This window comes from Ponticaulis koreensis DSM 19734, assembly GCF_000420665.1.
GTDB lineage: Bacteria > Pseudomonadota > Alphaproteobacteria > Caulobacterales > Hyphomonadaceae > Ponticaulis > Ponticaulis koreensis.
The window spans coordinates 115343-230685 of record NZ_ATVJ01000002.1 but is presented as its reverse complement, the minus strand read 5'-3'; the positions used below and the strand labels follow the sequence as shown (position 1 = coordinate 230685).

The following is a 115343-nucleotide window of genomic DNA, read 5'->3' as shown; positions in this document are numbered from 1 at the left end:
GGCTCAGCTTCTCGAAGCTGGCGTACACTTTGGCCACCAAACTCACCGCTGGAACCCTAAGATGAAGAAATTCATCTATGGTGAGCGTAGCCACATCCACATTATCGACCTTTCTAAAACTGTGCCGCTTTTTCACCAAGCGCTCGTAAAGGTCCGCGATACTGTTGCTAAAGGCGGCCGTGTACTCTTCGTTGGTACAAAACGTCAGGCGGCTGATCCTGTTGCTGAAGCTGCACAACGTTGCGCTCAGTACTATATGAACCACCGTTGGCTCGGCGGTACTTTGACGAACTGGCAGACTGTTGCTCATTCAATCAAACGCCTCAAAGAACTCACAGCTCTTCTTTCTGAAGGCGGCAACGTTTCCGGTCTGACTAAAAAAGAACTTCTCAACCGTGAGCGCGAGCGCGAAAAACTCGAACGCGCACTCGGTGGTATTCAGGACATGGGCGACCTGCCTGATCTGATGTTCGTTGTCGATACGAACAAAGAGCAAATTGCGATTAAAGAAGCTAAAAAGCTCGGCATTCCTGTCATCGCTGTAGTTGATACGAACTGCGACCCAGACGACGTTGACTTCCCATTCCCGGGTAACGACGACGCGGCTCGTGCCATCTCGCTCTATGCGAACTTGATTGCTGACGCAGTTCTCGACGGTCTTGCTGAGTCTACTGCGGGTCTCGGTATCGACCTTGGCGAGTCTGAAGACCTCACAGACGTTGCTGCAGCTGATCTCGCTGCTGCTGAGTCTGGCGAAGCAACTGAATAATCACTGACGCTTAGTAACCCCTAAGATAAAGGCAAATTTGACATGGCTCAGATTACCGCTGCATTGGTCAAAGACCTGCGCGAGAAAACTGGCGCGGGCATGATGGATGCCAAAAAAGCGCTCGTAGAGAATGACGGTAACGTTGAAGCGGCTATCGACTGGCTGCGTGCGAAAGGTCTTTCTAAAGCCGCTAAGAAAGCTGACCGCGTCGCGGCTGACGGCCTGGTTGCTGCAGTCGTTTCCGCGGACAAAAAGACTGGCGTCCTCGTTGAGCTAAACGCTGAGACTGACTTCGTTGCGCGTAACGAAGGCTTCCAGAAATCACTGGTTGGTTTCGCTGAAGCTGCACTCGCAACAGATGGCACATCAGAAGCTCTGTTGGCTGCACCAGCTGTTGAAGGTGAAGGCACCATCTCTGATCAGATCACGCGCCTGATCGCAACAATTGGCGAGAACATCACGCTTCGCCGCGTTGAAAAGCTTGAGTCGCCTGAAGGCGTAGTCACGAACTACATCCACGGTGCTGCAGCTGACGGCCTTGGCCGTATCGGTGTTCTGGTGGCGCTCAAAGGCGATGCGTCGGCTGATGAACTCGCTGAAGCTGGTCGTAAAGTTGCAATGCATATTGCAGCGACGAGCCCGGCTGCTGCGACAACTGATGAGCTCGACCCGGAACTGGTCGCGCGCGAGAAGCAGGTTCTTACTGAGCAAGCTCGTGAGTCTGGCAAGCCGGACAACGTGATCGAAAAGATGATCGTTGGTCGTCTGCAAAAGTTTTATAAAGAAGTGGTGCTCGTTGAACAGCAGTTCGTAATGAACCCGGACGAAACAGTTGCTCAGTTCTTGGCGTCTCAGAAAGCTGAACTCGTTGGCTTCAAGCGTGTTACGCTTGGTGAAGGCATCGAGAAAGAAGAGTCTGATTTCGCTGCTGAAGTAGCTGCAGCGACTAAGGGCTAGCTAATTCGGCTGGATTGGTTTGACCGAATCCGGCAAAGCTATCTGATGTTGCCAAAGGAGCCGAACATATGAACGAGACAACAGAAACTTCTCGATCAGATTTTCGGTACAAAAGGGTTCTCCTGAAGATTTCAGGAGAGGCCCTGATGGGTGACACAGGCTTCGGCATCGATATGGCGACCTGTGACAGGTTCGCCAGAGGGATTGCAGCGTCGGTCAAGGCCGGCGCTGAAATCTGTCTGGTTATTGGTGGCGGAAATATTTTCCGTGGTTTGGCGGGCGCCGCTCAGGGAATGGAGCGCGCACAGGCAGACCACATGGGCATGCTAGCGACCGTTATGAATGCGCTCGCAATGCAGTCCGCGCTCGAAGCGATTGGGGTGCCGACGCGCGTGCAATCTGCCATCCCTATGCATACAGTGTGTGAGCCATTCATTCGCCGCAAAGCTATTCGCCATATGGAAAAAGGCCGGATCGTTATATTTGCAGCGGGTACAGGCAACCCTTACTTCACGACGGACACAGGCGCCGCTCTTCGAGCTGCTGAGATGGGGTGTGACGCTATGCTGAAGGGGACACAGGTTGACGGCGTGTACTCAGCAGATCCGAAAAAAGAGCCCGATGCTGATCGCTATGATGAACTGACGTACCAGGATGTCCTGGCGCGAGATCTTCGAGTCATGGACGCTTCCGCTGTAAGCCTGTTACGTGATAGCAATATTCCAATCGTGGTTTTCAACCTTCATGAAGAAGGTTCTCTGCATAACGTTTTGACGGGGCAGGGTGTTTGCACGGTTATTTCGAATACCTAAGGGTAGGAACATGTCAGAAGATTATGATGAAAAGGCGCTGAAAAAGCGCATGGAGAAAGCACTTGAAGCTCTCTCGACAGAATTTGGTGGCCTGCGTACAGGTCGTGCATCTGCCAGCCTGCTCGATAATATCACTGTTATGGCATATGGTGCCCAAACGCCGTTGAACCAGATTGGTTCTGTTTCGGTTCCGGAACCGCGTATGCTCGCGGTGAATGTATGGGACAAGGTGAATGTAGGTGCTGCTGACCGCGCCATTCGTGACTCTGGCCTTGGTCTCAATCCAGTAGTCGACGGTACAAACCTTCGTATTCCAATTCCCCCACTGAACGAAGAACGTCGAGCGGAACTCGCGAAGATTGCTGGCAAGTACGCTGAGCAGGCGCGCATCAGCGTGCGTAATGTGCGCCGCGATGGCATGGATTCTCTGAAGAAGATGCAAAAAGCCGGTGATATCAGTGAAGATGAACAGAAAGTCTTTTCTGACGATGTGCAAAAGCTGACAGACCAGTACATCAAGCGCGTCGATGAGGCCCTCAAGGCCAAAGAAGAAGAGATCATGCAGGTATAATACCCTGTATGACGGGTATTATGGCTTCCCCTGGTGCTTCCGGACCCAAACACATTGCCATCATAATGGATGGCAATGGACGCTGGGCGAAACAGCGCGGGCTCCCGCGTCAACTAGGACATGAACGCGGTGTTGAAGCGCTTCGTCGTACCGTCGAAGCCTGTCGAAACCTCGATCTTGAGCACCTGACGGTATTTTCGTTTTCTTCAGAAAACTGGAAACGTCCGGCTGAAGAGGTGTCCTCTCTTTTCGCGCTTCTGCGATTATATGTGCGCCAGGATTTGAATACGCTCGCAAAAGACGGTGTGCGCGTTCGCGTTCTTGGCTCTCGACATGGGCTGCCTGACGACATTCTATCGCTCATCGAAATGGCTGAAGAAAAAACAAGCCACAACACACGCTTTCAGCTCAACATCGCCTTCAATTATGGCGCGCGGGACGAGATTGTCGAAGCGGCCAAAGCGCTCGCAAACGACGTTGAAGCAGGGCGCATGAACGCCGCCGACATCGATTCCGATGCCTTTGCAACGCGGCTCTGGTTTTCCGGTGTTCCCGATCCGGATCTTCTGATCCGCACCAGCGGTGAGTTCCGTCTAAGCAATTTCCTCCTCTGGCAGATCGCTTATAGCGAAATGATGTTTGTGGATTGTCTCTGGCCGGACTTTTCCGAAACAGAGTTGATCGACGCCATTAATGCTTACAAGTCGCGAGAACGCAGATTTGGCGGCCTGACGGTGGACGGGCTGCAATCGGAATGAATACGCCAGATCCTCGTCGCGGAGATACACTTTCGCTGAGGGTAGTTTCTGCAGCTTTGATGATTCCTGCCGGACTGTTCGTGGTTTGGTGCGGTGGTGTCGTCCTGCTCGCTGCCGGAATTCTGTGCACAGCACTCATGTGGCGCGAAGTCTGGAATGTCACAACCAAACTGGCGCTCAATTGGTCGGCATATATGGTCGGTGCGAGTGTACTGATCTCAGTTTCGCTGGCGTATTTTCAGTTTCTGCCTTCTACAGCGATTGCGGTTATATTTTGCATTGTTGCTTATGCACTTATCAAAATGTCCGGAGTGTCGTCTGCGATCTGGCTGGTAGTAGGGGGGCTTATTATCGGGCTGGCGGTACACGGTCTGCTCGAATTGAGAGGGCAGAGCGATGGGCGACTATATCTCACACTGATTGTGATGAGTGCCGTATGGATCACGGATATCGCGGCCTATTTTGCGGGCCGGGGTTTTGGTGGTCCGCAACTTGCGCCGCGCAACAGCCCGAACAAAACTTGGTCCGGTGCTGCCGGCGCTGTTATTTGCACGGTTCTGTTTGGCGCTTTGTCTGCAGGTATCATGCAAGGCCATTTGATTAACTGGATAATCTATATCGGCCTGGTGAGTGCTATCGCTCAATTAGGCGATCTGGCAGAGTCCCGCTGGAAACGAACATTTGGAGTCAAGGATTCTGGTGCCATCATTCCCGGTCACGGCGGAATTCTTGATAGGCTTGATTCTTTTTCGGCGGTTCTGGTTGCGCACGCCATAGCTTTCAGTATTGATCCCTCCTTTCCGGAGCATGCGCTAGGATTGGGCAGATAATGAAAGTAACAATTCTGGGGTCTACCGGATCCATCGGTGTCTCTACCCTTGATGTGATTTCCTATGCGAACTCTGCCGGCGATCAGGCGTTTGAAATTGACGCCTTGATCGGCGGTCGCAACGCGTCTCTCCTTATCGAACAAGCCAAAACGTTTCGTCCCAACACGGTCGTGATTCAGGATGAGAACCAGTTTTCGACTGTTAAGTCCGCCCTCGCTGATCTTGATATCGAAGTTACATCCGGTGATGCCGCAGTTATAGAAGCGGCGTCGCGCCCGGTAGATAAAGTAATGGCCTCAATTTCGGGGACCTGCGGACTACTGCCCACAATGGCTGCGATTGATGCCGGAACTGACGTCCTGCTCGCAAACAAAGAAACGATGGTTTGTGCTGGACCGATCATGAAGGCACGCGCTGTTAAGTCCGGCTCGAAGATCATCCCCGTTGATTCTGAACACAATGCCATCCTGCAATGCCTGGATGGTTCTCAGAAAGTCGAACAGTTCACTTTGACGGCTTCGGGCGGGCCGTTCCGCGATGCGAGTCTGGATCTTATTCGCGCGGCGACACCAGAGCAGGCACTCGCTCACCCAAATTGGGCAATGGGGGCTAAAAACTCTCTCGATAGTGCGACAATGATGAATAAAGGTCTTGAGCTCATTGAGGCGGTTTATTTGTTCGATATTCCCCAGTCTCAGATTGATGTTCTGGTTCATCCTCAGTCAATTATACATTCCATGGTGGCCTACGCTGACGGCTCTGTAATCGCTCAGATGGGCACGCCTGATATGAAGACGCCTATTGCATATGCGCTCGGCCTTCCAGGGCGTGTGCCTACGGATGTAAAGCGCCTCAATCTCGCCGAGCTGGCACGTCTTGATTTCCGGATGCCGGATGATGAACGGTTTCCGGCCTTAAAACTGGCGCGGCAGGCATCTGATGCCGGTCTCATTGGGACGTGCGTCTTCAACGCTGCTAATGAGTATGCCGGAAAAGCATTCCTCAATGGGGAATGCGGTTTTCTGGATATCTCTGCGCATGTAGAGTATTCCCTGCATAGGGCACTGGACAGGCAGAGCTCGGAAATGCCACACAATGTTTCGACTGTGGACGATGCATTACAGGTCACCGAAATCGTTCGGACCTGGGTTGAAGAGCGTCTGAAGAACTAAAACGGGAAATCGATCACTTTATGTCGCTTTTGCTTCAAAGCCTTCTCTATCCTGTGATGTTTGTGATCGTGATCTCAATTGTGATCGTGATCCATGAGCTCGGCCATTACTGGGCCGGCAGATATTTCGGCGCAGCTGTTGAATCCTTCTCCATGGGCTTTGGGAAATCAGTTTACGAAAAAACCGACAAGAACAATACACGTTGGCGCCTTAACTGGCTGCCACTTGGTGGTTTTGTGAATTTCGTTGCAGAGGATGGTCTGATTGAGAATGGCGGAGACGTGGAGAGCGATGGCCGAAACTTGCCTCCTGAAAAACAGCCCAAGGGTCGGCTCTTTACTGATTTGAGCGCAGGCGCACGAATTATCGTTGCGCTCGCAGGGCCTTTTGCCAATTTCATTCTGGCTATCGGTATTTTTGCCGTCATCGGAATGGTTTTGGGTGACCCGGTTCAGCGCCTTTCAGTTCATTCAGTTTTTGAAGATTCAGTGGCCGAAGAGGCCGGTCTCCAGCCGGGCGATATCTTTGTTGTTGTGAATGGGCGTGCGGCAGATCGTCAGAAGGTCATCCTCGAAGAGATAAAAATGTCTGCGAACGATGAAGTGGACATTGAAGTGCTCCGAGGTTTGGAAACTGTTCACATTACACTGACGCCGAGACGTGAAACGCAGCAGAACGAACTCGGGATTACCGAACGTACTGGATATATCGGTGTAGAGCTTGCGCGACAGATCGTTGATCGAAACCACCTCAACCCCGTCGCAGCAGTCGGCTATGGTGTGTCCGAAACGTTTTCAACGATCAGCTCGTCCGTGAATATGCTTGGGCGCATCATCACCGGACGGGAATCGCTGCAGCAATTGTCAGGTCCGGTAGGTATTGCAAGCGTCGCTGGAAACATGGCGCGAACAACGCTTGAAGCCGAACAGGTCGGTCTGGGTACGCGGCTCTACATGCTGTTGATGAGTAACCTGCAGCTCATTGCATTCATTTCTGTAGCGGTTGGCTTCTTTAACCTTCTGCCGCTACCGATTCTCGATGGTGGTGTGGTGGTCATCAACACTTACGAAGCCGTAACTGGGAAAGGGCTCTCAGAAGAGCTACTGCTGAAGTCAAAGTTCGTGACTCTCTTATTTCTTGCCGCATTGGCAATTTTCATCACTCTTGGTGATTTTGAAGAGGCTGGACTTCTTGAGGTTTTCCGCGGGTTGTAGTTTGTACTCTCGGGGCATGTTGATTTGATAGGAACGGGTAAGTCATGCGGTCATTTTTAGCCAGCGCAGTAGCGCTCTCTTCCATTATCGCTGGTGCGACCGTTTCTGGTGGTCTGCTAGCGCCGGAAGCGCATGCTCAGGCGGCAAGTTCCGACTTGATCCGCCGTGTGATCGTTCAGGGCAACGAGCGTATCGAAGCGCGCACGGTTGAGTCGTATTTGCTTCTGGAACCGGGCCAGCCGTTTGATCCGGAACGTGTTGACCTGTCTTTGAAAACGCTGTTCGAAACCGGTCTCTTTGCTGACGTTATTATCGCGCGCGATGGCGACAATCTGGTTGTTCAGGTCGTAGAGAATCCGATCATAAATCAGGTGATTTTCGAGGGTAACCGCGCCCACGATGATGAAAAGCTGAGCGAAGAGATTCAGGCAGCACCTCGTGGCGTCTTTACAGCGGCGCGTGTTCAGGCAGACGTTCAACGTATTCTGGAAGTTTATCGCCGGTCCGGTCGATTTTCCGTAGATGTAACGCCGCAGTATGTGCCTCTCGATCAAAACCGCGTAGATCTAATTTTCGAAATCACAGAAGGTCCGGTGACGGGCGTACGTTCGATCAACTTTATTGGCAACGAAGTTTATTCAGACCGTCGTCTCCGGAGCGAGATTGTAACGCGTCAGTCGCGTTTCTGGCGCTTCTTTAGTTCCAATGACAACTATGATCCTGACCGCCTCGAGTATGACCGCGAGCTTCTCCGTCAGTTCTATGCGAACCAGGGTTACGCAGATTTCCGGGTTGTTTCTGCCGTTGCTGAACTGACACCTGATCAGGAAGACTTCTATATCACTTTCACAATCGATGAGGGTGAGCAGTACGACTTCGGTGAGATCACGGTTGAAACCGCGCTCGACAAACTGAATTCCGACACGTTGGAAGCGATTATTCCAATCCGCGAAGGTACGCTGTTCCGAGGCGATCTGATCGAAGACACGGTGGATTCCCTGACCTTCGCCGCAGGTATTGCCGGTTACGCCTTTGTAGACGTCCGCCCGCGTATCGAACGCGACCCGGAAACACGTAAAGTGAACATCGTTTTCGCCATCGATGAAGGTCCGCGCGTCTACATTGAGCGGATCAATATCGTAGGCAACACACGTACGCTCGACCGGGTTATTCGTCGCGAAATGCGTATTTCCGAGGGTGATGCCTTCAACCGGGTACTGATAGACCAGTCTCGTAACAGAATCCGTCGTCTAGGCTTCTTTGAGGATGTCGAAATAGAAGAAAACCCGGGTTCACTCCCTGACCGAACAGAGGTTGATGTGCGTGTAACCGAGGGGCCAACAGGTGAAGTTTCCTTCGCCGCAGGTTTCTCTTCTGTTGATTCTTTCTTGCTCGATCTTAACTTTACAGAACGAAACTGGCGTGGTCGTGGTCAGTATATTGCCAGTCGGATACAGACAAGCTCACGTCAGCAAACTATTGATTTGAGATTTACGGAGCCGCGTTTCCTCGACCGTGATCTCGTTGCCGGTCTGGATATTTTCTCGACTCGTACAGATTTTCTTGACATTGCTGACTACGAAACACAGACAATCGGTGGTAGCGGCCGTATCGGTTTTCCGTTGACGGATCGTATGAACATGAATCTGCGCTATACTTTGCGTCAGGACGATGTGCAAATTCGTGATCGGGATATTGTGATCGATGGGAACGGCCGGATTGTTCGTGATCCAAACTTCCCATTCTTTATTGTTTCGGTAGAGCCTATCCCCGATAATATTCCTAATGGAGGCCAGATCGTCGACCAGTGTGACCTGGCGAACCTTGATCGTACGTCACTTTGTCGTCAGGAACGTACTGATTTGTCTTCTATTGTCGGCTATAGCTTCAGCTGGGATCGCCGCAATGATCCGATACGTCCAACTCGAGGCTTCGATCTTGGATTTAGCCAAGAAGTAGCGGGTTTTGGTGGTGACGTTTTCTATGTAAAAACAGAAGGTGTCGCTACTTTCTATCGTGGTATCTGGAGAGACATTATTGCATCACTACGCTTTAGTGGTGGCTATGTTACCGCATTTAATGATGACGATCTTCGGATCAATAATCGCTTTTTCCGTGGTGGTAATACATTCCGTGGTTTTGATGTTGCGGGTCTTGGTCCCCGGGATGTCATTATCGATATGGACACAGCGGGTAATGTGACAAACATCCGTCGCGCGAGCAATCAGAGTTCACTTGGTGGTAAAGTCTATGCGATTGGTACGCTCGAACTCGCCGTCCCGAATTTTCTTCCTGAGGAATATGGCATACGTACGTCTCTCTTCACTGAATTCGGCACTGTAGGTCTGCTCGATGAAGCTGACCGTACCCAGGAGCAGGTGTTTGAGGTAACCGATGTAAATGGTGACGTAACAGGCTACCAGATTCTTCGTACAGAGGATGAAACATCGCTCAGGGCAGCTGCGGGGCTCAGCGTTTTCTGGGATTCTCCTTTCGGACCAATCCGGTTCGACTTCTCCCAGATACTAGCAAGTGAGGAGTATGACCGCACGGAAACATTCCGCTTCAGCACATCTACTCAGTTCTAAGAATAAAAAGGTTTTAGTTCATGTTTAAACTCAAATCGGCTATGAAAGCTTTCGGTGTTGCGATTGCGGTCGCCGTTATTGCTCCTCTGGCTTCAGCACAAACTGTGCTTGTTCTTGATCCGGCTCGTGTTGTTCGCGACAGCGCTGGAGGACAAGACCTTTATAGTAAGGTTGAACAAATTGGTTCGGCTATGCAGGCTGAACTCGCGCCGCAACAACAAGCACTGCAGACTGAACGTGACTCTCTTGACTCACAGACGGCCGGTCTGTCGCGTGAACAGGTAGAAGCTAATCCGGCTCTCCTTCAGCAAGTACAGTCTTATTCTCGTCGTTTACAGCAACACATGGCGACCACAGAACGTCGTTCTCAGGAATTGCAGCAAACAGAAGCTCAAGCCCTTCAAATTTTGGGTGAACGCATGCGTGCGGCAGTAGAAAGCATACGAACTACCCGAAACGCCGATATCGTTTTGAATGGTCAGGGTGTTTATCAGGTTTCACCGAACGCTGATATTACAGATGCTGTGATTGAAGAACTAAACCGTACGTCGCCAACCATTCCGGTGACACGCGTAACGCTGCCAGATCAATCCGCAGCGCCAGCGCAATAGGCTGACAACATCAGATGCACGACCTGCGTTTTTATCACACGCTGAGGGAGCTAACCGTAGCTGATGTTGCGGCCCTCACGAGCGGTGAAATCCGCGGTGATGGAGATCAGGAACTCATCACTATCGCTCCGGCTGACAAAGCGACAGCCGGAGTTTTATCTTTTTTTGCGTCTGGTAAGGTCGAAGCTCCAGAGCAGAATGATCTCTATGGCGCCTGCATCACGACCGAAAAACTCGCTGACGCGTTACCATCGACGCTTACGCTCATATTGGTGAAAAACCCGCACAAAGCCTTTGTTCAGGCGGCAAATGCCTTCCTGAGGCAGCGTACCATCATGGACACAGGATCGGGGCTGGGCGCTCCCAGTATAACTGATGATGCCCGCCTTCATCCTACCGCGATTATAAGTGACGGCGCTGAGATTGGTGAAGGAACTGAAATCGGTCCCTATACGATTGTAGGCCCTGGTGTGCGTATCGGACGCGACTGTAACATAGGCGCAAATGTCGTGATCGAGGCAGCGCTTATCGGAAACGACGTCACCATCAAATCCAATGCAGTATTGGGCGGATCGGGCTTTGGCCTGTTTCCAGACGATCAGGGCTTAAGCGCGATTCCCCATTTTGGTCGTGTGGTAATCCAGGACCGTGTTGGGATTGGTTCCAACGTATGTATTGATCGCGGTGCGTTTGACGACACCGTAGTCGGCGAAAACAGCAAACTCGATAATCTTGTTCATATCGGTCACAATGTTCATATGGGGCGAAACAGCTTAATGGCAGCCTTTGGCGGGGTGTCAGGGTCTGTTAAAATAGGTGATTGGGTGCAAATGGGCGGGCGTGTTGGCTTGAGTGATCATGTCACTATCGGAGATCACGCAAAGCTTGCAGCGAATTCGGCAGTGCTCAAATCTGTACCGGCTGGTGAAATCTGGGGCGGAGCTCCAGCGCAGCCGATTAAACAGTTTTGGCGTGAAGTCGCCTGGCTTAGCCTCAACGCTAAAAAGAAAAGCAAAAAGGACTAGCCGCGATGGCTGACATCCATGAAACCGCCATTATTGCGGATGGTGCACGGATCCACGAAAGTGCGCGCATCGGGCCATACTGCACCGTCGGTCCTCATGCCAAAATTCATGAGAATGTATCTCTTCACTCATTTGTAGTCGTTGAGGGCGATACTGAAATTCATGCGGGCTGCGAACTTTATCCATCTGTTACTGTTGGAATGAAGCCTCAGATTTTGGGCGTGAAGGACGATGTGTACCGATGTGTTATTGGTGCGGGTACCGTGCTTAGAGAGAATGTCACTGTACACGGTGCAACGCCGGGCACAGGAGATGCAACACGCCTTGGTGAAGATTGCTTCTTAATGGTCAATTCTCACATCGGTCATGATGCTCAGCTCGGCAGTAAATGCGTTCTTGCTCCAAATTCAATGGTCGGCGGCCATGCGCGTCTGGGAGATCAGGTCTGGATGGGCGGGGGTGCCGCTATCCATCAGAATTCCTGGGTTGGCGATCACGCCTTCATCGCCGCGGGTTGTATGCTGACTGGTGATGTCATTCCGTACGCTGTTGCTGAGGGTACTGAATCGAAGCTGGCGACACTGAATGCCATAGGACTGACACGTCGTGGTTTCTCTCGTGCGGACCTTAAATCGATCCGACAGGTTTACCATTATTTATTCCTCGGGGACGAAGGCACGTTCAAAGAGCGTCTTTCAACTGTCAGGGAAAAATTCGCTGGTGAGGAGGCTGCCTTAAAGATCGTGGATTTTGTGGAGCATCCTCGCTCTGGCAGAAAGCTCTGTGCTGCGTAAGGAGAGGTCATGTCTCTAGCACTTGTCGCGGGGCAGGGCGATGTGCCTCGCATGATAGCCGAGCACCATAAAGATGCCGGGAATGCACCTTTCATTATCGTTCTCAAAGGGTTCGAGAGCGACTGGGTCCGGGGCTTTGATCATGAGATCTGTGGAATCGCGGAGATCGGCAAAGTCTTATCCACGCTTCGCGCCAAGGGCTGTGAAACCGTATCGTTTATAGGAAACGTCAAACGACCGGATTTTTCGTCTCTGAAGCCGGACTTAAAAGGCGTATCGCTGCTTCCGAAAATTATATCAGCGGCACGGCGCGGCGATGATGCACTCCTGAATTCGATTGTCGCTATCTTTGAATCGGAGGGATTTAAAGTTATTGGCGCGCACGAATTGTTGGATGGCCTCACACAGCCTGCGGGTGTGTTGAATAGCGTGGCTGTTACAGACTCTGAAAAGGCTGATATTCAGGAAGCCTATCGGATCGCAGGCGCTATCGGCGATCTTGATATCGGTCAGGGCGCAGTAGTTTGTGGTGGTCTTGTGCTTGCGGTGGAAGCGCAAGAGGGAACGGACGAAATGCTGCGGCGCGTCGTAAGGTTGCCCGTAGAAATTCGTGGAACGGAAGATGAGCGCAAAGGTGCTTTGCTAAAGCGACCAAAACCGATGCAGGACAAGCGTGTTGATATGCCAACGATCGGACCGTCTACAGTCTCTAAGGCGGCTGAAGCAGGATTAAAGGTTATAGCAGCTGTTGAGCATGCGGCGCTTTGGGTTGAGGTCGAGAAGCTGAAGTCGCTTGCCGACGCGGTAGGCATATCGCTGGTATCGCTGCGTGAAAATGGTGACTGGCCGTGAGCTGTGACCTGATCTTTGTGTCAGCGGAACCATCTGGCGATGATCTTTCTGTCGCAGTTATCCAGTCTTTGCGAGACAAACTGCCGGACTTAGAAATTAAGGCGATCGGGGGTAGTGCTCTCGACTCTGTTGATTTGTCTTCACCGTTGGATGTTTCTCCGCTCTCAGTTCTCGGATTGTTCGAAGGTCTGAAGGTTTATCCTCAGGTCGTCAATCTAGCCAATGCTGCAGCCGACTTCATAGTAGAGAACGCTCCTAAAGCCGTTGTGCTCGTCGACTCATGGGGATTTATGTTGCGCGTCGCACAGAGGCTTAAGAAGCGGGCGCCACATATCAAACTGATTAAATTGGTTGGCCCTCAAGTGTGGGCGACGCGACCAGGCCGCGCGAAGACACTGGCTAAACTTGTGGATCACTTGCTCTGCATCCATGACATGGAAGTTCCGTATTATGAGCCATTTGGCCTACCATGCACGGTGATCGGAAATCCCGCATTGGATCGGCTTGAAGCGGGGGACGGCGAGGAGTACCGGAGCCAGCTTGGACTAGCTGAAGATCAACGCTTGTTGTTGATCTTGCCTGGTAGCAGAAAATCCGAAATTTCCAGGACGGCCCCAACGCTAGCGGACGCCTCGTCACGGCTTGTCGAGCGGTTCAGACGTAACCTGAAGCCGGTAGTGTTGGTGTCCAAGTCTGTGGCAGAACTTGTTCGTAGCGGAAATCTCAGCTGGCCAGGTGACACGCACTTCGAGACTAACGTTAAAGCCAAAGCCGACTTGATGTCTGCAGCTGACGTGGCGCTTGCTTGTTCAGGGACCGTCACCACTGAACTGGCGTCTCAAGGGTGTCCCATGGTCGTTGCTTATCGTATGGGGCCGTTGACCTGGTTCCTCGCCGACAAGTTTCTGTATCAACCCGACTACGCGACGCTCTTCAATATTGCTGCTGACAAGGAGGTCGCCCCCGAATTCTTGCAGGACCAGCTGACCGCTAGAAACCTGTCTGACGCTGCTGGCGAGCTCCTCACGAATGATCAGAAGCGTGCAAATCAAATTCACGAACAATTTGAGGCGCTGGAGCGAATGGGCTTAGGCGGCAAACCGGCTCCCGAGATAGCCGCTGATACGTTGATTGAATTGCTGAAATAAAAAACGCTCCACAAGGGGAGCGTTTCTGTTTGAATATGCCCTGCGGATTATCGCTGGGATACTGGCTTGTAATCGCGTTCTGTTGCGCCTGTGTAGATCTGACGTGGACGGCCGATACGCTGTGTCGGGTCCGTCGTCATTTCTTCCCACTGCGCAATCCAGCCAACTGTACGCGCCAATGCGAAGAGAACAGTGTACATTTCGACCGGGAAGCCGAGAGCGTTCAGAGTGATGCCGGAATAGAAGTCGATGTTCGGATAGAGCTTCTTTTCAACGAAGTACTCGTCTTCAAGCGCGATCTTCTCCAGTTCCATAGCAACTTGCAGGAGTGGTTCGTCACGTTTGTCGAGTTCGTCCAGAACTTCGTGACATGTCTTCTGCATGACTTTCGCACGTGGGTCATAGTTTTTGTAAACGCGGTGACCGAAGCCCATGAGGCGGAACGGATCGTTTTTGTCTTTCGCGCGGCGAACGAACTCAGGAATGCGATCAACCGAGCCGATCTCACGCAGCATATTGAGTGCAGCTTCGTTTGCACCGCCATGGCTTGGTCCCCAGAGGCATGCAATGCCAGCGGCAATACACGCAAACGGGTTCGCGCCTGAAGAGCCTGCGAGACGGACCGTAGATGTAGATGCGTTTTGCTCGTGGTCGGCGTGCAGGATGAAGATTTTATCCATAGCTTTTGCAAGCACAGGGTTCACTTCATAATCTTCTGCAGGAACAGCAAAACACATGCGCAGGAAGTTTTCAGAATAGCTGAGATCATTGCGTGGGCTGATGAATGGCTGGCCTACGGAGTATTTGTAAGCACGCGCCGCGATCGTCGGCATTTTCGCGATCAGGCGATGTGTCGCGATCATGCGTTGCATCGGATCGTTGATGTCAGTGGAGTCGTGGTAGAAGGCAGACAGAGCGCCAACTGTACCCACCATAACAGCCATTGGGTGAGCGTCGCGGCGATAGCCTTCAAAGAACCGATCCAGCTGTGTGTGCAGCATGGTGTGATGCGTGATCGTGTGAGTGTAATCGTCGAGCTCAGCCTTGCTCGGGAGTTCTCCGTTTAGGAGAAGGTAGCAGGTTTCAAGGAAGCTTGAATTGTCTGCCAGTTGGTCGATTGGGTAACCGCGATACAGAAGAACGCCATTGTCACCGTCAATATAAGTGATCTGGGATTCACAGCTGGCTGTAGACGTGAAGCCAGGGTCAAGCGTGAACATGCCTGTCTGGGCATAGAGTGATTTCACATCAATGACATCTGGTCCAACGGATCCGGACAGCACAGGCAATTCGAGAGTTTTATCTCCCACATTGAGTGTGGCCGATCCGCTAGGTTTCGTCTTGTTTTCCATCAATATGCCCTCTTTCAGATATTTGTATTCATCAATTCCAGAACGTCATCTATCCGCCCAATGCTCTCGGCTTTTCCAAGCCAGAAGAGTATCAGGTGCAGATCCGGCGCCGGCAGGCCTCCGGTAAGTGCTGTTCTTAGTTGGGGACCAACTTGTCCAAGAGACAGTTCACGTGTGTCGCAGAACTGCTGAATCAAGGTTTCAAGCTGATCACTTGTCCAGGTTTCTTCGTCGTTTAATGCGTTTCGAAGGTCTCCTAAGATTTCTAAAGCTTGCGGCTTAAGCTTTTTCCTAGCCTTTGAGTTAATGTCAATTGGCCTTTCGACTATAAGGAACTGAGAAGCCGAAGTTATTTCAGGAATTGTCTGTCCGCGCGTTTTCAGGACAGCAATTGCTGCTTCAATGCGTGATTTCGCGGCATCGGTAAGCGCTTGCTCCTTTTGAGCGTTCTTGAGCAGCAGATCAAGGGCGGTGGCATCATCCAAACGGTGAAGGTGTTCCCCGTTGATAAAGGCTAGCTTCTCGAAATCCATCCGAGAGGCACCTTTGTTGATGCCGGATAGATCGAACCATTCCACGGCCTTATCGGTTGGAATGAATTCGTCGTCTCCGTGGCTCCAGCCAAGTCGGAGCAGGTAGTTCTTAAGACCGTCCGGAATATAGCCCATATCCTTATACGCTTCGACACCAAGAGTGCCATGTCGTTTGGACAGTTTGGCGCCATCAGGGCCATGGATCAGAGGTATGTGGGCGTATTTCGGCAGCGTCCAACCCATGCCTTCGAAAATCGGAATCTGGCGAAAGGTATTCGTCAAATGGTCGTCGCCGCGAATAACCTGCGTCACGCCCATATCATGGTCATCAACCACGACAGCAAGCATATAGGTCGGCGTGCCATCAGCTCGCAAAAGAATGAGGTCATCAATCTCTTTAGCGCTGATGCTGACGTTGCCTTGGACGTCATCAGAGAGCGCAACCTTTCCATCGTCTGGCGCGCGCAATCGTACAACATAAGGGGCATCGTCAGATGGCGCGTCTTTTCCGTCCCTGTACGGAGAACGAAAAGCAGCCATCAAGGCGTTGGCTTCGGCTTTCTTGGCTTCAATGGTTTCAGGAGAGCCTTCACCCGCCTTCGTCTGAGCGAGTAGTTCCTGAGCCTTTTCACGTCGCTCAGCCAATTCTTCCGGCGTTACGTAGCACTTGAAAGCTTTTCCGTTTGCGAGCAATTGCTGCGCGACCTCTACGTGGCGATCGGCGCGCTGGCTTTGGAAGACTGGCGGTTCGTCGGATTCAAGCCCGAGCCACTTCATTCCTGCGAGAATTGCGTCAATTGCTTCCTGAGTGGAGCGTTTGTGATCGGTGTCCTCAATGCGCAGAAGGAACTTCCCGCCATGGTGACGTGCAAACAACCAGTTGAAAAGGGCTGTTCTTGCGCCGCCAATATGCAAAAATCCCGTTGGTGAGGGAGCAAAGCGGGTGATTACAGTCATTAAACGCCTCGTAAATCCTGTTCGGAGCACGCTAACGTCGTCCGGACGCAGGCGGCTGGTTCGTAATGTGAGCCTGGACGGCCAACGGGCTGCGAAGAAGCTGCTGCTTCTCAAAAGCGAAACAAGCCAAGGCTATTTCCAACGCATGCTCTGGGTGCCTATTGCGTTCGCAGCGGGTTGTGCTGCGTACTTTGCAGGCGATCAAGAACCCGGCTGGTTTGCCTATGCATGCGCCTTAACCGCCTTGGTTATCGGGGGTTTTATGGCGATGCGCGTGGCGTCGTCATTGCGGGCTCTGCCAGAGTTTGCGCTTATTCTCATGGCCTTCGCTATTTTCGGCTTTTGCTACAGCGCTTTTCGCACGTACACAATGCCATGTAGGGGAATTCATGTACCTTTTGAGCGTGTCATGGTCGAGGGGTGGGTGACCGAAATCTCCGGTCATTCAGAAAGAATGCGCGTCTCGATAAATGTTCACGCAATATCCGATATCTTTCCCGAAAATCTGCCCGAAACTGTCCGACTATCACAGCGTCCTGATGACGCACTCATGCCCGGCCGTTTTGTACGGTGTTTTGCCTCTCTTCAGCCTCCACCATCGCCAATGCTTGCGGGAGACTATGATTTCGAGCGCAACGCGTTCTTTGATGGACTGGGTGCTGTTGGTTATGTGTTCGGGCAATGCGAGCCGGGTAGACTTTCCCAAGCCGATAGCTCAGTGAACGGCTTTACGCTTTGGTTGAACGCTGAGCGACGACAGCTTGCGGCTCATATCGCGTCTATGTCCGGCGATGGCGCCGGGCTCGCAGCAGCCTTGCTGACGGGAAATAGAAGTTATCTTTCCGAGGAAGACGAGGAGACTTTGAGGGCGTCAGGTCTGGCGCATTTGCTAGCGATATCAGGACTGCATATGGGGCTGGCCGCGGGGGTTTTCTATTTCGGCATCTTCCGCATTTTGGCGCTATTTCCCAAAATCGCGTTGCGTATTCCGCTGCAGAAGGTTGCTGGCATAGGCTCGTTAGCCGCTATTACTGCGTATCTGTTGTTTTCCGGCGCTAGTGTGGCGACCCAGCGTGCATACATCATGGTGATGTCGGTCCTAGTATACTCCCTATTCGACCGACCCTTATTATCGTTTCAAGCATTGGCCATCGCGATGATGTCGGTTCTGCTTCTGGCTCCCTGGTCTGTTCTGACGCCTGGCTTTCAGATGAGCTTTGCCGCGACTGGCGCTCTACTCGCCGGCTATCGGAATTTCGATAAACAAAAGATAGCGCGGCAAGGTGTGCTTCACAAGTCAGTGCTCCCATTTCTGGATGGGCTGGTTCGAACAAGCTGGATAGCCGGGTTAGCGACGATGCCTTTCGCGCTATACCATTTTGGACGGGCTGCACCCTTAGGTTTCTTCGCGAACATTCTGATCATGCCGATAATCACGCTGGTATGCGTTCCGATCGCGGCCATTAGCGTCGTTCTATTGCCGTTTGGTTTAGGCGATATGGGACTCGAGGCTCTTACACATGCATTGGGATGGGTGTTAGATCTTGCTGCTCATTTTACGCAGGACTGGAACGGTTGGCGACGCTTTGTTCCAGGGCAAATGCCCGTAGGGGTTTTCCTCGCAATGGTTGGAGCTTTAGCGTGCTGGACGATCGTTCGAAGCAATCGCATCGCTGTCATGATCGCATTTTCGGGTATAGCGGCGGTGATGTGGCTGATGTCCCCCAAGCCGACAATGATCTATGACGGCGCTGGACATATTTTCGTTCGCGAACAATCAGAGTGGATCGAACTTGATATTGGAGGCAGAGGCCTACGCCCTTTACGCTTTACGGACGTCCGCGAACTCGTTTGCACGGAAGGCTGTGAAGTTCTTGATGGCTTAGCGCGCGTAGAGCCAACTGAAAATGCCATCCAACTCACAGGCGTTGGTGGCAATTCTTTTCAAATAGAAAAGAGCGACCCGAGGGTCGCTCACATCTTTGAATCTGGCGAAGAATTCGAAATTCGTTGGTCAGACCGATACAGATGCCGACCTTGGAGTAACAATTACCCGGACTGCCACTAACCGGTTCAATTGTACTTTCTGATCAGAGCGACGAGTTTACCCTGAACGCGCACCCGGTCAGGACCAAATATACGGGTCTCGTATTTTGGGTTGGCAGCTTCCAGTGCAATAGAGCCGCCTTTTTTGCGGAAGCGCTTCAATGTTGCTTCTTCCTCATCGATCAACGCAACAACGATGTCGCCGGAAACTGCTGTCTCGCCCGGATTACAAATGACGATGTCGCCATCAAGAATTCCGGCTTCGATCATCGAGTCACCTTTTACTTCAAGCGCGAAGTGATCACGGCCTTCAATCCCTTGCGGTGGCACGACTCGGTCGACTTCATGCTGAATGGCTTCAATCGGAACGCCGGCCGCGATACGACCAAGAAGCGGCACAGTGTCGTTCGCCGGAACTTCTGCTTCGAATTCATTTGAAACGATGCTTGGCTTGAACGGTCCTTTTGGTCGGCTTTGTGTTCCGCCGGAAGCAGCTGAATCAGGAAGCTTGATCACTTCGAGTGCGCGGGCTCGATTAGCTAGGCGTCTAAGAAAGCCGCGTTCTTCGAGCGCGGTAATCAAACGGTGAATGCCAGACTTGGACGCGAGGTCCAAAGCCTCTTTCATTTCGTCGAAAGAAGGAGAAACACCAGTTTCCTGGATACGATGGTGGATAAAGAGCAACAATTCGCGCTGTTTGACCGTAAGCATTTTAAGTTCCGATCTGATTTGAGTCGCATTTTGTTCTACATCCGTTCGTTTTGTTCGTCAATTCTCTGTAGTATAAACAAGGTTTTTTACAGCGAGTTCGCGTTCTGTTTCTTTCATGAGGCTTTCGCCGATAAGGAAACGCTTATAACCGCTCATACGGAGACGCTTGATATCTCCTACGGTCTTCACACCGCTTTCGGACACCATGAGATTGTTGGCATCGGCGCCTGACGCGAGCCGTTCAGAGACGCCGAGATCGGTCGTCATTTCTTTGAGGTTACGATTATTCACACCGATAAAATCGGCACCCATTGCGTGAGCCCGCTCAAGCTCTGCTTCGTCGTGAACTTCTACAAGCGCATCAAGCCCGACATCCTTCGCGGTATGGAGGAGCTCTGAAGCGAGGGCATTATCAAACGATGCCATGATGATCAGAATACAATCGGCTTCATGGGCTCGCGCTTCCAGTATCTGGATCGGGTCCAGCATGAAGTCTTTTCTAAGGATTGGCATGGAAACAGCGTCTCGAACCAGTTTCAGGTCAGAGAGGCTGCCGCCGAAACTCGGGCCATCTGTTAGAACTGAGAGACAGGTTGCTCCACCATTCTCATAGTCTCGCGCAACTGCTGCCGGGTCCGCGCCCATGAGAATGTCACCAGCTGAAGGGCTCTTTCGTTTAATCTCACAAATGAGCGCGTTTCGCCCGGCAGCTACCGTTGCATTCATGCTTGAAAGAAAGCCACGCGGAGCAGGGAGCGTTTTAATGTCGCGGAGATAGGAATCTTCGGTGCGCTCTGCGCGCAGCGCTTTCACTTCATCTCGTTTGTATGCGTTAATTCGATCTAGCGCGGTCGTCATGACGTCGCTGCCTTTAGCTTGTTGAGTGTCTCTCTTGCTGCGCCTGACGCGATGGCGTCTGAAGCCATCTCCGCCCCGTCGCATAGCGTAGTCGCTTTGCCTGTGAGATGGAGGCCGGCAGCGGCGTTTAAGACGACCGCATCCCGAAATGGGGAAGCCTTATCTGAGAAAAGATCAGTAATGGCTTTTGCATTCTGATCCGGGGTTCCGCCCCGGAGCGTAGACAGCGGACTCACTGGAAGTCCCGCGTCGGAAGGGTGGATCATGATTTCATCCAAACCATTCTCGGTAACGTCTACAACAAGCGTTTCACCGGCAATCGACAGCTCATCAATTGCTAGACCATCGTTCATCTTGCCATGCACGACCCAGGCGCGCTCGATTTCCAGAGCTTGAAGAGTCTCCGCCATCGGTCGCAGCCAGTGAGAGTCATAGACACCCAAAATCTGGTGACTCGCTCCAGCTGGGTTCGAAAGTGGGCCTAGCAGGTTGAACACTGTGCGAATGCCGAGGCTGGCGCGTACAGGTGCAACATGGCGCATCGCGGAGTGGTGCGATCTGGCGAAGAGGAAGCCAATTCCGGCAGTTCTGATTGCGTCGAGGAATTGTTCCTCAGAGATGTCCAGACCTACACCTAACGCCTCGAGCACGTCAGCTGAGCCGGTTTTTGGCGGTACGGAACGGTTTCCGTGTTTGGCCACAGTCACACCGCAAGCTGCGGTCACGATGGCGCTGGCGGTCGACGTGTTGAGGCTGGCCCAGCCAAGGCCGCCAGTGCCACAGGTATCGAGAACGACACCGTCCAACTTTATCCTTTTTGCCGTACGTCGCATGATGCGGGCTCCGGCAAGGAGCTCGGTGCTTGTTTCACCGCGAACAGCCAGACCCATCAGGAATGCCCCGATGCGTTCGGGAGGAACTTCGCCGCTGAGAATCTCAGAAAACGCGCCTTCAAGGATTTCAACGCTGAGGGATTCTTTGCGTGCAATAGACTTGATTGCATTAGAAATAACGTCCGTCATGGTTGTTCCCTAAGTTCAGTCTGGCAGGGCTTTATACGCTCTTCGCGACTTTTAGAAAGTTTGCGAGGATCTCATGGCCGTATTCAGTTTTAATGCTCTCCGGGTGAAATTGAACGCCAAAAACAGGACGTGTTTCATGGTGTATCGCCATGATCTCACCGTCGTCGGTAAAAGCATCTGCGATCAGGCAATCCGGAAGGCTTGGAGGTGCGACCGCCAGAGAGTGATACCGAACAACGTCAAACGTTTCAGGGAGCCCCTCAAACAGAGCGCCGCCTTTCTGTGTGATTGTGCTGATTTTACCGTGACGAATTTCCATCGCCGTGACTACGTCACCGCCCATAGCCTGCCCAATGGATTGGTGGCCAAGGCAAACACCAAGAATCGGCAATGAGTCAGGTGCACGTTTAACAAAATCGACGCATATTCCAGCTTCGTTCGGCGTGCACGGGCCCGGTGACAGCACGACGGCTTCGGGCTTAAGTGCCAGCGCCTCTTCAACGGTCATTTCATCATTACGAATGACGTGCGCTTCTCCACCAACGTCAGCGAGGTAATGCGCCAGATTGTAGGTGAAGCTGTCATAGTTATCGATGAGGAGGATCATTGATTGCCCTCGAACCGCGCAGCCATCTCTGCGGCCCGTTTCAGGGCCTGAGATTTATGCATTGTTTCCTGATATTCGTATTCGGGATCGCTATCGAGCACGACGCCGCCACCGGCCTGAATGTGCAAGCGGTCGTTTTCTATCACTGCGGTACGCAAAGCGATGCAGGTGTCCAGATCACCCTTCCATCCGAAATAGCCAACGGCTCCGCCATAAACACCGCGCGAATTTCCTTCGAGCTCATCGATAATCTGCATTGCGCGAATTTTTGGTGCGCCAGAAACGGTGCCTGCAGGGAACCCGGCCATCAACGCATCTTTCAGCGTTTTGCCGTCGCGAAGATTGCCTTCGACCTGCGAGACGATGTGCATAACATGGCTATAGTGTTCGACGACAAAGGATTCCGTTACTTCAACGCTGCCATATTGACAGACACGACCGACATCGTTTCGACCGAGGTCGAGCAGCATCAAATGTTCAGCGCACTCTTTAGCATCGTTCAGCAGGCTTTCCTGACGACGCAGGTTTTCCGCCTTATCGTTAGATCTTGGCCGTGTGCCCGCAATCGGTCTGACTGACATGCGGCCGTCGCGAACGCGAACGAGGATTTCTGGACTGCTACCAACGAGCTGGGCATCGCCAAGTCGCATATGGAACATGAATGCTGATGGGTTCAGCGATCTAAGCGAGCGATAATAGGCGAGGGATGAGTAAGGATAGTTGCAGGTGAAGCGCTGACTAGGAACGACCTGAAAAATATCGCCTGTTTTGATGTAGTCACGCGCCTTCTCAACCGCATCGGCATAGGTTTCTTCAGAAAAGTTGGACGTAAATTCCAAAACTCGTTCGCTTTGACCGCGCGGCGTTGGAGAGCCGGGGCCGTCGAGGGCTGCTTCAACTTCATCGAGAGCTTCAACCGCTTTCGCTTCTGCTTCTGTACCATCGGAGGATATGCGTACGGAAGCGACGAGAATAAGTTCCTGATACAGGTGATCAAAAATCAACACAACTCGTGGACGAACCAGCACGGCCTCCGGTACCGGAAGAACCTGCTTAGGTTTCTCGCCCACTGGCTCATAGTAACGGACCATATCGTATCCGAGATAGCCAAAGGCGCCAGCCGCCATAGGAGGCAGATCTTCCTCAGACCCTGCTCGAGCAGCCTCTGTGAATCGGTCAAGGTCGACTAGCGGTTCATCAGAAGATGCTACGATTTCTGAAAAGTCAGAAGACCGGCTGGTTTGAGCAACGCCGTCCTGAACACGCCACCAGAGATCAGGTTTCACACCAATAAAAGAATATCGTCCGAGCTGATGACCACCCTGAATGGATTCAAACAGAAAGTGGCCAGGTTCTTCAGCACCGAGTTTGAGTATCGCGGAAATCGGCGTTTCCGTATCCGCGATACGTCGGCGTACAATGAGATGATCGGCCATTATAAACTTCTAACTACTGCACCGGTTGGTATTGTTCGAGATAGGTCGTGATCGCAGCATCGTTGATCTGGGTATTCACATTTTCGCGTGCCACGTCGAAAACGGCTTGTTCGAATTCTCCTGCGATCATCTGATTTAGATTGGACCTGATTGGAGTAGATGCTGCTGTTCTTTGTTCGCCCTGTGGCACCTCAATGGCTTCAACGACGCCGATGAAGTAACCGCGCTGAAGCGGGATAGAAAATGCCTGATCCAGTTCGCTCCCGAAGATTCGCGCCATCACTTCTGGAGGAAAGCCAATTTGTGGTCCGGATGAACGTGCAATGGCCATGGGTGGACGATCAACTTCAAGATTGAGTTGCTGAGCTTCTGCATTCAGGAATGCTCCCTGGTTGATGCGCTCCATCATGGCTTCAGCGTATTCGGTGACTGCGGCTTGACGTTTCTGCGCGTAAACAACGTCGTAAAGTTCGTCTCGCATCTCTTCAAACTCAGGAAGGTAAGACACGACCGTCTCGTCCAGCCGAATAATGTACTGCGTGTCACCACCGTCTTCGCGGAAACTCATTTCATCTGGATAAAGCTGGAAACCGAGTTCCAGAGCGCCCTCAACCTCGAGAAGGGCGCCGACACGGCGGCCCTGACGGGTAAATCCACGCTCATCAACCGGCGGGAATGTGTAGACCGGCGATGAGATCATCTCTGCGATTTCGTGAATTGTACCGCCTGATCCAACGGCATCATCGATTAAGTCGAAAGAGTCGGCATAAAGACGCGATGATTTGTACTCGGTGATTTCAGCACGGAGTGTATCCGCGACGTCTTCGAGCGGGGTCGTTTCGCCAGGAATGTCGTCAGTCGTGCGTACGATTATCCACTGGCCATTGGCAGCCTGGATCGGACCGTTCCATACGTCGACAGGCGTATCGAAGACTGCAGTTGCCAGATCGATGCTGGAGATAGCGGAACGCAAATTGGTTTCTGTAGGAAGCTGGCGGCCGTTAAACGTCGCGACAACTGTTTGAGGATCTTCGCCACCAAGTAGGCGACCGAGCGCCTGGCGCGCGGTTGTTTCGTCTGCGAACGCGAACTGTTCGTATGTTCGGGTGCCCGCGCTGGTGAAGCGTGACTGTTGAGCCAGGTACTGATTTTCCAGTTCTTCCCCACTGATCGTGACCTGATGGATGAAATCTTCAGGGCGAACGGCGATAACGGAAAATCCGCGACGCTCCGGTTGCAGTATCATGCTGGTCTGAGCATCATAAAATTCGCGCAGCTCTTCTTCGGATGGTGGTTCGACAGCTTCTGGCAAGTCTCCTGCCTGCATTACGATGTAAGCGATCCGTCGACGTTCTTCGGAGAATACTGCAAGCAGCTCGGTCAGGCCTTGTGGCGCTTGCACGTTGCTCGCGAGACCATCGCTCATCGCGAGAAACGTCAGGTCGTCCTGCAGCCACTGTGTGAATTCAGTTTCTGTCTGGCCGCGATCGTTCAGAAAATTGATGTAGCTGGTGCGATCAAAGCCGCCATGAATGGCGCTTCTGAAAATGTCGTTCTGGCGGATAACATCAATAACGGACTGATCCGATGCGCGAATACCGTTGCGTTCGAGATACTCCGCCTGAATATTCCGGTTCGCCAGTTGATAAACCAGCCCCTGAAGCTGGCCGGCTTGAGCGAGATCCTGACGAGTGCTGTTGCCGCTATTCTGATTGATGCGATTGAGCAAAAGATCAGCTTCACGATCAAGATCGGAGGTTTCGACGGTCCGGTTTCCTACCGCAGCCAGGCTTGACCCCAGATTTGGCGTGAAAATGTCATTAATGCCGAAAGAAGCCATCGCGATGATCAGCAGGCCGATGATCACGAGGGCAACTTTTGAACGTAGAAGGTTCCGGAAAAGAGTGAGCATGAAGTAGTCCTGCGGCCAATCGCTTTATTTGCTTTCTTGCACGTGTCGATCTGGCTTGCTAGGCGGGATTGGTCTCTCATTCAAGATGGAATACGCTATGCTCAAGCCTTTGATTGCCGGAAACTGGAAGATGAACGGTCTGAAATCGTCTCTGACCGAAGCAGAATTACTCGTGGAAGGGCTTTCACAAGGCAATTACAGCGTAGACGTTCTCATCTGCCCGCCGGCTACATTAATTGATCGTATGGTTTCAGTTTTCGATGGAAATGCTATTTCCGTAGGAGGCCAGGATTGCCATGCCAATGCATCAGGCGCGCACACTGGTGATGTCAGCGCAGAAATGATCTCGGACATGGGGGCCACCTTCGTTATCGTTGGTCACTCCGAAAGACGAACCGATCATGGCGAAACAAATGCTGTCGTCCGAGACAAAGCTGAAGCTGCATTGCGCGCCGGAATTACACCCATCGTCTGCATCGGTGAGACACTGGCGCAGCGCGAAGCTGGTGAAACGCTGAGCGTTCTTGGCGACCAGATTGCAAACTCTATTCCTCCAGGCGTTGCGGGTGATCAATATGTTGTAGCATATGAACCTGTATGGGCGATTGGAACGGGCCTCGTTCCAGAGACTTCTGATATCAATACTGCGCACAATTTTCTGCGTAGTAAGTTGCAGGAAATTGGCGTCGAGAACGCTGATAAGGTCCGCCTTCTTTATGGCGGTTCAGTGAAGCCGTCGAACGCCGCGGAAATTCTCGGCGTAGCAGAAGTGAATGGCGCGCTAGTGGGCGGCGCGAGTTTGAAAGCAGCAGATTTCCTCGGGATTATTGCCGGAGCCTGAAAACAAGCTTGCGCTAGGGGCTTGGCTAAACCATTTGAGGGGTGTATCGGAACGCGCTTTGGTTCCGTGGAAAAGTAGGCGGTTATGGAAAACGTTATTCTAGTCGTACATATCATCGCATGTATCGGGCTTATCGGTGTCGTGCTGCTTCAGCGTTCTGAAGGCGGTGCACTTGGCATTGGTGGCGGCGGTGGCGGTGGCCTAATGTCCGGCCGTGGTGCGGCGTCAGCGCTGACACGCACGACTATGATTCTTGCCGCTGTCTTTTTTGCGACCAGCCTCGTACTCACAACGATTTCGACGCGCTCTGCCGCGTCCCAGGGGTCGCTTGCTGATGCGCTCGAAGCGGCTGACCGCGAGCAGGGTCAATTCCCGTCAGACCTCGACCTGTCACCTTCCACTTCGCCGGCAATTCCGGAAAGCTCAGAGCCGGGCGTGCCTTCGGATCTGGATGCTGAAGTTCCATCGGATCTGACAGTGCCTTCAGACATCGAAGAGCAGCAACCCACAGAATAATTTGAGCATAAGCTCAAACTAACTCGAATCATTTCTCGAATCCTGTAAGCTACGAGTCCATGACGCGTTACATTTTCATTACTGGCGGCGTGGTTTCCTCGCTTGGGAAGGGTATTGCATCGGCGGCGCTCGGTGCGCTCCTGCAGGCCCGTGGTTATCGGGTTCGCCTGCGTAAGCTCGATCCATATTTGAATGTCGACCCAGGTACGATGTCGCCTTATCAACATGGCGAAGTTTTCGTGACTGATGATGGCGCCGAGACCGATCTCGATCTCGGGCACTATGAGCGCTTTACAGGTGTGTCCGCACGTCAAAGCGACAACATCACAACTGGCCGTATCTACCAGACGATTCTGGAAAAAGAGCGCCGCGGCGATTTCCTGGGCGCGACCATTCAGGTCATTCCGCATGTGACGGACGCAATTAAGGAATTCGTGCTCAGCGATGCTGGCGACGTTGATTTTGTCCTGTGCGAGATTGGCGGCACGGTTGGCGATATTGAAGGTCTTCCGTTCTTCGAGGCTATTCGTCAGCTCGGACAAGAGCTCGGCCATGAGCGTGCGATCTTTATTCACCTGACGTTGCTGCCTTATATTCCGAGCGCAGGTGAGATGAAGACGAAACCGACGCAGCACTCTGTGAAAGAGCTGCGTTCGATCGGTATCCAGCCGGATGTGCTGCTCTGTCGTTGTGACCGGCCAATTCCTGCAGACGAGAAGCGTAAGATCGCGCTCTTTTGTAACGTGCGATCTGAAAGCGTTATCGAAGCACCTGATGTGTCTCACATCTACGAAGTTCCGCTTTCCTACCACAATGAAGGTCTGGATGCAGAAGTGTTGCACCATTTCGGTATGAAGGGCGCTCCTCTGCCGGACCTCACACGATGGCAGCAGATCTCAGATATTCTGCGCAAACCTGATGGCGAAGTACGTATCGGCCTGGTTGGTAAATATACCGTCCTGCCTGATGCTTATAAGTCGGTCATGGAAGCACTCAATCATGGCGGTCTCGCGAACAATGTGAAGGTCAATATCGAGCTGATCGATTCGACCCCATTAGATGACGAAAACGCAGATCTCGAAGTACTTGATGGTCTGAACGGCATTATTCTGCCAGGTGGCTTCGGTAAACGTGGCGCTGCAGGGAAAATGCGCGCGGCGCGTTTCGCGCGTGAACGCGACATTCCTTGCTTCGGCATTTGCTACGGTATGCAGCTCTCCGTCATCGAGGCGGCTCGCACGTTGGCCGGCATCTCGGGTGCCGGGACAACGGAGTATGACGAACCTTCCGACTCTCTCGTTGGTTTCATCGAAGAATGGACGCGCGACAATGTTCGCGAAACCCGTTCGAAAGATGGTGATCTCGGCGGAACGATGCGCCTGGGCGCGTATCCAGCGACCCTTAAGCCGGGCAGCAAAGTTGCAGAAGCCTATGGCACGGAAACCATTGAAGAGCGCCACCGTCACCGCTATGAGGTGAACATCAAATATAAAGAAGCACTTGAAGACGCAGGCATGATTTTTTCAGGTCTGTCGCCAGACGGTGTGCTTCCAGAAATCGTCGAGCTTAAGGATCACCCTTGGTTCGTTGGCGTTCAGTTCCACCCTGAACTCAAATCCAGACCATTCGAACCGCATCCACTGTTCGCCAGCTTTATCGGCGCTGCAGTCACGCAAAGCCGATTGGTCTGATATATAGTCTGTCTGATAACTGATGGAAAAATGCCGATCCGTGTTCAAGACGGGTTGATGTTTTTGCGATCAGGTGTATTAGACGCGTTTTGGTTTTCCGGGCCCGGCCCGATTAATACTCAGGAATAGACACATGGCAGTTCCTAAGCGGAAGACGACGCCGTCAAAGCGTAACATGCGCCGCGCGCACGATCGTCTCAAAGGCAACACATTTATCGAAGATGCGGATTCTGGTGAACTGCGTCGTCCACACCACATTGACCTGAAGTCAGGTATGTATCGTGGTCGACAAGTGCTTGAACCAAAAGACGACTAAGTGCATTAGGTCTCTCAGCGTCAAGTAAGAGGGACCGCAATGACTGAAATCGTTGATATCTACGCTCGTGAAATTCTCGACAGCCGGGGCAATCCGACTGTCGAGGTGGAAGTAACTGTGGAAGATGGCTCTATGGGCCGCGCAGCAGTTCCTTCCGGTGCTTCCACTGGTGTACACGAAGCACACGAGCTGCGCGACGGTGGCGACCGTTATCGCGGCAAGGGCGTTCGTCAGGCTGTAGAGGCTGTGAACGGCGAGATTTTTTACGCACTCTCCGGCATGGAATCAGAAGATCAGAGACGTCTGGACATGACGCTGATCGAACTCGACGGAACCGAGAATAAATCTCGCCTTGGCGCAAATGCGCTTCTCGGCGTGTCTCTCGCAAACGCACACGCGGCCGCTGAAGCTTCCGGCCTTCCACTCTATCGATATGTTGGTGGTGCAAACGCCTGTGTGCTGCCTACGCCTATGATGAACATCATTAATGGCGGAGAACATGCAGACAACCCGATCGATGTTCAGGAATTTATGATCATGCCAGTCGGTGCGACTAGCATGGCCGAATCAATCCGCATGGGCGCTGAGGTTTTCCACACGCTGAAAGCCAAGCTGCAAGCTGATGGTCATAATACGAACGTTGGTGATGAGGGCGGCTTCGCTCCAAATCTGTCGTCAACTGAAGACGCCATTGCTTACATCATGAAAGCGATTGAGGCTGCTGGGTATACGCCAGGCGATGATTGCGTTCTCGCTCTCGATGTAGCTTCCACTGAGTTTTTCAATGACGGCATTTATTCTCTGGCGGGCGAGGGCAAAAAGCTCGGCTCTCAGGAAATGGCTCGCTACCTTGAAAATCTTGTGACGAAATATCCGATCGTGTCTATCGAAGACGGTATGGCGGAAGATGACTGGGAAGGCTGGAAAATGCTTACTCAGGCAATCGGAGACAAATGTCAGCTGGTCGGCGATGATCTCTTCGTAACCAACCCTAAGCGCCTCGCTATGGGCCTCGAAAAAGGTGCAGCGAACTCGATCCTCGTCAAAGTGAACCAGATCGGCACGCTGACCGAGACGCTCGATGCTGTCAGCCTTGCTCAGCGCAATTCTTATTCCGCTGTTATGTCTCACCGTTCTGGTGAAACCGAAGATACAACGATTGCGGACCTCGCGGTTGCGACGAATTGCGGTCAGATCAAAACAGGTTCGCTCGCGCGTTCCGACCGTCTCGCGAAATACAACCAGCTGATTCGTATCGAGGAAGATCTCGACGAGCAGGGCGTATACGCAGGCCGTCGCACGCTCAAGGCTTAACGGAATCATAACGCCTCTTCGCAACATTCATCGAACTGTTCGCGAAGAGGCTCTTTTACATGAAATTTCCTGTCGTCAGCCTGGTTCTGCTCGGTGGAATTAGTTATCTGGGCTATCATGCAATAGCGGGACAGCAGGGACTTTCACAGTGGAGCCGTATGCAGGATGATGTCCGCGAACTAGAGCAGGAGCGCTCCTCTCTTGTTTCGCGTCGCGACGAATTATCTTCGCAAATTCAAAGGCTTTACTCAGATTCGTTGGACGATGATCTGATTGAGGAACTGGCTCGTCAGAAGTTCCATTTCGTTTATCCGAACGAATTAATTCTGAAGCCTCCCGAATTAACATCCCTGCAACCCGAAAACGAAGACCTTTTCAGTCTTAGCAATTGAGCGGCGAATTGTTATGTTCTCCCCAAATAGGGAGCACAAATTTGAGTAAGTCACCCCGCAAAGCGAAAATTACGACTGACCAAAAGCTTAAATTCTACAAAGACATGCTTTTGATCCGGCGTTTCGAGGAAAAAGCCGGTCAACTTTATGGTCGAGGCCTTATCGCAGGTTTCTGCCACCTATACATTGGGCAGGAAGCCGTAGTCGTCGGCATGCAGGACTGTATAGGTGACGGCGATCAGGTTGTTACCGGATACCGCGATCATGGTCATATGCTGGCATGTGGTATGGATCCTGATGGTGTAATGGCCGAGCTGACAGGTCGCGAAGGAGGCTATTCCCGAGGCAAGGGTGGCTCGATGCACATGTTCTCCCGCGAGAAAAACTTCTTTGGCGGCCACGGCATTGTTGGCGCACAGGTTCCTATCGGCACCGGTCTCGCATTTTCCAACAAATACAAAGAAACCGACCGCGTCTGCCTGACCTATTTTGGTGATGGCGCAACGAACCAGGGCCAAGTGTATGAAGCCTTCAACATGGCGTCACTCTGGAAGCTACCGGTCGTTTATGTGATCGAGAACAATATGTACGCGATGGGCACAAGCGTTGAGCGCCATGCGTCTGAGACTGAGCTCTTCAAGCGCGGTATCTCGTTCGAGATCGAAGGCATGGAAGTAGACGGCATGGACGTTATGAAAGTCCGCGAAGCCGGGATGAAGGCCGTTGAGCACGCTCGCTCCGGCAAGGGCCCAATGATTCTTGAGATGAAAACCTATCGCTACCGTGGTCACTCCATGTCTGACCCTGCCAAATACCGTAAGCGGGAAGAAGTTGACGACATACGTTCTCATCATGACCCGATTGAAGGCCTCAAGAAACAACTCATTGAAGCCGGCGAAGCCTCTGAGGATGATCTGAAGGCAATCGATAAAGACATCAAAGCTGTTGTCGCTAAGTCTGTTGATTTTGCGCAAGAGAGCCCACTGCCGGATCCGAAAGAACTCTGGACCGATGTACTTATCGAATCGGAGGGCGTGTAATGTCTGTTGAAATCATGATGCCAGCCCTTTCACCGACGATGGAAGAAGGCACACTGTCCAAATGGCTTGTCAAAGAAGGTGACACCGTTTCTTCCGGCGATGTGATCGCTGAAATTGAAACCGACAAAGCCACCATGGAAGTCGAAGCGGTTGATGAAGGTACGATTGCCAAAATTCTGGTAGAAGCCGGCACGGAAAACGTCAAAGTGAACAGCGTTATTGCTATGCTGGCGGAAGACGGCGAGGACGCCGATTCTGTGGAAGCGCCATCCAGTCAGCCTGCTGAAACGAAAAGCGACGATGACGACGCCGAGCCAGCACCAGAAGTCCAGGACGAAGTTGCCGAAGACGCGGCAGGTCCAAAGCCTGACTTCAAGCCGTCTAATGACCCGGAAATCCCGGAAGGCACAAGCTTCAAGGAAAACACCATCCGCGACGCGCTTCGCGATGCGATGGCTGAAGAAATGCGTCGCGACGAATCCGTGTTCGTAATGGGCGAGGAAGTCGCTCAGTATCAAGGGGCCTACAAGGTCACACGCGGTCTGCTGGACGAATTCGGCGATAAACGCGTCGTCGACACTCCAATCACCGAGCATGGTTTTGCCGGTCTTGGCGTTGGCGCTGCATTCGGCAAGCTAAAGCCGATCGTCGAGTTTATGACGTTCAACTTCGCAATGCAGGCGATTGACCAGATCATCAACTCTGCTGCGAAGACACTTTATATGTCGGGCGGTCAGATGGGTTGCTCCATCGTGTTCCGCGGCCCTAACGGCGCTGCGTCTCGCGTTGGTGCGCAACACAGCCAGGACTATTCAGCCTGGTATGCTCATGTGCCTGGCTTGAAGGTTGTTGCGCCGTATGACGCGGCTGATGCGAAAGGCCTGCTCAAAGCCGCGATCCGTGATCCCAACCCGGTTGTCTTCCTTGAGCATGAGCTTCTTTATGGTGAGACATTTGATGTTCCAGATTTGGAAGATTGGGTTCTTCCAATCGGCAAGGCTAAAGTCCGCCGTGAAGGTACAGATGTAACGCTTGTCGCACACTCTCGTATGGTCGGGTTCGCCCTTGAGGCAGCAGAGCAGCTCTCCAAAGCGGGATTCAGCGCTGAAGTAATCGACTTGCGCTCGCTTCGGCCGCTCGATACCGGCACCGTGGTAGAAAGCGTGAAGAAAACGAACCGCCTCGTTTGCTGTGAAGAGGGCTGGCGCTATATGGGCGTTGGTGCCGAAATCGTAGCAACCGTTATTGATGAGGCGTTCGATTATCTTGATGCGCCTCCTGCGCGCGTGCACCAAGCCGACGTTCCGCTGCCATATGCGGCGAACCTCGAAGCGCTTTCACTCCCGGGAACTGAAGACATCGTCAAAGCCGCTAAAGCGGTTTGCGAAGGCATTTAGGAGGTCGTCATGGCTATTGAAATTACAATGCCGGCGCTCTCTCCGACGATGGAAGAAGGCAAACTGGCGAAATGGCTTGTCAAAGAAGGGGACACTGTTGCCTCCGGAGATGTAATCGCCGAAATCGAAACTGATAAAGCGACTATGGAAGTGGAAGCCGTTGATGAGGGTACGGTAGCCAAAATCCTCGTAGAGGAAGGCTCCGAAGGCGTTAAGGTGAATTCCGTTATCGCTATGCTCGCCGAAGACGGAGAAGACGCGTCCGAGATATCTGCCCCTAGCGACGACGAACCCCCTGCAAAACAGGATAGCAATGCTGAAAAGCCGGAAGCCAAAACGGAGCCTGAGTCAGCGGAAGCGGGGTCAGTAGAGCCTGAAAAGCCGAAAGCGCTAGCGTCCACTCAAAAGGGCGATGACCGTATCAAAGCGAGCCCCCTTGCGCGCCGTATTGCTGCTCAAAAGGGTGTCGACCTCGCGTCCGTTAAAGGTTCCGGACCTCATGGGCGTATCATTCGAAATGATGTTGAAGCAGTGGAAGCCGGAGCGCCAGCCAAGCCGAAAACGTCAGCTTCGCAGGTTAAACCTGATGGTCTCATTCTGCCTCAAGTACTTGATGACCGCGTTTATGCACCGGACAGCTACGAGCTCGTTCCGCTTGATGGCATGCGGAAGACAGTCGCAAAGCGCCTGACCGAGAGCTTCATGCAAGTGCCACACTTCCCTCTGGAAGTGGATATTCAACTCGATAAGCTTCTCTCTTCGCGTTCTGCTATCAATGCGGCTGCGCCTGAAGGCGTAAAGGTCTCAGTGAACGACATGTTGATTAAGGCGTCTGCACTCGCTCTGATGGCAGAGCCTGACTGTAATGCGAGCTACACGGATAACGGGATCGCCTATCACAAATCGGCAAATATCTCTGTCGCTGTGGCGATTGACGGTGGCTTGATCACGCCTGTTATCCGGGACGCTCAATCCAAAGGACTTCGCGAGATTTCTGAGGAGATGAAAGATCTGGCAACACGTGCCCGCGATCGGAAGCTCAAGCCGCAGGAATATACAGGTGGAACCTTCTCCATCTCCAATCTGGGCATGTTCGGTATCAAATCGTTCGGATCCATAATTAATCCGCCGGAAGGCATGATCATGTCTGTTGGCGTGGGTGAAAAGCGCGCTGTCGTAGCTGATGACGGAAGTATTGTCGCACGAACCGTATTGAGCGTGACCCTTACATGCGACCACCGTGTAATTGGCGGTGCTGAGGGCGCGAAATGGCTGCAAGCCTTTAAGCGTTTCGTTGAGACGCCTGAAGCTATGCTCTTGTAATCGGGCTGAGAGGACAACCAAATGTCAGAAAAGTATGATCTGATTATCGTCGGTTCCGGCCCAGGCGGATATGTGGCGGCGATCCGTGCGTCTCAGCTTGGTCTGAAGACGGCCATCGTTGAACGGGATGCTTTGGGGGGCGTTTGCCTCAACTGGGGCTGTATTCCGACCAAGGCTTTGCTCCGCACGGCTGAGGTCTACCACCAGATGCAGAATGCTTCGGCTTACGGGCTGAAAGCCGACAATGTCGACTTCGATCTTGATGCGGTGGTCAAACGCTCTCGTCAGATTGCAGGCCAGCTCTCGGGCGGCGTGAAGCATTTGATGAAGAAGAATAAGATCACGGTAATTGAAGGTGAAGGTCGCGTTGCAAAAGGCGGCGCTGCACCGAAAGTGATCGTGAAGGGCAAAGACGGTAAAGAGACAACCTACGAGCCTAAAAACGTTCTTCTGGCGACGGGAGCCCGTGCGCGTACGGTTCCTCAAGCTGGTCTTGAGCCGGATGGAAAATTTATCTGGACTGCCAAAGAAGCGATGGTGCCTGACGCTATGCCAAAGAAGCTCCTGGTGATTGGTTCAGGCGCTATCGGCATTGAGTTCGCCAGTTTTTACAATGCGCTTGGGGCTGAGGTCACTGTTGTTGAGATGATGGATCGTATCCTTCCTGTCGAGGATGAAGAAATCTCAGCAATGGCTTTGAAATCATTCCAGAAGCAGGGAATGAATGTCGTTACCGGTGCGAGAGTCGAAGGCGTCAAACCAGGTAAGGATCAGATTAGCGCAACCATAAAAGGCAAAGACGGAAAGACGACGAAAGAGTCGTACGACCGTATCGTGCTCGCAATCGGCATCGTCGGAAATGTCGAAGGACTGGGCCTCGAAGAGCTCGGTGTAAAAGTTGACCGCACTCATGTTGAGGTGAACGGCTTCGGACAAACCAATGTTAAGGGCCTCCACGCAATTGGCGACCTGACGGGGCCGCCTTGGCTTGCTCACAAAGCTAGCCATGAAGGAATTGTCTGCGTCGAGAAAATCGCGGGTAAGAACCCGCATGCCTTTGAAACATGGAATATTCCGGGATGCACGTATTGCCACCCGCAGATTGCTTCAGTTGGCCTGACAGAGGCAAAGGCGAAAGAGGCTGGCCGCAAAGTGAAAGTGGGCAAGTTCCCGTTCATTGGCAATGGTAAGGCGATCGCGCTTGGCGAACCGGAAGGTCTCATCAAAACGGTGTTCGACGAAAAAACCGGCGAACTGCTTGGTGCCCATATGATTGGTGCAGAAGTGACAGAGCTCATTCAGGGTTATGTCGTGGCTCGCCAAGGTGAGCTTACTGAAGCGGAACTGATGGAAACCGTCTTCCCGCACCCGACGCTCTCAGAGATGATGCATGAGAGCGTACTGGATGCCTATGATCGTGTCGTACACATGTAATCACGTTTCTGGCGGGGTAACTCCCGCCAGTTCAAGCGCTTTTTTACTGACGCTGCCATAATCGACTTTACCAGTGCCGAGCACCGGAATCTCTTCCACATGGAAAACTTTACGCGGAACGGCGAGTTCTGAGACGCCGTGGTTTTGCGCCCACGCCAGAAGATCAGGGCGATTTACGGCTTCTGCGTCAGATAGAAGAACGACTTGTTCGCCTTTGCGGGGATCTGGGATGGTCGCAGCAGCGTGCATATTGTCTGGCCAGATCGCTGATGCGCAGTTTTCGACAACTGCTAGCGAAACCATTTCGCCACCGACCTTTGCAAAACGTTTCACGCGTCCACGGATACGGATGAAGCCCTGATCGTCAACAGTGACGATATCACCGGTGTCGTGCCAGCCATCGACAGGCGGTTCCAATACACCCGGAGCTGACGAACGTAGATAACCTTTCATTACGTTAGGGCCGCGAACGAATAATCGGCCACCTGCTTCAATGCCTGGAACAGGCTCAAGCTTGTGCTCCATTCCTGGCATCAACTGTCCGACAGTGCCGGGAACGTTTCCGCCAACAGAATTCGCCGCAACGACAGGTGAGGCTTCTGTAGCGCCATAGCCTTCCAGAATTTCGATATTGTACTTTTTCCGCACCATCTGGCGAGTCTCATCGCGCACACGCTCAGCGCCGCAGACTGAGAGGCGAAGGGTGGCGAGATCACCTTGGTCACCCGCGCGCGCATATTGTGAGATGAACGTGTCAGTCGCCAGAAGAATCGTAGATCCGGTATCGCGAATCCGGTGAGCGATTTCCCTAGGCTGGAGCGGGGTAGGGTGGAAGATGCTCTTAATCCCTGCAATCAAAGGCAACACTGCGCCAACGGTCAGGCCGAAGCAGTGAAACGTTGGAAGCGGGTTAAAGAGGATATCGGTTTCGGGATAGAGATCTATATGTGCGCGGACCTGCTCGACATTCGAAAGAACGTTCTCGTGAGAGAGCACGACGCCTTTTGGATCGCCCTCAGTACCCGAGGTGAACAGCACAACGCCCGTACTCTTATAGCTCGGCGAAGCTTTGAAGAGTGATGGAAAGATAGGGCCGAGACCGGCTGCGATTTTGTCACCCAGAGAAAGCCCTTCGCGAACATCCTCCAGATAGATGATTTCGAAGTCTTCCGACAATTGCTCGATGAGGGGCTCAAGATTTCCGAGTTCGACAAACTTGTGAGCAGTAATGAGCTTTGTAACCTGAGCTGCTTTACCGGCTGCTTTGAGATTGCGGCTACCCGCCGTGAAGTTGAACATTGCGGGTACGCGGCCATACGCTTCAAGCGCGTAAAAGCCGATTACCGCGCCGGCACCCGTCGGCAGCATCAAACCGACATGTTCGCCTTTGTCCGTGAGCTTTTTGAGCGCATTTCCGAGAGCGAAAGACGCCTGAACGATCTCTTTGTAAGTGAGGGTTCGTCCATCACCATCGACAAGTATCTCGCGTTTGCCACCAAACTGAGATTTTGCCTTGAGAAGCGCTGAAAATAGGTCTGTTTTTGCCCTCCCAGGGCGAAACTCATAGGTGGTCGCCGCCATCCGAGTTCTCCGTGTAATCTTTTTGTGACGCTCCGTGTAACATTATGTCACTAGTCGTGAAAGTCACTGAGTGCATGAGTGTTATGCATAAACGCGCAGAACAGTCGTCAGTTTCCACTTGATGAATGGGTAGAAAAGGCTCATTTGAAGCCTATGGCCAAACTCATTGATACGCGTGACCTTTCGACGGCCAAGTCCGCCGACTTCCGTCACCCGGAAAAACGTAATCGCCCTGACACACCGCTGCTGCGTAAACCGGACTGGATTCGCGTAAAAGCGCCTGTCAGCACCGGTTACACCGAGACGCGCTCGATCGTAAAAGAGAAAAACCTCGTTACGGTGTGTGAAGAGGCGGGTTGCCCGAATATCGGCGAGTGCTGGGAACAGAAGCACGCGACCATGATGATTATGGGCGATACGTGTACGCGCGCTTGCAGCTTCTGCAACGTCCGTACTGGACTTCCGGCTGCGCTGGATGTCGATGAGCCGCGCCGGGTTGGCGAAGCCGTTGCCTCAATGGAACTCAAGCACGTTGTTATTACATCTGTCGACCGTGACGATCTCGCTGATGGCGGGGCTGAACATATCGCGCAGACCGTACGCGCAATTCGGGAGGCTGCCCCGCAAGCGACTATCGAGATTCTAACGCCAGATTTCCTTCGCAAAGGCGACGCCGCGAATATCGCAATCGATTCAAAGCCGGACGTTTTCAATCATAACCTTGAAACCGTGCCGCGCCTTTATCTGTCGATTCGTCCGGGTGCGCGGTATTACCATTCTCTGCGTCTTCTGGAGCGCGTGAAAGAGCGCGATCCTGAACAGTTCACAAAGTCCGGTCTCATGGTTGGCCTTGGCGAGACAAAAGAAGAAATCATGCAGGTCATGGACGATATGCGTTCTGCCGGTGTCGACTTCATTACAATTGGCCAGTACCTGCAGCCGACGCGTAAACACGCTGCTGTGGACCGGTTCGTGACACCAGACGAATTCAAAGCGCTTGAAACTATTGCTCGCGCGAAGGGCTTCCTAATGGTCTCCGCGTCACCGTTGACACGTTCGAGTTATCATGCGGGCGATGACTTCCAGCAACTGCGCGCCGCGCGCCAGGCTCAACTGAAAAACACGGACGCTTAAGTTCACTCTCCATGACACGCGTCAGACGTACCATCAGGATCGACCATACGGCCGACAATCTATTCGAGCTTGTATCCGGGATTGAGACCTATCCGGACTTCATCAAATGGATTTTATCCATGACGGTGAAGACGGTGAGCTCGTCTGGCACGACTACGGAGCGTATCGGAACGGCTCAGGTGGGATTTCGGGGATTTTCGGAGACCTTTGCAACAAAGGTCATTTCCGATGTTGAAGCTCGCACAGTTGAAGTATCGCTCGTGCGTGGCCCACTTAAGCATCTGAACAATTCATGGAAGTTTATTCCACGCGGTGCCGCCACCGACGTCGAGTTTTTCGTCGATTTCGAATTCAAGAACCTGATCTTGCGCGCCCTTGCAAGCACGAATTTCGAGCTCGCAATGAACCGGATTATGGCGGCATTTGTGAGTGAAGCGGATCGTCGGTATGGACGTACTTCAGCGTCCTGAAACGCTTTCGAGAAGCATCTCCAACGCGATCTCGACGCTCGCGACACGAATTTCCGAACGTCCGATATCCCCGAAGTTTTCCTGACGGTGTCTGATCGGTGCGTTCTCGCGAGCCAGCGCAAAATGGACTGTTCCGACTGGCTTCATGCGTGTGCCGCCGCCCGGTCCGGCAACGCCGGTGATTGAGATCGCAACGTTCGCCCTGCTTTCCTCGAGAGCGCCTTCGGCCATATATCGAGCGACAACCTCGCTCACTGCGCCGTAATCCGCGATGATATCACCGGGCACGCCCAGCACTTCTTCTTTGGCTTTATTCGAATAGGTAATGAAGCCACGTTCGAATACGGCGGAAGACCCCGGAATCTCAATGAGCGCTGCCGACAAAAGACCGCCAGTGCAGCTCTCTGCTGCGACGATTTTCAGGCGCCGTTGTTGGGCGTCATCGAGGACAAGGCGGGCTAGGTTAAGCACACGATCTGAAAACACGGACGTCTCCCTTGGTTCTGAATGTAAAGCCTTGCCGAGTTTCAGTCGGCTGTCGAGTGCGAAGGAAGGCGGATCGAACAAATTGCCTGTGCCGCAATACCCTCTTCGCGGCCCGTGAAGCCGAGGCGTTCCGTTGTGGTGGCCTTCACAGCAACGTCCGAGACTGGAATTCCGAGAATTTCTGCCGTTTTCGTTCGCATAACATCACGGTGCGGTTTTACCTTTGGCGCTTCACAGATGAGTGTGATATCGACATTGACAATCTCTCCGCATCGCTCACGCACGCGATTGGCTGCAAACTCAAGAAACACTGAGGAAGGTGCACCTTTCCACTGTGGATCAGACGGCGAAAAGTGATCACCAATATCGCCATCGGCAAGGGCGCCCAAAATGGCGTCGGTCAGCGCGTGCCATGCAACATCAGCGTCCGAATGCCCTTTCAGCTTTCCGCGATGCGGAATAAACGTCCCACAAAGTATAACGCCATCGCCGTCTTCGAATGCATGGACGTCATAACCGAGACCAGATCGAAAAACGTGTTGTACTCCGGACAAAAGCTTCTCCATGAATGTTAGATCTTCCTGATAGGTGATTTTGCCGAGCGCTTCAGATCCGCTGACCATAGTGAGAGACAGGCCTTTTGCCTCGGCTAGCGTAAAGTCGTCGGTCGCCGCGCTAATGTCTCCTGTATACATGTCCAGAAGGCACGCCTTACGGAATGCTTGAGGGGTTTGGATACGATAGAGGTTATCTCGGGCAACGGAACCAATGAAAGCTCCTTCCATTCGCTTTAAGCTGTCCGAAACGGGCAGGGCAGGCGCTGCGCCATCATAAGTTTCGAGCGCTTGGAGCAAAGAATTTATTACCCCTGCGGTCAGACCGGGCCGCGCAGCATCTTGGATGAGAACGCCGGTAGAATGTTTGTGATCGATTAATCGAATTCCATTGTATACTGAGATGGCTCGTTCGCTTCCGCCTTCGACCATTTTTATCTTATCGCGGAGGTGCTCCGGCACCTTAGAGAGATGTACCTCAAACTGCTCACGGAACGACTCGTCGATCACTAGAATGCATTGAATGCACTGAGGGTGCTGCACCATGGCGTTCACGGAATGCAGGAACACAGGAATCCCGTTTAAATTGCACAGCTGCTTTGGTAGTTCGCCTTTAAATCGAGTTCCGGAACCTGCTGCGACAATAATACCACAGAAAGTCTCCTTAACATGCTCAGTTTTTGGGCAATATGTTTCAAATCCGGTTTGCATTCAGTATACGCTGTGTTTAGGTGCGCAAAGTTTGTGCAGTGCGCAGATGGGGGTGACAATGGGACCATACGCATTTTCGCGAAATGAGACACCAGTCTTTCTGGCCCCGATGTCGGGTGTGACTGATGCTCCGTTCCGAAAACAAGTCATGAAGTTCGGTGCCGAAACGACCATTACAGAAATGGTCGCGGGTGATGATTTGCGCAACGGCAACCAGGATAGCGAAAATCGTATCGTTGTTGGACATTACCCGGGCATCCATACTGTGCAGTTGGTTGGACGGGAAGCGGAAGCCTTGCGTTACGGAGCGGAACGCGCTCGGCATGCGGGGGCTGATATCATCGATATCAATATGGGATGTCCGTCACGTCGTGTCACAGGCGGCCTGTCCGGCTCTGCGCTTATGCGTGACCCTGCGCATGCTCAGACCCTAATTGAGGCCGTCATAGATGGTGCGCAGGGACTTCCTGTCACTCTGAAAATGCGTCTTGGATGGGACCGCGATGAAATGACGGCGGTTGAGCTTGCGCTCAGAGCGCAAGACGTCGGTGTCGAGCTTATCGCCGTTCACGGACGAACAAGGCAGGACTTCTATGACGGCGAAGCCGACTGGGCTGCAATCAGGCCAGTGGTCGACGCTGTCGACCTACCGGTAATCGCAAACGGTGACATTGTCTGCCTTGAAAGCGCGAAGGAAGCATTGAAACTGTCCGGAGCTGCGGGGGTCATGGTCGGTCGCGCCGCGACTGGGCGCCCATGGTTTATTGCGCAACTCCAGGCGAGTTTGAACGGCCGGGAATACAATACCCCGGGTCTTGGACTTCAAATCGAAAGCCTGGCCGAACAGGCCAGAGACTCCGTCGAACTCTACGGGCAGCGCGTCGGTATGAAGGTCGTTCGCAAGCATATTGTGGAGGCGCTTGAAGGCTGGCGAAATGATTTCGATGTATCATTATCCGCAGAAATGCGAAAAAGCGTTCTGACATCTCAATCACCAGATGACCTCGTTTCAACACTCAACGGCTTTATGGCTGAAGGACAAGTTGCAGCATGATCGATTATCCTGCCGATTCATCCGCTCTTGAGAATCTGAGCAGCCTGGCGCTTGACGCCCCGCTAGCGCTTTTTCAAATAGACGATAGTCAGCGGATACTTTGCGCGAACCTGCAAACCCAGAGTCTTTTGGGTGGAGGTCTCGATAAATTAGTCGGACGTCGCCTGTCTGAAATTCTTTTCCACGATTGTGAGATTTTCGAACTGGTAGATCGACTGATCAACGATACCAGCGACGTCTCAGCTTCCGGCATAACTGTCAGCGGCCCGTTTTCCGAGCCAAAGAAGTTCGATGTCCGGATGAGTATCGATACGACGACGGCGCGTATTAACATTGCGCTACTGCCGCGTTCCAAGCGTAAAGCTCAGGACCCGTCAGGTCTCGCAACATTTGCTCGCATGCTCGGACATGAGATTAAAAATCCTCTGGGCGGCATATCTGGTGCAGCTCAGCTGATGGAACGGTCTTGCCGTTCAGATCAATCGGAACTTCTTTCGCTCATTCGTTCAGAGGCGCAGCGCATCGGTCGGTTAATCGACAGGTTTACAGCGTTCGAACTCTACAACGCACCGCGCTTCACCAGCATAAATATCCACGAAGTTCTGGATGAAATTATTGCAATGCAATCGGTAGCGTCTCCTGCCGTGACCTTTAAGAAGGCGTTCGATCCATCTCTTCCGGAGATTTCTGCCGACCGAGACCATTTGCACGAATGCATCCTCAATATCGTAAAGAATGCGGCTGAGGCCGTGAGTGGCCAGGAATATTCAGAAGTTAAGGTTTCGACGGCCTATCAGGCTGGTATCAAGCTTCCACGACCGGGAAATGAGCGCCGCTATTCTGCAGCTCTTCTTATCAGAGTGCGGGATAACGGCCCCGGAATTCCGGGCGGCAATCAGGAACAGGTCTTCAAGCCGTTCTTTTCAACAAAATCATCCGGAACAGGTATTGGCCTTTCTGTATGTCAGGACATTGCGCACGCACACGGGGGGCGCTTGTCTTTCACCAGTCGTCCAGGACGGACGCAGTTCGATCTTATTCTCCCACTTCAAAGAGAACCTGCAGGATAAAATATAATGAGTCAGGCAACAGTACTTCTCGCCGACGACGATGCCGGTATCCGTCTTATCGCCAGCCAAACCCTTATTGCTGAGGGCTATGCGGTGCGATCGACAACCAATCCGACTGCGCTCATGCGTTGGGTTCGAAATGGTGACGGAGATCTTCTCATCACTGACGTCTATATGGGCGATGAATGCATTTTCGATATCATGCCGGAAATTCGCGCTGAACGCCCGGAGCTGCCAATTATCGTAATCAGCGGACAAAGCACGCTCATGACAGCAATGTCTGCTACTGAGCACGGTGCATTCGATTATCTGCCAAAGCCGTTTGATATCGACGAGCTTGCTCAGATGACGAAACGAGCGCTTCAGTCTCGCGAAGGTCAGAAAAAGCTGGATCGACCGGTACGGGTATCAGATCCTCGACTCACCGAGGCTGTGATTGGCCGATCCGCTGCGATGCAGGAAGTCTTTCGCACAATGTCGCGCGTAAAGAATACGGCTCTTACAATCCTGATCGAAGGCGAATCGGGAACCGGTAAGGAAACGATTGCGCGCGCCATTCATGACCTCGGTAATCGCGAAACCAAGCCATTTGTACCAGTGAATATGGCCGCTGTTGAGCGCGACCGGATTGAAGCCGAGCTTTTCGGCGTTGTCGGTTCTGACGGTAAGGTTATTCCGGGTAAGGTCGCGCAAAGCGACGGTGGCACACTTTTCCTCGATGAAGTCGGCGATATGCCTCTGGATGCACAGACGCAGCTGCTTCGTTTCCTTCAGAATGGCGAGTTTTCGCCGGTTGGTTCTAATAAGGTAGATGTGTCTACGACCCGGGTCATTGCTGCCACGTCTCGCGATTTGCGATCTTTGATCGAAGAAGGGTCGTTCCGGAATGATTTGTTTTATCGTTTGAACGTAGTCACGATTGCGATTCCCCCGCTTCGTGCGCGCAAAGACGACATTCCAGAGCTGGCAAAACGTTTCCTCAAACGTGCGGAAATGGACGGCCTTGGCCAAAAGACAATAGACGCGAAGGCGCTCAAGCGTTTGTCGCTTCATGACTGGCCAGGCAATGTGCGTGAGCTTCAGAACGTAGTTATGCGTATGATCGCCCTTTCATCAGAGCCGATCATTAGCGAGGACCTTGTTCAGACGTCACTGGTGTCCGAACGTAGGCTCCCTAAAGAAAATGGCGCGAGCTTCGAACAGAAACTCCGCGATCTTCTTCGAGAGCACGTTGAACCAGACCTGCGGGCCTTTAGTGAAGGCGAAGGCACGATTTATCATGACGTCGTTTCGATGGTCGAACGCCCTTTGATTGAGCTGGCACTTAATGTTACTGGTGGAAATAAAGTCCGGGCCGCTCAATTGCTCGGCATGAATAGGAATACGCTTCGTAGTAAAATCAACACCTTGGAGATTGCATCTCCTGAGTGATCAGTTAGTGTGGCAATTGTGAAACAGTGTTGCCCGGTGGTAACGCAACGGAAGATTGCCATTGCTGCGTATTCTTGATCAGTCAGTATTCCGTTTTTTTGGTCGATGGACGCAGTTTGTGTTCCTTCTGGCGAGCTTTATCGCCGTTATCGTAACCTTGGTTTCTTTTTCTGGATTTGGCCCGATCAGGCCTGCTTCTGCATCCATGATCGGGCTCCAGATTGTAAACTTCATCCTGATCGGAGCTCTGGCGTTTTATGTCATCCGTGACTTTTACGCCCTGTCCAAACAAAGCGAAACATCCACTCGCGCACAGGGCAGCGGAAAGCTCGCCAGACAATTCGCAATGTCTTTCGGATTCGCTGCCGTCATGCCGGCGATTCTCGTCGCATTGTTTTTGGGTACATCTCTGAACCGAGGCATTGAAAATTGGTTCTCCGAGCGAATTCAGAGCATCGTTGAGACAAGTGCGGATGTCGCGCGATCAAACCTTCAGTCTATCGCCGATGACATCAGGCTTGATGTCGGAATTATGGGGCTCGACTTGAACGCGGCCGTCGTCGGTTTTGAAACTGAGCCCGAGATTTTCACCGAGTTCTTGGTTCAGCAAGCGAGTTTTCGTGAGTTTCCGGGCGCGTTTCTATTGAACGAGACTGGAGATATCGTTCTGGCCACCGACGCGCAGAGCCGACGGTCATTCCAGCCGCCTCGTGCAGATATGTTTGCAACAGCGCAAGCAGGTGATGTTGCTGTGCGATTAGATAACTCTACGTCCCAGTTCTGGGCGCTCTATAAGCTACAAGCGTTTGACGAAACGTATCTCTACACCGCGCGCCCAATCGCACCTCAAATGCTAGAAAGCCTTGTTCAGGCAGAACAAACTGTTAGCGACTACCGTCTTGCAGAAGACCGTAGCCGCAGATTGCAAGTGATCTTCTTACTCGGTTTCATCCAGATTACAGTGCTAATTCTTTTGTTCTTCCTGAGGTTCGGCGTTCGATCAGCGGCGGAGATTTCCAGCCCGATCCTTCGTCTTGCTGATGCTGCCGACGATGTTCGGCGCGGTTACCTCAAGGCTCAGGTTCCGATGCCAACGAGCGATAATGAAGTTGCAGACCTCACAGCATCTTTCAACGCAATGACCGAGCAACTGCTTGAGCAACGTGACACTATCGATTTGGCGCATAGGGATGCCATTGAGCGTTCCCGATTTATTGAAACAGTGCTTGAAGGGGTGTCTGCCGGCGTTGTTCGCACCGATGAGAATTTACGTGTAACTCTCGCCAACCGGTCGGCGAGAGGGATGTTTCCTCAACTTGATAGTGATGGAGAAGTTTGCCTCTTCGAGGTCCTTCCTGAGTTCGCACAACTGGTCGCCGATGCTCTGGAAGACAATTCACGACGTGAGAAGACAATCGTCATCGACGAAGGAGGCTCTCAGACACACTTCGTCCTGAGGATCTCACCGGAAGCAGGTGAAGAACCGGGGTGTATCATTACATTCGATGACAATACCCGTCTTATCAACGCTCAGAGGCAGACGGCCTGGCGAGACGTGGCGCGCAGAATCGCGCACGAAATCAGAAACCCGCTTACTCCGATCCAATTATCAACAGAGCGTCTTAAGCGTCGTTATCGCAAGCTGATTGATGAAGACGATACGGTTTTCGACAAATGTACCGACACAATCCTTCGTCAGGTCACTGATATTGGCCGGATGGTAGAAGAATTTTCTTCCTTTGCTCGGATGCCAAAACCTGAGGTGCGCGAGTTCGATCTTATGGAAATCGTGCGCAGTTCTATTTTTGGCAACAGACTGACGCTTCCAGAAATCAATATCAGCCTCAAATCGGAGCTGCGGAATGTGGAAATGGCGGGCGATGATCGATTACTGGGGCAAGTCCTGACAAACCTGATCAAAAATGCTGGCGAAGCAGTCCGTCGTCGTTTCGAAGACATCGAAACCATCGAAGACGACAAGCCAGAGATCATCGTGAGCGTGGAAGCGACCAGCGATACGGTCACGGTAGAAATCGAAGATTCTGGGCCGGGTTTTCCACGCGAAAATCGGAGCCAGTTCCTGGAACCGTATTTTACAACACGGGAGCAGGGAGTCGGCCTCGGCCTCGCTATCGTGAACCGGATTGTATTGGATCACGGTGGGCACCTGACGTTGCTCGACCGTAAAGATGGAAAATGTGGAGCTCGAGTGGCGGTTCAGTTGCCTATCTCGGGTCCGTCTGAAGAAACTGTATCTAGCTGGGCTCTTTCGGAGGAGCGTGTGTAATGTCTGCAGAAGTTCTAGTTGTTGATGATGAACCTGATATCCGCGACCTCGTTGGAGGAGTGCTTGAGGATGAAGGGTATATCGTCCGCACGGCTTCAACCGCTGAAGGTGCGTTAGCGGCAATCTCTGAGCGTAAGCCCGACCTTGTAGTGCTAGACGTCTGGCTTCAGGGTAGCGGCATGGACGGCCTTGAGATGCTTCAATACCTGAAGTCCATCGACGAGATCATGCCTGTAATTGTGATTAGCGGTCACGGGTCTATCGAGACCGCCGTCACTGCCATTCGGCGCGGCGCGTATGACTTTCTCGAGAAGCCGTTCAAATCAGACAGACTTCTGGTCATAGTGGAGCGTGCTCTGGAGACAGCAGCGCTAAAGCGCGAGAATACCGCGCTTAAAGTGCACGAGTCTGTCGGTGACGAGCTATTAGGCAATTCTGCCGCAGCGACCCAGCTTCGTCAGTCCATCGAAAAGGTTGCGCCCACCAATTCAAGAATCCTTATTTCAGGACCGCCAGGATCAGGTAAGGAACTCGCTGCAAAAGTTATTCACGAAAACTCGAAAAGATCCTCCAGGCCATTTATCGCCGTCAATGCTGCGTCCATCACACCTGACCAGATGGAAGTGGAACTATTTGGCCGTGAAGACGTGGACGGAAAAGTTCAGGCTGTTGGGCTCTTCGAGCAAGCTCATCGCGGAACACTGTTTCTTGATGAGATTGGCGAAATGCCGCTCGGCACACAAAACAAGATACTGCGGGTGCTGACTGAGCAACGATTCAAACGTGTAGGAGGCAAAGCAGACGTGACTGTAGACGTCCGGCTGATAAGCTCGACTACGTCCGACCTGAAACAAAAGATTGAACGCGGAGATTTCCGTGAGGACCTGTTTTTCCGCGTCAACGTCGTGCCTCTTTCAGTGCCTTCCCTCGCAGACCGTCGGGAAGACATTCCGGATCTGGTCCGCCATTTCGTCATGCGATCCCGAAGTTCTCTCGGCCTCAGTCCGAGAATGTTCAGTGATGAGGCATTGGCTGTTCTTCAGTCTGCGCCATGGCCGGGAAATGTGCGGCAGCTGAAAAACATTGTTGAGCGCGTACTCATCCTCTCCGGTGAGAATCGGGGTTCGGTCCAACCACACGAGCTACCAAACGACGAGACCGAGTATGGACGCGAGGCCAAACCAAAAACATCGCTCGAAGTCATCGGAATGACTCTGCGGGACGCACGAGAGCAATTCGAAAAGGAATACCTTTCCTTGCAGATTACGCGTTTTGGCGGGAATATCTCGCGGACGGCCGCGTTCATCGGAATGGAACGGTCTGCATTGCACCGGAAACTCAAGTCTCTTGGTGTCGATCCATCTAACTCTACGCGAGACTAGGTTCGGGACATGAAAATTATCATCTGTGGTGCCGGCCGCGTGGGACAGGGGATTGCGCGCCGTCTTTCGCTGGATGGGCACAGCGTCGCTGTGATCGATGAAGATCCGGCTCTCATACAGTCCATTACGTCTGAGCTGGAAGTGCAGGGCTTTACCGGTCATGCAGCGCACCCGCAGGTGCTTCGCGCCGCGGGCGCCGATGACGCTGATATGCTGGTCGCGGTCACGTATTCCGACGAAGTCAATATGGTTACATGTCAGGTCGCTCACGTTCTCTTTCAGGTTCAGACGAAGATTGCTCGTATTCGGTCTCGCGCATATTTTAGTAAACGATCTGGCGATCTGTTTGGCCGAGATGGTCTGGCGATTGACGTCGTTATCTCGCCTGAAAAAGCCGTTGCCGATTCTGTTATTCAGCGGCTTGAAACGCCGGGTGCGTTTTTTTCCGTCCCGTTTTCGAATAATAAAATCCGCGTTGTGGGTCTTGATGTCCACAAAGATATGCCGCTGGCGCGCACGACTCTTTCACAATTGGATGAGCTGTTCCCGGGCTTAAATATCCAGATTCTTGCGGTCCTTCGAAACGACCATTTGTTTGCAATACGGCCTTCTGACCAATTGATTGAGGGCGACAAAGTCTATCTCGCTATTGAAACCCAGCAAACAGACAGACTAACCGAACTTCTTGGAATTAACCCCGGTGGAGACCAGCGGGTCATCATTCTCGGTAGCGGTAATATCGGCATGTATGTCGCCGAACAGCTTGAGAAGAGAAAGGGCCGAAAGGTTCGCTTGATCGAAAGTGATCTGAAAAACGCGGAACGCGCAGCGGCGCAATTAAGTCGTTCGATCATTATCCACGGAGACGGCCTCAACCCGGAGATTCTTCAGGAAGCAGGAATTGATAAAGCGGACGCCGTGATCAGTTTGACGAATGACGACAAGGTGAACCTGCTCGCATCTGCTATGTCAAAACGCCTGGGCGCTAAAAAGACAATTTCACTGGTGAATGCGCCCGAGCTTGCAATGATACATCGACCGCTGGATGTCGATGTGATGGTTGACCCACGTGCCGTCACCGTTTCACAAATTCTTCTGCGCTTGCGTCGTGGACGTATCCTGTCTCTTTTCTCGATTGCGGGCGGGAGAGGGGAACTCGCCGAAGGCGAAGTGCTTGAGCATTCCCTGCTTCTGGAGAGCGACCTTACGCGCGACACACTGCCTGAAGGCGTCGTCGCCGGCGGTTTGCTACGTGATGGGGAGGTGCTGATGCCGAAAAAGGGCCTGAAGGTCAAAGTCGGCGACCGCGTAGTCCTGTTCTATGAGAAAGATCGCGTCAAAAAGGTAGAAAAGCTTTTCCGCGCGAGCTCTGCATATTTCCTCGGATAGAAGAAAGATCGCCGATCTGTGAACTGGATTATCCTGATACGCGCGCTCAGCGGCTTTTTCGCAGCTCTCGCTGTGCCCACGACGCTTTGCGCGCTCTGGGCGTTCGGAAATGACCATTACGTTCAGGCGTCCTTGTTCATCCTCGTATTGACCATTCTCTTAGTGGGAAGCGCTGTATTCCGCATTGCATCGAAAGGTCACCGCACGTCAGAAGCCCGGCCACGGGATGTTATCGGCTTTTTGATAGCGGCATGGATATCGCTGGCATTTCTCGGAGCGATTCCCTTTGTGAATGCTGCCGGCGATCGCTTGGTGGTCGCCCTGTTCGAGTCGGTCTCGAGCGCGACGACAACAGGAACAAGCTTACTACCGGAGGAGTTCAGCCTGCTTGCAAGCTTGTTTGCGTGGAGGGGTATTCTTCACCTCACTGGCGCAATCCTGTCTATTGGCGGCATGGTCATGGTCGTAAGAATGGTCGGCACGTCTGTGCCAGGCCTTGATGCTAAGACGACCGCTATTTCATTACCGGGTATTGCACACCAGGGATTGTTTCGAATTTTTTGGGCAGTCGGCGCTCTTGTCTTGGTGCTCTCTGTCGTCTCCGGAGCTTTGTTATTGATCGATGGCTATGCGATCAGAGAAGCATTCGGCTTGTCGGTCAGCGCTGTAACGTCAGGGCGAGTTTTCGGAATCGATGAGGCCGCAGATTCAATGTCGACATTCGGGGCAACAGTTCTAATCGTCACGATGTTCATCGGAATGTTGAATGCTGTTCTGATATTCAATTCGCCACGGAAGCCTCTTGAGCTTCTGTTCGATGCTGAAACAATCACATTGGCGACCATTGCAGTAATTTTGTCCGCTCTGATCTTTGTTCTGTTCGACGGCCAGCATCATCTTGCGACCGCGATCGGCGTCGCTGTTTCCATCATGTCCACATCGGGCTTGTTTATTTCTCCTGGACATCTTCTTGATATTCCGGTGCCCGTTCTGCTGTTTTTTGGTTTTATTGGCGGGGCTGCAATCTCTGCGACCGGAGGCATGAAAATCTATCGGATGCTCGTTTTGCTGAGTCAGGCTGGGAATGAATTCTCCAAGCTAGCACAACCTCATGCAGTGACACGCGCTCAGGCAAACGAATCCCAGATACCGGCCAGATTTGTTCTCACCGTCTGGGCTTATCTTGTCGGTTTTGCGATGCTCTCCATTGTCCTTGCTGCCATTCTTGCCCTCAATGGGGCGACCTTTGAGCAAGCAATCGTGTCGTCGCTCGGTAGCATTACGAATTCGGCAGCGCTTTTGACACTCGAATGGATCGATAACTCATGGTCGCGCACTTTTTCCGAACTGATTCTATCCATCTTTATGGTATTGGGGCGATTGGAGCTTCTTTTGCTTGCGTCTTTGTTTTTCAGCGACCGCTAATCAGGATTTCGTGGTCTATTTTAAGTTTTTTATTATGCAGCACACAGTATTTCGCGTTTGCGACAACAGAACCCGTTGCGATTTATCGATAAAAAAGTTAGCGCAGTAGTCAGAGCCTAGATCCAAATTGAAAATAAGAAAGACTCCAGGATGTCGTCGGACAAAAAACAAAATCTTCAAGACACATTCCTAAATGCCGTCCGCAAATCGCGTACTCCGCTCACAATCTTCCTTGTGAATGGCGTAAAACTGCAGGGCGTTGTCACTTGGTTTGACAACTTTTGTGTGCTCCTGCGTGGCGACGGCCGTCCACCTCAACTGGTTTACAAGCATGCGATCTCTACGATCATGCCAATGCAGCCAGTTCAGCTCTTCGAAGCTGATGACATGGACGACGGACACGGTTGATTTCGTCAACAGACGCTAATTCGGAACCGGTTGTCTCAGCCGCTGTGATCCCTCTGATAGAGGGCAGGGCAGTTGTGCGCCAAACGCTTCGTGAAGAAGAAACTCGAGGGCTCGTAGAAGCCCTCGGGAGCGAGTGCGCGTTTGTAAAAACAGTGCACATTCGAAATCCAAGTCCCTCGCACCTTTTCTCGTCGGGAATTCTCGATAATATTCGACAAGAGCTGGAACAGAGCCGATGCGAGCTGTTCGTCGTCGACGGTAATCTAACGCCAATCCAACAACGTAATCTTGAGCGCTATCTGTCGTGTAAGGTAATCGACCGTACGGGACTTATTCTCGAGATTTTTGGTTTGCGTGCCCGCACAAAGGCCGGCCGGTTGCAGGTAGAGACAGCACGGCTGGCCTATGAGAGATCACGTCTTGTGCGAACCTGGACCCACCTGGAACGCCAGCGTGGTGGACGTGGCTTCATCGCCGGTCCCGGCGAAACGCAGATTGAATCCGACCGCAGAATGATTGACGGCGCTTTGCTGCGACTCAAAAAGCAATTATCGGAAGTCGAACGAACGAGAAATGTCCAGCGGTCAGATCGCAAGTCCCGCGACCTGCCTGTAATCGCTTTGGTGGGCTACACGAACGCCGGAAAATCAACACTGTTCAACGCGCTTTCATCAGCGAACGTTTTCGCGAAGGACATGCCTTTCGCAACGCTTGATCCCACGATCAGGGCAATCGAATTGGATTCCAACCATAAGGCAGCCTTTGTCGACACTGTCGGCTTCATAACAGACCTGCCAACCAGTTTGATTGAGTCCTTCAAAGGCACGCTCGAGGAAGCCGTCGAGGCTGACATCATCCTGCATGTACACGATGCGTCATCACCGGATGTATACCAACAATCGGAAGACGTCATCGAGATTTTGGACAGCCTTGAAAAAATGGTCGGTACCACGCTTCCACCTATCCTCGACGTCTGGAACAAGATTGATCGTTTAGATGAGGCTGAACGTGAAAGCCTAGAAGCAAGAGGCGAGGACCCGCTGACGGGGAGGGAGAGGGTATTTATCTCAGCTACTACGGGAAAAGGCCTTGAAGAACTTAAATCTTCAATAAAAACAATTATCTATAGACATACTCAGAGTTATGTGATAAGGTTCGATACAAACTCGGGCAAAGTTCGTAGTTGGCTTTATCGGAACACAGAAGTTTTTGATATCGAAGATGATGCTGATAGCATGCAGACAACGGCAACCGTGCGATTGGATGCGAGGGCTTTTGGACAGTTGAATTCCAGGTTTTCGGACGTTGTCATAAGCAAAGCCTAGCGGGGGCTCATGCTTACTGCTGCTGTGCACCTTTAACGCGCTGCCACAGCGCTTCCTGTTCCTTAAGAGATAAGGTCTCAAAGTCAGTTCCTTCAGCTCGCGCAGCCGACTCCATTGCTTCGAAACGTCCTTCAAATTTTGCATTCGCTTTTTTAAGAACGTCCTCAGCTTGGAGGCCAGATTTCCGGCACACATTCACGAGCACAAACATCAAGTCGCCCAGCTCTTCTTCAATGTGCCGTAGATTGCCGGAAGAGGTTGCTTCCTTCACTTCCGTCAGTTCCTCATCCACTTTTGACAACACGGCTTTGACATCAGGCCAGTCAAATCCGACACGAGCTGCACGTTTCTGAAGCTTCTGAGCGCGGATCATAGCTGGAAGCGTACGCGCTACGCCGCTGAGGGCGCCGACGGGCTTATCGCCAGAACCGATGTCGGCTCTCTCCTTGGCCTTTTGCTCTTCCCACGCGATGGTTTGCGCATCTGCATCGCGATGCTCTGCATCTCCGAACACATGCGGGTGGCGAACTTCCATTTTATTAGAGATCGCCTCTGCAACATCGTCAAAATCAAAGTAGCCGCTCTCGTTCGCCATTTGAGAGTGGAACACGACTTGGAACAACAAATCTCCGAGTTCACTCTTTAGTTCATCATAGTCCTCCCGTTCAATCGCATCGGCTACTTCGTAGGCTTCTTCAATCGTGTAGGGAGCTATAGTTTTAAAATCTTGCTCGAGATCCCACGGACAGCCCGTAACCGGTGTACGTAGGGCCTTCATAATGCCGCGCAGTCGATTGATTTGCTTTGTCATAGAGCGCTCCGCTAGCTGAAACTAAAAATACGCATAATCAATATTATGGGAAACAAAGCCTGCGTAACCATCATATCCTACGTTTACATGGGCGGGCGTTTCTCGCATCACCGTTTCATAGTCCATGTCGATATGAAGATTAGTCAGAACTGCCCGCTTTGGCGCTAATGTTTCAACCCAATCCAACGCTTGTTCCAAATTGGCATGCGACGGATGTTTAGCGTAACGCAATGCATCCAGCACAATCACATCCAGACCGTGCAGCCTTTCTAATGATGCCTCCGGTAATTTCGCAACGTCATTACAGTATGCGAAATTTCCAATTCTGAAACCCAGACTCCTGATGGACCCATGCTCCTGATCCACGGGCATAATGTGGACGGGAAAAGCACCCTCTTCGACCACAAACGGTCGATAGGCTTCAATCACCGGCTTTGCGTCGAGTATTGGCGGATACGAGGACTGCTCAGGCTGACGAAAGCAATAACTGAACCGTTCTGTCAGATCCCTCATTGTGAAATCATCGGCATAGATTGGCATTCGCTTGCGTTGCTCATATACGAGAACGCGCAGGTCATCGATACCATGCGCCTGATCGGCGTGCGCGTGGGTGTAGAGCACGGCGTCGACGGTTCTAATATCATTTCGAAGAAGCTGCTCGCGCACCTCGGGTGACGTGTCGATGAGCAGCGACACAACCTTGCCCTCACTATTTTTAATTTCTACGTGGGCGCTACACCGCGAGCGTCTGTTACGTGGATTGTCTGGGTCACACACTCCCCAGTCATTCCCAATTCGAGGTACGCCGCCGGACGATCCAGTGCCGAGGAGCGTAAATTTCAGCTCCATCAGGCCGCTTCCTCGCTTGTGGATATCCTTGAGAACAAACGCAGAGCATTTTGCGTGGTTTTTTCTGCCGTTTCCTCAAAGCCCCAACCTTTGAAATCGCCGACATACTTGCAAATGTGCTCTAGATACGCAGGCTCATTGCGGCGCCCACGCATTGGTACGGGCGCCAGATACGGACAGTCGGTCTCAAGAATAATCCGATCATCCGGAAATAGCTCAGCTACGTGGCGCACATCGTGCGCGTTTTTGAACGTCACAATTCCAGAAACGGAAAAATAAGCCCCAAGTTCGACTGCGCGCCGGGCCAGTTTTTCGCCACTGGTATAGCAATGCATGAGAATACCGAATGGCTTTCGCTTGAAGTGTTGTTCCAGCAAATCACCGGTTTCCTCGTCCGCCTCGCGCGTATGAACGATAACCGGAAGCCCTGTTTCCTGAGCAGCTTCAATCTGTGCGCTGAAGACCTTCTTCTGATCATCGACGTCGCTATACCCGTAATGCTGATCCATTCCAGCTTCGCCGATGGCGACGACCTTCAGATCCACCGCGCGCTCTACGAGCCAATCTGACGTAAGCCATTGGTGATCTTTGGCATAGTGCGGATGGCAGCCTACAGAACGCCACATGTCGGAGTTCTGCTTTGTGATCTCGGCGATGGCTTCGATGTTTTCGGGTTTGTCACAGATAGAAAGAAACCGCGTTACTCCAGCGTCCCGTGCACGCTTCAGGACGTCTTCCCGGTCTTCATCATAAACTTCACCATGCAGATTTACGTGGGTATCAAACAGCATCAGGCCGTAGCTCTCATTTCATTAGACAAGTCACGCACCAAACCTAGAAGCTGCGATGATTGTTCCGCCAGATCGAGATTTAATCGCCGCGCTTTAGTTCGGACATTGTAGAGTCTGGACCAGTAGGACGCGTATAATGATCTGGCACGGCCAGACGACTCGCTCTGAGCCATGTCCGAGAATTTCTTTGCTAGAAAACTCGACGCGAGCTCCAGATGCAATTCAGTTTTACTGATCTTTGCCATGACTGACGGCATTCGGTGAGCTGAAATGCCTGGCCAATCTACCATGGCCGCTTTCAAGTCACGTAACATCTCAACCCCGCCATCAAGAGCCGCCATTTCTCGTAGGCGCCCAGGTGACCCCTCGCACAAAATGAGCAGCTCTTCGTTGATATCGTCATCGCCCAGGCAAGCTCTGAGATCGGCGTCTTTCAAACGGCTGAAATTCAATTTCACGCAACGAGACCTGATCGTCGGCAACAAACTCGCGGATCCGTGATGAATAAACATAAGAAGACATTTTTCCGGAGGTTCTTCGAGCGTCTTCAACAAGGCGTTGGCGCTGTTCGCATTGAGCTCATCCACAGAGTCTACAATGGCGACCCTGTAGCCTCCCTGAGCCGCTCTCAGTTCGAAAAAACCGTTCATGTCACGGATGACGTCGACAGAAATAGATTGTGGTATTTTTCCGTTGTTATCAGGTACTCGTTGCACCTGTCGGAAGTCAGGGTGAGCTCCAGTCGCAATCTTATGCGCGATCTCATCCTCGTCGTTGACAGTCAGCGATCCTTCCCCAAGTTGATAGTCTCCGCCCAAAACGACAGATGCCAACATGCGAGCAGCATGAGCCTTGCCGACTCCAACCGGTCCTTCAAAGAGCCATGCATGTGGAAAACGACCGCTATTAAAACGGTCAAGGAAGGCTGAAACAGCGATATCGTGTCCGAGAAGCTTTTTCATAATCGCTTTATTCGACCTTTGTGATGGTCGATGTAATGATTTCGTCTGCTGCGTCAATCAGTTCATCCGGCGTCTGCAGCGCATTGAGTACCACGATCCGATGCGGCTCAGCCGACGCGATGTTCAGAAACCGCTTTCGCACTGTTCTGTGGTATTCAATCGACCGTCGCTCAAAGCGATCGGTGTTTTGCCCGCGTTGTTGGCGCCTTTCAAGCAAATCAGACGGTTCTGCATCAAGAAGAATTGTAAGATCAGGCAGCAAGCCACCGGTCGCGAGCGCTTCTATTTTTTCAAGGTCTGAACCGCTGATCCGGCTCCCCTGATAGGCGCGCGTAGAGTCGATGTAACGATCACACAATACCCAGTTGCCATTCTTCAACGCAGGATCAATCTTTTGCTCGACATGGTTCCGCCGTGCCGCAGCCAGAATAAGTGCTTCTGTAGTCGGCGAGGCATCTTCCTCATTGAACCTAGGATCGAGCAAAACATTACGTAATGCTTCTGCGATGGGCGTTCCACCTGGCTCACGGGTGCGGACAACGTCTGCGCCACGGCCTTCCAATCGAGAGGCCAAGCCCGTGAGCAAGGTCGTCTTACCCACGCCTTCGCCGCCTTCGAACGATATGAAAAGGTTCTTTGTCACCCGCCACCTATTGCGGAAGAATCTTCTGGGACAAACCTTCTATCGCCCGCGCGAGCAATCCCGCCCTCGAGACGCCAGTAGCCGCAGCTACCGGGTATACTCCGATAAGCGCATCACCATTGGAGACTTCCAACTGGCCAATAATATCGCCTTCTGAGACGGGGGCAGAGACGGTCTCGGTCAGCACGATTTCAGCGCGAAGGTTGTTTCGCTCCGCACTCGCAAAGGCGATCGTAACATCGTTGGTCAGCACTACAGACACGGTTGGCTCTGTGCCCAACCAGACAGGCACATCAGCGAGTGCATCTCCAGCCGAAAACGGTGTAGCAATAGAGAACTCGCGAAAGGCTGACCTCATGATGCGTTCAGCTTCACGCGCGCGCTCCGTTTCGCTTTCCAGACCATTGATGACGATGTTCCGGCGAACGCCATTCTCAATTGCGGAGCCTACAAGGCCATAGCCTGAAGCCGACAGATGGCCTGTTTTCATGCCGTCCGCACCCTGGAAGCGCGAAAGCAGAGGGTTTCGGTTGGGCTGACGAATGCCGCCCCATTCAAACGCCGGAACGGAATAAATTTCATAATAGTCCGGGAAATTCTCGATGGTGAGCTGAGCTAGGGTCGCCAGATCGTGGGCGCTGATCTCGTGACCTTCAGAATAGAGGCCGGTAGCGTTGTGGAATTCAGCGCTATCGAGCCCGAGTTCCTGTGCTCTGGCGGTCATGAGCTGCGCGAAAGCTTCTTCGGACCCCGCAATGCCTTCAGCAACGACAATGCACGCGTCATTACCGGACTGCACAATAATTCCGTGAAGTAGGTCCATGACGCTCACTTCTTCGCCAATGGCCAATCCCATGGTCGAGCCACCAGAAGCCCAACCACCTTCACGCCATGCGCGCTCACTGACTGTGAAGGTGTCATCAGGCTGCAGGCGACCATCAGCCAGCCGTTCAAATACCATGTAGGCGGTCATAATCTTCGTCATAGACGCAGGGACCATCGGCTCGTCAGCATTGTGCGAGTACAGAACAACGCCGGTTTCGTGATCGACGATAATTGCCTGCGCAGCCGTAGTTTCGAAAGCCGCAGCGGGAAACGCGGCGCATACACCCGCGCAGAGCGATAGAATCACAGAAGAAATTTGTTTCATTCCACTACTTTCACATGAAAACGGCACCCCTGAAAGGAGTGCCGCTGAATGGTGTCTAAATCAAGGAAAGCCGGACGTTCTTTACGGATTTTCGATGAGAATACCTTCATGTCCGAGGCGCGCCATCGTCTGCTGGTTATTGCGAGCCGCATCTTCGGTCGCATAAGGGCCTAGAACGACGCGATAGTAACGTGAACCATTCACCGTAGCGAAGACCACATTCACGTCGGAATTGAGCTGCGATACTTCTGTGCGGAATGCTTCTGCGTTTGAGCGATCACGAAACGAGCTCAGCTGCACATAGTGTGATGGAACCGATTCCATAACTGTGGCTGGCATAATCGGAGCTTGTTCTGAGTGGTAGGCTACGTCGAATAGCTCGGTTTCATATGGATAAGGTTGCTGGATTGGCGGTGCATGTTCTGCGCGGGGCGCCGGACCGATATACCGTACACGAACTTCACCGCTGCCCGGTTCAATCAGGCTGATGCGTTCAGCAGCTGCGTGAGACAGATCGATTTCACGACCACGTGCAAAAGGTCCACGATCATTCACACGAACAATAACGGTTTCATTCGTCTGTGTGTTCGTTACCTCAACATAACTTGGCAGTGGCAGGGTCGGGTGCGCTGCGGTGAAATCATACATATCGTATGTTTCGCCGTTCGCAGTCAGGCGACCGTGGAAGCCTGGTCCATACCAGGACGCAATGCCAACATTGTCGTAAAACGGGTTTTCTTCCGGCACATACGTGATGCCGTTGATCGTGTAAGGATTCCCAACCTTTACATAGCTCGCATAGTCAACCGGATCGACATATGGCAGGCCCGCCTGCGTGACGGCATCAAACTGCGCGGTACGCTGGAGCGCCGGTTCCGGACGGAGGGAGCCAGGAAGCGGCTCATCTGGATATGCGAAAACGTTGGAGCGAACTGAACGGCGAGCATGATGCCGCGCAGATGCGAATTGTTGTCCTGAGGTTTGCGGCTGACTACGTTGCGTTGCACTCTCGTGTCCGTAACGGATAGGCGCGGAGTTGCGATCGGCGGCGCTAGCCTGGCTGGTAAGCGCAGTACCCATCATCAGTGCGACGGCTACAGCCCTGTTGAGGGCGTTTTTGTTGGTCAGGGACATATCTGGTCTTCCCTTGGTCTCGATTTTAAACACCCCTCGCCTGTTGCAAGGAGCTGGCCGGTTTTATTTTTCTCCTGGCCGATTTTGACCGTACGGACCGAAATTTCTCAAAGAGTTAATCGAAAGGAGCGGTTTTATTTACGCTTTTCTCGATAAAGCCCCATTTTCGAACCGAATTAACTATTCGAATTACCTGAACGCCGATGAATCTGAGGTGAATTTCGTGTTAAGGTAAAGCCGAAAACGAAGGAAATTTTTTTTTGTCCCTTTTCGCCACTTGCCAAACGACAAAAATTATTTCATTTCGGCACACCTGACTGGATGAGTGGCAGAGTGGTCGATTGCGGCGGTCTTGAAAACCGTTGAACCGAGAGGTTCCGGGGGTTCGAATCCCTCCTCATCCGCCACCCTTCCCGGTGGTCAGACTTTTTCCCAGATTTCGATATTCTGTTTCCGACCCACGGTGTACGGAAGCTGTGGATCCAAAAGGATCGCCAGCGAATGCCGGTTCAGTATATCTGTAATGAGGCGCTTCGACTCTTCAGAGGCATCGTTCACTGATGCCTGCAAGCGGCGCTGAATATAGAGCATGTAAGGCTGGACAGCGACCTGGACCTGACCGTCGCCGTACCGAACCTTGGTCACGCCTATCGCGCGCTGAGATGGCTTGGGCGACACCGGCTCGCCATCAACGGGGTTATTTTCCAGAAGCCACTTTCGGATAAAGTCGAAACGGTCGGAAATCTCATCGCTGTAATCGCGTCCGATGAAATCAATCAAGGCGTGGAGGGTGTCGGGAATGTTTTGCAAAGAGACGTCAGGAGCCCCCTGAACGTATTCCGGAACATCGTAGGCGCCAGCGTTCATACGCTCCGTCCAGCGGTAAACATTCGGCGCTTCTCGCTTCATTATCGCTTCTGGAACAGGATCACGCCCAAGATGAGCGAATAAAGGCCCAAGCATTCCGTAATCTGCGAGCGTTGGCGCCACCCCCAGAATAAACGGGTAGATACTGAAATGGGCATCCAGCTCTTTCAAAAGTTCGATGAACGATGCCTCGATGTGAGGGATGGATTGCTCTGTGACACCAAGGATAGGCAAATAGCTGCGCATTTTATCCATGACCTTGGCGCTGGACGGATCATCAGGGGCCAGGCCAAAGGCGTGGTCCAGAAACTCTTTTTGATCCGGATAGAACGTCCACCGGTAATGCATCGCAGCTTTAAGCAATGCCTGACTGCCATATAGGAAGAAAAGATAAGCGAGGCTTCTCATCGCTGCATCTGCAGGTAAAGCAGGAGACTTGGGAGATAGCGCTTCTCCAGCCTCTATGATATCGAGGCTATCCTGAATGATCGTGCCATCTGACAGCTCCAAAACAGGAATAATGCCGCGCTTGATTTGCGGATAAATCTTTTCAGCAAAATCCGGGTGGCGAGAGCTGACTTCAGAAACACCGAACTGGTTCATTCTGAGATAAGAGCGGGCAATGACTGTGTAGTAAGAGTGAGGCAGCCCAAATAGCCTTGCGCCCTCAAAAGTTTTATCCGTCACGTGCGTTATCTCCCTGCTCACTTTGATTGAAATGAATAACCCCGCCGGAATGAGTCGGCGAGGTCGCAGTAGATAAACTTTTCTAAGATGGCGCTATTCTTCAGCCCTGAAACGCTCGTGACAGCTTTCGCAGCTCTCACCTACCACCCTGAATTGAGCTCTGATAGCGTCTCCATCGTTCGCGGCAGCTGCTGCGGAGAATTCGGAAACAACACTCTGGAAGGAAGCAAGCTCTTGCTCAAAAGCTTCACGATTATCCCATACTGCCGCTAAAGAATCTGTTTCGAAGCCTGAGTCAGGGCCGGTGCCTTCTGGGAACCACCTTTGCATTTGCGGCGCATAGCTTCGAATGGCTTGAATCGAAAAGATCACGGTTGGGCTGGTCGGGCGTCCGGCACGAAGCTCGTCTCCCACAGCTTTGAATGCCGCGCCTAAATCCTGGAAGTTTGCCTGCCTCGCGTCCACTTGGTCTTTGATTGCCTGCTCTTCGGGCGTGAGAACACGTGGCGCTTCACTCCCTCCCCCACAAGCGGCTAATGTTAAAATGAAGGCCGGAAGAAACACTCTTCCGGCCGCTGACTTAATAAAGTCAAATTTCAAAATTCTTCTCCTACTTACTCGTGACGCATCATGCGTAAAGCTGTGTAACCGGGCTGCTTGTTTCCATAGAACGTGTACCGTAGCTTTCGACTGGAAGTCCGGTGATCTGTTGCATTGTAAGGCCAACACGGGTGATAGGATCACCGTTCGCTACAATGTTCTCCCCGGTTTTCACGCGCCCGCCAAAACTGCCGGCCGTCATCATTGGGATATTCTGAACGGCGTGGATTTTCGCCCATGAAGTATCCGAATGCGCCAATACGAGCGTGTTATCCAGTAGAGTGCCATCACCCTCCGGGATAGCTGCGAGCGCCTCAATGAAGGTCGCAAAACCCTTCATGTTTTCAACGACGAAGTGACTTGTTTCGACTTGATAGCCCAGATCGGAATCTGTGAACTCTTCATGTGTAAACAGGTGATGGCTACTCGCCTCGCCGCTCCTGTGGAGGCTGGACGCTGAATTCGAGAATAGCGCATTGAAGTTCCGTGTCTGATCACATGCAAGGGCCAACGCCAGAAGTCGTGACATCACCGCGTGATTAGCATGCACGTTGGCTAGATCGTAGTTTCCTTCAGCCTGAAGAGGGCTCTCGGGAATTGTGCACGCTTCAGGGATAACAGGCTCCTGAGTCTGAAGTTCCAGCTGCTGTTCAACCTCACGCACAGACGTGAAATATTGGTCGAGACGCTGACGGTCTTCTCTGCCAAGCTGTGCTTCAAGTGCGCGACGTTGCTCACCAACAACGGAGAGGACGCTGAGTCTGCTAAGCGTTCTCGGGTCTGGTTCGAATTCACCCTCACCAGGCCTTTGAAAGCCCGCGCCGAAGATACGATTGTATAATTCAACTGGGGTTGCTTCGGGTGTGTTACGCACTTGTGCCGAGCGAAAACTGTACGCATCGCGTGGATTGCCTGTGGCAGCGAAATCAATCGTTTTGAAGCGTGTGGAAGCGCTCATGTGATCTGCGATGTGATTTTCGAATGTCGGGCCTTCCACCTGTCCGATCTTCTGACACGCAATGCCTGAGCGTAGAGCAAACGTCCCGCTGAAGTGAACGTGGTTTGGACGCCCGTCGAGGATCGCATCAAAACCTGTCATGAAGTTCAAATGCTGCTTTACAGACTCCAGAGGAGCAGATTCTGCCAGCAGATTGAGTTCGCCATTCTCACCTACAGACGGCGTCCAGCGACCGGGTGTAACACCAAGTCCCCAAAACCATGTTCCGAATCTAAGAGGATGAACCGCCCCGCCCTCGGCCAATGCTGAAGGAACAAGGCATTCCAACCATGGTAGGCCGACGCCAATGGCTGTGCCTTGGAACATTCCGCGCAGAAGCGACCTGCGTGAGAGACTTTTTCTGTCGATACTCATGAATTCCTCTCCTGTGCGTTTAATGATGCCTGCTGAAGATCTTCTTGGTCCTGTGCCTGCGGCAACGCGACGGCGAAAAACTCCTCGCTCGAAGCAATTGTCGCCATCAGTTCACGAAAATTATAATCAGAACGTTCAAAACGGCGCATAAGATCAACGTTCCAATAGCTATCGATCTGGGTGTTTGAGCGCCCCGTCGCATAGTGCTGCAACCGTTCTACGACGCATGATGTGGCAGCCTCGTGGTTTGCCAGAATGTTTTCGAGAGCAGGCAAATCTTCGTACTCGATGCCATCAACTTCACCGCTTGTGTCGATCAATTCGCCATGTTCTCGGAGGCGATACATGCCCGCACCGTCAAAGTTTTCCATCGATAAACCAATCGGGTCGATAAACTTATGACAGCTTGCGCAAGCAGCGTCGGTACGATGTTGAGTTAGTCGTGCTCGCGCAGTTCGGAATTCAGGGTTATCCACTTCCTGAACGACGGTGAAGTTCACTGCGGCAGGCGCAGGCGCCACCGTCTGACACAGCAGCGACTGTCTGACTGCAATTCCTCTTAGCGTCGCTGATGATCGGCCCGGATGCGAATGAAGCGCAGTGAATCCCGCATGCGATAGAATTCCACCACGAATATCGTCCTCAGGGAACCGAACGAGTTCCCAGCCTTCCGATGGCACGACCGGAACAGCGTAGATCATCCCCAATGACCGAGTAAGGAAAGTTTCTTTCGCGGTAAAAATTGAAGGATAAGGTGATTCATTGTCGATCAAATGGTAATCCAGAAACATCATCAGCTGTTCGTGTGCGTCTTCCGCAACAGCCTGATTGAATGCCGGATAAATCAGCCGGTCTTTATCCAGTGTTGCGAAACGCGAAAGATCCAGAAAGTCGTCATAAAACGCGCGTGTTCCCTGGCTTAAACGGGGTGACGCGATCATGCGTTCAACCTGAGCTGCAAGTCCTTCCCGCGTGTGAAGTTCTCCTGCGCGTGCGGCTCTGAAAAGTTCATCGTCTGGTGCAGAGTTCCAAAGAAAATAGCTGAGACGTGCCGCCATCGAGTGATTGGTCAGTTGAACGTTGCCGCGTTCATCCTCTTCCACGCGGTCAATAATAAAGAGGAATTGTGGCGAAGACAGCATGCCTTCAATCACAAGTCCGGCCGCTTCCTCAAATGTATCCATCTGATCCATTGAGGCGTTCATGGCGTCAGTCCAAAGTTGAACGTCCTCTTCAGACAATTGGCGACGGAACAGCATCTCGCCAAAATGCGCGACGATCTGCGTCGCACACTGCAGATCGAATTCGTCCGACACAGCTGGCGAACAAGGCATGAAAGTGTCCCAATTGCCGTCAGATACAACCTGGTCGGCAATCGAACCAGCAATTCCGTAATACTGTTCGTAGCCACTGGCGCTAATAGAAGCCTGGGACGCACCGATCGCGCCGAGACCATCCATCCGCACTTCGGGCTCAAAACGCCCTACAACTGTCACGTCTTCGGAAAACACATCAGAGATAGTGTTACGATACTGAGCTTCCGTCAGACGCCTCATTTGTGGTGGCGGAAGTTCACCTTCGAACCCGCCGCCACCAAAAATCATTTCCCTCGTGGAAGGTATCGCGAGAACTGCAGTTGCAATCACGCCGACCCCGATCACAGGAAGAACCAAACTTTTAATTCCGGCCATTTCCTCGCCCTGTATTTTTTTAATATGTTTCGGAATCATCGCTGTCGGAGGCGTTAAGCTCGTCCATCAGCTCTTCCATCATTTCTTCTTCATCACTCTGTCCAAGACTCCGAACCTGACGTTCTCTGAGCTCTGCACCTTCAACCATGATCTGCTCAACCGGCACGCCGTAATAGTCTGACGTGTCCACTACATATTCTACGAGCTGGTTTTCCGGAGGGTGAATAACGAATGCTGGTACTGCTTCAATTCGCATCGCAGTTGAAATTGCCGTGCAGCGACCGGACTCTTCGTCATAGTGGCCATCGGCGTGCTCCTGCAGAGCCGTCCAGACAGCCGGACAGGTGTAACCGTTAGCAACCTGAAGCGCCCCCGCGGCATCATGGAAATTGTTCCAGTATGCGTGATCGAGGTCAAAATAACCCACGAGGTCACCCTCTGCTGATCCGTCTTCATTCAGATCAAGGTGTATTATGGTATCGTAAATCAGGTATTCGGCAGGTCGCCCAGCCCAGCCCAGGCGCGTTCGCAGCGTAAACGGGTCCGTAATCAGCTCGCCATCTACGATACGTCCGGTGCCAAGGCTATGCCAGGTTTTATTGTCTGTGACCGTTATGCTGGCATATGGGAGGCCGTTCTTTTCGCTATCAAAAAGCGTCGGTTCAAAACTCGCATAAACGCCAATCTCAACGGAGTCATCGTTCTGTCGATCATCAACACCACGAATTTCCATGAGAGTCGTTGTTTCGCCGTCGCGATAGGAGCCAATATGGTAATCCTCCATGGCGCCGCCCGCAAATTCCGGATCGCGTCTGAAGCTATCGATACATCCCATCACGCGATACAATTCGTTATCTACGCCGGGAGTGCCGTCCGGGGATGTCAAATCCACGGTCCCACATGTCTCAGCATCCGAACCATTTGATACTAAACCATCAAGATCGCGCCCATATGCAGTTCCGCTTTGAACAGTCCGCATTGGAGGATCGTCATATGATGTCGGAATGTTGCAGATTGACTCGCCTCCCTGTTCGGCCATACGTCGCGCAGACAGAGCATAGCCCATCCGGTAATAAGTGGAGCGGTTTTCAGGTCTCAGTAGAAACTCCTGGCGTTCCTCTGGTAGATCCATGATGGCAACATCACGTAATGCCATGGCCCAACCTTCAGGACAGTCCTGCGGTGTCTCATGAACATCGTACCAAAAATACGTAAAGGCGAGACCAATCGTTGTAGGATCGCTCACAGCGATCCGCGCCGGTTCCGCGATATCGGCTAAAGTTCTTGCTTCCGCGGCCCTCGACTCTTGCGCGCTGGCCGCGCCAATGAGTCCAAGAGCAGCCGCACTACAAATTAGGGTGCGCCTGAAGTTGTCGGCCATACATCATCCTCCCGAATATTTTTGTTATGCCTGTTTGGCGGTCCATGACACGCAGTGTCCGAGTGGATTTGCTGGAAGGCTATCGATCAGACACTCACCACAGTTTTCTTCGGTTCCGCTGTAAAACTCACAGTTCAGACAGTTTCGACCATCAACGCGGGAAAGTTCCGCGTAACTCCGGCCTTCCCGAGACAGCATTTCGCTTCGCGAGATCGAGCTGCTGGTTGCGCACTGAAGGCCGCCTGAGCCAGCGCCTCCGCACGAGGACAGAACAACGCCTCCAGCGGTCAAAACTAGCGAACCTTTCAAGAAGCCACGCCGCGACGGAATAATGTTTTTTTCTTTCGTCATCGATTCCTATTTTCCTCCGTATTTTAAATTATCCTGAACAGGTTTAGAGGTCAATGACAATCGCACTAATTGCGACGCATCCGGGAGGTGGTGCTCCGGCTGTATTCAATAATAATTAAACACGAAACCAGATTCGTTAGATCTGCTCTGAGCGTCTCACTAATCTCATAGAATTTGTTGCCGGTTTTAAATAATCCCGTTTGTCATTGCCTGAGTGTGGCGGTAGGACAGAAGCGAACAAATTCCGCGAAAGTTCAGGTATGAACCACACATCAGACCTCTTGAGTTCGAGCCAGCGTCGCATTCTAAGGGCGGCAAACTCTGTGTTTCTGGAAGGCGGGGTTATGCCCATTTCACTGGCGGCAGTCGCCGACCAGGCGAATGTGAGTCGGTCTTTGATCTATTCGCACTTTCCGACCCAGCATGATCTTATGAACGGCGTCCTTCAGCTCCACTTATCGATAATAGCGAGGGTGAATGAACTGGCTCGAAGGTCGCCATCTGAAAAGGACGCGTTGACACAAAGCGCCCTGGCTTACTTTGACGGAATGCTCGAGGAAGGGCCAACGCTCGCCTTGGCGCCAAATGATTCATTTCTTAGCGGACGGATGAACGAAGCGTTTCAAGCTGCTTCCGTGAGCTGCCTTCATGCCCTGGCGCGGGCAGCGAAAAGACTATTCAAAGTGTCATCACGCGAGGCCATTTCAAGCATCGTAATGCTAAAATCCCTGCCGGATGAAGCGGCGTTACTCGCCTGGAGCGGACAGATTGAAGCTGAGATATGCAGGGAAACGTTGGAGGACAGTTTTAGACGCGCCATCGATTCAATGACGTATCACAATGCCGTTTATCCGGCAGGTTAATCGCTCAACGCGGAGTCTGTAATGACGGGCACACATAGGATTTCTGCCTGCTCGAGCGAAATACGATTCTGCGCGACAAGGTGACCTGCCTTACGAACAAAGGCTGACATCATCTTGGTTTTGAGAATAGCCTGTTGTTCCGAAAGCTTTGTATTTTCCACAATGACATTCACATGCCGCGCAAGCGCTTCGCCCCGCTCCGCTTTCGCCCGTTCATCAATAGCTTTCCGTAGCTTGGAGTCAGCTGAAATCTGTTGAAGCAGTGGCCCGCGCCGAGCAGCTTCCCTGAGGTATGAAACAGAAGACATCACGATCTTGGTAATACGCGTCGTGCCACGAGGAATGATACGCTTCCGTACACGCTCGAAAGCCTGATATTCCTCGTAAGCAAGTTCGACCAGGATGTCTTCGCGGGTCGAATAGCAATTGTGAGCCTGCGCTTCACTGATTCCGAGGTTTCTCGCGATCTGTCGAAGAGAGACCTCGTGAACCCCGTCGGTTGTCGCGATTTTCCGCGCTTCTTCCAAAACCTGACGTTTTCGCTGCGCTAATGGAAGACGGGTGCGAGAACGCCGTGAAGAACTGACACGACCACCAATACTGATTTCCTCGTCGGGATCATCCAGAGCGTCAACCAGAGCTTCAATATCGGGAGACACACCGTTCGCCCAAAAGCCTTTGGGCGGTCTTTCTATATCCACGCGATCGCATATTTTTGCGAGACCGTTCGGAGACAATCCGAAGTCAGACGCAAGAGCTGTCATTGGCTTGCTCCAGACAAGCTCTAACAGCTCCCGCTTGTTAAGTTTATGCGGCGCACTCATAATAGCAGCTATACCCAACTCGCTGGCGAATAATCAATTCGCCAGAATATTAAATTCAGGCAAGTGACCTAAACGAGGGTCGCCTCAGTTTTACTGCGCACTTCATCTTCAGTGACTTCAGGCGCGAGCTCAACGAGTTTTAGTCCGCCTTCGACGACGTCAAAAACACCCAAATCTGTAATAATCCGGTCGACCACACCCTGTCCTGTGAGCGGCAAAGTACACGCTTTGAGCAGTTTGCTTTCGCCCGCCTTGTTGGTGTGATCCATCACAACGACAATGCGCTTGACGCCAGCTACGAGGTCCATCGCACCGCCCATACCTTTTACGAGCTTTCCCGGGATCATCCAATTCGCCAGATCACCATTCTCAGCAACCTCCATCGCGCCAAGAATGGCAAGATTGATGTGGCCCCCACGAATCATCGCAAAGCTGGTCGATGAAGAGAAAAAGCTAGAACGATCAAGTGTCGTGATCGTCTGTTTTCCGGCATTTATAAGGTCCGGATCTTCTTCGCCCTCATACGGAAATGGGCCCATTCCGAGCATGCCGTTTTCAGACTGTAATGTCACATCAACGCCGTCCGGGATGTAATTCGATACGAGCGTAGGGATACCAATTCCGAGGTTCACGTAGAAACCGTCTTCAAGCTCCTGAGCTGCGCGCTCAGCCATCTGATCTCTTGTCCAAGGCATAACTCAGGCCTCCTCGCGCTTACGTGTTGTAACTTTTTCAATCCGCTTCTCGTGAGCGCCTTGAATAATGCGTTGAACGAAAATGCCAGGCGTATGGATGAAGTTTGGATCGAGTTCTCCGACCGACGCCATTTCTTCGACTTCAGCGATGGTCACACGCCCCGCTGTAGCCATATCGTGATTGAAGTTCAGAGCCGTCGCATTGTAGACAAGATTGCCCTGCGCATCGCCCTTATAAGCCTTCACGATCGAGAGGTCAGCTACGAGGCCTGTCTCAAGGATATACGTCTCACCGTTGAAGTCTTTGTGTTCTTTGCCATCGGCAATCACAGTGCCTACGCCTGTTTTCGTATAGAAACCCGGTATCCCTGCACCGCCTGCGCGACACCGTTCGGCGAGCGTACCTTGTGGGTTGAACTCAAGCTCGAGCTCGCCATTCAGATACTGGCGCTCAAACTCTTTATTCTCGCCCACATATGAGGAAATCATCTTTTTGACCTGACGATTCTCGAGCAGAAGCCCAAGTCCAAACCCATCAACACCAGCATTGTTCGAAATGATGGTCAGGTCCTTCACGCCGGACTGGCGAATCGCTTCGATAAGAAGTTCTGGAATGCCGCACAGACCAAATCCGCCGGACATAATAGTCATCCCATCGAACAACAGACCGTCCAAAGCGGCGGCTGCGTCGGAATAGGTTTTCTTCATGATTCTTTCCTCGACATTGCGGGTTTCCTCGCCCCGATAACGGCATCTGTATTCAAGGATCTATAAAAATTCAACACTTGTTGAATAAAAGAATGGCCGATGAAAAACATCGGCCAGTTAGCAAGAAGGACACAAAAGCGAGAAAGCTAAACGGCTCTATCGCTCAGTGAGTTCAAACTACCCGATCCCATCTGAACGCTATCAGAACATTTCTGTTGCCATCTGTTCATAAAACAGAGGAGCAGAAAACATACCTGAACAGATATTCAGTCCCGATGGAATATGGCTTCCAGGCTACGGAGGTTCATGCCGTGCTTTTCGTAGTTTAGCGGCGTGAGATTTACCGCCTTGATGAGTTTTCGCTCAATGGCGTGACCCGAACCATCAGGTACGAGATCGACATCCAGAATATTGATGCAACCGGTGTCTTGCTCGAAACTGACCGAAGCGTTCAGTCCAGCGTTACAAAACCAGCTCAAAATCACGCGGTTAATACCTTCATGCCCCACGATGAGCGCGTTACTCCAGCCGGGACGGTCTATCAGCGCCAATAGCCCCGCAATTGCGCGCTCGCGTCCGTCGGTGAATTTCTCACCGCCGTCCAGAAATGTTGCGCCGGGTTTATCTGCATTTTCAAACTGGAACGTCATCGTCGCAGCGAGCTGTTCGCGGCTTTCAAACTCTATGAACGTCCCGCTATTCAACTCCTCAAACCGCTGATCATCTTCGAGTTCGGGCGGAGTACCAGCCTGCCAGTCCTGAACAAACGTCGCGGTTTCCCGACTACGTCGCAGCCCTGAACACATCAGAATATCAAATGGGATAGCCGCCAAAGCCTGACCAGCGGCGTTAGCTTCTTCCTGTCCTTGAGGGGTTAGCCGCGCAAGCCTTGGATTTTTGGATTGCACGACTTCTTCGGATAAATAATCAACATGGCCATGGCGCATTAGATATATACGCCGCCGCCCTGTTGTCCCCTCAAGATACGTCATCTTAGCTGATACCCCATTCCTTCAAGACTTCTTTAGAATGCTCACCACGTTTCGGGGGCGGCGCCTGAACCGCTCCGGGCGTCTTAGAAAAGCGCGGGGCAGGTGCAGGCTGCACGACACCTTCGACAGAAACGAATGTTTTACGCTCCAAATTGTGCGGATGCGACGGAGCTTCGTCCATAGTCAATACCGGCGCAAAACAGACGTCGGTGCCTTCCATGATGTCGCTCCATTCATCGCGTGTTTTCTGCTTAATGATATCAGAAAGCTTCTGTTTTAGTTCTGGCCAGTCAGACTTACTCATCTGCTTGGTAAACTGCTCATCCTGGATGCCGGCTTTTTCCAGAAGTAGCGCATAGAACTGAGGCTCAATTGAGCCAATAGACACATATCCTCCACAGGAGCACTCATATGTGTCGTAGAAGTGAGCTCCGCCATCAAGAAGGTTGTCGCTACGGTCTGACGACCAAAGCCCGGACGCCTTCATTCCATAGAACATGGCGCTAAGCGAGGCCGCGCCATCTGTCATGGCCGCATCAATCACCTGCCCCTCTCCGGTCTTTTCTGCATGAAGCAATGCTGCACAAATGCCAAAAGCGAGATAGAGGGCGCCGCCACCATAGTCGCCGACAAGATTGAGCGGTGGCGCAGGCGGTCTGTCAGCGTGCCCCATAGCGCCCAGAGCGCCCGTCAGAGCTATATAGTTGAGATCATGGCCAGCAGCTTTAGACAGCGGACCAAACTGCCCCCACCCAGTCATCCGCCCATAAACAAGCTTTGCATTTCGTGCGAGTGCCACATCCGGGCCGAGCCCCATTTTCTCCATCACGCCGGGGCGATACCCTTCAATAATCGCGTCCGCTTTCTCGACGAGCTTGAGAGCCGTCTCGATACCCTCCGGAGATTTAAGATCGAGCGCGATCGAGCGTCTGCCGCGACCCGTGACATCATTTTTTGAGCCACCAGGCGGCCCCGGGCGATCAACGCGCACCACGTCCGCGCCCAGATCGGAAAGTAGCATCCCGCAGAATGGGCCGGGACCAATCCCTGCAAATTCGACAATCTTCAAACCGTTGAGAGGCCCATTAGCCATTTTTCTCTCCCTCGCATTTTTATCTGAGAGAGAGTTTCGGCAGCTTTCGCAGAAATGAAAACCCCTCCCCTAGCGGCAAGCCTGTAAGCGAATGGCATAACCTGCCGTTAACCCTAAACCGTCAAACAGGAGGTCAACAAAATCAGGTCTGACGGTGCCACGAATGTTCACTCAAATCGCTTTGATCGCAGATGACAGCCGTAGAGATTATCTCAAAGATGAGCTCGCACGGTTCGGTATAGCTGCGGCAGCCCGTGGAGCTGATCCGGCGTCTCTTGCGGGCGTACTGATTGACGGTTTCTCGACCGAGGTAGACACAGCGGCGTTCGATGCACCTGATAATCAGTTCTGCGCCCTGCTCGCGTCACCATTCGAAACTTCGGTGAACAGCCCTGAAGGCTTCGCACTTTCTCCTTCCGTAACATCGTTTGTTCAGCAGTTTCGCATCCACCAGCGCCAGCAGCAGGTGCTTCGTGAAGCCGAACTGCGACGTCAGACGCTCGATAAGATGGGCGCCAGTTTCGTGAACCCGAATGGCTTCACATCGATCAGAGGCAAATCGATTCTGTTCTACGGAGAGCCGAGCGCTCTATATTTGAAATTCAAGCGGGCGATGACCGAAAAGGGGCACGCCGTTGAAGCTGTACTCTCTGAACGGACCGCGTTCGAAGCACTTCGAACACACAACCCGGCTGCTTTTGTTGTTCACATTCGGAATGCATTCTATCCGTACGAGCTGTTAGATCACGTTCATGGCCGCGCGGATCTGAAATCCATGCCCGTAATCGGCATTGCAGATACCGGCGAAGTGCTGCCAGACAGTCTCGATGCACTGTCTGCGCTTGTTCGTGTTGGTGCGGACTTCGAAACGGCATCCGCCTCTATGACGCGTTTTGTTGAGAACAGTATTATTTCAGCACCTGTTCATGCACCTGATTGCCTGGCGCCGGCTCGAGACACGTACTCTAATTGTTTCAGCCGCGAATTCGCAGAACTTCACATTCTCGAACAGGCCGCACAGGCTCGGCGGCTGTCCCAACCCATCACGGGCGCTGTCGTTCAGCCATTCAAACTCGAATCAGGCGATGCCTTCTCCGCTACAGGGCTAAGCCCTTTCTCCGCTCTGCTTCATTCGGTTGTCAGGCAGCAGGATTTTGTCACACGCGCCGATTGGGCGGATTTTGTTATCACGATGCCGGGCGCATCTGTCGTCGAGGCCGAAGGCGCTCTTGATCGGGCGCGTCGTGTACTGGAAATGACGCCTTCGAAAACCGGAGAGTATTTCAGCTTTCGGTTTGAGTTGAACGAGCTACAGCCGACCCAATCAGCTGCGCATTTCATGAAACGTTTGATGGATCGCCCCGCATCTGCTGCCCGCGGCGCTCAGTCTAACGTCGCCTGAAGCTGACCAAGCAATTGTCGAACGCCTCGCGCTTTTTGTGTGGCGTTGTTCCAGCTCGCGCTGAGGACTAATTTGAAGTCTGGACGTAGCTTCAACTGGTTCGGCCGCTTCTGGACCAGCGCAACAAGCTTGCCTGGTTCAACAGGCGACTTATCACGGAAGGCGAACACTGCACCTTTCGGTCCAGCATCGAGTTTAGCGATCCCCAACGTTTTACAAGCTGCCTTAATCGACGCGATATCAAGAAGCTGCACGGTCTCATCAGGCAGCGGACCAAACCTATCAATCAGTTCCGCCGCGAACGCTTCCCGGTCGTCGTTGTTTTCCACGTCAGCCAGACGTCGATAGAGGCTCATACGCGTGCCGAGATCAGCGACGTAGTCTTCCGGGATGAGTGCCGCGAGCCCGAGATTGATTTGCGGAGACCAATCGTCCTCGAAGTCTTCACCACCTTGCTGAAGCGCTTTGACGGCGTCCTCAAGCATGTTCTGATAAAGCTCGACGCCAACTTCACGAATATGGCCGGACTGCTGATCCCCGAGCAGATTCCCGCCACCACGCATATCCAGATCATGGCTAGCAAGCATGAAGCCTGCGCCAAGACTATCGAGCGACTGGAGGACCTTGAGACGTTTCTCCGCCGAATCGGTGAGCATCTTGTCTTTTGGTGTCGTGAAATAGGCGTAAGCGCGGAGCTTGGAGCGGCCGACACGTCCTCGCAGCTGATACATTTGCGCAAGGCCGAACATATCCGCCCGGTACAGAATCAGGGTGTTCGCGCGCGGGATATCAAGACCGGCTTCTACGATCGTTGTGGAGAGCAGAACATCATACTTCCCATCGTAGAAATCCGTCATGATTTCATCGAGTTCACCGGCAGCCATCTGGCCATGAGCCGTAATGAAGCTCACTTCAGGAACATTCTCTTTCAGGAACCGCTCCAGCTCCGGCAGGTCTTTCACCCTCGGTGCGACGATAAACGCCTGACCACCACGATAGCGCTCTCGTAGCAGAGCCTCGCGGATCGTCAGCATATCGAATTCGGTTACATAGGTTCGGACCGACAGACGGTCGACTGGCGGCGTGGCGATGATCGATAGCTCACGAATACCTGTGAGCGCCATTTGAAGTGTACGCGGGATGGGTGTCGCCGACAGTGTCAGGACATGGACGCCCGATTTCATCTCTTTCAGGCGTTCTTTGTGCTTCACGCCGAAACGTTGTTCTTCATCGATGACAAGCAAGCCAAGGTTCTGAAAGTCGACATTCTTTGCGAGAACAGCGTGCGTACCGACGACAATATCAATACTACCAGTCTTGAGGCCTTCCCGAGTGAGGTTGGCTTCTTTTGTCGTAACCAGTCGCGACAACTGGCCAACTTTCAACGGCCAACCAGCCAGACGATCCTTGAATGTCTGATAGTGCTGACGTGCGAGTAGCGTCGTCGGAGCAATAATCGCGACCTGTACGCCAGACATTGCCGCGACAAATGCGGTGCGCAAAGCGACTTCGGTTTTGCCGAAACCAACATCACCGCAGATAAGGCGATCCATTGGTTTTCCGGATGCCAGATCACCGAGGCATTCTTCAATAGCGCGGAGCTGGTCCTCGGTTTCTTCGTATGGGAAGCGAGCCGAGAATTCCTCATAAACGCCCTGCCCCTCATCTATGACCACGCCCTTGCGCATAGCCCGCTCTGCAGCGATCTTGATGAGGCCGTCGGCCATCTCCATGATACGCTTTTTGGCGCGCGCTTTGCGGCTCTGCCAGGCAGTTCCGCCCAGCTTGTCCAGAACGCCTTCGCCGCCATCTGAGCCGTATCGCGAAACAAGCTCGATATTCTCGACAGGTAACAGCAGCTTGTCTCCACCGTGATAGTGAAGCTCGAGGCAAGCATGGGGTGCACCAGACACCTCGACTGTGACGAGTCCTTTGTAGACCCCGACACCATGTTCAACGTGAACAACAAGATCGCCAGGCGTGAGAGATGCAGCCTCTGCAATGAAATTCGCTGCTTTACGACGCTTACGTGGCCTGCTGATCCGTTCTCCCAGAATGTCTTGTTCCGATAGGACGCTCAGGCCTTCCAGCTCAAAACCCGCATCCAATGGCAATTCGGCGATTGCGAGCCCTGCGGACCGGGCGCCATCAAGGCTATAAGCCCGCTGAATGGAATCCAGTCCATGGTCATTCAGTACATTGATAAGGCGATCGGCTGAACCATCTGACCACGCGCCAAGCAACACCGCATCTCCTCGCGCGCGAAGCGATTGGATGTGAGAATTGACAGCATCAAATACATTTTGATTCTGCGCCCGCTCAGGCCCGAAGTCTCGCGCCGCACGGACGTCGAGGCTTAAGTGACCAGCACCGGGATCGGTATCGCGGGGTGAGAACCTCGCGGACGAAAATTGCCCAAGATGCTTTTCAGCTTCTTTCCACGGAATGTACAACGCAACGGGCGCGAGCACGCGTGCGTTTTCCTTGTTTCCGGCAGCATGCTCACGTGCCTGAAAATAATCCTCTGCCTGAGCAAACTTTTCTTTGGCAGACTCTATTGCGTTTGGATCAAACGCAATGATGGAACCCGCAGGAAGATAGTCGAAAACCGTATCCAGGTGATCGTGAAATAGAGGCAGCCAGTTCTCAATGCCCTGACGACGGATTTTAGATCGCGCAGCCTCAAACATCGGATCGCCGGCTGGCGGTCCAAATGTTTCAATGAATTTGGTTCTGAAACGCGATAGCGCTTCATCGGTGAAAAAGATTTCGCTGACCGGAGAGAACTCAACCGATTTCAGCTGGCGCGTCGACAATTGGGTTTCAGGATCAAAACACCGGAGCGACTCGAGCGCGTCTCCGAAAAAGTCGAGTCGGACCGGCTCCGGCTCTCCGGGAGCAAAAATGTCAACGATACCGCCTCGTTGAGCATACTCGCCGCGGTCTCGAACGGTTGGAACGCGCGTATAGCCGTTGGCAATGAGGAAGCTGTCTAATGTATCCTGAGCGATAATCTGGCCGGGCTTCAAAGCAAGAGACGCATCTTTTAGCGTTTCTTTCGGGGCGCACCTCTGAGCGATCGCAGCTGATGTCGTAATGACCAAGCGGGCTTTCGGTTCAGAATCCTGAGCCAGAGCCGCTAGCGCGGCACAGCGTCTTGATGCGACAGCAGCCGTGGGGCTCACCCGGTCATACGGTAGATTATCCCAGGCGGTCAGTCGCAGAATTTCAAGCGCTGGATCGTAAAACTCGGCAATCTGCGCCGCGGCCTGCGCGCGCCGGTCATCAGACACTACGAATAAGACTGTTCGATCAGACGCACGCGCTTCACGTACGATTTCCAATAGCTCCGCACCAAACGGCGCGGAATAGATCGTTTCGACATCTACGCCAGCGCGCAGTTCCTGAAGAGCGGTCATGAAAGTTTCAATTTTTTGAAGAGAGGGTCCGGTTAGGCGGCGTACTTAAATTGCTTCAGGCGTTCAAGTATCGGGCCCTGATTCACTGCAGGAACCTCTTTCGTGCCGGTAATCCAGCCGAACACATCCCAGTCCTCAACAGCAAGAAGAGCTTCGAACTCGTCGAGCTCGGCATCGGACATGTCTTCAATGTATTTATCAGCAAATGTACCCATCAGGAGGTCCATTTCCTTGAACCCACGACGCCAGGCACGAAAGGTTAGCTTTCTCCGCCGCTCATCCATAATATTCTCCTGAAAAAGTTTCGCCTTGCCACTTAGGACAAGTCTGCTTCAATTCCAAATCAATCTGCACATTCGGGGGCTAACTTGAATTCCGACGACATCTGTAAAGCGTGGACGAAGCCGATTTCCACGCTCGACGGGATCGGACCAAAGCTGGCCGAATCTCTGAGAGGCCTTATCGGTGGCGCGACCCTGTTCGACCTGATCAGCCATCTGCCACATCGCTGGATCGACCGATCCTTACAGACCCGGTTTGATGAAACGACGCCGGGAGAAACTCAAACTGTCAGCGGGATCGTTCAGAATTTCAATGTCGCGCCGCGAGGCTCAAAGCTGCAGAAGATCCGTTTAGCAGATGATAGCGGATTTCTTACACTCGTGTTTTTCAATTCCAACAGCGGTTACCTACAGAAGCAGTTTCCCATTGGAGAAACAGTCGTTGTGTCCGGTGAGATAGAAGACTTTCATGGTCAGCGACAGATGACACACCCCGACTATGTCGTACCCGCCGACAAGATCGACCAGATTCCTTTGATTGAACCGGTCTATCCACTGCAGGCGGGCATAACGAACCGAAGGTTGTTGGGCTTCATTCGACAAGCCTTAAATCTGGTTCCTGAACCGCCAGAATGGCTCGATGATACCTTGCTTCGACGACATGAATGGCCGTCCTTCATGGAGGCGCTGGGACGTCTTCATGTACCGCAAACACTCGAACCGGAAGTTCTTTCAAATGCGCGCGAGCGGCTAGCCTATGACGAGGCATTTGCCCGAGCTCTGAAATTCCGAGAAATACGCGCAGAAACCATTAGCTCAGTTGCTCCAGTGCTGAATGTTTCAGAAATGGTACTGAACAGTTTCGCGTCTTCACTTCCTTACCCGATGACGTCCGCTCAGGAACGGGCTTGCAGGGAAATCGCAGCGGACGTTCAGAACACACACCCTATGCAGCGAATGCTTCAGGGCGATGTCGGCTCTGGCAAAACGACTGTGGCTGCATTTGCACTTTACCTTGCAGTCTCTTCCGGCAAACAGGCAGTTATTATGGCGCCAACCGAAGTCCTGGCGAGACAATTGGAGGCCAGTATTGGTTCTGTCCTCACCCCACTTGGTATTCGCTCCGTCTGCCTCACGGGGCGGGACAAAGGAAAAGCCCGAGAAAGCATTCTGGATGACATCAGATCTGGCTACATTCAGGTGCTGTCCGGTACTCATGCCGTGTTTCAGGATAATGTTGAGTTCAAGGATCTCGCTCTTGTGGTCATCGACGAGCAGCACCGGTTTGGCGTGAGCGACAGAGTCCGTCTGGCAACAAAAGCTTCTGCGCCGCACCTGTTGATTATGAGCGCGACTCCAATCCCCCGTTCACTATCAATGACTGTGCACGGTGACATCGACCTCAGTATTCTGGATGAGAAGCCAGCAGGCCGTAAACCGGTGGACACACGTATCATGCCGAGCGGTCGGTTAGGTGACATTCTCTCCGGCGTTCAGCGTGTGCTCGGTCGAGATGAACAAGTATTTTGGGTTTGCCCTCGTGTTGAAGACGATACCGACGCGCCGTCCGCGATTTCCCGGGCGGCCATGCTGGACGAGCTATTTCCAGAACAGGTCGGGCTGGTTCACGGACGCCTTGCCGCAAAAGACAAAGAAGCAGCACTGGAAACCTTCAAAGCTGGCGGCACAAAAATCCTTGTCGCCACCACGGTAATCGAGGTCGGCGTCGATGTTCATCAAGCGACGATTATGGTGATCGAAGGCGCACAAGGCTTCGGGCTTGCCCAGCTGCATCAGTTACGCGGACGCGTCGGTCGGGGCGATAAGCCTGCATTTTGCCTTCTGGTATACGATCCGCCTCTTGGCGAAACGGCTAAAAAGCGTCTCTCAACGCTGAGAGATAGCAATGACGGCTTTTACATCGCCGAAGTGGACTTCAAACTCAGAGGGCCGGGAGACATTTTGGGCAACGAACAAAGCGGTTTGCCGGACTTTCGCTTTCTGGACCTCACACGCCATCAGGATCTGCTGCAGATTGCCAATGACAACGCCATCTACATTGACGAACGCGAAAACGGCATTCCCGAAACATATACAACTCTAATGAAGCTACTTAGCCCCACAAAGGCCAGCAAAGCTCAGGTTTGATCGGTGTCCGGAGCGGGTTCTTCCCCGTCTGTTTCTTCCACGTGCTTTGGGGAAACGACACCGGCCGAAACGATGAGCTTCGCACCATCTTCTACACTCATAGACAGATGCTTTACCTTCTCTGCGGGTACGTAAATGAGAAATCCAGACGTCGGGTTAGGCGTTGTTGGAACGAACACACCCAGAAAATCCTGCCCGAGTTTAGCGCCGATTTCGTCCTTGGAGCGTGACGTTAAAAAGCCGACCGCCCAAGTCCCTTCTTTCGGGTACTCGACCAGAACAACTTCTTTGAATGACGAGCTGTCTTTATCACTGAAAATCTCAACCAACTGACGGAGCGGCATGTAAAGCGTACGCAGAATTGGCAGACGCTCGAACAGCTGTTCACTGGTTCGAATCACTGATCGACCGATCAGGTTTGCAGCGATCGCTCCAAGCAATGTAAGTAAAATCACTGCGAACAGCACGCCGAGACCCGGCGTGTATCCAATCAAAGTATCGACCGTGAAAAGACCGAAGTCATAATCCCGGACTCGTTGCGGGATAGCTGAGCGCAATACCGGCTTCAGACGTTCGTCAATCCATGACACCGCAACAGCGACAAGAATCAAAGGCACGACAATCGGGATCGAGATCACAAGCCCAGCAAAGAAGCGGGCTCGCAGCCAACCAAAAAAGCCATGGCGCGGATGCTTCTCATGTTCTTCGCCGTGAGAATTTCCGTGGGACGACTTTTTCATTCCTACTCCTACAATTCCTAGGATGTTCGCTTCGTCTGACATTGACTGATTTGCGCCGCATCGCCAGTCAAATCATCAGGATAAGATGTCAGATATGCCTGAGGCAAAATTGTGACGCGTTGCACGGTCTTCGAGCTTGGGTATCACAGTCCCCATTGGTTAAACGCGTGACACCTGCCTGTTTCCGCGATTTCCTTTCAACTGCCGTGTTCTGTCTCAGCTTTGCCCAAAATCTGGCGCAGACATTTTACACGCTTCCCAAAAGCTGTATGCCAGACGAACAAGACACGTCTCGGCAACTGAAGAATCAGATTAGCTCAACTATCGCCGCTTAAACGGAATTTCTAATGTCGACTGAAGCCTCTCCAAGCCAACTTACCCGCCTGGTGCCACCGCTGACGATTATTGCTCTTGTCATCATGATTGCAGGCGCGATTTATCACGTCGCGGTCATCGCACCGCCTCGGGCCCCGGCATTTGAACGCGAGAGTGCGCCAGAAGCGGCAGACTACGCAGATATTAGTGGATGGCACCACCGGCCAACGACGGACCGAGAAGGCGGTTGGGAGCGCCCTTGGGGCGTCGATGTCCTTTGGTTTCCAGCAAGCCCAGGCGAATTTCTAGGTGGATGGAATGTGCCTTTGGACTGGGCGGGCATTGAGAATGCAGAAAACGTCCCGGTCTGGACTTCGCGAATAGAAGAAGCAGCGACCGACCTGTTTGTGCCGCGCCGTCGGTTCGCCTCCCCACTCAGCGGCGAACAAATAGACCGCGAAGGCGCTGAGGCGCTAGAAACCGAAGACATTCTGGCGGCTGCAGATCACTATCTTGAAAATGATCAGCTTATGAGAGGCATTTTCCTCGGTGGGTCCGATGATGGGGTCGCCGCTGCAATGGAAGTCTATTCGCTTCGTCTTGATGGCGTAATGCCGTTCACCAATTCGTTTGGCGGATTGATCGTAGGCCGCAACACTGCAGCAACGACCGCAGACACATTTCCAGACTGGCCATCGTGCGAGGGCGCGGCCGCGTACCCGTGCATTCTGGACCTTCGCGGGAATAATGCTGATGAGGCCGAACGACGGGTTCTGGCGACACTTGGCGCGTTTTCAGAATGGCTTGACGAAGAGGTTCCAAAACCCGCTGCACCATTGCCGCCATTCGAGACAATTGAACTATCGCCTATCAACCGCCCCGAGCATGAACTTTAGGCGCTACAGAGACTTACTCTTCTCGATAGTTCCGGTCGTACTCCGTCCTTCGAGTATCGGACAAATAAGAACTTCGCCGCCTCGCGCACTGACGATATCAGCGCCGACTACGGACTCAGGCGTGTAGTCCCCACCTTTTACGATTAAGTCGGGCTGAACCATCCGGACGAGCTCTAAAGGCGTATCTTCTTCAAAAATCATAACAGCATCGACAGATCCGAGCGCTTCAAGAACTTCGCGTCTATCATCCTGATTGTTCAGAGGCCTGCTCTCGCCTTTTAGCCTTTTCACAGAAGCATCTGAATTCAGGCCAACAATCAAACGGTCACAGTGCTGAGCAGAAAACTCAAGAACGCGGATATGGCCTGCATGCAGGATATCGAAACATCCGTTCGTGAAACCGATCTTCAGGCCTTCAGCACGCCAGGCTGCTATGCGCTCTTCCAATGGAAGGTGCTGTCTGGACCGACGCGCCTGATTTGTTGCTTTAATGGCGAGTGCATCGCGAATTTCCTGATTGGACACGGTCGCGGTGCCAGATTTGCTGACTGCGATCCCTGACGCAATGAGAGCAAATTGCGACGCTGTGGCCATATCAGCGTTTTCAGCCACGGCCAGTCCCAAAGCAGCGAGACTCGTGTCGCCAGCGCCAGAGACATCGTACACTTCCCGTTTTTCAGCAGGAAAATGCGACACATCCCCGGTTTCAGAGATGAAAGACAAACCTTTCTCGGAGCGGGTTACGAGAAGCCCCTTAGCTGGAATCTTTGCTAGCAGTTCGCGCAGCGCAGTTTCGACGTCTTCATCTTCAGAAACTTTGCGTCCGACTACGCCCCCCAGCTCTGACGCATTGGGCTTTATAAGGTCTGCTGCGCCATAGCGGGCAAAGTCGGTTCCCTTAGGATCCACGATCAGAGGGATTTCGTTGTCTGCTGCTGCTTTGAGACAGGCCTCGATTACGCCCTCTGTCACGCAGCCTTTAGCGTAATCCGACAGAAGAATGGCAGCGGCTTGTTGCGCTTCCTCCGCAATGGAATCGCACAGCCGACCTTCCACAAATTCAGAAATGGCACCCTGTTCTTCTCTGTCGACCCGAAGCAATTGCTGGCCGTTGGCCACATAGCGAACTTTAAGCGTGGTGTGTCGGCTGGAATCCTGCACCGTACAGCCTACGAGACCGTCGGTTTCTGAGAGTAGTTTCAGCAACTCCTCTGCTTCTGGATCCGCTCCGGTCACACTGCAAACGACTGCGCGCGCGCCGAGCGATGCGACATTGCGAGCAACGTTACCAACGGCACCCAGCATTGAGGTGACAGTTTTTTGTTCAAGAACAGGGATCGGAGCTTCAGGTGATACACGGCTTACGCCTCCGTAAACGAAACGATCAAGCATAATATCTCCAACGCACAATATCGTCTGATTGGCTGCTGCGTCACACACACGTTCAAGAAGCTGGTATTGAGTATCCACTTTCCATCCTTCAGGTTTTGAGCGGTGTGTTGGTTCTACCAATGATCCGGTTGGAAAGTCACAAATTTTCTGATCCGCTGTGAACTAATTTTCGTAGAGAGCGTTGGATCAAAAAGGATAAAAGTCATTTCTGCTGAAGATATATCACTTGTCTGGTTTCGAGATGACCTCCGCCTCAGCGCAAATCCTGCGCTGAATGCTGCTGCGGATGCAGGAAAACCAATTCTTTGCTTCTATCTTTTGAACGAAAATGATGAGCACCATCGCTTACTTGGTGGCGCCAAGCGATGGTGGCTCGATAAATCCTTACACGCACTTTCGAAAAAAATCGAAAGCCTTGGAGGCAAACTTTTTCTGCAGCGCAATACCGACCGTTCTACGGCTGACGTACTGCTTGATGTGTGCAAATCGCACAACATAAGGTCGGTGTTCTGGAATCGCCGTTACTCCACCTCGGAAACGGACATAGACAAAAAAGTGAAGTCCGCTTTGAACGAAGCTGGGCACACGCCTTCATCGTTTAACGGAAGTCTTTTGAAAGAACCGTGGGAAGTCAAAACCAACTCAGGTAATCCGTATAAGGTCTTCACGCCCTTCTGGAACGTTTTGAAACCGGATTTTCAACCAAACCATCCCAATGGAGTTCCAGATTGTTCTTTCTTCTCGGACTTCGAATGCGACGATCTACGGAACTGGGCGCTTCATCCGACGAAACCTGACTGGTCGGACGGCCTTGGAGAGGCCTGGATACCAGGCGAAGACGGTGCGAAGGCGTGTCTGGAAACATTTTTCGACGAAGGTTTGGAGGGGTATAAAGAAAAGCGGGACCGCCCTGATCTGCCCAATACCTCCGGGCTTTCGCCCTACCTGTCTTTCGGTGAAATTTCAGTCCACGAAATCTGGTCCAAAACTTTGCAAAAGATATCTGAATCGCCAGAGCTTGAATCCGATGGCTGGGCGTTCCTGCGTGAACTTGCGTGGAGAGATTTCTCCTATTCACTCCTCTTCCAGAGCAAAGATCTGTCGACCGATAACTGGAATGACAAATTCGACGGTTTCCCGTGGGAAAAGAACGAGACCTGCCTGACCGCATGGCAGAAGGGGAAAACAGGATATCCGATCGTTGACGCCGGCATGCGTGAGCTTTGGACCACGGGATGGATGCACAACCGCGTTCGCATGATTGTCGCATCTTTCCTGATCAAGCACCTCATGATCGACTGGCGCACCGGAGAAGAATGGTTCTGGGACACGCTCGTCGACGCAGACACTGCGAACAATCCAGCCAGCTGGCAATGGGTTGCAGGAAGCGGTGCTGATGCGTCGCCATATTTCCGTATTTTCAACCCGATCACACAGGGTGAAAAGTTCGATCCAGACGGCGTTTACATCCGCAAATGGGTGCCAGAACTGTCGAAATTACCGAAGAAATATCTTTTTGAACCGTGGGACACCCCTCGAGACGTACAGAAGCAATGTGGTGTCTTGATCGGCCATGACTATCCGAAACCAATTGTAATCCACAAACAGGCGCGCCAGCGCGCACTCGATGCATATGAAAGCCTGAAGACATGAATTCTACGCGACAAAAAATTGCCGTTGTCGGCTCGGGCATTTCCGGTTTGAGCGCCGCATGGGCTTTGAAAGACAAGGCTGATGTAACGGTATTTGAAGCCGACAACCGATTTGGCGGTCACGCGAAGACAGTCACCGTGGACTATGACGGTTCACATATCGATGTTGATGTCGGTTTCATCGTCTGCAACCCGCTCAATTATCCCAACTTCATGCAGTTCATGGATGAACTCGGCGTAGAGACCATGCAAAGCGATATGAGCTTTTCGGTCAGCGATCCGGCTGCATTTGAATGGTCTTCAAACCCGAACGGCATTTTTGCATATAAACGTAATTTCTTCCGGCCTTCATTTCTAAGGCTTCTGCGCGACATCTTCCGCTTCAATGCGAGGGCGAGAGACGCCGCTGGAGATGACGCTCTGCCGTCAAACATGACGCTGGCGGAATATCTTGATGATATCGGAATGTCCGAAGACTTCCGTGCCAACTATATCTACCCGATGGGCGCTGCTATCTGGTCTACTCCGGAAGCTAAGATGATGGATTATCCGGCGCGGTCGTTCCTGCGTTTCTTCAACAATCATCGACTTCTGCACACCGAACGTCCACAATGGCGGACCGTCAAAGGCGGTAGTCAGGCTTACGTCTCGGAACTCGTCTCGCAGCTTGGAAGCCGGGCCCGAATGAATGCAGCCGTAACTCGTGTTGACCGCACTTCGGACGGGGTCCGAATTACTGTAAACGGCGGCACGGAAGACTTTGATCACGTTATTCTCGCCTGCCACGTACATCAGGTGCAGGATATTCTTGGTGACGGCTTTGAATTTCAGGCAAGCTCACTCGCGCGGAGCCGCGTGAACGAGAATGTCGCTTACCTGCATCGTGACGCAGCCCTTATGCCGAAGCGTAAGCGCGCGTGGGCAGCGTGGAATGTCCTTAAAGGGGAAACGCAGAAAATCACACTCAGCTATTGGATGAATATCCTCCAGAGTATCGACGAGGAAAAGCCTCTCTTTGTCACACTGAACCCGGAAACACCGCCGCGGAGCGATCTGACATTTGGCCGCTTTGAGTTTACCCACCCAATGTTTGATCTGGCTGCTGCCGAAGCCGTTGAAGCGATGGAAACCTATAATGGTCGCGACGGCCTGTGGTTCGCCGGCGCTTGGCTCGGACATGGTTTTCACGAAGATGGTCTGAAGTCGGGGCTGCGCGTGGCGCTCGCATTAGGCGCCGAACTGCCCTGGGAACCGGTCGGCATTTCTCCGATTACACAGGCGCCGATGATTTCCGAGGCTCAATCTGCTAATGTCGCCGCACAATGAGCGAACAGGCGCCCATCCACTTTCTGGAAGGCAGAACAGCTCACACGCGGTTCGAACCCTTCCGTCGAAGCTTCAGTTATCCGGTCAGGATGATTGAGATCGATGTTGCACGGATGGCAGAAGCCGAAAAGACCCTGAAAGGTTTCTCCATAGACCGCTTCAATCTCATGCGCATCCGCACCAGCAAATATGGCGATCGGACATCATCGGATTTGTCCCGCTGGGCGCGTAACCTCTTTGCCAAAAACGACGTAGAAACGGACGGACGCACTATCCGGCTTATGACCTTTCCGGACATTCTTGGCCAAGGCTTTTCGCCGATTTCCATTTGGACGCTGAGCGATCCCGATGGCGGCGTAGAGGCGCTGATCTATGAGGTTCACAACACGTTTGGCGACCAACACGCTTACGTTGTGCCATTCGCGCCAGACAAATCACGCCACGAAGCGCCAAAAACACTTCACGTATCACCGTTCTGGGATGTGTCCGGTCAATACCGATTCACTGTGAACACCGTCGACAATGAGTTCTCGCTCCTCATTGAGAACCTATCGGACAATGGTCGCTTTCACACGGCAACCCTTCAAGTGACGCGAAAGTCAGCGACCTCTGCGGCATTGATAAAACGAACCGTACTGGCTCCCTTTTCTGGCCTTACGGTTATTGCGAGAATTCACTGGCAGGCACTTCGCCTCTGGCTGAAAGGCGCGCGCTATCACAGTCGACCAAAGGCCCCGGAAAAGGCCTACTCAATAGCAACTTCGTCACCATCACTCGAAACTACCAACGGGAGGGCGCTTCGATGAGTACTGTTTATGAGATTTCCAACGAATCCACGATGAAGGAAATCGCATCCCTGCCCACATCTGTCCGGCTTGCATGTCTGGCACTTCGCTCGACGCGAAAGGGACGCCTGATCCTGACACTACCCGACGAACGGATGTTTCGCTTTGATCACGGAATCCCGGGGCCAAAAGCCGAAATCCACGTCAAAGACAACGCAATGTTCAGACGTGTCCTTGGCGCAGGCGACATTGGCTTTGCCGACGCTTATATGGATGAGCAGTTCGACACGCCCGATCTGACAGCCGTTCTGGCTTTTTTTGCGGTGAACTTTGACCAGGCAGGCAAGCTCGGTCGGGGCAGCAAATTCCCGAACGTCCTTCGTTTCATCGTCAATGCCCTCACCCGGCAGAACACGAGGAAAGGATCAAAGCAAAACATTCTTTCGCACTATGATCTCGGAAACAGCTTCTATGAGAAATGGCTGGATCCATCGATGACATACTCATCTGGAATCTTTGAAGATGGCGATACCATTTCAGATGCCCAGCGGCGCAAATATGACCATATCGCTCGCAGCGTGGGCGCGGCTCCCGGCAAAGAAATCCTCGAGATCGGCTCCGGCTGGGGCGGATTCGCCGAGTACGTTGCAAGCACTTACGGATCAAAAGTTCGCTCGATCACGATTTCTGATGCTCAATATGAATATGCGCGCAACCGTATCCATAAAGCAGGACTATCCGACCTGGTTAGCATAGAACTATGTGATTACAGGGATGTGGATGGCAGTTTTGATGCAGTCGTTTCAATCGAAATGTTCGAGGCTGTCGGCGAAGCTTTCTGGCCCGGATATTTTGAAAAGATTGAAAGCCTGCTGCGTCCCGGCGGAAAAGCAGGCCTCCAGATCATTACGATTGAGGATGATCTTTTCCCACGATATCGCAAACGCGTTGACTTCATTCAGAAGTACATTTTTCCGGGTGGGATGCTGCCTAGCATTTCCGTCTTGAAAGATGTCATTTCTACCGCAGGCCTGCAGTACGAATCTGAAGAAATGTTCGGGCAGAGCTATGCGAAAACGCTGAACATCTGGAATCAGGAATTCCAGCGTCACTGGAACGACATCCAGCAGCTTGGGTTTGATCGCAAGTTCCGCAATCTATGGGAATATTATCTGAGCTATTGCGAGGCCGGCTTTAGTACTGGCCGAACAGATGTCGGCCAGTTCCTGCTTTCCAAACCTGAATAGCTTTACCGAAGCACGTACTCGATGGTCTGGCCGCGCGCATCAAATTCGCATTTCACCCAGCGGCCAGCCTCGTCATACCAGAGATCGACTGTCAGATCTGAAACGAGACGATATCGCTGGGCCGTAATAGACTGACCTCCAGCTTCAATCGTTTCCTCGCCCAAGTGCGAAACTTGAATATCGAGAATCTCTCCGCTTTCCGTCGAGAGGATACGCTCGCCCATAACCTGACTGATATTCCAGTGGCTGGACGGCGTTATCGTGGGTGCAATGTCCCCTGAAAAGAGCGTGCCGTTCACATTCAGAGCATCACCGGCACGTTCCGCCACCACTGTATAATCGTCGCCCTCTTTTTTAGTCTCGCCTTCGAGGAAGACCAACTGTCCGTTTTGCCAGACTTCTTCGCTGTCATGCAGATAGTGAAACACTCGGATCGGACCAAATTTCACTTCCAGTTCAATGTCGCTTTCGACGCGAACTTCACCGTCTTCCACTTCGAAACGAACTATGTGTTCGCCAAACTCATCTCCGTCCCGAAGAACAGAGAACCGAAGCTGCTCTCCGTCCTGCGGTGTCCAACGGAGTGTGCCATTCGCTGGTTCCGCGACGTTGGCGCTTGCATAGTATGGCATGGCGGTGAGGCCTACCAGGCCGATGGACATTAGCATGGCTTTAGGCGTCAGGGCTTTCATTTCGTCTCTCCATATCTGTTTCACAAAGAGAGCAAAGAAACGCTCTGTTTAGAGAATCTGATTGCTTCCTCTGAATTGGCATACGAAATGAGAACGTCTGAAGATCACTCGAAGTTCAGTTGAAACCTGTAGTGCATCAATTTAGCCTGTCGTTATCAAGGAGACGGACATGACCATTCACCAGAGCGTTGTTGATGCTATCGGGAACACCCCTCTAATCAAACTTCGCCGCGCGTCCGAGGAAACCGGCTGCACCATTCTGGGTAAAGCAGAATTCCTGAACCCGGGCCAATCTGTGAAAGACCGCGCCGCTCTGGGCATTATTCGCGATGCTGAAGCGTCAGGGCGTCTCAAACCGGGCGGAACTATCGTTGAAGGCACGGCCGGTAACACAGGCATTGGTCTGGCGCTCGTGGCTAACGCGCTCGGCTATAAAACAGTGATCGTATTTCCGCGCACCCAATCGCAGGAAAAGCGCGACGCAATTAAAATCCTCGGAGCCGAGCTGATTGAAGTCGACGCAGTGCCATACAGCAATCCAAATCACTATGCCCGCTATTCCGGACAACTCGCTGAAGAGCTCAACAAGAAGGATCCGAACGGTGTCATCTGGGCAAACCAGTTCGACAATGTCGCGAACCGCAAGGCTCACTACGAAACAACCGGTCCGGAAATCTATGAACAGCTCAACGGCAAAGTAGACGGCTTCATCTGCGCAGTAGGTTCTGGCGGCACGCTTGGTGGCGTCTCAATGGCGCTCAAGGAGCGGAACAAAGATATCAAGATCGGAATCGCAGACCCGGGCGGCGCTGCGCTCTATGGCTATTACAAGAATGGTGAACTGAAATCAGAAGGTACGTCTGTGACTGAAGGTATCGGCCAGGGCCGTATCACAGCCAATCTTGAAGGCATTGAAGTAGATCACGCCTACCGCATAGACGACCCGACGGCACTGAACATCCTGTTCAATCTGGTTCAGGAAGAAGGTCTCTGCCTGGGCGGATCTGCGGGCGTAAACATTGCCGGTGCAATTGAGCTCGCAAAAGAGCTTGGCCCGGGCCACACAATTGTTACGATACTTTGTGACTACGGCAACCGCTATCAAAGCAAGCTGTATAATCCGGAATTCCTTCGTTCGAAGGATTTGCCGGTTCCGAGCTGGATGTAGGAATAAGGACTGATCATGACATCGACCGACCCAATGGTTACAGCCCAATGGCTGAAAGAACATATCAACGCACCAGATGTTTGCGTTGTTGATGCCAGTTGGGTTCCGCCTTGGATGCCCAATGCGGGCGATGGCGTGTCTCGATCACTCTACAAGGAAGCTCATATTCCAGGGGCGGTATTCTTCGACATCGATGAAATTGCCGACACCGACAGCTCCTTGCCACACATGCTGCCGTCACCAGAGAAGTTTTCTTCTCGCGTTCGCAAGATGGGCCTCGGCGATGGCAAGACGATCGTTGTTTACGATCGATCCGGATTCATGGCGTCAGCGCGCGTCTGGTGGATGTTCCGCTTTATGGGGCATGCAGACGTCAAAGTACTTGATGGCGGCTGGAACGCATGGATCGAATCTGGTGGAGCCACAGAGGACATGGAACCTGTCATGTCCGAACGCCACCACACGGTGCGGGTCCAAAACCATCTTCTTAAAACATTCGATCAGATGCAGTCAGCTGTGAAAGACGACACCACGCTGATCCTTGATGCTCGCCCTGCCGGTCGCTTTGCAGGTAATGAGCCGGAACCGAGACCGGGTCTTTCATCCGGCCACATGCCGGGATCAGCAAGCCTGCCAGCGACAAGTCTGGTAAAATCTGATGGTACTTTGAAATCCGAAGCCGAGCTACGTGAGGCTCTGGCATCTTTCAAGGCTAATCAGGAAATTGTTGCCACGTGCGGCTCTGGCGTCAGTGCTGCGATCATTCTTCTCGCATTTCAGCGAATTGGTCGCAATGACATCGCGCTATATGACGGCTCCTGGTCTGAGTGGGCTGAGAAATGCCCAAATGATATTGCCACTGCATGAGCGAAGATAAGCGCAAACCCAGCACGCGCCTCATCCATGATGGACGACAACATGGCGGTTTTGATGGCGCTGTAAATCCGCCTATCCGCCGTGCGTCGACTATCCTCACGGATGACGTGTCTAAATTGTATGGTGGCGCAAAGTCTCTATATGGCCGGATGGGTACAGATACACAGGAAACGCTCTCAGACGGCCTCAAATCCCTTGAGAACGCTGAGCACGTTCAACTCGCGCCAACAGGCCTCAGCGGATGCGCGCTCGCGATGGCGTCCGTACTGAACAGCGGTGATCATCTTCTGATAACGGACTCGACTTACGGGCCAAGCCGCAGATTCGCTGAACGCTATCTTGCCCGCATGGGCGTTACAACGACCTTCTTTGATCCGAGGATTACCGCGGACGCGTTTGCAGCGCTGATTACACCGGAGACCAAAGCGGCGTTTTTCGAAATGCCGGGGTCGTTGACGTTCGAACTACACGATCTGAACGCTCTGCTTCCTCTGTGCAAGCAGCACAACATCATCACGATTTTGGATAACACATGGGCAGCAGGCGTCTTCTTTAAGCCTCTGGATGCAGGCGTCAATATTTCAGTTCAGGCTCTGACCAAATATGTCATCGGTCACTCTGACGGCTTTGGTGGCGCAGCAATGACCAATGACCAACGCATTGCGCTGAAACTGGATCAAACGGCGAATGACTGGGGCGTAGGCATGTCGCCCGACGATGCGTATCTCGCACAGAGAGGCCTGCGCACGCTTCACTCCAGAATCACTCAGCAGGGCCGTACAGCGCTGAATATCGCTGAATGGCTGGCGGAGCAGTCCGAGGTTAAGGAGGTCTACCACCCTGCCCTCAGCACACACCCTGACAACGCGATCTTCAATGATCTGTTTTCAGGCGCATCCGGGTTGTTTTCCTTCGCTCTCTACAGTGAAGATGCTGCTAAACTAGACCGTTTTTTTAAAACGTTTCAGCTGTTCGGATTCGGGTTTTCTTGGGGCGGTTTTGAAAGCCTGATTCTTCCATGCAATCCGCAACTCAAGCGCTCCACATCCGATCGCTGGAAATCTGGAAGTTATGGCACTCTGGTGCGCGTACAGATCGGATTGGAAGACGAAGCTGACCTGACCGAAGAACTGCAACAGGCTTTATCAGAACTGCACTGACAGGGAATGGCGACCCCTGCAGGACTCGAACCTGCAACCGTCGGATTAGAAGTCCGGTGCTCTATCCAGTTGAGCTAAGGGGCCCTGATGAACCCCTAGTGGGTCCAAGACTGCTTTCTGTCGGCAGCGAAGTTCGCGCTGTAAGATTTCACCAGACGTTTCGATGGACGCGGATCTTCAACAGAGAACACCAGACCTTCGCGGTTGGCGTAAGCGATTGCTTCGTCACGAGTTTCAAATGTCAGTCGAACCTGAGAAGAGGTATCATTCGTGGAGATCCAGCCCATGAGCGGGTCTGACTTACGCGATGCGTCCGTATTCACGAATTCCAGCACCCAACGATCAGATTTCGCTTTGCCTGACTGCATGGCAGTTTTGGCGGGTTTGAAGATCCGTGCACGCATCAGTCGTCCTCACTTTAATGGTCGGAGTGGAGAGATTCGAACTCCCGACCCTCTGGTCCCAAACCAGATGCGCTACCAGACTGCGCTACACTCCGACGAAGGGTCCAATTAAAACGCTACGAGACAGACTTCAAGTCAAGATTTCTCTTTCTTGCGAATGAGATGGAAAACTCCCGATACACCGGCAATTTTCTGCTTCTCGTTTCGTGTAAGCTCGGCATCGACATAGACGATATCGCCATCAACGCCTGTGACACGCGCCTCGGCGATCAGCCAGTCACCGATTCGCACAGGCTGGAGGTAATCAATCGAAAGTCGCATCGTAACAGATGCTTGTCTTGCGGTATTCCAGACCGCCCATGCCATTGCGCTATCTGCGAATGCGGCTGTCATCCCGCCGTGCAGGAAGCCGAGGCCATTGCAGTGGCACTCTTCTACGCTCAGTCCCGTTTGTAGCCGGCCATCCAGTTTACGCCGGTAATACGGGCCGTTGTTGCGGGAAAAAGGCCCGCGACCCTCAGCGAGCTCAAATCCGTACGGAATAGCCGTCACAGTCGCGGGCATTCCGAACTATTCGGCAGCTTCTTCAGAATCAGACGTGTCTTCGGCAGGAGCGGTTTCGGCGTTGCCAAAAATCTCGTGAATGATCTGATCGCCCGGACGAATGCCAAACGCATTGGCCTGACCATCAGCGAGTTCGAGAACACCTTTTACAGGAAAGCCTGGATTTATGTGGCGTTCGGAATGAGCCTGAGCGTGGGCGACAATCGCGAGCACAGTTCCTTCTGCATCCATGAACACCATGTCGATCGGAAACTCGACGTTCCGCATCCACATATTCGGCTCACGCGGCGTACCGAAATCGAAGATCATGCCGCGGTCTTCAGCAATGCTCTCACGGAACATCAGACCGGTCGCGATTTCATCCGGCTCGTCAGCGACTTCTGCTGTAATCGTAACCGGGCCGTTCTGCGTTTCAATCGTGAGCGGGCCTTCCGGCATGAAAATGGCTTCCGACTGTGCGAAAGCTACAGGCGCCATAACGAGAAGCGAAGAGATCAGAAGAAATTTTTTCATAGCGTCTGTTTAATCAACTGACCGACATCCAGCAAGCAGGATAACGCACTCGCGTCAGCCAATTTCCTTGATCTGCTCGACGTGCTCGCCTTTAGGGCCTTCGCGGATAATCGCTTCGTATCTGCCGCCATCCAGCAAATCGTCCAGCCCGGCCTTTCGGACAGCGACCATGTGGACGAAAATATCGACATCCGAAGCATCAGGCCGGTTCACAAAGCCGTAGCCCTTGGCTCGGTTGAACCATTTAATCATGACCGTTTCGAAGGTTTCGTCCTGACTTTCCTCCTCTGGTGACACCAGAGGCTCATAAGACAGAATTTCGACCGCCTGCAGCCCTTTAGGACGGTCGGCAGCCATGCATACCATTCGCCCCCCTTCCTGCATTGTGGAAAGCCCGGCCGCCCGCAGGCAGCTGACATGAATCATCACATCGCTGAGGTCAGCATCACCGTCATCTGAATCGGGCGATAGGAAGCCGTACCCCTTTACGGCATCAAACCATTTCACCTGCCCGCTAATCTTCTTGAGCTTTACGGTCGATTCGCCGGCTTCCTCGGCTGGAAAGCCTTCGTTCATCTTTAAATCAGTCCCCTAAAATACGTTCGAGCAAGGTTAACATACCCCGTCTGGAACGGAAGAGGTCAAATCTAATTTTCAGGAAAGTAAAGTGGCACGCCCTAGGGGAATCGAACCCCTCTTTCCAGGTTGAAAACCTGGCGTCCTAACCGATAGACGAAGGGCGCGCTCTGCTGAGAGGGCGGATATAACGAGCCGTTTCTTCCTCTGCAAGCATTATTTCAAAGTTTTCTAATTTTTTTTCATCGCGTCGATGATTTCTATCTGAACGCTGTTTTGACCACGGGCTGAACCCCACTCGTCACGCTCCGGATAGCCTATCAGATCCACCGTTTCACCTTTTTGGAGCAAACTGCCGAGATCGGTTTCAGCGGCACGCCAGGCGATTGCGCTAATCCGGCCACTCCCGTCATCGAGGGTGACTTTCAAGTGATTTGCACCAATCACACGACTGAACACAATCTGTGCATTTTTTACGCGAACGACCGGTTTTGTTGCAGCTGCACCATATGGGCCAGCCTGCTCCACCACATCGATGAAGCGTGGCGTCATCGCGGAAACTAGCACATCAAAGTCGATCTGAACGACACGCGCCTCGTCGAGCTCCTTCTCCACGTTTGCAAAATACGTGGAGAGAAAATCGCGGAAATCCTGCATCCGTTCAGGATCAATACTGAAACCGCCCGCCATGGCGTGCCCGCCGCCCGTGACAAGAACGCCAGCCTCCGAAGCCGCTGAAATCGCCTTGCCAATGTTCAAGCCAGAAACAGACCGCGCAGACCCTTTGCCCACATCGCCGAACTGTTCGCCCCAGCCAACAACGGCGACAGGACGATGAAACTCGTCCTTCAGGCGTCCTGCGACGATACCGATAATCCCTGGATGCCATCCCTCGCCGCCGACCACATAAACAGGATAGTCCACGTTATGGCGCTGTAGCTGATGTATCTGTTTGCGGGCTTCGTTCTGGATATCGGCTTCGATGTCCTTGCGCGCTTGATTCAGGATAAAGAGCTGTTCTGCGATTGGAACAGCCTCCTCAATCGACAGTGACGCCAATAGCTGCGTTGCGAGCCACGGGTCACCTATACGCCCACCCGCATTCAGCTGGGGGCCAATTCCAAAGGTAAGGTCTGTAACCTTTCTCGGAGGGCTGCGCCCTGAAACCTGAGACAAAGCGACAATGCCAGGGCATTCGTCATGGGCCAGAATTTTAAGCCCCTGAACGACGAAGGCGCGATTGAGCGCAACGAGTGGCACCATATCGCAAAGCGTACCCAAAGAGCATAGGTCCAGATTCTTCATCAGATCCGGAAGATCAGATGCAGTGTAACTCAGCGTGTTACGAAAATAACGGTTCAAAGACGCAGTGAGGACGTAAACAACTCCCGCCGCAGCAAGATGTCCCTGCTCTGACTCACAGTCCGGCCGATTCGGATTCACCAGAGCCGCGCAGGATGGAATATCCTCACCCATTAGGTGGTGGTCGACCACAATGATATCCAGATCGATTTCAGATGCGCGCCTGAGCGCCGCCTCGGCGGCCGCTCCACAATCAACTGTGATGACGATATCGACGCCCTGCGCCTTTAAGGACTCAAATGCCTCAGGCGACGGACCATAACCCTCTTTCAGTCGATCTGGCACATAAAGAACGAGGTCCTGACCGAAATATCGAAAATAGCGGATCAACTGAGCAGCACTCGTTGCGCCATCCACATCGTAATCGGCCAACACCGCAACGGTTTTCTCTTCAAGAATGGCTTTAGCGATCAGCTCTGCCGCAACATCCATATCTTTCAAAGATGAGGGATCTGGGAACAGATTCCTGAGTGTTGGATGCAAAAACGCCTCAACCTCTTCGGGAGGCACCTCCCGTCGCAGCAAAAGCGCTGAAAGGCTGGCATCGAGCCCGGATTTGCGAGCGTAATCATCTAAGGTTTTGTCGTCGAAAAGAGGTTCTGACCAATGAAAGCCGCGTGCGGTTTCTGTCATAGCCTCACACCGGGCGACGCGTCCGTACGCGTCTTACAGAATGATCTGAAGAGGTCATAATCAGCGTTTCCGTTTCGACAGTACCTCTGCCATAAACTACACCGTCCAACAGGCCACCTTTCGTGACCCCGGTGGCACAAAACACCGTGTCAGATGTCACCAGTTCATCCAGTGAGTATATCTTGTTCAGATTCTGAATGCCCACGCGACGAGCGCGCTGCTTTTCTTCGTCATTGCGGAATACAAGCCGAGCCTCGAACTGTCCGCCAATGCATTTAAGCGCAGCTGCTGCAAGAACGCCTTCCGGTGCACCGCCCTGTCCAAGATACATATCAATGCCTGTAGACGGATCAGTCGTGTTGATGACGCCTGCAATGTCACCATCGGATATCATTGCGACCTTAGCACCGACTGACCGTAGCGATGAAATAATCTCGTGGTGACGGGGCCGATCAAGAACACATACCGTGATATGCTCCGGCGGAACGTCTTTCTCTTTTGCAAGCGCCAGCACGTTTTCTGCCGGCGTTGCTGCAAGCGTTACAATCCCTTGAGGCAGTCCGGGGCCAACCGCAATTTTCTCCATATAAACATCCGGAGAATGAAGCAGCGTGCCTCGCGGCGCGATGGCCAGAACTGATAGCGCGTTAGACATCGCTTTCGCTGTGAGCGTGGTGCCCTCCAGAGGGTCGAGAGCGATATCAATTTCCGGACCTTCACCCGTGCCGACGTCTTCGCCAATGTATAACATTGGTGCTTCGTCTCGTTCACCCTCGCCGATAACAATACGTCCACGCATCGGAACTGCGTTCAAGCCGGTTCTCATGGCATCGACAGCGGCCTGGTCGGCTTTCATCTCATCGCCACGTCCGGTCAGTTGGTGCGCAGCAATTGCAGCAGCCTCAGTGACCCGAATCATTGCGTCGGCAATAGCCGCATCGATGTTTGTTTCAGCCATAGCGCGTTCCTTCAGCTGATTAGCTGGCCTCGATCCGGATAAGTCTCGCCGGATTCGGCACCGCGCTGAGAGCGTTTATTTTAGACAGAGCAGACTCAGCCGCCGAATGAGAACAAGCATGCGTCACGATTGCTACCGGCGCAAACTCCGAACCTTCAGCAGAATCCTGCAGCAGCGCTTCAACTGATACATCTGACTTGGCAAGCTCTTCTGTGAGCGATGCAAGCGCACCTGCCTTATCCTGAAGGTCCACGCGGATCAGATACTTCGACAAAACAGAATCCTGCGCAGACTTATCGCAGAATTGCGTCGTCAGTTCAGATACGTGGAGGCCGAGAACCTGTTTGTTCTGGTCAGAAAGCAACGCTGCAAGGTCGCCAAGAACCGCGCTCGCCGTCGGGTGGGAGCCCGCGCCCGGCCCTGTCAGCGTGTAGTTTCCTGCATGTACCGTTTCAACCATCACGGCATTCAGTGGACCGTCAATTTGCGCCAAAGGCGAACCGAGCGGCAGCAGAACCGGCTCAACGCGGCAGATTACGCCTGCCTCGGTATTAGTAGCCTCTGCAATGAGTTTGATCTTGTGGTTCAGCTTGGCGGAAAGCTCGAGATCTTTAAGGCTGATCGTGTCGACGCCGCTGATATCAACTTGTGAAAAATCCAGCGGAACGCCAAAGCCGAGTGAAGCCAGAATAGCAATCTTGTGGGCGGCATCTGTGCCGGACACGTCTAGGAACGGATCTGCTTCGGCATAACCAAGGCGTTGGGCATCAGCCAGGACATCATCATATGAACGTCCGCTCGCCTTCATCTCTGTGAGAAGATAATTGCAAGTGCCATTCAAAATGCCGCGCAGCGATTTGATCTGCGTTCCAGCAAAAGACTCCCGAATTGCACGAACGACAGGAATACCGCCTGCAACAGCCGCCTCAAACAGAAGTGGCGTGCCAGAAGCGTCTGCGAGCTTTGCTAGCTCTTCGCCATGTTCTGCGATCAGCGCCTTATTGGCTGTCACAACTGGTTTGCCCAATTTCAATGCCGCCTCAACAGCCAGCTTAGCCGGGCCATCAGCTCCACCCATGAGCTCGACAAACACTTCAGTGTTTTCTGATTGAGCAAGCGCAACAGGATCATCAAACCAATCATAGCCGGAAATATCGACCGGACGCTGACGCGAGCGGTTACGAGCGCTAATTCCTACGATCTCGACGTCGCCGCCAAGACGAAGTATTTCCTGCTCCTGTAGTCGTTCAATAAGACCGGTACCGACATTGCCGAGGCCAGCAATGCCGATCTTGATAGTTTTAGTCATAACTTATCCTGTCGCGAGTTGAGGCGCGTTTTCGTCTGAAACTGTCTGCAGAAACTTTTTAATGTTCCGCGCAGCCTGACGAATTCGCTGTTCATTTTCGACCAGCCCAAGCCGGACAAAGCCCTCTCCGTGTTCGCCGAAACCAACGCCGGGCGATACGCTCACATGCGCTTCGTTCAACAGACGAAGAGAGAATTCTAGAGAGCCAAGATGTCTGACCGCCTCAGGCAGGGGCGCCCATGCGAACATGGATGCATCTGGTTTTGGAATATCCCATCCGGCCTGACCAAAGGAATCGATCAGAGTATCGCGGCGGGATTTATATGTTGCACGAAGCTCGTCCACGCAGCTTTGGTCGCCATTCAACGCTTCGCAAGCGGCGACCTGGATAGGCGTGTAAGAACCATAGTCCAGATACGACTTCACACGTGCGAGAGCCGCAATAAGGCGTTCGTTACCTGCTGCGAAACCAACGCGCCATCCAGCCATGTTGTACGTCTTACTGAGCGTAGACACCTCGACACAGATATCCTTTGCACCATCAACAGCCAGAATGGATGGAGGCGGGTCACCAAAGAAGATTTCTGTGTAAGCAAGGTCTGACAAAATCCAGAGGTCATGGCGCTTCGCGAACGCGACCGCTTCTTTGTAGAAATCAATATCTACAACCTGAGCCGTCGGGTTGGCAGGGTAGCAGAGCACCATAGCGGTCGGTTTTGGGACGCTGTGCATGACGGCGCGTCCTAGACCGGACAGATACTCTTCAGGCGACAGCGCTTTGACGTGCTGGATCGTCGCGCCAGCCATGATGAAGCCGAACGAATGGATCGGGTAGCTCGGGTTCGGAGACAGGATGACGTCACCCGGCGCAGCAAGCGCCTGAGCAAGGTTTGCGAACCCTTCTTTCGACCCCATGGTCGCGACAACTTCGCGATCCGGATCAAGTGTGACACCGAAACGACGGCGGTAATAGTTTGCCAACGCCCGACGTAGCCCCGGAATACCACGGGATGAAGAGTAACGGCTAGCCTTCGGCTTACGCGCCGTCTCAACGAGTTTTTCTACAATGTGCGGAGGCGTCGGGAGATCAGGGTTTCCCATTCCAAGATCAATGATATCCGCGCCGGACGCACGAAGGGCGGCCGCATTGCGGTTCACCTGTTCGAATACGTACGGAGGAAGTCGTCTGATCTTATGGAATTGTGGGGGTAACATTGTCTCTAACCAACTAGAATTGAGTGGCGATTAATAAGGCTCTTCGCCTTTATCTACCAGCCTTATTTGCTCTTCAGCCCAGCTTCGCATTTCTTCTGCTGTGATCGTGACGGGGCCTGGATCATTCATGTCCATTTCGGCTTGTGCACTGGATAAATCTTGCTGAATTTGAACCCATGGCACGTCAGATATTTCGGATGAAAGCTGGCTCGCCGTCTGCAAAGATGGATATCCATCATGAGAAAGGTCGGATCTACGCTCTTCAAACCAGTCAGGCGCGACATCCAGTGTGCTGCCCACTGAACTGGCACAGCCCGCAACGGCCAGCGTCAATCCCAAAGTTAATCCAATTCTAAACACAACCGACTCCAGCTTAGGGTTCCAGTAGTTAAATTCCGGTAGTACACTTGGTGAGCTAAATTGAGGCAAAAGACAATGGCGGGGAAAGTAAACCAGGGCTCAGGCGACCAGAATGCAGCCAACAATGGCGCTTCTGCGGCAAAGCCTTCTGATGCGACCGAACGCGCGGCATCCAGCGCGAAAAAGGCCGCACCGAAATCCATCAATGATGTTCTACAGGAGGCCGGGCCAGAAAAGCTCGAACAGCTTTCAAAAAACATCAACGATGCGCTATTTGAAAGTCAGGAAATCCTGCGTGAACTGACGACCGCCAATTTAAAAAAATCCGTCAATCCGACCCAGCCAGATCCATTTGGCGTCAGTAACGCTTGGGCAAAGATCGGCGAGAACCTCGCCAGACATCCAGATCGGTTGATGGACGCGCAGATGGCCCTTTGGGAAGGGCATGTGAACATTTGGCGCTCGCTCCTCGTCGGTGACAAAGAAGAGCAACCGGAAGACAAACGCTTTGCTGATCCTGAGTGGGAAAACAACCCGACCTTCGACCTGATCCGCCGCACATATCAGCTCAACAGCGAGTGGCTTATGTCTCTCATCGAGACAGCCGAAGAAGTCGATGACAGCACGAAACGTAAAGCGAGCTTTTTTGCCCGCCAGACAGCCGATGCGTTCTCTCCCACGAATTTCTTTTCGACCAATCCGGCTGCGTTAAGGGCGATGATCGAAACCGGCGGCGAGAGCGTGCTGGAAGGTTTAAAACTCGCTCGGAAAGATATTGAACGCGGTCATGGCAGGCTGCTCATCAGCCAGACCGACGGCACATCCTTCGAGATCGGAAAGAACGTCGCGACGGCCCCCGGCAAGGTCGTCTATCGAAATGAACTCATCGAGATTCTCGAGTTCGAACCTCAGACCGAAAAAGTCTACGAGATCCCCCTCCTGATTTTCCCTCCTTGGATCAACAAATTTTATATCCTCGATCTACGCGAGGAAAATTCCATGATCCGCTGGCTCGTATCCAAGGGGTATCGCGTATTCGTCGTATCATGGCGCTCGGCAGATAAATCGATGTCGGAATTCCGCTGGGACGATTATGTCAGCTTCGGCGCCTATGCCGCGACCGAGGCCGTGACAGAAATAACCGGTAGCGAGCATGTGAACGCCGTTGGCTATTGCATTGGCGGAACCATGCTCACTTCGGCTCTTGCGCGTATGGCTCAGGAAAACGACACACGGATTCAGTCCGTCACCTATTTCGCTGCTCAGGTCGATTTTGAAGAAGCAGGCGATCTGAAAGTCTTCACCGACGATCAGTCCATCCGACATATCTCAAAGCTCATTGATGACAATGGCGGCGTGATGGCGGGCGAAGATATGTCCGAGACCTTCAACTATCTTCGTCCCTCTGATCTTGTCTGGCGCTATGTCGTCGACAGCTACATGCTCGGCAAGAAGCCAAAGCCGTTTGATCTTCTGTTCTGGAATTCTGACCAGACCAATATTCCGGGCCCGACACACAAAACCTATCTGGGTGATCTTTATCGCGACAACGCGCTCGCGAAGGGCGAATTCCGCGTTCTTGGCCGGAAGGTCAAACTCTCAGACATTACAATACCTGCGATGTTTCAGGCCTCGAAAGACGACCACATATCGCCATATCGTTCGGTCTACCGGGCTGCGCGCGCATTCGGTGGTGACGTAGAATTCGTAATGTCTGGCTCAGGCCATATTGCAGGCGTGATCAACCACCCTGATGCGAAGAAGTATCAGCACTGGACGTTCTCCGAACTTCCGGAAACGCCTGACGAGTGGATGAATAATGCCGAAGAACATCCGGGATCATGGTGGCCACATTGGCACAAATGGCTCAAGAAACGTTCCGGCCAGAAGGTAGATGCGAAACCCGTTGACGATAAAGGCCTCGGAGACGCGCCGGGTACTTATGTGCTGGCACGCCTCGAAGATTTAGGTGTAGGGCCGTCCGCCGAGTGATTAAGGGAAAAGCGGCTGCAGGATAGACAGCCCCTCGCCTTCCTCGAAACCGAACATGAGATTGATGTTCTGCAGCGCCTGTCCTGCAGAGCCTTTTGTGAGGTTATCGATCACGCCAATAACGATGATTCGACCATCAACACGGTCGGCATGGACGCTTATTTCGCAGCGATTCGTGCCACGCACGTGTCGCGTGTCAGGCGGAAGGCTTCCCAAAGGACGCACATTAACAAACGCTTCGTCCGCATAGCGCGCGTTGAGCGCCGCATGGGCGTTTTCTACAGTCTGCCCGTCAGCAAGGTCCGCATAGATCGTGACAAGCTCACCGCGCGTCATCGGCACGAGATGGGGCGTGAATGTAACTCTCACCGGTTCCGCGAACCGTGCAGTCAGTTCCTGTTCGATCTCCGGAGCGTGACGGTGCGTGCCCACCCCGTAAGGATGAAGCCCTTCAGCCGCTTCGCAGAAGAGGTTCCCCTCTTTCAGAGAGCGCCCTGCACCAGATACACCAGATTTGGCATCAATGATCAGACCGCGCTTCTCAATCAGACCCGCTTCAGAAAGCGGAAGCAGGCAAAGCAGCGTAGCTGTTGGATAGCATCCCGGACAGGCAACTGTTTTCGCATCAGCCAGATAAGGGCGCGCAAACTCTGTCAGGCCGTAAACAGCACTCGCTGTGCGCTCAGGCGTCAAATGAGAGCGTGCATACACTTCCGAATAAACCGAGGCATCGCGGAACCTATAATCTGCAGACAGATCGACCACGCGCACATGATCAGGAAGCCCTTCAACAACATCCTGACTCGTACCATGAGGCAGACAGGACACAGCAACCTGAACATCGCTCCAATCGACGTCTTCGACCGTTGTGAGCTCCATGTCCCCATATGACGACAAATGCGGGTACACATCCGTCAGCTTGCGCCCAGCGAGCGCATTGGCAGTCGCAGCCGTCACGTTGATGAATGGATGCGACGCAAGAAGGCGCAACATCTCTGCGCCCGTATAACCGCTCGCGCCAAGTACGCAGGCATTAATCTGCTTTGAACCCATAGCCCTTCCCCTGATCGTAAAAAAGGCGCTCCAAAAGAAGCGCCTTTCTCAAAATAGAATTTCGAAGTCGTCTTAGCGCTTGGAGAACTGGAAGCTACGACGCGCTTTCGCACGACCGTATTTCTTACGTTCTACAACGCGTGGGTCACGAGTCATGAAGCCGTATGGCTTGAGAACCGGGCGAATTGCCGGCTCGTAAGCTACAAGCGCACGAGAGATACCGTGACGAACTGCGCCCGCCTGACCGGAGAGACCTGAACCTTTTACAGTACAGATCACGTCAAACTCATCGCGACGCTCTGCAGCGATCAGCGGCTGTTCAATAATCATGCGAAGAACCGGGCGAGCGAAATACTCGGTCTGGTCTTTTCCATTGATCGTGATCTTGCCTGTGCCTGGTTTGATCCAAACGCGAGCGACAGCAGACTTACGACGACCTGTGCCATAAGCACGGCCAAACTCGTCAATCTTCGGCTCAACGTTGATCACGGTCTCAGCAACGGCTTCGCCGCCAAGATCGTTCAGGTTTTCGAGGCTTTCGACGGTATCAGACATACGTTACGCCGCTTTCTCGTTTTTACGGTTCATGGATTTGAAGTCTACGACTTCTGGCTGCTGCGCCTCATGCGGGTGATCAGTGCCGGAATAAACACGAAGCTTGGAGAGCTGCTGGCGAGCCAGAGAGCTTTCACGAGGCATCATGCGCTTCACAGCGAGCTTGAGCACACGCTCAGGGAAACGACCACGCAGAATAGCATCAGCAGACAATTCCTTGATACCGCCCGGGTAACCCGTGTGACGGTAATAGTTCTTGTCCTGACGCTTACGGCCCGTGAAGGCTACCTTGTCCGCATTGATGACAATGATGTGATCACCACAGTCAACGTGCGGGGTATAGTCAGCACGGTGCTTGCCGCGAAGGCGTTTAGCAATATAAGACGCGAGACGGCCGACGACGACGTCAGTGGCATCAATTACGATCCACTTGTTTTCGACTTCAGCTGGTTTGGCCAAAAAAGTTTTCATTGCTCCACTCGGAGCCTTTCTTGAAGGTGTTGTTAAATGGCAGAGCGCGCGTCACTAAAGCGTAAGAATTCGATTGTCAATCAAAGAGCCGCATTCGGTGCGATTTTATTTTTAGCCGCCTGTGGCGGAAGTGAAGAAGTTCCAGTCAATCAGGGACCCGATTCTGTCTCTACACCAGTCGTCTGGCAAACAGAACGTTTCGACACAGGCCTGACAACACTATCAGTTTCACCAAGCGGAGAAGCCGTATTTCTTGTCGGCCTCGAAAATGAAGGACTGAAATTCACCAATATCGACGGAACTGCAATTTCTGAAGCAGCTCCTTACCGGAACGGAATTTCCTCTACCGGCGTCACAGCACAGATCGACGGAACATACCTTGTTCTGTTCCCTGGAGTGTCACGCAACTCTGATCAGATTGTCGTGGTCGTTCATGGTGACGGCCTGCTGGCACCTATTGAGGTAGAGCTTGACGTAAGTGTCACCGGATCAGTCGAAGGTGTTTGCGCGTCTCGCAGCCAGGACGACGGCTCCATTATGAATATCGGGTATTGGACGTCTGTTGACCCTACATCTCTCTATACCGGCTCCGTCGGTGCCGAAGGTACAGACTTCACCTTCACGCCCGGAGACATTGAAAGCTACGAACAGGACCTGACTGGCTGCGCACTTACTGACCGCGCCACAATTGCCAGCGGACGATTTGGAATCGACATTCGTTCTGAAGGATCTGATCCGGTACTGATCGATATGCCGGGCGTACCGACCTCTGTTTCAGCTATTTCCGATGGCAGCGACACAAATGTCGCGATGGCTATGTCCGGCGGTGAGGTTTATGTCGCCAACAGTGAGGGCAATTTCTCACGCGTTGAGTTTGCGGCAGGCCTGTCTGCGACCGGACCAGAAAATGTCCGCTATCTCGTCATGACACAGCGTGCGGACATTCCCGGCTTCTCATCCGGCTTCCTTGCAATGGATGCGCGGGGCGCTGACCGCACATCGCAAATTGTCATCGCAGATTATGAAGATCTGTTCCGTCAGTTGTCTGACAGCTGATACCGCGCCTTGAAGGTCGTCCTGATTGCGAGAATCAGGACGATCACACCAACGCCCTGGTGAACGAGCGCCAAAGATAGTGGCGCTACGTTCACGAGCGTGAATATTCCCCAGAGAATCTGAAACACAATCGAAGCTGACAACAGCATAACAGGTGCGTGATAGCGTCCCGTCAGGCCAACGGCCAGAATACGTCGTACCAGCAACCCGATACCAATAAATCCGATCAGATACGCGAGTATACGGTGATTAAATTGCGCCATGGCGATATTTTCAAACGGATTGCGCAAACCCAACAGTGGATCGACATAGCCTGACGGCACAAATTGGCCTGCCATAAGTGGCCAGTCAGTGTAAGTCCGACCGGCATCCAGACCCGCGACCAATGCGCCGCTCGCCATCTGAACAAATATCAAAAGCGCGAAGAGAGAAAAGAAAGCGAAACTTCCACTGAATCTTGCGTGTAATTGTCTCTGATCAAGGCGCATCCAGTACCAGGCGATAACGCCAATGATAAACAGCGCCAGACAAAAATGGGTCATAAGCCTGTAAGGGGCAACATCCACACGCGTGGTTTCACCGATGCCGCTTGCAACCATCCACCAGCCAATAGCGCCTTGAAGACCGCCCAGGATGATAAGAAATCCGAAACGGGCACCCCACCCCTCTTTCAGCCATCCATTTCGCAGGAATACGAGGAAGCCGGCAATGGCGATCACACCGATCCAACGCCCTAGCTGCCTGTGACCCCACTCCCACCAGTAAATGTATTTGAACTCTTCCAGAGACATTGAAGAATTTTGCAGCCGGAATTCGGCTGTGTCCTGATACAAGTCGAACAGTTCATCCCAATGGGCATCGCTTGTTGGCGGGATGGCGCCGGAGATCGGCTTCCACTCGGTGATGGATAGACCAGAATCAGTCAGGCGCGTCGCCCCTCCGACGAGGATCATCGCATAAACCATGACGCCCAGAAGCACGAGCCAACGACGCATCCATAGCCGCGCAGGCGCTGAAGGAGTTGAGTGTGAGGTGTGGAAGTTTTTTGTCATACGCCCTAAATGCGTGACACGACCAATTTGGCAAGTGCCTCGTCGACGCACCCGCCTTCAGAATGTGAGAAACCGAATGAGAAAATTCATCGCAATGCTGGCTATTGTCGGATTTCTGGTCGGCTATATCGCGCTCGCTGCGACAATCGGTTCGATGCTCGTCAATGCACCGCGTTGGGTCCAGCTTATTTATTTCGTCATCGCAGGTATTTTGTGGGCCTTCCCGCTAAAGCCAATCATGGACTGGTCTGGCCGCGGCGGGAAAGCCTGATTCTGTTTAGCCTAAGACTTCTTAGACGTTTTCTTATCTGAAGCTGCGTCAGCTTCGGCAGACGCCGTTTCGACCTCAGCGTCAGAAACAGCCGCATCTTCGACAGGTTCTGCCGTTTCTTCTGCTACTGGCGCTTCGGGCGCTGGCTCTGGTTCGGCGGGCGTTTCTTCGACAACCGGCTCAGGAACCATGAGAGGTTCACTTGCCGTCGTGGCAGACTGCTCCACCTCAGACAGGTCGCTCAGGACCGTCTCGCCGCCGATGACTGACATTCCCGGCTCCAGAGAAACCTCAGACCCCACAGGCAGGAACACATCGCTCCAGCCGCCAAGACGACGAACGCCGATTTTGCGGCCCGCACGAACGCCGTCGCCGGACTCAAGGTTTACATCAAGACGTGGCCCTGTGCCGCCTGTCGCGACACGCACGCCCACAGCATGGCTTTCACTGCTGATCAGAATAAACGCTTCGCGAAGATTTGGATCCTCAGCATCAAACGCCAGTGTTGCCGGAGCGCCCGGCTCGATCAGAAAGCTTTCGACATTGCCAGTGATTGCAGCGCGCACACCGTTCGCAGAAAATGGTGATGACGCGATACGCACGCGAATGACTTCCGGCGTGTCCCAACGCAATTCACGCGGCGGCGCGACACTGGATACGCTCTCGATCACACCATCATTAGGTGCAAGGACGAGATTTGCGGCGGAAGGCGATGTTCGCTCTGTATCTCGCGAAGCGAGCAAAATGATCGCCAGTACGATCATGAAAATGAGGCCGAGTATCCAATGAAGCCCGCCAAGGATGATGGCGAGCACCAGTGCTAGAGCGCCAAACCCCAGTCCTTCGAGGTCAAACTCGGCCCGATACCAAGGCATTCGGGATGAAAGTGATTTCTTGGACATATCTATTCCTGACCTTTCGCTACTGCTGGCTCTGCTTCTGTCAGTTCCCGACGGGAAACCTGCTTCGCCCACATGTCAGCATACAAACCGTTCTCAGATAAGAGCGACTCATGATCGCCCCGCTCTGCAACTTTACCATCACTGAGTACAATAATTTGATCGGCGTGCATAATGGTTGAGAGCCTGTGCGCGACCGTCACGGTGGTTCTGCCTTTCGAGGCCTCATGGATAGCACGCTGAACGAGCGTTTCTGTCTGACTGTCCAACGCCGAGGTCGCCTCATCCAGCAGAAGAACTTCCGGATTTTTCAATATGACGCGCGCGAGACCGACGCGCTGTTTTTCTCCGCCCGATAGTTTAAGACCGCGCTCACCGACCCGTGTGTCCCAGCCATCCGGCAAAGCCTCAATAAACTCCAGCAATTGCGCGCTTTGAGCTGCGTGTTCCAGTTCGCTTTGAGTCGCTTCAGGTCGGCCATAGAGAATGTTCTGGCGGATTGTATCGTTAAACAGCACCACGTCCTGAGGCACGATCCCCAAATGCTGACGCAGGCTTTCCTGTGTCAGGTCGCGTACATCCTGACCGTCGAACAGAACGGCGCCTTCATTCACATCATAGAAGCGGAAAATCAGCTTCAATAGCGTCGACTTTCCTGCGCCTGACGGGCCAACGATCGCAAGCTGTTTACCGGATGGAAGATCGAAGGAAATGTTTTCTATCCCGATCACACGGCCATCATGACTGAATGAGACATCGCGGAACTCGATTGCCCCTGTGGCATCGGACAGCTCACTGGCATCATCAGCATCCGCGACCTCGGGCTTCATCGACATCAGGCCAAAGACCTTCTCAAGATCGATGACGCCCTGACGGATTTCCCGCCATCCCCAACCGAGAATGTTCAAAGGTCGATAAAGATTGAGCAGCATTGCAAACACAGCCGCAAGCGCACCAACCTCAAGTTCCTGATTTGCCACCTTCCAGCCTGTCCAGCCGAGCATGGCAAACAGGCCGAGATTCATAATCAGTTCCTGACCGGCGTTCAGCAGGCCAAGGGAACGGGACGTTTCGACATACTGCTCGGCATAGGTCTTGTACGCTGAATTGTAGGAATCTGTCTCACGGCCTTCTGCGGCGAAAGATTTGACCGTTTCAAAGTTTGTGAGGCTGTCCATGGCCCGGGCACGTAGCTCGGTATCAGCCTTATTCAGCGTCCGGCGCTGCTTGGCGCGCCACTCGGACACAATGAAGGTGAACGCCATATAGACGATGATGGTCACAATCGCGATGACAGATAGAACCCATGAATAGGTCGCCGCCAGAACAATTGAGGCCAGGGCCAGTTCGATGATCGTCGGCGCAATGTTGAACACCAGAAAGCGCAGAATCACATCCATCGCGGTGCCGCCGCGTTCAATGATCCGTTGAAGCGCACCGGATCGTCGTGTCTGGTGAAAGCCTAGCGATAACGCCTGAGACTTGCTGAAGGCGCTGACGGCAAGCTCGCGTTGCGCATCCTGACTGACCGGCGCGAAAATCGCGTCACGCGCCTGAGGCAGGCCGGACGCCAGAAAGCGTGCAACGACAAAGAATGAGAGCGCGCTGAGCAAGGGCACGAGCACAGCTTCGGCTTCACCTGTTGAGGCTCTGGTAATCGCCTCACCCAGGTATAACGGGGCCACAACACTGAAGCCCTTCGCGCAGACCGTAATCGCCAGAGCGATAATCATCCGGAAACGCCATCGCGACAGATTTGGACGTAGCAGGATGTCGCCAACGCGCATCAGCGCGGTTCCGATCCCCCCTGATGCGCTCTCAATTGCATCAGCATCGGTAGAAGCCATTGTTCTCATAATTGCGAGATAGTGTGCGTCGCTCATTCTTGCCAGCCAGAAAGAATGCGTTCATTGAAAACAACAAACCATGCCGACGGAGAATTCATGGCTGCTATGAAATCGATCTGCCTTTACTGTGGTTCCTCTAATGAGGTTGATCCAAAGTATATCGCTCTGGCCAAGGACCTCGGCAAACGACTGGCAGAAAGCGGATATCGCCTCGTTTACGGCGGCGGTAGTGTCGGCCTTATGGGCGCATCAGCAAACGCAGCTCACGAAGCAGGCGGAGATGTCCTTGGGATCATGCCGCGCTTCCTGCTGACCAAGGAACGCATCTTCGAGCAGGTCGAGCATCGCATCGTCGATACAATGCACGAGCGTAAACAGATGATGTTTGACGAAAGCGACGCTTTCATCGTTCTGCCGGGCGGCATTGGCACGCTGGAAGAAGCTGTAGAAATGCTGTCATGGGCGCGCCTCGGCCTGCACAGCAAGCCCATGGCGTTTCTCGATGTAGACGGCTTCTGGAGCCCGTTCTTTGAGCTGATGAGCCATATCGTGAAGGACAAATTCACACCGGCTGAATTTCTGGAACAGTTTGCCCACACCAATACACCGGATGAAGCAATTGAAGCGCTTCGTGTCCGGCATATCGATATGAAATAGCGACAGCTTAGGCCGCTGCAGCCTTCAGACGCTCAGCGGCCCGTTCCTGACCAAGCAGCACGAGCACACGCCCCATATCAGGGCCGCGGCCCTCGCCGGTCAGCGCCAGTCGGAGCGGCATGAACAGACCCTTGCCCTTACGGCCAGTCGCGTCCTTCAGCTCTTTCGTCCATTTACCCCATGTTTCAAGGTCGTACGGACCAGCAGGCAGTGTCTCAGCAGCAGTCTGGATATAGCCCTTATCTTCGGCTTCGATGTCAGACGAAATCGCGCCATACAGCACGTCAGCCCAGGAAGACGCTTCGGAAACCGTGCTGATATTTTCTTTCACGGTTTCCCAGAAGAGTTCACGATCCGGACAATTTTCCAGACCCGCAATACCGCCAAGCGTGTCAGACACATCCGCGTAAGACAGCGAAAGTACAAGCTGCGCGTTGAGCTTCATCAGCTCTTCTTCATCGAAACGCGCAGGTGCACGACCGATTTTGTCGAATGAGAACTCCGACGCGAGCTCATCAAGCGACGCGCGAATTTCCACATTGTCACTTGTGCCAATCTTTCCGAGCAACGATGCAATCGAAATCGGCTCAAGGCCCTTCTTGCCCAACTCCTGAATAGAAAGAGAGCCAAGGCGCTTGGAGAGCCCCTGCCCGTCAGCACCAACCAGAAGCGGTGTATGCGCCATTTCCGGTGCCTTGCCGCCTAGCGCCATGAAGATTTCGATCTGCGCGCCAGAGTTTGTGACGTGGTCTTCACCGCGAACGACGTGCGTGATGTCATATTCAATATCGTCGACAACACTCGGCAGCGTGTAGAGATAGCTGCCATCGCCGCGCACAAGAATAGGATCGGATACAGAAGACGTATCAATGCCCTGCGGGCCGCGCACGAGGTCATTCCATTCAACGCGCTCACCAGACAGTTTGAAACGCCAGTGAGGTTTGCGGCCTTCAGCCTCGAACGCTGCTTTCTCGTCGTCAGTCAGATTGAGGCCAGCACGGTCATAAACCGGTGGGCGGCCACGGCTCAGCGCAATCTTGCGTTTCCGCTCAAGCTCTTCCGGTGTTTCGTAACAGGCATAAAGCAGGCCATCAGCCTTCAGCTTGGCAACCGCTTCATCATATTTGTCAAAACGGTCTGACTGGTTGAACGTGTCGTCCCAGCCAAGACCCAGCCATGTCAGATCGTCTTTCAAGCCTTGTTCGTATTCCTTCGTAGACCGCTCAAGATCCGTGTCGTCGATACGAAGAATGAACTTCCCACCCTGCCCTTTCGCGAACAGCCAGTTGATCAGCGCGGTTCTGACATTGCCAACGTGAAGTCGGCCAGTCGGGGATGGGGCAAAACGAACAATAGGTGCAGACATGCTTTTCAGACTCAATTTTGTTTCTGGCCGAACTTTTCATTCAATCCGGCAAGGTTCGGTTGGATAAGCAACATTACGCCGCTCGCCAAGAGTGAAAACGCGCCCATTACCGCCAATTGCAGATCAAATCCAACACCAAAGTCGATCAGAAACCCTGTAAGGAACGGTGAAGCGGCCGTCGAGGCGACCATAATCGCATAGATCAGGGCTCTTACATCACCCAGGTGTTTCGTACCAAACAATTCTGGCCAGAGCGCGCCGGAAAGCGTCGCCTGAGCGCCTGCTGTCATACCGAGACCAACATAGAGCAGCGGAATAAATGCGCCGTCGCGCAATATCAACGGCACCATGAGCGCGAGCGATATTGGAAGAAGGAATGCTGGAAGAAGGACTTTCGCGCTAAACCTGTCAATCACGGCACCTGCGATCAGGCTCGTAATCACCTGAGCGGCAGCAAACACCGTCATGGAAGCAACCATTACATTCATGTCCCAGCTCATGATCGAGGACAAATGCTGCTGGTGGAAAAAATATGCCGTCACCATGAACGGCGGACACAGCGCCGCTATCTGAACCAGATAGAATTCCGGTCGCTTCAGAATGTCAGATCGGGTCCAGTGAAATACCCTCTTACCAGACGACGTATCCTCTTCGGTTGCGACCTCTACGTCCTGTGGCACACGATCGACACTCAGAAGAAGCCAGAGCAACGGCACCGATAGAACGAGCAGCACGACTGCTGCGCCGCCCCATAAATAAGCAAGGCCCGCAGTAGATAAAACGACCGCCGCAACCGCTGGCATGAAGCTTTCAGATAAGGGAAAGCCGAGACCGACAATGCTCACGGCTTTTCCGCGGTTCTTCGTGTACCATTTGCCTGCAGACGTCATGGCGACATGCCCACAAAACCCCTGGCCGAAAAGACGCAGGCCAAAGATCGCGACTGGGAGGATCACGACCGTCAGACTGGAAATCGCCATCAGAGTACATGCCAGACTGAGCCCCAATACGGTTACGATAGCTGATCGCCTGACACTGAACCGGTCCACCAGTTTGCCGAAGTTCGACAGTGTGAACGCACTGGCCAGCGTTGCTCCACCATAGATCAGGCCGAACTGAGAGTGACTCAATCCATGCGCCGCCCTGATCGCATCGTTGGATAACGAGATGAAATAGGTCTGACCGAAACCGGAAAACAGACAGAGCAAAAGGCCCGCTGAAAGCCAGCGGGCGTTCGCAACAATGAATCTAAGCATCACGCCAGCGGCTGGTGATCGGATAACGACGGTCGCGTCCGAAATTACGAGGCCCGATTTTAGGCCCGGACGCCGACTGCCGACGTTTGTATTCAGATATGTAGAGCAAATGCTCGATCCGATTCACCGTCTCTCTCGGATGTCCGCGGTCGATGATCTGGTCCGTCGACATCTCAAAATCGACGAGACCACGCAAAATGTCATCCAGCACTTCGTAAGGCGGCAGGCTGTCTTCGTCTTTCTGATCTTCACGCAATTCTGCGCTCGGGGGCTTTGTGATGATACGCTCTGGAATGACTTCGCCCGTCGGACCTAGAAATTCGGAAGCGTCACATTCGTTTCTCCAGCGACAAATCTGAAAAACTTCAGTTTTATAGAAATCCTTGAGCGGATTATAGCCGCCACACATATCACCGTAGAGCGTCGCGTAGCCGACCGCCATTTCCGACTTGTTACCTGTCGTGACAACCATATGCCCGAACTTGTTGGATAGCGCCATCAGTGTCACACCACGAAGGCGAGACTGAATGTTCTCTTCGGTCGTATCGGGCTCTCGATCAGCAAACTGTTCGCTAAGCATCGCGTCCAGCGCGGTTACGCCCTCAGCAATCGAGATCGTATCGTAGCGCACGCCAAGCGCTTCCGCGCAGGCTTTAGCGTCTTCAAGGCTATGGTCGCTCGTATACTTTGAAGGAAGCATAACGCACCAGACTTTATCGGCTCCCAACGCATCTACGGCTATCGCTGCTGTTAGCGCGGAGTCTATGCCGCCGGACAATCCGAGCACCACACCGGGGAAGCGGTTTTTACGGACATAGTCGCCAAGGGCAAGAACAGCCGCCTGATAGTCCGCCTTTTCTGCTTCACTTGGCCCCTCGCACGACTCGACCTGAAATGATTTTGCAGACGCATCGAAATCAAATGTGCGGATGCCGCTCTCGAAATCCGGGAACAGCCAGGAATGGCGATCTGATGCGGACCATACATAAGACGCACCATCAAATACCAACTCATCCTGAGCGCCGATCTGATTGATAAAAATGTAAGGCAGGTCCGGGCTTTCCCATCGCGCAAACGCAGTACGGCGTTCGCGGTGAATTGTCCTTCGCCACGGAGACGCGTTAAGCGCGAGCATCAGGTCGGCGCCTGTCGCCTTTACGGCATCAGGAACGCGGTTGAACCAGATGTCTTCGCAGATCGCGACGCCGACACGTACGCCTTTAAGTTCGAAGCTTGGATTATCGATCGCACCCGCAGTGAAAACCCGGCTATCATCAAAAACGCCATAGTCCGGCAGCTCGTGCTTGTCATACCGTTTGGCCAACGCACCATGCTGGAGCAGGAACGCGCTATTATAGACCGATGTGCCATCACGGAATGGCGCACCAATGACGATTGCCGGATCATTCTTCTGAAGCGCCTGCTCCAATTCGCTTAGCGCTACCTGACACGCGGCATGAACACTTGGCTTCAACACCAGATCTTCTGGCGGATAGCCGAAGAGGAAAAGCTCGGAAAACACTAACAGATCGGAGCGCTCTGCACGAGCCTGCTCAAGCGCTTCAAGAGCGAGTTTCAGGTTTCCGCTGACATCACCAACAATCGGGTTCAGTTGCGCGACAGTTATTCTCAGAGATTTCGACATAAGCGCGAGTTACACCCGGTTCCTAGGTATGAAAAGTATTATGACTCGATAGCCGCTTCCGCAGCTTCAGCCATTGCGACCGCCGCAATCGCGCCGTGCCCTGGGATCATGGAGTTCTGATACCCGAGACAGGCTCGATAGAAGCTTTCATCGGCTGCGAGCAGAGGGTCTGGGAGTACAGAGGAAACATCCACACGGATTTCATAAGGGGTGGTGTTCACGACTTCGCGGGTCAGGAAATCTACGCTTATCTCTCCAGACTCATAAACGACGCGCATTTTACGCTCCCGGGCTTTTGCAGCACGGCTGGCTTTCAGTACGGCCTGCGCTCCGGACGAATAGGTGAAGGTCGCCTCAGCCTCGTCGATGTGATCGGTGTGAAGACGAGCACCTTTTGCATCAACCTCTTTGAAGCGTCCTTCAATCAGGCACCCTGCCAGATCCAGGTCATGGATCATCAGATCCCAGATCACAGAGACATCACCTGCGCGACCTTCAGGCGATGGAGGAGAGAATCTGATCGACTCCATCAGCTTCGGCGTTTCTTCAATCCGGAACATGCCCATCGCTTTTGCGACGAAACGCTCCTGGTGGCCCACCTGCAGGATCAGGCCTTTCTTCACGGCTTCGCCAGCGAGGTCTCGCGCAACGCTCTCAGTGAGCGCCAGAGGCTTTTCTACGAGCACATGTTTGTCAGCTGCGAGCGCGCGGCGAACCAGATCCGCGTGGTAGACTGCAGGAACCGCAACAACGATCGCATCACTTACGTCGAGCAGGTCTTCGAGTTTTGTATAATTAGGAACGCCATAAGGCGCAGCAACACCTTTGCCGCGCGCGTCATCAATGTCGAAAATTCCGGAAAGCGATGTTGTAGCGGACGCTGCTGCCTTCTGAGCGTGATAATTTCCAAAAACGCCAGCTCCGGCGACACCCACTCTTAGTTCAGACACATCTCTCTCCTTACATACGGATTTCGCTCGCAAGTATCAGCACCGAAGGTCCGCGACCAGTCACAGTCTGTTGCATCCTTTTACAGACGTTCGTGCGCGTGACCAGCTTCGAGACACTTGCATTAATAGAAACGTCGAATTCGGTCTCCAGAGACCGAAAATCCCGGACCACTAATTCGAGAATCGCCCGTCATTCCTACGAATCACATTCCGATTCGTAGCAAAAACCGCCAAATTCCGGCTCCAAGCGTCGCCAAAAACGGGAAAAATGCCCCGCCATTTCCGACGAATTAGCAGGAAATCCACAGAAAGAGCAGCAAAACAGGCCGAAAAGCCCCGATATTACGCGGTTGTGGCTGCATTTTCTTTGACGAATCTGCTGGGCTATCGAATACCTTAGGTATGCGTTTCGTTGAGGAGCATGAAAAATGAAAAAATCAGAACTCGTTAAAGCTGTCGCAGACAAGTGCGGCACGACAACTAAAGACACATCAGCGGTTATCGACGCGACATTCGACGCGATCGCTGAAAGCCTGAAAGCTAAAGATTCTGTAGCAATCGCTGGCTTCGGCTCTTTCGCAACGAAAGACCGCGCTGCACGCGAAGGCATCAACCCATCTACTCGCGAGAAGATCCAGATCCCAGCGCGTACGGTTGCTGTATTCAAGCCAGCTAAACAGCTGAAAGAACTCTAAGAGATTTTTCTCTGGGTTTAAAAAGGGCTGGGACAAAAGTCTCAGCCCTTTTTTAGTGCCCGACGCGGGAGCACTTCCAGAATGACGAGCTGAGTGATCGCAGCAAACACGGAGGCAACCAGTACCGCTTCCGCCATACCCTGAACGCCGCGCCCCTCAACAAGACCAAGATACCAGGCCAGCGGCAACATAATCACGATATAGCTTGCAAGGTGTGCAATAGCTGGCTGCCAGACCAGCCCTTGTGCACGGGCCGCCATCGCGGCAACGTTTTGTAATCCGTCAAAAATCACAATGCCGGCAGCAAACAGGATCATGGCTGAGAGCTCGGGGTGCAGCAGCACATTTGCGACCAGAGCATCTCGCTGAACGAAGACCGATGCCAGTCCGTCATTGGCCACAGACATCAGCAGAGCCGCAGCAGCGCCCACCATGACACAAACGAGCAAACCGAGCCTCGACGCATTTTGGACTGCGCCGAACTCTCCGCGCCCTACTCTTTCGGCGACGCGGACAGAGGTCGCCGTGCCGATGCCCAGAAACGCCATGAAGACAAAACCAATGGTCTGGAACATCATTCCGTAAACCGAGGCCGCAGCAATCCCGATCCACGTCGCAATGATATGGGTGAAGTTGAACGAGCCGAATTCGGCGACATTGCTCACGGCCATGCCCATACCGACAGAGATCTGGCGCTTTGCTTCGCCGTCCTGTTTCTCACCAGAGCTTTTGAATGCCGGCGTTTTCCACGCGACAAAGCCAAGCAGGACGAACATCAGGCACCAGTTTGTTCCTGTAGTAGCGAATGCCACGCCTGTCGCGCCCAGCTCAGGAAAGCCCCAGCTGCCCGACACGAATGCCAGGTCCAGCATTAGGTTCACCATAACGCCGATATACATCGCGACCGATACCAGAAGCGGTTTTCTTAGCGCTTCCAGATAATAAGTCATGGTCGTGTTGAAGATCTGCGCCAGCATTGCGAAGGCGAGGATGCGGGTAACCGTCGTCGTGCCTTCCAGAACGGCGCCCTCAAAGCCTAGAGAGCTATAGAGCCAATGCGCGCCGAAGAACATCGGCACCACGCCCACGATGCCCAGCAACAAAGCCGACACAACCCCGCGCCGGAAAATCCGTCCGGTTTTGTGCGCCTCGCCCTTGCCTGAAAATTCAGCCGTCATGACAGACACGCCAAGCAAAATCCCGAGCGACAGGCCA

105 protein-coding genes and 4 tRNA genes (2 of these 109 running past the window's edge) are annotated in these 115343 nt (G+C 52.9%); 53 read left to right on the top strand and 56 right to left on the bottom strand.

What is annotated here, in order from left to right:
• The 14 genes from rpsB to lpxB all read left to right on the top strand — a co-directional run.
• Positions 1-769: the 3' portion of a 30S ribosomal protein S2 gene (gene rpsB / locus G523_RS0112940; RefSeq protein WP_022695486.1), read on the top strand. It extends 23 nt beyond the left edge of the window; 769 of the gene's 792 nt are visible here — the last part of the coding sequence; its start codon lies beyond the left edge, outside the window; it ends in the stop codon at positions 767-769.
• Between the two features lie 42 nt (positions 770-811).
• A complete protein-coding gene (gene tsf, locus G523_RS0112935) occupies positions 812-1726 on the top strand; it encodes a translation elongation factor Ts (RefSeq protein ID WP_022695485.1) in 915 nt (304 codons plus the stop codon).
• Between the two features lie 68 nt (positions 1727-1794).
• Positions 1795-2538, top strand: coding sequence for a UMP kinase (gene pyrH, locus G523_RS0112930; protein WP_022695484.1), 744 nt, complete (start codon positions 1795-1797; stop codon positions 2536-2538).
• 10 nt (positions 2539-2548) lie between these two features.
• Positions 2549-3109 carry a ribosome recycling factor gene (frr, locus tag G523_RS0112925; protein ID WP_022695483.1) on the top strand — a complete coding sequence of 187 codons (561 nt, stop codon included), beginning with the start codon at positions 2549-2551 and terminating at the stop codon, positions 3107-3109.
• Between the two features lie 20 nt (positions 3110-3129).
• On the top strand, positions 3130-3867 hold the full coding sequence (locus tag G523_RS0112920) for an isoprenyl transferase (protein ID WP_027441726.1): 738 nt from the start codon (positions 3130-3132) through the stop codon (positions 3865-3867).
• Positions 3864-4697 carry a phosphatidate cytidylyltransferase gene (locus G523_RS19290; protein WP_081648820.1) on the top strand — a complete coding sequence of 278 codons (834 nt, stop codon included), beginning with the start codon at positions 3864-3866 and terminating at the stop codon, positions 4695-4697. Before G523_RS0112920 ends, G523_RS19290 begins: the two co-directional genes overlap by 4 nt.
• Positions 4697-5869 (top strand): 1-deoxy-D-xylulose-5-phosphate reductoisomerase, encoded by a 1173-nt coding sequence (gene dxr, locus G523_RS19285; RefSeq protein WP_022695480.1) that lies wholly within the window; start codon positions 4697-4699, stop codon positions 5867-5869. The genes G523_RS19290 and dxr overlap by 1 nt, the downstream gene beginning before the upstream one ends.
• Before the next feature lie 20 nt (positions 5870-5889).
• Complete coding sequence (locus G523_RS0112905) at positions 5890-7083, top strand: M50 family metallopeptidase (protein ID WP_022695479.1); 1194 nt, start codon at positions 5890-5892, stop codon at positions 7081-7083.
• 44 nt (positions 7084-7127) lie between these two features.
• Positions 7128-9671 (top strand): outer membrane protein assembly factor BamA, encoded by a 2544-nt coding sequence (gene bamA, locus G523_RS0112900; protein ID WP_022695478.1) that lies wholly within the window; start codon positions 7128-7130, stop codon positions 9669-9671.
• Positions 9672-9691: 20 nt separating this feature from the next.
• A complete protein-coding gene (locus G523_RS0112895; protein ID WP_022695477.1) occupies positions 9692-10282 on the top strand; it encodes an OmpH family outer membrane protein in 591 nt (196 codons plus the stop codon).
• Between the two features lie 14 nt (positions 10283-10296).
• Positions 10297-11307 carry a UDP-3-O-(3-hydroxymyristoyl)glucosamine N-acyltransferase gene (gene lpxD / locus G523_RS0112890; protein ID WP_022695476.1) on the top strand — a complete coding sequence of 337 codons (1011 nt, stop codon included), beginning with the start codon at positions 10297-10299 and terminating at the stop codon, positions 11305-11307.
• 5 nt (positions 11308-11312) lie between these two features.
• Entirely contained in the window at positions 11313-12101 is a 789-nt protein-coding gene (gene lpxA, locus G523_RS0112885) for an acyl-ACP--UDP-N-acetylglucosamine O-acyltransferase (protein ID WP_027441725.1), read from the top strand.
• Positions 12102-12110: 9 nt separating this feature from the next.
• Entirely contained in the window at positions 12111-12953 is an 843-nt protein-coding gene (locus G523_RS0112880) for an LpxI family protein (RefSeq protein ID WP_027441724.1), read from the top strand.
• Entirely contained in the window at positions 12950-14101 is a 1152-nt protein-coding gene (gene lpxB / locus G523_RS0112875) for a lipid-A-disaccharide synthase (RefSeq protein WP_022695475.1), read from the top strand. The genes G523_RS0112880 and lpxB overlap by 4 nt, the downstream gene beginning before the upstream one ends.
• Before the next feature lie 47 nt (positions 14102-14148).
• Here the strand turns inward: lpxB and gltA are convergent, their stop codons facing one another.
• Together gltA and gltX (G523_RS0112865) are read right to left on the bottom strand one after the other, a co-directional pair.
• Complete coding sequence (gltA, locus tag G523_RS0112870) at positions 14149-15453, bottom strand: citrate synthase (protein ID WP_022695474.1); 1305 nt, start codon at positions 15451-15453, stop codon at positions 14149-14151.
• A 14-nt stretch (positions 15454-15467) separates the two neighbouring features.
• Entirely contained in the window at positions 15468-16943 is a 1476-nt protein-coding gene (gltX, locus tag G523_RS0112865; protein ID WP_022695473.1) for a glutamate--tRNA ligase, read from the bottom strand.
• A 67-nt stretch (positions 16944-17010) separates the two neighbouring features.
• Here gltX (G523_RS0112865) and G523_RS0112860 point away from each other — a divergent pair, with 67 nt between their 5' ends.
• Positions 17011-19011, top strand: coding sequence for a ComEC/Rec2 family competence protein (locus tag G523_RS0112860; RefSeq protein WP_022695472.1), 2001 nt, complete (start codon positions 17011-17013; stop codon positions 19009-19011).
• Positions 19012-19016: 5 nt separating this feature from the next.
• Here the strand turns inward: G523_RS0112860 and lexA are convergent, their stop codons facing one another.
• From lexA to G523_RS0112830, 6 genes are read right to left on the bottom strand one after another with little or no spacing between them, the layout of a single operon-like run.
• Entirely contained in the window at positions 19017-19700 is a 684-nt protein-coding gene (gene lexA / locus G523_RS0112855; RefSeq protein ID WP_022695471.1) for a transcriptional repressor LexA, read from the bottom strand.
• Positions 19701-19757: 57 nt separating this feature from the next.
• Positions 19758-20558, bottom strand: a complete 801-nt coding sequence (locus tag G523_RS0112850; protein ID WP_022695470.1) for an indole-3-glycerol phosphate synthase TrpC — start codon at positions 20556-20558, stop codon at positions 19758-19760.
• Entirely contained in the window at positions 20555-21580 is a 1026-nt protein-coding gene (gene trpD, locus G523_RS0112845) for an anthranilate phosphoribosyltransferase (protein WP_022695469.1), read from the bottom strand. The genes G523_RS0112850 and trpD overlap by 4 nt, the downstream gene beginning before the upstream one ends.
• Positions 21581-21611: 31 nt before the next feature.
• Positions 21612-22187: an anthranilate synthase component II gene (locus G523_RS0112840; RefSeq protein WP_022695468.1), complete on the bottom strand. Its 576-nt coding sequence runs from the start codon at positions 22185-22187 to the stop codon at positions 21612-21614.
• The gene (gene trpE, locus G523_RS0112835; RefSeq protein ID WP_022695467.1) at positions 22184-23623 is read right to left on the bottom strand and encodes an anthranilate synthase component I; all 1440 of its coding nucleotides are present in this window, start codon (positions 23621-23623) and stop codon (positions 22184-22186) included. The genes G523_RS0112840 and trpE overlap by 4 nt, the downstream gene beginning before the upstream one ends.
• A 13-nt stretch (positions 23624-23636) precedes the next feature.
• Entirely contained in the window at positions 23637-25535 is a 1899-nt protein-coding gene (locus G523_RS0112830; protein WP_022695466.1) for a peptidylprolyl isomerase, read from the bottom strand.
• A 97-nt stretch (positions 25536-25632) separates the two neighbouring features.
• Between G523_RS0112830 and tpiA the strand changes: the two genes are divergently transcribed.
• From tpiA to lpdA, 10 genes are all read left to right on the top strand, one after another.
• Positions 25633-26376, top strand: coding sequence for a triose-phosphate isomerase (gene tpiA, locus G523_RS0112825; protein ID WP_233347302.1), 744 nt, complete (start codon positions 25633-25635; stop codon positions 26374-26376).
• A gap of 84 nt (positions 26377-26460) precedes the next feature.
• Positions 26461-26892 carry a preprotein translocase subunit SecG gene (gene secG / locus G523_RS19280; RefSeq protein WP_022695464.1) on the top strand — a complete coding sequence of 144 codons (432 nt, stop codon included), beginning with the start codon at positions 26461-26463 and terminating at the stop codon, positions 26890-26892.
• A 59-nt stretch (positions 26893-26951) separates the two neighbouring features.
• Entirely contained in the window at positions 26952-28583 is a 1632-nt protein-coding gene (locus G523_RS0112815; protein ID WP_022695463.1) for a CTP synthase, read from the top strand.
• Between the two features lie 133 nt (positions 28584-28716).
• Positions 28717-28899: a 50S ribosomal protein L32 gene (gene rpmF, locus G523_RS0112810; RefSeq protein ID WP_022695462.1), complete on the top strand. Its 183-nt coding sequence runs from the start codon at positions 28717-28719 to the stop codon at positions 28897-28899.
• Positions 28900-28938: 39 nt separating this feature from the next.
• On the top strand, positions 28939-30213 hold the full coding sequence (eno, locus tag G523_RS0112805) for a phosphopyruvate hydratase (RefSeq protein WP_022695461.1): 1275 nt from the start codon (positions 28939-28941) through the stop codon (positions 30211-30213).
• A gap of 59 nt (positions 30214-30272) precedes the next feature.
• Positions 30273-30605 carry an FtsB family cell division protein gene (locus tag G523_RS0112800; protein ID WP_022695460.1) on the top strand — a complete coding sequence of 111 codons (333 nt, stop codon included), beginning with the start codon at positions 30273-30275 and terminating at the stop codon, positions 30603-30605.
• A 41-nt stretch (positions 30606-30646) separates the two neighbouring features.
• Positions 30647-31645, top strand: a complete 999-nt coding sequence (gene pdhA / locus G523_RS0112795; protein ID WP_022695459.1) for a pyruvate dehydrogenase (acetyl-transferring) E1 component subunit alpha — start codon at positions 30647-30649, stop codon at positions 31643-31645.
• Positions 31645-33042, top strand: coding sequence for a pyruvate dehydrogenase complex E1 component subunit beta (locus G523_RS0112790; protein WP_022695458.1), 1398 nt, complete (start codon positions 31645-31647; stop codon positions 33040-33042). Before pdhA ends, G523_RS0112790 begins: the two co-directional genes overlap by 1 nt.
• A gap of 9 nt (positions 33043-33051) precedes the next feature.
• Positions 33052-34365: a pyruvate dehydrogenase complex dihydrolipoamide acetyltransferase gene (locus G523_RS0112785; protein WP_022695457.1), complete on the top strand. Its 1314-nt coding sequence runs from the start codon at positions 33052-33054 to the stop codon at positions 34363-34365.
• A 21-nt stretch (positions 34366-34386) separates the two neighbouring features.
• Positions 34387-35799: a dihydrolipoyl dehydrogenase gene (lpdA, locus tag G523_RS0112780; RefSeq protein WP_022695456.1), complete on the top strand. Its 1413-nt coding sequence runs from the start codon at positions 34387-34389 to the stop codon at positions 35797-35799.
• Here lpdA and G523_RS19275 read toward each other — a convergent pair whose 3' ends face one another.
• Entirely contained in the window at positions 35800-37380 is a 1581-nt protein-coding gene (locus G523_RS19275) for an AMP-binding protein (RefSeq protein WP_022695455.1), read from the bottom strand.
• Between the two features lie 153 nt (positions 37381-37533).
• Between G523_RS19275 and lipA the strand changes: the two genes are divergently transcribed.
• A complete protein-coding gene (lipA, locus tag G523_RS0112770; protein ID WP_022695454.1) occupies positions 37534-38514 on the top strand; it encodes a lipoyl synthase in 981 nt (326 codons plus the stop codon).
• An 11-nt stretch (positions 38515-38525) separates the two neighbouring features.
• Positions 38526-38984, top strand: a complete 459-nt coding sequence (locus G523_RS0112765) for a type II toxin-antitoxin system RatA family toxin (RefSeq protein WP_022695453.1) — start codon at positions 38526-38528, stop codon at positions 38982-38984.
• On the opposite strand, the gene G523_RS0112760 is transcribed toward G523_RS0112765, so the two are convergent.
• Together G523_RS0112760 and ispF are read right to left on the bottom strand one after the other, a co-directional pair.
• Entirely contained in the window at positions 38973-39470 is a 498-nt protein-coding gene (locus G523_RS0112760; RefSeq protein WP_022695452.1) for a CinA family protein, read from the bottom strand. The two genes, G523_RS0112765 and G523_RS0112760, sit on opposite strands and share 12 nt — an antisense overlap.
• Before the next feature lie 41 nt (positions 39471-39511).
• Positions 39512-40735: a 2-C-methyl-D-erythritol 2,4-cyclodiphosphate synthase gene (gene ispF / locus G523_RS21300; RefSeq protein WP_022695451.1), complete on the bottom strand. Its 1224-nt coding sequence runs from the start codon at positions 40733-40735 to the stop codon at positions 39512-39514.
• A gap of 58 nt (positions 40736-40793) precedes the next feature.
• Here ispF and G523_RS0112750 point away from each other — a divergent pair, with 58 nt between their 5' ends.
• From G523_RS0112750 to hflX, 9 genes are all read left to right on the top strand, one after another.
• Positions 40794-41789, top strand: coding sequence for a tRNA dihydrouridine synthase (locus tag G523_RS0112750; protein ID WP_022695450.1), 996 nt, complete (start codon positions 40794-40796; stop codon positions 41787-41789).
• Positions 41786-42859 (top strand): two-component system sensor histidine kinase NtrB, encoded by a 1074-nt coding sequence (locus G523_RS0112745; protein WP_022695449.1) that lies wholly within the window; start codon positions 41786-41788, stop codon positions 42857-42859. The genes G523_RS0112750 and G523_RS0112745 overlap by 4 nt, the downstream gene beginning before the upstream one ends.
• A 6-nt stretch (positions 42860-42865) precedes the next feature.
• Positions 42866-44290 carry a sigma-54-dependent Fis family transcriptional regulator gene (locus tag G523_RS0112740; protein ID WP_022695448.1) on the top strand — a complete coding sequence of 475 codons (1425 nt, stop codon included), beginning with the start codon at positions 42866-42868 and terminating at the stop codon, positions 44288-44290.
• A gap of 61 nt (positions 44291-44351) precedes the next feature.
• On the top strand, positions 44352-46577 hold the full coding sequence (locus G523_RS19270) for a sensor histidine kinase NtrY-like (RefSeq protein WP_022695447.1): 2226 nt from the start codon (positions 44352-44354) through the stop codon (positions 46575-46577).
• Entirely contained in the window at positions 46577-47959 is a 1383-nt protein-coding gene (gene ntrX / locus G523_RS0112730) for a nitrogen assimilation response regulator NtrX (protein ID WP_022695446.1), read from the top strand. Before G523_RS19270 ends, ntrX begins: the two co-directional genes overlap by 1 nt.
• 9 nt (positions 47960-47968) lie before the next feature.
• On the top strand, positions 47969-49348 hold the full coding sequence (gene trkA, locus G523_RS0112725) for a Trk system potassium transporter TrkA (protein WP_022695445.1): 1380 nt from the start codon (positions 47969-47971) through the stop codon (positions 49346-49348).
• Positions 49349-49480: 132 nt separating this feature from the next.
• Entirely contained in the window at positions 49481-50773 is a 1293-nt protein-coding gene (locus tag G523_RS0112720) for a TrkH family potassium uptake protein (protein ID WP_162141051.1), read from the top strand.
• A gap of 150 nt (positions 50774-50923) precedes the next feature.
• The gene (gene hfq / locus G523_RS0112715; protein ID WP_022695443.1) at positions 50924-51181 is read left to right on the top strand and encodes an RNA chaperone Hfq; all 258 of its coding nucleotides are present in this window, start codon (positions 50924-50926) and stop codon (positions 51179-51181) included.
• A 74-nt stretch (positions 51182-51255) separates the two neighbouring features.
• Positions 51256-52506: a GTPase HflX gene (gene hflX / locus G523_RS19265; RefSeq protein ID WP_233347301.1), complete on the top strand. Its 1251-nt coding sequence runs from the start codon at positions 51256-51258 to the stop codon at positions 52504-52506.
• A gap of 13 nt (positions 52507-52519) precedes the next feature.
• Here hflX and mazG read toward each other — a convergent pair whose 3' ends face one another.
• From mazG to G523_RS19245, 7 genes are all read right to left on the bottom strand, one after another.
• Complete coding sequence (mazG, locus tag G523_RS0112705) at positions 52520-53317, bottom strand: nucleoside triphosphate pyrophosphohydrolase (protein WP_022695441.1); 798 nt, start codon at positions 53315-53317, stop codon at positions 52520-52522.
• A gap of 21 nt (positions 53318-53338) precedes the next feature.
• Positions 53339-54166: an MBL fold metallo-hydrolase gene (locus tag G523_RS19260; protein ID WP_022695440.1), complete on the bottom strand. Its 828-nt coding sequence runs from the start codon at positions 54164-54166 to the stop codon at positions 53339-53341.
• Positions 54166-54957, bottom strand: a complete 792-nt coding sequence (locus tag G523_RS0112695; RefSeq protein WP_022695439.1) for a TatD family hydrolase — start codon at positions 54955-54957, stop codon at positions 54166-54168. Before G523_RS0112695 ends, G523_RS19260 begins: the two co-directional genes overlap by 1 nt.
• On the bottom strand, positions 54957-55976 hold the full coding sequence (locus G523_RS20415; protein WP_155802726.1) for a hypothetical protein: 1020 nt from the start codon (positions 55974-55976) through the stop codon (positions 54957-54959). The genes G523_RS0112695 and G523_RS20415 overlap by 1 nt, the downstream gene beginning before the upstream one ends.
• On the bottom strand, positions 55927-56562 hold the full coding sequence (gene tmk / locus G523_RS19250) for a dTMP kinase (RefSeq protein ID WP_022695437.1): 636 nt from the start codon (positions 56560-56562) through the stop codon (positions 55927-55929). Before tmk ends, G523_RS20415 begins: the two co-directional genes overlap by 50 nt.
• 7 nt (positions 56563-56569) lie before the next feature.
• Positions 56570-57712 carry a D-alanyl-D-alanine carboxypeptidase family protein gene (locus G523_RS0112680; RefSeq protein ID WP_022695436.1) on the bottom strand — a complete coding sequence of 381 codons (1143 nt, stop codon included), beginning with the start codon at positions 57710-57712 and terminating at the stop codon, positions 56570-56572.
• Between the two features lie 81 nt (positions 57713-57793).
• Positions 57794-58846 (bottom strand): septal ring lytic transglycosylase RlpA family protein, encoded by a 1053-nt coding sequence (locus tag G523_RS19245; protein WP_022695435.1) that lies wholly within the window; start codon positions 58844-58846, stop codon positions 57794-57796.
• A 319-nt stretch (positions 58847-59165) separates the two neighbouring features.
• On the opposite strand from G523_RS19245, the gene G523_RS0112670 reads away from it, so the two are divergent.
• Positions 59166-59253, top strand: a tRNA-Ser gene (locus G523_RS0112670).
• A 13-nt stretch (positions 59254-59266) separates the two neighbouring features.
• Here G523_RS0112670 and G523_RS0112665 read toward each other — a convergent pair.
• The 5 genes from G523_RS0112665 to G523_RS0112645 all read right to left on the bottom strand — a co-directional run bounded on the left by G523_RS0112665 (position 59267) and on the right by G523_RS0112645 (position 65309).
• Positions 59267-60400: a glutathione S-transferase family protein gene (locus G523_RS0112665; protein WP_022695434.1), complete on the bottom strand. Its 1134-nt coding sequence runs from the start codon at positions 60398-60400 to the stop codon at positions 59267-59269.
• Between the two features lie 93 nt (positions 60401-60493).
• Positions 60494-61000, bottom strand: a complete 507-nt coding sequence (locus tag G523_RS0112660) for a c-type cytochrome (RefSeq protein WP_022695433.1) — start codon at positions 60998-61000, stop codon at positions 60494-60496.
• A 28-nt stretch (positions 61001-61028) separates the two neighbouring features.
• On the bottom strand, positions 61029-62372 hold the full coding sequence (locus G523_RS0112655) for a DUF1552 domain-containing protein (protein ID WP_022695432.1): 1344 nt from the start codon (positions 62370-62372) through the stop codon (positions 61029-61031).
• Positions 62369-64063, bottom strand: coding sequence for a DUF1592 domain-containing protein (locus tag G523_RS19240; protein WP_022695431.1), 1695 nt, complete (start codon positions 64061-64063; stop codon positions 62369-62371). The genes G523_RS0112655 and G523_RS19240 overlap by 4 nt, the downstream gene beginning before the upstream one ends.
• Positions 64064-64082: 19 nt before the next feature.
• A complete protein-coding gene (locus tag G523_RS0112645) occupies positions 64083-65309 on the bottom strand; it encodes a hypothetical protein (protein WP_155802723.1) in 1227 nt (408 codons plus the stop codon).
• Positions 65310-66055: 746 nt separating this feature from the next.
• Here G523_RS0112645 and G523_RS0112635 point away from each other — a divergent pair.
• The gene (locus G523_RS0112635) at positions 66056-66658 is read left to right on the top strand and encodes a TetR/AcrR family transcriptional regulator (RefSeq protein ID WP_022695428.1); all 603 of its coding nucleotides are present in this window, start codon (positions 66056-66058) and stop codon (positions 66656-66658) included.
• Here the strand turns inward: G523_RS0112635 and G523_RS0112630 are convergent.
• From G523_RS0112630 to G523_RS0112610, 5 genes are all read right to left on the bottom strand, one after another.
• Positions 66655-67422: a TetR/AcrR family transcriptional regulator gene (locus G523_RS0112630; RefSeq protein ID WP_022695427.1), complete on the bottom strand. Its 768-nt coding sequence runs from the start codon at positions 67420-67422 to the stop codon at positions 66655-66657. The two genes, G523_RS0112635 and G523_RS0112630, sit on opposite strands and share 4 nt — an antisense overlap.
• Before the next feature lie 128 nt (positions 67423-67550).
• Positions 67551-68177: a 3-oxoacid CoA-transferase subunit B gene (locus G523_RS0112625; RefSeq protein ID WP_027441717.1), complete on the bottom strand. Its 627-nt coding sequence runs from the start codon at positions 68175-68177 to the stop codon at positions 67551-67553.
• Positions 68178-68180: 3 nt separating this feature from the next.
• Positions 68181-68885 (bottom strand): CoA transferase subunit A, encoded by a 705-nt coding sequence (locus G523_RS0112620; protein ID WP_022695425.1) that lies wholly within the window; start codon positions 68883-68885, stop codon positions 68181-68183.
• Between the two features lie 266 nt (positions 68886-69151).
• Positions 69152-69832, bottom strand: a complete 681-nt coding sequence (locus G523_RS0112615; RefSeq protein WP_233347300.1) for a histidine phosphatase family protein — start codon at positions 69830-69832, stop codon at positions 69152-69154.
• A 46-nt stretch (positions 69833-69878) separates the two neighbouring features.
• Positions 69879-70970, bottom strand: coding sequence for a CaiB/BaiF CoA transferase family protein (locus G523_RS0112610; RefSeq protein ID WP_022695423.1), 1092 nt, complete (start codon positions 70968-70970; stop codon positions 69879-69881).
• 163 nt (positions 70971-71133) lie between these two features.
• Between G523_RS0112610 and G523_RS0112605 the strand changes: the two genes are divergently transcribed.
• The gene (locus G523_RS0112605; RefSeq protein WP_022695422.1) at positions 71134-72372 is read left to right on the top strand and encodes a hypothetical protein; all 1239 of its coding nucleotides are present in this window, start codon (positions 71134-71136) and stop codon (positions 72370-72372) included.
• Here the strand turns inward: G523_RS0112605 and mfd are convergent.
• Positions 72354-75791: a transcription-repair coupling factor gene (mfd, locus tag G523_RS0112600; protein WP_022695421.1), complete on the bottom strand. Its 3438-nt coding sequence runs from the start codon at positions 75789-75791 to the stop codon at positions 72354-72356. The two genes, G523_RS0112605 and mfd, sit on opposite strands and share 19 nt — an antisense overlap.
• Positions 75792-75823: 32 nt before the next feature.
• Positions 75824-76075 carry a succinate dehydrogenase assembly factor 2 gene (locus tag G523_RS0112595; RefSeq protein WP_022695420.1) on the bottom strand — a complete coding sequence of 84 codons (252 nt, stop codon included), beginning with the start codon at positions 76073-76075 and terminating at the stop codon, positions 75824-75826.
• 84 nt (positions 76076-76159) lie between these two features.
• Between G523_RS0112595 and recG the strand changes: the two genes are divergently transcribed.
• Positions 76160-78220, top strand: a complete 2061-nt coding sequence (gene recG / locus G523_RS0112590; RefSeq protein ID WP_022695419.1) for an ATP-dependent DNA helicase RecG — start codon at positions 76160-76162, stop codon at positions 78218-78220.
• On the opposite strand, the gene G523_RS19235 is transcribed toward recG, so the two are convergent.
• The gene (locus G523_RS19235) at positions 78211-78960 is read right to left on the bottom strand and encodes a DUF502 domain-containing protein (RefSeq protein WP_022695418.1); all 750 of its coding nucleotides are present in this window, start codon (positions 78958-78960) and stop codon (positions 78211-78213) included. The genes recG and G523_RS19235 overlap by 10 nt on opposite strands.
• A gap of 347 nt (positions 78961-79307) precedes the next feature.
• Here G523_RS19235 and G523_RS0112580 point away from each other — a divergent pair, with 347 nt between their 5' ends.
• Positions 79308-80171, top strand: a complete 864-nt coding sequence (locus G523_RS0112580; protein ID WP_022695417.1) for a hypothetical protein — start codon at positions 79308-79310, stop codon at positions 80169-80171.
• A gap of 3 nt (positions 80172-80174) precedes the next feature.
• Here the strand turns inward: G523_RS0112580 and rfaE2 are convergent, their stop codons facing one another.
• Positions 80175-81611: a D-glycero-beta-D-manno-heptose 1-phosphate adenylyltransferase gene (gene rfaE2, locus G523_RS0112575; protein WP_027441713.1), complete on the bottom strand. Its 1437-nt coding sequence runs from the start codon at positions 81609-81611 to the stop codon at positions 80175-80177.
• Between the two features lie 99 nt (positions 81612-81710).
• Here rfaE2 and G523_RS0112570 point away from each other — a divergent pair, with 99 nt between their 5' ends.
• The 4 genes from G523_RS0112570 to G523_RS0112555 are packed head-to-tail and all read left to right on the top strand — an operon-like array spanning position 81711 to position 86573.
• On the top strand, positions 81711-83216 hold the full coding sequence (locus G523_RS0112570) for a cryptochrome/photolyase family protein (protein WP_324603006.1): 1506 nt from the start codon (positions 81711-81713) through the stop codon (positions 83214-83216).
• Positions 83213-84541 (top strand): NAD(P)/FAD-dependent oxidoreductase, encoded by a 1329-nt coding sequence (locus tag G523_RS0112565; protein WP_022695414.1) that lies wholly within the window; start codon positions 83213-83215, stop codon positions 84539-84541. The genes G523_RS0112570 and G523_RS0112565 overlap by 4 nt, the downstream gene beginning before the upstream one ends.
• Positions 84538-85347, top strand: coding sequence for a DUF1365 domain-containing protein (locus G523_RS0112560; RefSeq protein ID WP_022695413.1), 810 nt, complete (start codon positions 84538-84540; stop codon positions 85345-85347). Before G523_RS0112565 ends, G523_RS0112560 begins: the two co-directional genes overlap by 4 nt.
• On the top strand, positions 85344-86573 hold the full coding sequence (locus G523_RS0112555) for an SAM-dependent methyltransferase (protein WP_022695412.1): 1230 nt from the start codon (positions 85344-85346) through the stop codon (positions 86571-86573). Before G523_RS0112560 ends, G523_RS0112555 begins: the two co-directional genes overlap by 4 nt.
• Positions 86574-86575: 2 nt before the next feature.
• Here G523_RS0112555 and G523_RS0112550 read toward each other — a convergent pair whose 3' ends face one another.
• Positions 86576-87265 (bottom strand): DUF6134 family protein, encoded by a 690-nt coding sequence (locus G523_RS0112550; protein WP_022695411.1) that lies wholly within the window; start codon positions 87263-87265, stop codon positions 86576-86578.
• A 169-nt stretch (positions 87266-87434) separates the two neighbouring features.
• Here G523_RS0112550 and G523_RS0112545 point away from each other — a divergent pair, with 169 nt between their 5' ends.
• From G523_RS0112545 to metC, 3 genes are read left to right on the top strand one after another with little or no spacing between them, the layout of a single operon-like run.
• The gene (locus tag G523_RS0112545; protein WP_022695410.1) at positions 87435-88433 is read left to right on the top strand and encodes a cysteine synthase A; all 999 of its coding nucleotides are present in this window, start codon (positions 87435-87437) and stop codon (positions 88431-88433) included.
• Positions 88434-88448: 15 nt separating this feature from the next.
• On the top strand, positions 88449-89300 hold the full coding sequence (locus G523_RS0112540; protein WP_022695409.1) for a sulfurtransferase: 852 nt from the start codon (positions 88449-88451) through the stop codon (positions 89298-89300).
• Positions 89297-90469 (top strand): cystathionine beta-lyase, encoded by a 1173-nt coding sequence (metC, locus tag G523_RS0112535; protein WP_022695408.1) that lies wholly within the window; start codon positions 89297-89299, stop codon positions 90467-90469. Before G523_RS0112540 ends, metC begins: the two co-directional genes overlap by 4 nt.
• Before the next feature lie 7 nt (positions 90470-90476).
• On the opposite strand, the gene G523_RS0112530 is transcribed toward metC, so the two are convergent.
• The 12 genes from G523_RS0112530 to G523_RS0112475 form a co-directional block, all read right to left on the bottom strand.
• Positions 90477-90553 (bottom strand) — tRNA-Arg (locus G523_RS0112530).
• 11 nt (positions 90554-90564) lie between these two features.
• Positions 90565-90873: an ETC complex I subunit gene (locus G523_RS0112525; RefSeq protein WP_022695407.1), complete on the bottom strand. Its 309-nt coding sequence runs from the start codon at positions 90871-90873 to the stop codon at positions 90565-90567.
• 18 nt (positions 90874-90891) lie between these two features.
• Positions 90892-90968, bottom strand: a tRNA-Pro gene (locus tag G523_RS0112520).
• 40 nt (positions 90969-91008) lie between these two features.
• Positions 91009-91437 (bottom strand): PaaI family thioesterase, encoded by a 429-nt coding sequence (locus G523_RS0112515; RefSeq protein WP_022695406.1) that lies wholly within the window; start codon positions 91435-91437, stop codon positions 91009-91011.
• Positions 91438-91443: 6 nt separating this feature from the next.
• Positions 91444-91950, bottom strand: a complete 507-nt coding sequence (locus tag G523_RS19230) for a DUF192 domain-containing protein (protein WP_022695405.1) — start codon at positions 91948-91950, stop codon at positions 91444-91446.
• Positions 91951-92004: 54 nt separating this feature from the next.
• Positions 92005-92526: a cold shock domain-containing protein gene (locus G523_RS19225; protein ID WP_022695404.1), complete on the bottom strand. Its 522-nt coding sequence runs from the start codon at positions 92524-92526 to the stop codon at positions 92005-92007.
• A 92-nt stretch (positions 92527-92618) separates the two neighbouring features.
• Positions 92619-92693: transfer RNA gene (locus tag G523_RS0112500), tRNA-Glu, on the bottom strand.
• Between the two features lie 64 nt (positions 92694-92757).
• Positions 92758-94521 (bottom strand): single-stranded-DNA-specific exonuclease RecJ, encoded by a 1764-nt coding sequence (gene recJ / locus G523_RS19220; RefSeq protein WP_022695403.1) that lies wholly within the window; start codon positions 94519-94521, stop codon positions 92758-92760.
• 4 nt (positions 94522-94525) lie between these two features.
• Positions 94526-95479 carry a class II fructose-bisphosphatase gene (glpX, locus tag G523_RS0112490; protein ID WP_022695402.1) on the bottom strand — a complete coding sequence of 318 codons (954 nt, stop codon included), beginning with the start codon at positions 95477-95479 and terminating at the stop codon, positions 94526-94528.
• Positions 95480-95498: 19 nt separating this feature from the next.
• On the bottom strand, positions 95499-96788 hold the full coding sequence (locus G523_RS0112485; RefSeq protein WP_022695401.1) for a homoserine dehydrogenase: 1290 nt from the start codon (positions 96786-96788) through the stop codon (positions 95499-95501).
• 3 nt (positions 96789-96791) lie between these two features.
• Positions 96792-98003 carry an LL-diaminopimelate aminotransferase gene (locus tag G523_RS19215; protein WP_022695400.1) on the bottom strand — a complete coding sequence of 404 codons (1212 nt, stop codon included), beginning with the start codon at positions 98001-98003 and terminating at the stop codon, positions 96792-96794.
• Between the two features lie 30 nt (positions 98004-98033).
• Positions 98034-98363, bottom strand: a complete 330-nt coding sequence (locus tag G523_RS0112475; RefSeq protein ID WP_155802714.1) for a hypothetical protein — start codon at positions 98361-98363, stop codon at positions 98034-98036.
• Between the two features lie 75 nt (positions 98364-98438).
• Here G523_RS0112475 and G523_RS0112470 point away from each other — a divergent pair, with 75 nt between their 5' ends.
• Complete coding sequence (locus tag G523_RS0112470) at positions 98439-100355, top strand: PHA/PHB synthase family protein (RefSeq protein WP_022695398.1); 1917 nt, start codon at positions 98439-98441, stop codon at positions 100353-100355.
• Here G523_RS0112470 and argC read toward each other — a convergent pair whose 3' ends face one another.
• The 3 genes from argC to rplM all read right to left on the bottom strand — a co-directional run bounded on the left by argC (position 100356) and on the right by rplM (position 102434).
• Positions 100356-101408 (bottom strand): N-acetyl-gamma-glutamyl-phosphate reductase, encoded by a 1053-nt coding sequence (gene argC, locus G523_RS0112465; RefSeq protein WP_022695397.1) that lies wholly within the window; start codon positions 101406-101408, stop codon positions 100356-100358. It lies immediately after the preceding gene.
• 72 nt (positions 101409-101480) lie between these two features.
• Entirely contained in the window at positions 101481-101963 is a 483-nt protein-coding gene (rpsI, locus tag G523_RS0112460) for a 30S ribosomal protein S9 (protein ID WP_022695396.1), read from the bottom strand.
• 3 nt (positions 101964-101966) lie between these two features.
• The gene (gene rplM / locus G523_RS0112455) at positions 101967-102434 is read right to left on the bottom strand and encodes a 50S ribosomal protein L13 (protein ID WP_022695395.1); all 468 of its coding nucleotides are present in this window, start codon (positions 102432-102434) and stop codon (positions 101967-101969) included.
• A 36-nt stretch (positions 102435-102470) separates the two neighbouring features.
• Between rplM and G523_RS0112450 the strand changes: the two genes are divergently transcribed.
• Entirely contained in the window at positions 102471-103490 is a 1020-nt protein-coding gene (locus tag G523_RS0112450) for a hypothetical protein (protein ID WP_022695394.1), read from the top strand.
• Here the strand turns inward: G523_RS0112450 and G523_RS0112445 are convergent.
• Positions 103472-104542 (bottom strand): COX15/CtaA family protein, encoded by a 1071-nt coding sequence (locus G523_RS0112445; protein ID WP_051134844.1) that lies wholly within the window; start codon positions 104540-104542, stop codon positions 103472-103474. The two genes, G523_RS0112450 and G523_RS0112445, sit on opposite strands and share 19 nt — an antisense overlap.
• Before the next feature lie 76 nt (positions 104543-104618).
• Here G523_RS0112445 and G523_RS21105 point away from each other — a divergent pair, with 76 nt between their 5' ends.
• On the top strand, positions 104619-104813 hold the full coding sequence (locus G523_RS21105) for a DUF2842 domain-containing protein (protein WP_033233195.1): 195 nt from the start codon (positions 104619-104621) through the stop codon (positions 104811-104813).
• Positions 104814-104824: 11 nt separating this feature from the next.
• Here the strand turns inward: G523_RS21105 and G523_RS0112435 are convergent, their stop codons facing one another.
• Positions 104825-105715, bottom strand: coding sequence for a phosphatidylserine decarboxylase (locus tag G523_RS0112435; RefSeq protein ID WP_033233193.1), 891 nt, complete (start codon positions 105713-105715; stop codon positions 104825-104827).
• Between the two features lie 2 nt (positions 105716-105717).
• Positions 105718-107595 (bottom strand): ABCB family ABC transporter ATP-binding protein/permease, encoded by a 1878-nt coding sequence (locus G523_RS0112430; protein WP_022695390.1) that lies wholly within the window; start codon positions 107593-107595, stop codon positions 105718-105720.
• A gap of 60 nt (positions 107596-107655) precedes the next feature.
• On the opposite strand from G523_RS0112430, the gene G523_RS0112425 reads away from it, so the two are divergent.
• Positions 107656-108216 carry an LOG family protein gene (locus G523_RS0112425; protein WP_027441709.1) on the top strand — a complete coding sequence of 187 codons (561 nt, stop codon included), beginning with the start codon at positions 107656-107658 and terminating at the stop codon, positions 108214-108216.
• A 7-nt stretch (positions 108217-108223) separates the two neighbouring features.
• Here the strand turns inward: G523_RS0112425 and gltX (G523_RS0112420) are convergent, their stop codons facing one another.
• Genes gltX (G523_RS0112420) through G523_RS0112405 form a run of 4 tightly spaced genes read right to left on the bottom strand, consistent with a single transcriptional unit; the run spans position 108224 to position 113433 of the window.
• Complete coding sequence (gene gltX / locus G523_RS0112420) at positions 108224-109582, bottom strand: glutamate--tRNA ligase (RefSeq protein ID WP_022695388.1); 1359 nt, start codon at positions 109580-109582, stop codon at positions 108224-108226.
• 11 nt (positions 109583-109593) lie between these two features.
• Entirely contained in the window at positions 109594-110838 is a 1245-nt protein-coding gene (locus G523_RS0112415; RefSeq protein ID WP_022695387.1) for an MFS transporter, read from the bottom strand.
• Complete coding sequence (locus G523_RS0112410) at positions 110831-112483, bottom strand: NAD+ synthase (RefSeq protein ID WP_022695386.1); 1653 nt, start codon at positions 112481-112483, stop codon at positions 110831-110833. Before G523_RS0112410 ends, G523_RS0112415 begins: the two co-directional genes overlap by 8 nt.
• Positions 112484-112521: 38 nt before the next feature.
• Positions 112522-113433 (bottom strand): Gfo/Idh/MocA family protein, encoded by a 912-nt coding sequence (locus tag G523_RS0112405; RefSeq protein WP_027441708.1) that lies wholly within the window; start codon positions 113431-113433, stop codon positions 112522-112524.
• A 428-nt stretch (positions 113434-113861) separates the two neighbouring features.
• Here G523_RS0112405 and G523_RS0112400 point away from each other — a divergent pair, with 428 nt between their 5' ends.
• Positions 113862-114128, top strand: a complete 267-nt coding sequence (locus tag G523_RS0112400; protein WP_022695384.1) for an HU family DNA-binding protein — start codon at positions 113862-113864, stop codon at positions 114126-114128.
• Between the two features lie 41 nt (positions 114129-114169).
• Here G523_RS0112400 and G523_RS0112395 read toward each other — a convergent pair whose 3' ends face one another.
• Positions 114170-115343 carry the 3' portion of an MATE family efflux transporter gene (locus G523_RS0112395; protein WP_033233191.1) on the bottom strand. 194 nt of this gene lie beyond the right edge of the window, so only the last 1174 of its 1368 coding nucleotides appear in the window; the start codon falls outside the window, past its right edge; its stop codon occupies positions 114170-114172.

What these genes read in the sequence shown, in the direction of transcription:
- G523_RS0112840 (WP_022695468.1), bottom strand. Translation starts at nt 22,187, where the DNA reads ATGATCCTCCTCATCGATAACTATGACAGCTTCACCTACAATCTGGCG.
- G523_RS0112445 (WP_051134844.1), bottom strand. Translation starts at nt 104,542, where the DNA reads ATGACAAAAAACTTCCACACCTCACACTCAACTCCTTCAGCGCCTGCG.
- rplM (WP_022695395.1), bottom strand. Translation starts at nt 102,434, where the DNA reads ATGAAAACTTTTTTGGCCAAACCAGCTGAAGTCGAAAACAAGTGGATC.
- G523_RS0112920 (WP_027441726.1), top strand. Translation starts at nt 3,130, where the DNA reads ATGGCTTCCCCTGGTGCTTCCGGACCCAAACACATTGCCATCATAATG.
- G523_RS0112485 (WP_022695401.1), bottom strand. Translation starts at nt 96,788, where the DNA reads ATGACTAAAACTATCAAGATCGGCATTGCTGGCCTCGGCAATGTCGGT.
- G523_RS0112595 (WP_022695420.1), bottom strand. Translation starts at nt 76,075, where the DNA reads ATGGATGAGCGGCGGAGAAAGCTAACCTTTCGTGCCTGGCGTCGTGGG.
- tsf (WP_022695485.1), top strand. Translation starts at nt 812, where the DNA reads ATGGCTCAGATTACCGCTGCATTGGTCAAAGACCTGCGCGAGAAAACT.
- G523_RS19275 (WP_022695455.1), bottom strand. Translation starts at nt 37,380, where the DNA reads ATGGCGGCGACCACCTATGAGTTTCGCCCTGGGAGGGCAAAAACAGAC.
- G523_RS19225 (WP_022695404.1), bottom strand. Translation starts at nt 92,526, where the DNA reads ATGAACGAAGGCTTTCCAGCCGAGGAAGCCGGCGAATCGACCGTAAAG.
- G523_RS0112750 (WP_022695450.1), top strand. Translation starts at nt 40,794, where the DNA reads ATGGGACCATACGCATTTTCGCGAAATGAGACACCAGTCTTTCTGGCC.
- lpxD (WP_022695476.1), top strand. Translation starts at nt 10,297, where the DNA reads ATGCACGACCTGCGTTTTTATCACACGCTGAGGGAGCTAACCGTAGCT.
- G523_RS0112635 (WP_022695428.1), top strand. Translation starts at nt 66,056, where the DNA reads ATGAACCACACATCAGACCTCTTGAGTTCGAGCCAGCGTCGCATTCTA.
- G523_RS0112540 (WP_022695409.1), top strand. Translation starts at nt 88,449, where the DNA reads ATGACATCGACCGACCCAATGGTTACAGCCCAATGGCTGAAAGAACAT.
- recJ (WP_022695403.1), bottom strand. Translation starts at nt 94,521, where the DNA reads ATGACAGAAACCGCACGCGGCTTTCATTGGTCAGAACCTCTTTTCGAC.
- dxr (WP_022695480.1), top strand. Translation starts at nt 4,697, where the DNA reads ATGAAAGTAACAATTCTGGGGTCTACCGGATCCATCGGTGTCTCTACC.
- G523_RS0112525 (WP_022695407.1), bottom strand. Translation starts at nt 90,873, where the DNA reads ATGCGTGCACGGATCTTCAAACCCGCCAAAACTGCCATGCAGTCAGGC.
- G523_RS0112435 (WP_033233193.1), bottom strand. Translation starts at nt 105,715, where the DNA reads ATGTCCAAGAAATCACTTTCATCCCGAATGCCTTGGTATCGGGCCGAG.
- mazG (WP_022695441.1), bottom strand. Translation starts at nt 53,317, where the DNA reads ATGACAAAGCAAATCAATCGACTGCGCGGCATTATGAAGGCCCTACGT.
- G523_RS0112410 (WP_022695386.1), bottom strand. Translation starts at nt 112,483, where the DNA reads ATGTCGAAATCTCTGAGAATAACTGTCGCGCAACTGAACCCGATTGTT.
- G523_RS0112815 (WP_022695463.1), top strand. Translation starts at nt 26,952, where the DNA reads ATGACGCGTTACATTTTCATTACTGGCGGCGTGGTTTCCTCGCTTGGG.
- trkA (WP_022695445.1), top strand. Translation starts at nt 47,969, where the DNA reads ATGAAAATTATCATCTGTGGTGCCGGCCGCGTGGGACAGGGGATTGCG.
- G523_RS0112625 (WP_027441717.1), bottom strand. Translation starts at nt 68,177, where the DNA reads ATGCCTTGGACAAGAGATCAGATGGCTGAGCGCGCAGCTCAGGAGCTT.
- G523_RS0112415 (WP_022695387.1), bottom strand. Translation starts at nt 110,838, where the DNA reads ATGCTTAGATTCATTGTTGCGAACGCCCGCTGGCTTTCAGCGGGCCTT.
- ispF (WP_022695451.1), bottom strand. Translation starts at nt 40,735, where the DNA reads ATGCAAACCGGATTTGAAACATATTGCCCAAAAACTGAGCATGTTAAG.
- bamA (WP_022695478.1), top strand. Translation starts at nt 7,128, where the DNA reads ATGCGGTCATTTTTAGCCAGCGCAGTAGCGCTCTCTTCCATTATCGCT.
- ntrX (WP_022695446.1), top strand. Translation starts at nt 46,577, where the DNA reads ATGTCTGCAGAAGTTCTAGTTGTTGATGATGAACCTGATATCCGCGAC.
- G523_RS0112425 (WP_027441709.1), top strand. Translation starts at nt 107,656, where the DNA reads ATGGCTGCTATGAAATCGATCTGCCTTTACTGTGGTTCCTCTAATGAG.
- G523_RS0112580 (WP_022695417.1), top strand. Translation starts at nt 79,308, where the DNA reads ATGTCGACTGAAGCCTCTCCAAGCCAACTTACCCGCCTGGTGCCACCG.
- G523_RS0112695 (WP_022695439.1), bottom strand. Translation starts at nt 54,957, where the DNA reads ATGCTGTTTGATACCCACGTAAATCTGCATGGTGAAGTTTATGATGAA.
- G523_RS0112550 (WP_022695411.1), bottom strand. Translation starts at nt 87,265, where the DNA reads ATGAAAGCCCTGACGCCTAAAGCCATGCTAATGTCCATCGGCCTGGTA.
- G523_RS0112615 (WP_233347300.1), bottom strand. Translation starts at nt 69,832, where the DNA reads ATGCGCCATGGCCATGTTGATTATTTATCCGAAGAAGTCGTGCAATCC.
- G523_RS0112560 (WP_022695413.1), top strand. Translation starts at nt 84,538, where the DNA reads ATGAGCGAACAGGCGCCCATCCACTTTCTGGAAGGCAGAACAGCTCAC.
- G523_RS19290 (WP_081648820.1), top strand. Translation starts at nt 3,864, where the DNA reads ATGAATACGCCAGATCCTCGTCGCGGAGATACACTTTCGCTGAGGGTA.
- G523_RS0112470 (WP_022695398.1), top strand. Translation starts at nt 98,439, where the DNA reads ATGGCGGGGAAAGTAAACCAGGGCTCAGGCGACCAGAATGCAGCCAAC.
- G523_RS0112880 (WP_027441724.1), top strand. Translation starts at nt 12,111, where the DNA reads ATGTCTCTAGCACTTGTCGCGGGGCAGGGCGATGTGCCTCGCATGATA.
- G523_RS19215 (WP_022695400.1), bottom strand. Translation starts at nt 98,003, where the DNA reads ATGTTACCCCCACAATTCCATAAGATCAGACGACTTCCTCCGTACGTA.
- G523_RS0112790 (WP_022695458.1), top strand. Translation starts at nt 31,645, where the DNA reads ATGTCTGTTGAAATCATGATGCCAGCCCTTTCACCGACGATGGAAGAA.
- G523_RS0112655 (WP_022695432.1), bottom strand. Translation starts at nt 62,372, where the DNA reads ATGAGTATCGACAGAAAAAGTCTCTCACGCAGGTCGCTTCTGCGCGGA.
- lpxA (WP_027441725.1), top strand. Translation starts at nt 11,313, where the DNA reads ATGGCTGACATCCATGAAACCGCCATTATTGCGGATGGTGCACGGATC.
- G523_RS0112630 (WP_022695427.1), bottom strand. Translation starts at nt 67,422, where the DNA reads ATGACAGCTCTTGCGTCTGACTTCGGATTGTCTCCGAACGGTCTCGCA.
- G523_RS0112545 (WP_022695410.1), top strand. Translation starts at nt 87,435, where the DNA reads ATGACCATTCACCAGAGCGTTGTTGATGCTATCGGGAACACCCCTCTA.
- G523_RS0112565 (WP_022695414.1), top strand. Translation starts at nt 83,213, where the DNA reads ATGAATTCTACGCGACAAAAAATTGCCGTTGTCGGCTCGGGCATTTCC.
- G523_RS19260 (WP_022695440.1), bottom strand. Translation starts at nt 54,166, where the DNA reads ATGGAGCTGAAATTTACGCTCCTCGGCACTGGATCGTCCGGCGGCGTA.
- gltX (WP_022695473.1), bottom strand. Translation starts at nt 16,943, where the DNA reads ATGACTGTAATCACCCGCTTTGCTCCCTCACCAACGGGATTTTTGCAT.
- G523_RS0112610 (WP_022695423.1), bottom strand. Translation starts at nt 70,970, where the DNA reads ATGGCTAATGGGCCTCTCAACGGTTTGAAGATTGTCGAATTTGCAGGG.
- lexA (WP_022695471.1), bottom strand. Translation starts at nt 19,700, where the DNA reads ATGCTTACGGTCAAACAGCGCGAATTGTTGCTCTTTATCCACCATCGT.
- rpsI (WP_022695396.1), bottom strand. Translation starts at nt 101,963, where the DNA reads ATGTCTGATACCGTCGAAAGCCTCGAAAACCTGAACGATCTTGGCGGC.
- G523_RS0112850 (WP_022695470.1), bottom strand. Translation starts at nt 20,558, where the DNA reads ATGACGACCGCGCTAGATCGAATTAACGCATACAAACGAGATGAAGTG.
- pyrH (WP_022695484.1), top strand. Translation starts at nt 1,795, where the DNA reads ATGAACGAGACAACAGAAACTTCTCGATCAGATTTTCGGTACAAAAGG.
- G523_RS0112515 (WP_022695406.1), bottom strand. Translation starts at nt 91,437, where the DNA reads ATGCCCGCGACTGTGACGGCTATTCCGTACGGATTTGAGCTCGCTGAG.
- lpdA (WP_022695456.1), top strand. Translation starts at nt 34,387, where the DNA reads ATGTCAGAAAAGTATGATCTGATTATCGTCGGTTCCGGCCCAGGCGGA.
- tpiA (WP_233347302.1), top strand. Translation starts at nt 25,633, where the DNA reads ATGCTCAAGCCTTTGATTGCCGGAAACTGGAAGATGAACGGTCTGAAA.
- G523_RS0112830 (WP_022695466.1), bottom strand. Translation starts at nt 25,535, where the DNA reads ATGCTCACTCTTTTCCGGAACCTTCTACGTTCAAAAGTTGCCCTCGTG.
- G523_RS0112680 (WP_022695436.1), bottom strand. Translation starts at nt 57,712, where the DNA reads ATGAAACAAATTTCTTCTGTGATTCTATCGCTCTGCGCGGGTGTATGC.
- metC (WP_022695408.1), top strand. Translation starts at nt 89,297, where the DNA reads ATGAGCGAAGATAAGCGCAAACCCAGCACGCGCCTCATCCATGATGGA.
- G523_RS0112400 (WP_022695384.1), top strand. Translation starts at nt 113,862, where the DNA reads ATGAAAAAATCAGAACTCGTTAAAGCTGTCGCAGACAAGTGCGGCACG.
- G523_RS0112765 (WP_022695453.1), top strand. Translation starts at nt 38,526, where the DNA reads ATGACACGCGTCAGACGTACCATCAGGATCGACCATACGGCCGACAAT.
- rpmF (WP_022695462.1), top strand. Translation starts at nt 28,717, where the DNA reads ATGGCAGTTCCTAAGCGGAAGACGACGCCGTCAAAGCGTAACATGCGC.
- G523_RS19230 (WP_022695405.1), bottom strand. Translation starts at nt 91,950, where the DNA reads ATGAAAAAATTTCTTCTGATCTCTTCGCTTCTCGTTATGGCGCCTGTA.
- G523_RS19245 (WP_022695435.1), bottom strand. Translation starts at nt 58,846, where the DNA reads ATGTCCCTGACCAACAAAAACGCCCTCAACAGGGCTGTAGCCGTCGCA.
- G523_RS0112605 (WP_022695422.1), top strand. Translation starts at nt 71,134, where the DNA reads ATGTTCACTCAAATCGCTTTGATCGCAGATGACAGCCGTAGAGATTAT.
- frr (WP_022695483.1), top strand. Translation starts at nt 2,549, where the DNA reads ATGTCAGAAGATTATGATGAAAAGGCGCTGAAAAAGCGCATGGAGAAA.
- trpD (WP_022695469.1), bottom strand. Translation starts at nt 21,580, where the DNA reads ATGACGGACGTTATTTCTAATGCAATCAAGTCTATTGCACGCAAAGAA.
- G523_RS0112740 (WP_022695448.1), top strand. Translation starts at nt 42,866, where the DNA reads ATGAGTCAGGCAACAGTACTTCTCGCCGACGACGATGCCGGTATCCGT.
- trpE (WP_022695467.1), bottom strand. Translation starts at nt 23,623, where the DNA reads ATGGCCGATCATCTCATTGTACGCCGACGTATCGCGGATACGGAAACG.
- glpX (WP_022695402.1), bottom strand. Translation starts at nt 95,479, where the DNA reads ATGGCTGAAACAAACATCGATGCGGCTATTGCCGACGCAATGATTCGG.
- eno (WP_022695461.1), top strand. Translation starts at nt 28,939, where the DNA reads ATGACTGAAATCGTTGATATCTACGCTCGTGAAATTCTCGACAGCCGG.
- G523_RS19240 (WP_022695431.1), bottom strand. Translation starts at nt 64,063, where the DNA reads ATGGCCGGAATTAAAAGTTTGGTTCTTCCTGTGATCGGGGTCGGCGTG.
- secG (WP_022695464.1), top strand. Translation starts at nt 26,461, where the DNA reads ATGGAAAACGTTATTCTAGTCGTACATATCATCGCATGTATCGGGCTT.
- G523_RS19235 (WP_022695418.1), bottom strand. Translation starts at nt 78,960, where the DNA reads ATGAAAAAGTCGTCCCACGGAAATTCTCACGGCGAAGAACATGAGAAG.
- G523_RS0112785 (WP_022695457.1), top strand. Translation starts at nt 33,052, where the DNA reads ATGGCTATTGAAATTACAATGCCGGCGCTCTCTCCGACGATGGAAGAA.
- G523_RS0112430 (WP_022695390.1), bottom strand. Translation starts at nt 107,595, where the DNA reads ATGAGCGACGCACACTATCTCGCAATTATGAGAACAATGGCTTCTACC.
- G523_RS0112620 (WP_022695425.1), bottom strand. Translation starts at nt 68,885, where the DNA reads ATGAAGAAAACCTATTCCGACGCAGCCGCCGCTTTGGACGGTCTGTTG.
- G523_RS0112800 (WP_022695460.1), top strand. Translation starts at nt 30,273, where the DNA reads ATGAAATTTCCTGTCGTCAGCCTGGTTCTGCTCGGTGGAATTAGTTAT.
- argC (WP_022695397.1), bottom strand. Translation starts at nt 101,408, where the DNA reads ATGGGTTCAAAGCAGATTAATGCCTGCGTACTTGGCGCGAGCGGTTAT.
- G523_RS0112555 (WP_022695412.1), top strand. Translation starts at nt 85,344, where the DNA reads ATGAGTACTGTTTATGAGATTTCCAACGAATCCACGATGAAGGAAATC.
- G523_RS0112745 (WP_022695449.1), top strand. Translation starts at nt 41,786, where the DNA reads ATGATCGATTATCCTGCCGATTCATCCGCTCTTGAGAATCTGAGCAGC.
- hfq (WP_022695443.1), top strand. Translation starts at nt 50,924, where the DNA reads ATGTCGTCGGACAAAAAACAAAATCTTCAAGACACATTCCTAAATGCC.
- G523_RS0112905 (WP_022695479.1), top strand. Translation starts at nt 5,890, where the DNA reads ATGTCGCTTTTGCTTCAAAGCCTTCTCTATCCTGTGATGTTTGTGATC.
- lipA (WP_022695454.1), top strand. Translation starts at nt 37,534, where the DNA reads ATGGCCAAACTCATTGATACGCGTGACCTTTCGACGGCCAAGTCCGCC.
- G523_RS0112450 (WP_022695394.1), top strand. Translation starts at nt 102,471, where the DNA reads ATGGCAGAGCGCGCGTCACTAAAGCGTAAGAATTCGATTGTCAATCAA.
- G523_RS0112895 (WP_022695477.1), top strand. Translation starts at nt 9,692, where the DNA reads ATGTTTAAACTCAAATCGGCTATGAAAGCTTTCGGTGTTGCGATTGCG.
- gltA (WP_022695474.1), bottom strand. Translation starts at nt 15,453, where the DNA reads ATGGAAAACAAGACGAAACCTAGCGGATCGGCCACACTCAATGTGGGA.
- mfd (WP_022695421.1), bottom strand. Translation starts at nt 75,791, where the DNA reads ATGACCGCTCTTCAGGAACTGCGCGCTGGCGTAGATGTCGAAACGATC.
- G523_RS21105 (WP_033233195.1), top strand. Translation starts at nt 104,619, where the DNA reads ATGAGAAAATTCATCGCAATGCTGGCTATTGTCGGATTTCTGGTCGGC.
- gltX (WP_022695388.1), bottom strand. Translation starts at nt 109,582, where the DNA reads ATGTCTGCACCTATTGTTCGTTTTGCCCCATCCCCGACTGGCCGACTT.